69 protein-coding genes and 1 CRISPR repeat array are annotated in these 88464 nt (G+C 34.8%); of the genes, 19 read left to right on the top strand and 50 right to left on the bottom strand.

Annotated features, from left to right (window positions below; genetic code table 11):
- Positions 1–198 precede the first annotated feature (198 nt).
- The 4 genes from IC221_RS18465 to IC221_RS18480 all read right to left on the bottom strand — a co-directional run bounded on the left by IC221_RS18465 (position 199) and on the right by IC221_RS18480 (position 6587).
- On the bottom strand, positions 199–777 hold the full coding sequence (locus tag IC221_RS18465) for a bifunctional precorrin-2 dehydrogenase/sirohydrochlorin ferrochelatase (RefSeq protein WP_188170382.1): 579 nt from the start codon (positions 775–777) through the stop codon (positions 199–201).
- A 281-nt stretch (positions 778–1058) separates the two neighbouring features.
- Positions 1059–1823: a uroporphyrinogen-III C-methyltransferase gene (gene cobA / locus IC221_RS18470; RefSeq protein ID WP_188170383.1), complete on the bottom strand. Its 765-nt coding sequence runs from the start codon at positions 1821–1823 to the stop codon at positions 1059–1061.
- 81 nt (positions 1824–1904) lie between these two features.
- On the bottom strand, positions 1905–4022 hold the full coding sequence (locus IC221_RS18475) for a HEPN domain-containing protein (RefSeq protein WP_188170384.1): 2118 nt from the start codon (positions 4020–4022) through the stop codon (positions 1905–1907).
- Between the two features lie 276 nt (positions 4023–4298).
- Entirely contained in the window at positions 4299–6587 is a 2289-nt protein-coding gene (locus IC221_RS18480; RefSeq protein WP_188170385.1) for an NADP-dependent malic enzyme, read from the bottom strand.
- A gap of 339 nt (positions 6588–6926) precedes the next feature.
- Between IC221_RS18480 and IC221_RS18485 the strand changes: the two genes are divergently transcribed.
- Positions 6927–7460 (top strand): NUDIX hydrolase, encoded by a 534-nt coding sequence (locus tag IC221_RS18485; RefSeq protein ID WP_188170386.1) that lies wholly within the window; start codon positions 6927–6929, stop codon positions 7458–7460.
- 7 nt (positions 7461–7467) lie between these two features.
- On the opposite strand, the gene IC221_RS18490 is transcribed toward IC221_RS18485, so the two are convergent.
- On the bottom strand, positions 7468–8325 hold the full coding sequence (locus IC221_RS18490) for a histidinol-phosphatase (protein ID WP_188170387.1): 858 nt from the start codon (positions 8323–8325) through the stop codon (positions 7468–7470).
- A 183-nt stretch (positions 8326–8508) separates the two neighbouring features.
- Here IC221_RS18490 and IC221_RS18495 point away from each other — a divergent pair, with 183 nt between their 5' ends.
- A complete protein-coding gene (locus tag IC221_RS18495; protein WP_188170388.1) occupies positions 8509–9075 on the top strand; it encodes an NAD(P)H-dependent oxidoreductase in 567 nt (188 codons plus the stop codon).
- A gap of 1 nt (position 9076) precedes the next feature.
- Here the strand turns inward: IC221_RS18495 and IC221_RS18500 are convergent, their stop codons facing one another.
- Positions 9077–9985 carry a lysylphosphatidylglycerol synthase domain-containing protein gene (locus IC221_RS18500; protein WP_188170389.1) on the bottom strand — a complete coding sequence of 303 codons (909 nt, stop codon included), beginning with the start codon at positions 9983–9985 and terminating at the stop codon, positions 9077–9079.
- On the bottom strand, positions 9979–11355 hold the full coding sequence (locus IC221_RS18505) for a YfcC family protein (protein ID WP_188170390.1): 1377 nt from the start codon (positions 11353–11355) through the stop codon (positions 9979–9981). Before IC221_RS18505 ends, IC221_RS18500 begins: the two co-directional genes overlap by 7 nt.
- Positions 11356–11492: 137 nt before the next feature.
- Here IC221_RS18505 and IC221_RS18510 point away from each other — a divergent pair, with 137 nt between their 5' ends.
- Positions 11493–14063: a hypothetical protein gene (locus IC221_RS18510; RefSeq protein WP_188170391.1), complete on the top strand. Its 2571-nt coding sequence runs from the start codon at positions 11493–11495 to the stop codon at positions 14061–14063.
- Positions 14064–14065: 2 nt separating this feature from the next.
- The gene (locus tag IC221_RS18515) at positions 14066–15766 is read left to right on the top strand and encodes a hypothetical protein (RefSeq protein WP_188170392.1); all 1701 of its coding nucleotides are present in this window, start codon (positions 14066–14068) and stop codon (positions 15764–15766) included.
- Positions 15767–16213: 447 nt separating this feature from the next.
- On the opposite strand, the gene IC221_RS18520 is transcribed toward IC221_RS18515, so the two are convergent.
- The 4 genes from IC221_RS18520 to IC221_RS18535 form a co-directional block, all read right to left on the bottom strand.
- Positions 16214–16402 carry a glycoside hydrolase family 97 N-terminal domain-containing protein gene (locus IC221_RS18520; protein ID WP_188170393.1) on the bottom strand — a complete coding sequence of 63 codons (189 nt, stop codon included), beginning with the start codon at positions 16400–16402 and terminating at the stop codon, positions 16214–16216.
- A 440-nt stretch (positions 16403–16842) separates the two neighbouring features.
- A complete protein-coding gene (locus tag IC221_RS18525) occupies positions 16843–17334 on the bottom strand; it encodes an Lrp/AsnC ligand binding domain-containing protein (RefSeq protein ID WP_062615428.1) in 492 nt (163 codons plus the stop codon).
- Between the two features lie 358 nt (positions 17335–17692).
- Complete coding sequence (locus IC221_RS18530) at positions 17693–18541, bottom strand: hypothetical protein (protein WP_188170394.1); 849 nt, start codon at positions 18539–18541, stop codon at positions 17693–17695.
- 189 nt (positions 18542–18730) lie between these two features.
- Complete coding sequence (locus tag IC221_RS18535; protein ID WP_188170395.1) at positions 18731–19222, bottom strand: GNAT family N-acetyltransferase; 492 nt, start codon at positions 19220–19222, stop codon at positions 18731–18733.
- A 142-nt stretch (positions 19223–19364) separates the two neighbouring features.
- Here IC221_RS18535 and IC221_RS18540 point away from each other — a divergent pair, with 142 nt between their 5' ends.
- Positions 19365–23273, top strand: a complete 3909-nt coding sequence (locus tag IC221_RS18540) for a chemotaxis protein CheB (RefSeq protein WP_188170396.1) — start codon at positions 19365–19367, stop codon at positions 23271–23273.
- Complete coding sequence (locus tag IC221_RS18545) at positions 23273–23710, top strand: BLUF domain-containing protein (RefSeq protein ID WP_188170397.1); 438 nt, start codon at positions 23273–23275, stop codon at positions 23708–23710. Before IC221_RS18540 ends, IC221_RS18545 begins: the two co-directional genes overlap by 1 nt.
- 44 nt (positions 23711–23754) lie before the next feature.
- On the opposite strand, the gene IC221_RS18550 is transcribed toward IC221_RS18545, so the two are convergent.
- The 10 genes from IC221_RS18550 to IC221_RS18595 form a co-directional block, all read right to left on the bottom strand.
- Positions 23755–24144, bottom strand: a complete 390-nt coding sequence (locus IC221_RS18550; RefSeq protein ID WP_188170398.1) for a response regulator — start codon at positions 24142–24144, stop codon at positions 23755–23757.
- Positions 24145–24404: 260 nt separating this feature from the next.
- Positions 24405–26819 carry a SusF/SusE family outer membrane protein gene (locus tag IC221_RS18555; protein WP_188170399.1) on the bottom strand — a complete coding sequence of 805 codons (2415 nt, stop codon included), beginning with the start codon at positions 26817–26819 and terminating at the stop codon, positions 24405–24407.
- Between the two features lie 27 nt (positions 26820–26846).
- A complete protein-coding gene (locus IC221_RS18560; RefSeq protein WP_188170400.1) occupies positions 26847–28550 on the bottom strand; it encodes a RagB/SusD family nutrient uptake outer membrane protein in 1704 nt (567 codons plus the stop codon).
- 17 nt (positions 28551–28567) lie between these two features.
- Complete coding sequence (locus IC221_RS18565) at positions 28568–31594, bottom strand: TonB-dependent receptor (RefSeq protein WP_188170401.1); 3027 nt, start codon at positions 31592–31594, stop codon at positions 28568–28570.
- 803 nt (positions 31595–32397) lie between these two features.
- The gene (locus tag IC221_RS18570; RefSeq protein WP_052444290.1) at positions 32398–33477 is read right to left on the bottom strand and encodes a SusE domain-containing protein; all 1080 of its coding nucleotides are present in this window, start codon (positions 33475–33477) and stop codon (positions 32398–32400) included.
- A gap of 45 nt (positions 33478–33522) precedes the next feature.
- Complete coding sequence (locus IC221_RS18575) at positions 33523–35136, bottom strand: RagB/SusD family nutrient uptake outer membrane protein (RefSeq protein ID WP_188170402.1); 1614 nt, start codon at positions 35134–35136, stop codon at positions 33523–33525.
- 23 nt (positions 35137–35159) lie between these two features.
- The gene (locus IC221_RS18580; protein WP_223241427.1) at positions 35160–38123 is read right to left on the bottom strand and encodes a TonB-dependent receptor; all 2964 of its coding nucleotides are present in this window, start codon (positions 38121–38123) and stop codon (positions 35160–35162) included.
- 1273 nt (positions 38124–39396) lie between these two features.
- The gene (locus tag IC221_RS18585) at positions 39397–40020 is read right to left on the bottom strand and encodes a DsbA family protein (RefSeq protein WP_188170404.1); all 624 of its coding nucleotides are present in this window, start codon (positions 40018–40020) and stop codon (positions 39397–39399) included.
- Positions 40021–40253: 233 nt separating this feature from the next.
- The gene (locus IC221_RS18590) at positions 40254–41162 is read right to left on the bottom strand and encodes an LD-carboxypeptidase (protein WP_188170405.1); all 909 of its coding nucleotides are present in this window, start codon (positions 41160–41162) and stop codon (positions 40254–40256) included.
- Between the two features lie 209 nt (positions 41163–41371).
- Positions 41372–41986 carry a DUF3244 domain-containing protein gene (locus tag IC221_RS18595; RefSeq protein WP_188170406.1) on the bottom strand — a complete coding sequence of 205 codons (615 nt, stop codon included), beginning with the start codon at positions 41984–41986 and terminating at the stop codon, positions 41372–41374.
- Between the two features lie 380 nt (positions 41987–42366).
- Between IC221_RS18595 and IC221_RS18600 the strand changes: the two genes are divergently transcribed.
- Positions 42367–43386: a hypothetical protein gene (locus IC221_RS18600; RefSeq protein WP_188170407.1), complete on the top strand. Its 1020-nt coding sequence runs from the start codon at positions 42367–42369 to the stop codon at positions 43384–43386.
- A gap of 47 nt (positions 43387–43433) precedes the next feature.
- On the opposite strand, the gene argH is transcribed toward IC221_RS18600, so the two are convergent.
- The 11 genes from argH to IC221_RS18655 form a co-directional block, all read right to left on the bottom strand.
- Positions 43434–44720, bottom strand: coding sequence for an argininosuccinate lyase (gene argH / locus IC221_RS18605; RefSeq protein ID WP_188170408.1), 1287 nt, complete (start codon positions 44718–44720; stop codon positions 43434–43436).
- 92 nt (positions 44721–44812) lie between these two features.
- Entirely contained in the window at positions 44813–45895 is a 1083-nt protein-coding gene (locus IC221_RS18610) for a M20 family metallo-hydrolase (RefSeq protein ID WP_188170409.1), read from the bottom strand.
- Between the two features lie 285 nt (positions 45896–46180).
- Entirely contained in the window at positions 46181–46960 is a 780-nt protein-coding gene (gene argB / locus IC221_RS18615; protein ID WP_188170410.1) for an acetylglutamate kinase, read from the bottom strand.
- A 102-nt stretch (positions 46961–47062) separates the two neighbouring features.
- Positions 47063–48013 (bottom strand): N-acetylornithine carbamoyltransferase, encoded by a 951-nt coding sequence (locus IC221_RS18620; protein WP_188170411.1) that lies wholly within the window; start codon positions 48011–48013, stop codon positions 47063–47065.
- A gap of 220 nt (positions 48014–48233) precedes the next feature.
- Positions 48234–49373 (bottom strand): aspartate aminotransferase family protein, encoded by a 1140-nt coding sequence (locus IC221_RS18625; protein WP_188170412.1) that lies wholly within the window; start codon positions 49371–49373, stop codon positions 48234–48236.
- A gap of 30 nt (positions 49374–49403) precedes the next feature.
- The gene (gene argC / locus IC221_RS18630) at positions 49404–50393 is read right to left on the bottom strand and encodes an N-acetyl-gamma-glutamyl-phosphate reductase (protein WP_062615290.1); all 990 of its coding nucleotides are present in this window, start codon (positions 50391–50393) and stop codon (positions 49404–49406) included.
- Positions 50394–50545: 152 nt separating this feature from the next.
- A complete protein-coding gene (locus tag IC221_RS18635) occupies positions 50546–51757 on the bottom strand; it encodes an argininosuccinate synthase (RefSeq protein WP_188170413.1) in 1212 nt (403 codons plus the stop codon).
- Between the two features lie 42 nt (positions 51758–51799).
- Complete coding sequence (locus IC221_RS18640; RefSeq protein WP_044204328.1) at positions 51800–52399, bottom strand: GNAT family N-acetyltransferase; 600 nt, start codon at positions 52397–52399, stop codon at positions 51800–51802.
- Positions 52400–52853: 454 nt separating this feature from the next.
- Positions 52854–54584 (bottom strand): hypothetical protein, encoded by a 1731-nt coding sequence (locus tag IC221_RS18645; protein WP_188170414.1) that lies wholly within the window; start codon positions 54582–54584, stop codon positions 52854–52856.
- A gap of 14 nt (positions 54585–54598) precedes the next feature.
- Positions 54599–55282: a hypothetical protein gene (locus tag IC221_RS18650; RefSeq protein ID WP_188170415.1), complete on the bottom strand. Its 684-nt coding sequence runs from the start codon at positions 55280–55282 to the stop codon at positions 54599–54601.
- Positions 55283–55318: 36 nt separating this feature from the next.
- On the bottom strand, positions 55319–58249 hold the full coding sequence (locus IC221_RS18655; protein WP_188170416.1) for an SBBP repeat-containing protein: 2931 nt from the start codon (positions 58247–58249) through the stop codon (positions 55319–55321).
- 502 nt (positions 58250–58751) lie between these two features.
- Here IC221_RS18655 and pulA point away from each other — a divergent pair.
- Complete coding sequence (gene pulA / locus IC221_RS18660) at positions 58752–60731, top strand: type I pullulanase (RefSeq protein ID WP_188170417.1); 1980 nt, start codon at positions 58752–58754, stop codon at positions 60729–60731.
- A 68-nt stretch (positions 60732–60799) separates the two neighbouring features.
- Here the strand turns inward: pulA and IC221_RS18665 are convergent, their stop codons facing one another.
- From IC221_RS18665 to IC221_RS18695, 7 genes are all read right to left on the bottom strand, one after another.
- Entirely contained in the window at positions 60800–61261 is a 462-nt protein-coding gene (locus IC221_RS18665; RefSeq protein ID WP_188170418.1) for a hypothetical protein, read from the bottom strand.
- Between the two features lie 164 nt (positions 61262–61425).
- On the bottom strand, positions 61426–61887 hold the full coding sequence (locus IC221_RS18670; RefSeq protein ID WP_044204341.1) for a biopolymer transporter ExbD: 462 nt from the start codon (positions 61885–61887) through the stop codon (positions 61426–61428).
- Between the two features lie 55 nt (positions 61888–61942).
- Positions 61943–62491 carry a biopolymer transporter ExbD gene (locus IC221_RS18675; protein ID WP_188170419.1) on the bottom strand — a complete coding sequence of 183 codons (549 nt, stop codon included), beginning with the start codon at positions 62489–62491 and terminating at the stop codon, positions 61943–61945.
- 2 nt (positions 62492–62493) lie between these two features.
- Positions 62494–62841 carry a hypothetical protein gene (locus IC221_RS18680; protein WP_044204346.1) on the bottom strand — a complete coding sequence of 116 codons (348 nt, stop codon included), beginning with the start codon at positions 62839–62841 and terminating at the stop codon, positions 62494–62496.
- A gap of 59 nt (positions 62842–62900) precedes the next feature.
- Complete coding sequence (locus IC221_RS18685; RefSeq protein WP_044204349.1) at positions 62901–63734, bottom strand: MotA/TolQ/ExbB proton channel family protein; 834 nt, start codon at positions 63732–63734, stop codon at positions 62901–62903.
- A 257-nt stretch (positions 63735–63991) separates the two neighbouring features.
- A complete protein-coding gene (locus tag IC221_RS18690) occupies positions 63992–65071 on the bottom strand; it encodes an asparaginase (RefSeq protein ID WP_188170420.1) in 1080 nt (359 codons plus the stop codon).
- A gap of 4 nt (positions 65072–65075) precedes the next feature.
- A complete protein-coding gene (locus tag IC221_RS18695; RefSeq protein ID WP_188170421.1) occupies positions 65076–65855 on the bottom strand; it encodes a TatD family hydrolase in 780 nt (259 codons plus the stop codon).
- A gap of 148 nt (positions 65856–66003) precedes the next feature.
- On the opposite strand from IC221_RS18695, the gene IC221_RS18700 reads away from it, so the two are divergent.
- On the top strand, positions 66004–66834 hold the full coding sequence (locus IC221_RS18700) for a DUF3108 domain-containing protein (RefSeq protein WP_188170422.1): 831 nt from the start codon (positions 66004–66006) through the stop codon (positions 66832–66834).
- A 55-nt stretch (positions 66835–66889) separates the two neighbouring features.
- On the opposite strand, the gene IC221_RS18705 is transcribed toward IC221_RS18700, so the two are convergent.
- The 4 genes from IC221_RS18705 to IC221_RS18720 are packed head-to-tail and all read right to left on the bottom strand — an operon-like array spanning position 66890 to position 70229.
- Positions 66890–67399, bottom strand: coding sequence for a shikimate kinase (locus tag IC221_RS18705; protein WP_188170423.1), 510 nt, complete (start codon positions 67397–67399; stop codon positions 66890–66892).
- Positions 67400–67405: 6 nt separating this feature from the next.
- Positions 67406–68461, bottom strand: a complete 1056-nt coding sequence (locus tag IC221_RS18710; protein ID WP_188170424.1) for an ABC transporter permease — start codon at positions 68459–68461, stop codon at positions 67406–67408.
- Between the two features lie 9 nt (positions 68462–68470).
- A complete protein-coding gene (locus tag IC221_RS18715) occupies positions 68471–69625 on the bottom strand; it encodes a BT_3928 family protein (RefSeq protein WP_188170425.1) in 1155 nt (384 codons plus the stop codon).
- A 49-nt stretch (positions 69626–69674) separates the two neighbouring features.
- Positions 69675–70229 (bottom strand): DUF1599 domain-containing protein, encoded by a 555-nt coding sequence (locus IC221_RS18720; RefSeq protein ID WP_044204362.1) that lies wholly within the window; start codon positions 70227–70229, stop codon positions 69675–69677.
- A 79-nt stretch (positions 70230–70308) separates the two neighbouring features.
- Here IC221_RS18720 and folP point away from each other — a divergent pair, with 79 nt between their 5' ends.
- The 3 genes from folP to IC221_RS18735 all read left to right on the top strand — a co-directional run bounded on the left by folP (position 70309) and on the right by IC221_RS18735 (position 73480).
- A complete protein-coding gene (gene folP / locus IC221_RS18725) occupies positions 70309–71157 on the top strand; it encodes a dihydropteroate synthase (protein WP_188170426.1) in 849 nt (282 codons plus the stop codon).
- Positions 71158–71364: 207 nt separating this feature from the next.
- Positions 71365–72186: a diadenylate cyclase CdaA gene (cdaA, locus tag IC221_RS18730; protein ID WP_044204367.1), complete on the top strand. Its 822-nt coding sequence runs from the start codon at positions 71365–71367 to the stop codon at positions 72184–72186.
- Positions 72187–72598: 412 nt separating this feature from the next.
- Positions 72599–73480, top strand: a complete 882-nt coding sequence (locus IC221_RS18735; protein ID WP_188170427.1) for a leucine-rich repeat domain-containing protein — start codon at positions 72599–72601, stop codon at positions 73478–73480.
- A gap of 57 nt (positions 73481–73537) precedes the next feature.
- Here IC221_RS18735 and rodA read toward each other — a convergent pair whose 3' ends face one another.
- Together rodA and accD are read right to left on the bottom strand one after the other, a co-directional pair.
- A complete protein-coding gene (gene rodA / locus IC221_RS18740; RefSeq protein ID WP_188170428.1) occupies positions 73538–74818 on the bottom strand; it encodes a rod shape-determining protein RodA in 1281 nt (426 codons plus the stop codon).
- 136 nt (positions 74819–74954) lie between these two features.
- On the bottom strand, positions 74955–75797 hold the full coding sequence (gene accD, locus IC221_RS18745; protein WP_188170429.1) for an acetyl-CoA carboxylase, carboxyltransferase subunit beta: 843 nt from the start codon (positions 75795–75797) through the stop codon (positions 74955–74957).
- A 386-nt stretch (positions 75798–76183) separates the two neighbouring features.
- Here accD and fbaA point away from each other — a divergent pair, with 386 nt between their 5' ends.
- Positions 76184–77269: a class II fructose-bisphosphate aldolase gene (fbaA, locus tag IC221_RS18750; RefSeq protein ID WP_188170430.1), complete on the top strand. Its 1086-nt coding sequence runs from the start codon at positions 76184–76186 to the stop codon at positions 77267–77269.
- A 54-nt stretch (positions 77270–77323) separates the two neighbouring features.
- Here the strand turns inward: fbaA and IC221_RS18755 are convergent, their stop codons facing one another.
- On the bottom strand, positions 77324–78211 hold the full coding sequence (locus IC221_RS18755) for a hypothetical protein (RefSeq protein ID WP_188170431.1): 888 nt from the start codon (positions 78209–78211) through the stop codon (positions 77324–77326).
- Positions 78212–78222: 11 nt separating this feature from the next.
- Positions 78223–79311, bottom strand: a complete 1089-nt coding sequence (gene aroC / locus IC221_RS18760; protein WP_044213184.1) for a chorismate synthase — start codon at positions 79309–79311, stop codon at positions 78223–78225.
- Between the two features lie 167 nt (positions 79312–79478).
- Here aroC and IC221_RS18765 point away from each other — a divergent pair, with 167 nt between their 5' ends.
- The 3 genes from IC221_RS18765 to IC221_RS18775 all read left to right on the top strand — a co-directional run bounded on the left by IC221_RS18765 (position 79479) and on the right by IC221_RS18775 (position 81759).
- Positions 79479–79829, top strand: coding sequence for an STAS domain-containing protein (locus IC221_RS18765; RefSeq protein ID WP_188170432.1), 351 nt, complete (start codon positions 79479–79481; stop codon positions 79827–79829).
- Between the two features lie 48 nt (positions 79830–79877).
- Complete coding sequence (locus IC221_RS18770) at positions 79878–81146, top strand: adenylosuccinate synthase (protein ID WP_188170433.1); 1269 nt, start codon at positions 79878–79880, stop codon at positions 81144–81146.
- 403 nt (positions 81147–81549) lie between these two features.
- On the top strand, positions 81550–81759 hold the full coding sequence (locus IC221_RS18775) for a hypothetical protein (protein ID WP_188170434.1): 210 nt from the start codon (positions 81550–81552) through the stop codon (positions 81757–81759).
- 39 nt (positions 81760–81798) lie between these two features.
- On the opposite strand, the gene IC221_RS18780 is transcribed toward IC221_RS18775, so the two are convergent.
- Positions 81799–83244 (bottom strand): PP2C family protein-serine/threonine phosphatase, encoded by a 1446-nt coding sequence (locus tag IC221_RS18780; RefSeq protein WP_188170435.1) that lies wholly within the window; start codon positions 83242–83244, stop codon positions 81799–81801.
- Between the two features lie 292 nt (positions 83245–83536).
- On the opposite strand from IC221_RS18780, the gene IC221_RS18785 reads away from it, so the two are divergent.
- Genes IC221_RS18785 through IC221_RS18795 form a run of 3 tightly spaced genes read left to right on the top strand, consistent with a single transcriptional unit; the run spans position 83537 to position 85458 of the window.
- Positions 83537–84025 carry a hypothetical protein gene (locus IC221_RS18785; RefSeq protein WP_188170436.1) on the top strand — a complete coding sequence of 163 codons (489 nt, stop codon included), beginning with the start codon at positions 83537–83539 and terminating at the stop codon, positions 84023–84025.
- A gap of 3 nt (positions 84026–84028) precedes the next feature.
- On the top strand, positions 84029–84577 hold the full coding sequence (locus tag IC221_RS18790) for a YceI family protein (protein WP_188170437.1): 549 nt from the start codon (positions 84029–84031) through the stop codon (positions 84575–84577).
- The gene (locus IC221_RS18795) at positions 84574–85458 is read left to right on the top strand and encodes a DUF5777 family beta-barrel protein (RefSeq protein WP_188170438.1); all 885 of its coding nucleotides are present in this window, start codon (positions 84574–84576) and stop codon (positions 85456–85458) included. Before IC221_RS18790 ends, IC221_RS18795 begins: the two co-directional genes overlap by 4 nt.
- A 67-nt stretch (positions 85459–85525) precedes the next feature.
- Here the strand turns inward: IC221_RS18795 and xerD are convergent, their stop codons facing one another.
- Positions 85526–86434 carry a site-specific tyrosine recombinase XerD gene (xerD, locus tag IC221_RS18800; protein ID WP_188170439.1) on the bottom strand — a complete coding sequence of 303 codons (909 nt, stop codon included), beginning with the start codon at positions 86432–86434 and terminating at the stop codon, positions 85526–85528.
- Positions 86435–86439: 5 nt separating this feature from the next.
- Positions 86440–86733: a hypothetical protein gene (locus IC221_RS18805; protein ID WP_188170440.1), complete on the bottom strand. Its 294-nt coding sequence runs from the start codon at positions 86731–86733 to the stop codon at positions 86440–86442.
- A gap of 81 nt (positions 86734–86814) precedes the next feature.
- A CRISPR array of direct repeats spans positions 86815–88417; the repeat unit is 30 nt; unit sequence ATTTCAATACCTCATAGGTTGCTGTTGAAT.
- Positions 88418–88464 lie beyond the last annotated feature (47 nt).

Genomic DNA, 88464 nt, shown 5'->3' on the forward strand with positions numbered 1-88464 from the left:
TAAAAACAGCTTAATTTAGCATCCTTATATTTATACTTTTACCATTCGCAAATTTTTGGTGAGCGAAAGGTCAGTAATTAATATGATTGTCAGTAGTATTCATTGGTTATTATATAGTTTGCTTATCAAATATGAATCGTCAATTATAAAAAAAAGACACAACAACTTAAAATTTTAAATCATTGTGTCATCAGTGTTTTATTCTTTCTTATCAAATACCTGCTGAGTGATATCGTTAAGTTTTTTTACTTTAAAAGCAAAATCACCTTTCAGCTTATCTCTGATTGTTCTCAGGTTATCTAATAATTCTTGTGTCTCATTTGGAAGAGCATCTTCTAAAAACTCTCTCATTCTTTTTGCCAATGTTGGCGATTTTCCATTAGTAGAAATACCAATTTTCAAATCACCTCTTGTTACTACAGATCCTAAATAAAAGTCACATAAGTCTGGAGTATCGGCTACATTGACCAACATTTTTCGCTTATTAGCTTCTTTTTGAATTTCCACATGAAGACCGTAATCATCTGTTGCTAATAGTGCTATATGATGTGGGTCTAAATCTGAGAATTCAAATCCTTTTTTATGTAATGTTACATTTGGGAAGTCCTTTGCTAAATCTAACAACGCTTCACCAAAATCGATAGATACTACTGTAACCACTGCATTAGGGCTATTTTTTAAGATAGCTTCTAATTTTTCATGCCCTACATTTCCACCTCCTACTATTAGTGTAGAAATATCTGCCATTTTTATAAATATGGGGAACATATGATTCATAATAGGAAGTCTTTTTAGTGTTAAAAATCTTTTTGTGTATACAACAAATATTGAGCTACTAGTGTTTAGTTCATCGTAAGGTTTTCTTTTAATGGGCTAAAAAACTCAATATTTCAAAAATAAAAAGAAATAAAAAAAGCAGGAAACTATATCCTGCTCTCTTCAAAAATAAAATGAGTCAAAACAATCAGTGGTACGCAACGACACTGTTGAACCACTAACCGATGTATGCCTCTAATTGATAATTAAAACACACAACGCCACGTACACACTGATCATTTCTATGCATTGACCACTACATCTGAAAGTCTATTTGGATATTTAGCGTGATGTCTTACCACATCACCAACTACGATTACCGCAGGAGAACCTAAATTGTCTCTTCTCATTATATCAGCGATATCATGAACATGACCTATACCTATTCTCTCTTGTGGAGTTGAAGCATTTTGGATAATGGCTACAGGCGTATTTTCTTTTCCTGCCGCTTTAAAACTATCCATGATCTGATCGATCTTTTTAGTACCCATCAAAATGATTACTGTTGCTGAAGACTGAGCGGCTAACGCAATATCTTTAGATACATCACCTTCTTTTGTTGTTCCAGTGATGACCCAAAAACTTTGGCTATCTCCTCTTCTCGTTACAGGAATTCCTTGTAATGCTGGTGCAGCAACAGAACTGCTGATACCCGGCACTAAATTTACTCTGATACCATGTTTTTGTGCATAAAGCATCTCTTCGTGCCCTCTACCAAAAACATAAGGATCACCTCCTTTCAAACGAACTACGTGACCTCCACCGATAGCATGAGAAACAATCAGGCGATTGATTTCTTCTTGCTTGAAAGAATGTTGATCAACTCTTTTACCAACATATACTTTTTTGGCTTGGGGTGCATATTCCAAGAGTTCTTCTGAGACCAAAGCATCATACAAAACCACATCAGCTCTTCTTAGTGCTTTCATCCCTTTTACCGTAATCAAATCCGGATCTCCAATCCCTGCCCCAACAAGGGTTAATTCTGGTTGTATAGTCTTTGTCATAGTGATTCGCTTGGTGTTCGTTTGTTAATCGAATAAATGTCCCCTGACTGACTTTTACATCAATCAGGGGTATAGTAGTATCTAGGCGTCTTCAGTCGCTAAATCCTCTTTTCTTAAGTTTGAAACATCATTTAAGAATACTTTCGCTTCTTCAATGTATTGTTTGGCAAACTCTTCTGAAGGTTCGTTTTTGTTGATTCTTAATACATGATCAACAAAAGACCCTTCAGCAAAATTGAACTGAGCATCATAGTGTTCTGCAAAACGGTTAATCACCGTCATGTGGCTGTTTAATTTTACCTTTTTATCTAAAAGCAACGCTTTGGCTGCGTTTACATAGCTACTGTAAGCATGGTAGATCGCATCAGCAAATAAACCTTTTTTGAAGGCCTCTTCTGCCCAACCTGCTTTCTCCTCTGCTTCGAAGATCAATGTTTGTACAAGGTCAATGATTACACCTGCACACTCACCTACTGCTTTATGCAATTGGAATTTATCTTCTTCAGTGTACCAATCCAAGTAATCTTCTGGTGTAAGATCATCCAATACTGCCAATGGTTTTAAGATTTCATAGAAGTAATCTTTACCTTGACGCTTGTAATAATCTACGAAGTACTCTCCCTCTGTTGCGTTTGCATCGTAGTCATCCACTACCGTTCTAAAAGCGTCTTCGATTCTCTTACTAGGAATCTTGATCACTTTATCAGCAATATGAGGTGTATTAGTACTGTCAAAACCACCACCCAATAAGATTTGAGCTGCTGGCAATAACATTTTGTTCGCCTTATTTCTTAACGAACTACCGTGAATACCAAATTGTGCGATCGTGTGTTGACCACATGCGTTTGGACATCCACTAATTTTTATTTTGAAAGTATCATCCGTCACTAAATCAGGATATTCTACTTTTACTAAATCTTCTAAAACTCTTGCAATACCAGTACTTGATGAGATACCCAATACACAAGTATCAGTACCAGGACAAGCTGTGATATCTGCTGTTGTATCATAACCGATTTCCGCAAATCCGATTTTATCCAACTCATTGTAGATGGCTTTTAAATCTTGCTCACGAACATACTTTAATAAGATACCTTGGCGGATTGTTAATCTGAAATCGTCAGCAGTATACTTCTCAACGATTTTAATTAATTCTCTTGCCGTTGCTGTATCGAAGTTACCTAAAGTCAAACGTACTAAGATACCGTAGAAACCTTCTTGCTTTTGAGCAAAAACGTTAGCTTCTTTCCACTTTTGGTATTTCGCTTCATCCGTAACTTCTACTTCAACAGCAGCGTGTTCTTGAGGAAGAACCACTGAATCTACTTTAGATCTGTCTACCCAAATCTCTTGATTCTTTAATGATTTTCTTTCCTCTTCCGCTAAACGTAATAATTCTTCTTTACCGATATCCTGTAACAAGAACTTCATTCTTGCTTTCATTCTACGGTTACGCTCACCATAACGGTCAAATACTCTTACTAATGACTCAATGAAAGGGATTAACTTTTCCTCTTCCATAAACTCAGCAGCAGTTTCAGCAATGTAAGGCTGTGCACCTAAACCACCACCGATTAATACTTTAAAACCTCTTCTTTCTTCACCATCAATTGTTTTTACAATTGGAATAGCTCCAACATCATGAATGAAAGCAAAAGCTGTATCCGCTTCAGATGAAGAGAACGCAATCTTAAACTTACGTCCCATCTCTTGACAGATAGGGTTTCTTAAGAAATACTCAAAAGTAGCGTGAGCATATGGAGTTACATCAAATGCCTCTTCTGCATCAATACCTGCTTTTTCTGAAGCAGTGATGTTTCTTACTGTGTTACCACAAGCCTCTCTTAATGTAACTTCGTCTTTCTCTAACTCAGCCCATAATTGTGGAGCATCATCTAAAGAAACGTAGTGAATTTGAATATCCTGACGAGTAGTAATGTGTAATTTACCATTAGAATACGTATCAGAAACTTCACAAATACGGTTCAATTGTCTCATCGTCAATTTACCGTAAGGAATCTTAATACGAATCATCTGAACGCCAGGCTGACGTTGACCATAAACACCTCTCGCTAAACGAAGGCTACGAAATTTTTCATCGTCAATATTTCCCTCATGAAACAGTCTAATTTTCTTTTCTAAATCCAAAATATCCTGTTCGACTATTGGGTTTTCAAGTTCGGTTCTAAAGCTTCTCATGATGAGTATATTACTAGTTTTATATCTTATTCCCTATCGATTTACTATACTATTAGTAAAAATGAAAAGACCATTTTGCCTATGGTCTCATGCAATTTTAAGCAGTAAAATAAATATTTCAAAAGAAAAAGGGATATTTCTTATAAATATCCCTTTCAAAGTATGTTTTTATTACAAAATAAGTAGAATTAGTGTAAAAAATACGGTGACTTTCATTACCATTTTGAAAATTTGGCCGCCCCTATTTTTCGTTCTTTCTTCTAAATATTCAGTGACTTATTCATTTTCATCTTGCGTTTGAGCATCAAGATTTGCGATTGTGATCATATCCAAAATCTGCTGTACATTGGCTCCCATCTCCAATACGTGAGCAGGCTTCTTCATCCCCATTACAATTGGACCAACAACCGTTGAATCAGAAACCTCTTCTAACATTTTCAATGCAATGTTTGCTGAAGAAAGGTTCGGGAAGATCAATACATTTGCAGCTTTCTCTGCTAACTCCGAGAATGGGAAATTTGTTTTCGTTTTCTCAGGATTTAATGCAAAATCGGCTTGAATATCACCATCCACTACCAAGTTAGGATTTCTCTCTTTCAAGATTTCTCTTGCTTGTCTCATCTTAGAAGCATCATCACCTTTCTTCGATGCTCCAAAATTAGAGTAACTTAGCAATGCAACTCTTGGTTCTAACTTAAAGAATTCTTTTACTCTTTTCGTTACCGCCTCCGTAATCTCTACAATTTCCTGTTTTGTAGGGTTCTCAATCATGGTAGTATCCGCAAAGAATAATGGTCCTTTGTTCGTTAATACCATATACATTGTGGCTACAGGCTTATCATCTACAGTACCTATTACACGAAGCGAAGGTGCTAATGATGAAATATAATTACGGTGAATACCTGCAATCATTGCGTCAGCGTCTCCCTGCTCAACCATCATAGAAGCAAAGTAACTACGCTTACTCATCAAGTCATGAGATTCATACAAGGTAGTACCCATTCTTTGACGTTTCGCATAGAATTTCTGACCGTATTCTTCACGCTTTTCTTTACTGTCATCAGATCTTGGATTCAGAATTTCTGCATTCATCAATTCATCCAATTCCAATGCCTCAATCATGGCTTTGATTCTTGAACGGCGACCTAATAAGATTGGCTCAATGATACCTTCGTCCATGGCAATACGTGCAGCTCTTAATACGTGCGGGTTATCTGCTTCTGCAAATACAACACGCTTACAAGCATTTTTGGCTTTCACACCCAAACGACGCATAATGTCATTTCCAGTACCCATTCTCTGGATCAACTCCTCTTTGTAAGCTTCCATGTCATCGATCGTCGCCTGAGCTACACCGCTGTCCATAGCGGCTTGAGCCACTGCAGGTGCTACGGTTGTCAACAAACGAGTATCAAGAGGTTTTGGAATAAAGTAGTCTCTTCCAAAAATCAAACGATCTACATTATACGCTTGAGTTACTGCTTCTGGAACAGGCTCTTTGGCCAATGCTGCAATGGCTCTTACACAAGCCAACTTCATTTCCTCATTGATCTCAGTAGCTCTTACATCCAAAGCTCCTCTGAAAATATAAGGGAAACCTAATACGTTGTTCACTTGGTTAGGATGATCCGAACGGCCTGTAGCCATCATTACATCGTCCCTAGTGCTCATTGCTAAATCATAGTCGATCTCTGGAGTAGGGTTAGCCAAAGCAAAAACAATAGGATTTTCAGCCATAGAATTCAACATCTCCGCTGTCATTACATTTCCTTTCGATAAACCAAGGAATACGTCCGCTCCTACCAATGCTTCTTCTAAATTATGAACATCAACATCAGTTGCTAAATCCAATTTGTTACCCGTTAAACCTTCTCTATCTTTACGGATTACGCCTCTACTGTCACAAACAATTGCGTTCTTTCTTTGAACTCCTAATTCAAAGAAAATATTAATACATGATACCGCCGATGCACCAGCACCTGACACTACCACTTTCAAATCTTTTAAATCTTTACCAATAATCTCAGCAGCATTCAATAAAGCAGCTCCTGAAATAATGGCTGTACCGTGTTGATCGTCGTGCATGACAGGAATATTCATTTCCTTTTTTAATGTCTGCTCAATTTCAAAACAGTCTGGTGCTTTTATATCTTCAAGGTTGATTCCACCAAAAGTTGGTTCTAGTGTCTTACAAGCCTCTATAAATTTCTTTGGATCTTTGGCATCTAATTCAATATCAAAAACGTCAATTCCTGCAAAGATTTTGAATAATACACCTTTACCCTCCATAACGGGTTTTGATGCTTCAGGTCCGATATCTCCTAAACCTAAAACGGCAGTACCATTGGAAACTACCCCTACCAAGTTACCCTTAGCAGTATATTTATAAACATCTTCTTTTCTTTCTGCAATCTCTAAACAAGGATCTGCAACACCTGGAGAATAGGCTAAAGAAAGGTCACGTTGTGTCTTGGTTTTTTTAGTAGGTATTACCTCAATTTTACCTGGATTAGGGTACTCGTGATACTCTAATGAGTCCTTTTTACGTATTACGTTTTTAGACATACCTGATTACTTTATGTTTTGTGTGTGCAAGTACCTGTTATAAAAAACGGTGATTTGATAAAAACCGAAAACTTATAGTAAAGTACTTTGTTTAATATAAATGAGTGTTTATAATCGAGATCAAAAGTAGTTACTTTCGTTTGGATTAAAAATTAGTTTTCTTTATTCTGTAAAGTTTTTTATAATTTGAAGAGGTTTGAAACCTCGTTTTGCATAAATTTTGGTTTCAAGACTATTCATATGAAGTATATAGGATTAAAAAAGTAAGTGAAAAACAACCTCATCTTTATCTTAGTACTTAGGTAATCAGACAGAAATAACTTAATCATAAAACAAAGCATGAATTTTTGTAGCAATTGCGGTAATGGGCAACTAGAGTATATTATTCCAGAAGGAGATCATAAACATCGTTATTACTGTCCGAATTGTGATACCATACATTATCAAAACCCTAGAATTATTGCCGGATGTGTTCCGATTTATGAGGGAAAAGTCTTGTTGGCGAAAAGAGCCATTGAGCCAAGATATGGTTTTTGGAACCTTCCAGCCGGATTTTTAGAAAATGGTGAAAGCCCAGAAGACGGTGCTTTGAGAGAATTATATGAAGAAACAGGTGCGAAAGGTGAAGTTAATCGCTTACATACCGTATTCTCATTACCCAATTTCAACCAAGTATACCTACTATTTTTAGTGGATTTAACTTCTGAAGAATATGAAAAAACAACTTCTGAAAGCTTAGAAGTACGTTTTTTTGAGTTGGATGAAATTCCATGGAAAGAGATTGCTTTTGAATCTTCTACATTTGCTTTAGAAAATTACATTGCTACCCCTTCCAAGGAAAAAGTGAACTTGGGACAGTATGTGAAATATTAAAATACAGTTAAGGTAGGTAAACACCCTTTTCATCAAAAGAGAAAGGTTGCCATTGCCCATCCCAAAGTACATGCATCGTTTTGAATCCTATTTCTTTGAGTTGTAACGCTGTTTCTGCAAAACCTTTTGTTATTTCTGCAGTAGTATGAGCGTCAGAACTTAAAGTAATAGGAATATTTTTTTCTAAAATTTTCTCTAAAATCCAAGGACTGGGGTAAAGCTGAGAATACCCTTTGTAGAACCCTCTTGTATTGACTTCTACGATAATGTTGTTTTCCTTGATTACCTCCAAGTATCTTTCAATCAACTCTTGATACCATTCTTCCTCCTCCTCAAACCACTTCCCTGTTGAATTGTGCATTTTCATTTTGTCCAAATGCCCCAATACCGTAGGTGTATCTTCTTCAATCATCTTAATATTCAGGTCTACATATCTTTGAAATGCTCTTTGAATACTTCCTCCAAAAATTTCCTGCAGCCCTTTATCGTAATGTTTTTTAGTGTAATCTATTTCCCAATAATTACCGTCTTCAAACTGATTGACATAATGTACCGAACCTACTGAGTAATCTAATTCTCGAAAATTATGGACACCACATCTTCCTTCAATATAATCAACTTCTAACCCTGCGTAAATCTGTATTTGGTCTTTATATTTTTCTTTAAGACGCTCAATTTCCGCTAGGTATTCCCTGTAATTTTCCATTTTCATATTCCAAGTGGAAGGAAAAGGGACAGGTGAATGCGTTGAAAATCCATACGATCTCACATTTTGTTCGATGGCCGCTACTATATAATCTTCTAAAGGGGATTTTCCATCATCATAAAAAGTATGACTGTGAAAATTAGTCCATGAAGGCTTCATAATCAATGGTTTATAAAATTCATCAATAGTTTCACTATAATATAATTTCCATTTAGCAATATGCCATAGTAATATCTTATTTTTTTATAGACTTGAATAAAGATTTATTGTTAAGTTTTTTGCTTCGACCAACCATTTTTAATACAATGAGTTAAACCTAATTACTAAAAGTTACCCAATACCATGAACATCTTAGTTGTATTTGCACACCCTAATTACAACCAATCCGTAATTAACCGGAGATTTGTTGAGGAAATCAAAAAGATTTGTGTTATTGATTTCCACCCGTTGAACGAAATGTACCCTGACGGAAGAATTGATATTCATTTCGAAAAAAATGCACTTTTAAGGGCAGATAGAGTTGTGTTTCAATTTCCTTTGCATTGGTATAATGTCTCTCCCATTTTAAAAAACTACATGGAAAATGTATTAAACCATGGATTTGCTTTTGGAATGAATGGAGACAAATTAAAAGGAAAAGAGTTTTTAACAGCCATCACTGTTGGAGGACCCAAAGAAGCGTATCAAAAGTCAGATGCTAATAGTTTTACAATGGAAGATTTTATCAGACCTTTTGAACAAACAGCAACGCTCACGGGAATGAATTTTAGAAAAACCTATGCTGTTTATAATGCATTGACCTTAGGACGAGAGAATAATTCATCTAAGTTAACGCAAATTGCAAAAGAGTTTATCAACCATATTACTGATCCTTATTTAGATCCAAGTATGAGAAGAAATGTATCTTAAATTATAATTTCCATCGTATTCCTAAGCCTAACAAAGAAGGAATCAAAATATTGATACACCAAATCATTAATGCAGAAACTAATGCGGTATTAGGGTCCAATCCTAAGTATTCAAAAATATATAAAGTGGATAATTCTCTAATTCCTAAATCTAAAAAGCCACCTAAATTTGGAGATACTGTCTTAATCAAAAAGATCACTGGAACTATGATCAACAGAACTTGAAGAGAGATTATGGTGTCAATAGAATGTATGATGAAAATAAACTGTAAAGTAAAAACACAATAACGTACGAAACCTAAAACCGTTGTCGTAATCAACAACTTCAAGGTATATGCTTTGAGTATTAAAAAATAGCGTTCAAAAAAACGAATCACTTTTTCATTTTGAAGGGCTTGTCTCCCAATTACAATTAGAAATGGAAGAAAAAAGACAATTATCCCTAATAGCCAATACTCATGCTGAATTTTAATGATGTGATTTCTTAAGAACCAAAGTAAACAAGGAATACCAATCCAAAATGTATGGATACCTTGAGTCAATTGACTAATAAAAAGTGCTCCTATAGATTGGTTTCTATCCACTGATTTGGGAATTGCCCAATATCTTCCTAAAGCATTCCCTAAGGTTTTTCCTGCTAAAAAAGACGCTCCTAAACCTGATAAGACACCTAACAAAGCATGAATAAAAGAGACTTCAAATAGTGGTTTTAATAATATCTGCCACCTTTTAGACTCTAACATCCAATTTAAAGGCATCAGTATAAATGCTAAAGCTAAAAATACGGGAGATTTTATACTCACCTTTTCCCAAGGAGCATAAACTAAAAACTGATAAAGGGCATAAATAGCAAAAAGTACTGCAACGCCTTTAAGGCTATAACTTAATACTTTCTGATATTTTGCTACCATATTCCTAAATACATTGGTCCTAATAATAAAATACCTGCGACTACCATGAGTATTACTAGAAGAGGCCCCATCCATTTCACCCAAACGTCGTAAGGTATTTTTGCAATGGATAAAACGCCCATTGTCACACCGCTTGTTGGGATTATCAAATTTGTTAAACCATCACCAAATTGGAATGCTAATACGGCTATCTGACGCGAAATACCCAATAAATCACTCAATGGAGCCATAATAGGCATGGTCAAAGCTGCTTGTCCACTTCCGGATGGCAAAAAGGTATTTAAGAAACTCTGAAACAAGAACATTGCTTCAATTGAAGCCACTTTAGGCAATCCATTTACAGCTGTAGCAATACTATTTAAAACTGTATCTATAATCTTTCCGTCTGAAGCGATAATTAAAATCCCTTTACAAAAAGCGACCACTAATGCAGCTGTCATCATTTCTTTGGCCCCTTTTACAAAACTGCCGTTCATCTTCTCCAAATTCACCCCACAGACCAAACAAGATACGACACCGATAGCAAAAAATAGTCCTCCGATTTCAATCATATACCATTCATACTTCGCAACGCCAATAACTAAAAGTACTATACCAAGGGAAAAAAGTAGAAGAACGAGTATTCTTTGCCATGTCAAATTTACTTTTTCAGCGCTTTGTAAAGTTTGATCAGATCCTACACTCCCAGGTATCAAACTCTTTGATGGATCTGCGGAAATCATCAACACATAACGCATAATGTAAGCCACTCCAATTGTGGTAAATACTCCCCAAACAAAAATTCGGTATTGCCAACCACTAAACAACGGTACTTCTGCAATTGCTTGAGCGATACCAATAGTAAAAGGATTACTCACCGCACCTGCAAAACCTACTCCTGCTCCCACAAAGGGTATGGCTACTCCAACAATCGGATCTAATTTCATGGCCTTAGCCATCGGAATCGTCACCAGAATAAAAACCAAAACTTCTTCTGACATACCAAAAGTTGCCCCTGCAATAGAGAATATTACGGTTATAAAAGGGATTACAATCTTTTTATAGAGCGTATGTTTGTTACTCCAATTGACCAAACCTTGTAAACCTGCCTCAATCGCTCCAGTACTGTTCATCATTCCAAAAGCACCTCCTACTACAAAAATAAAGGCAATGATTTCTGAAGCAGAAATAAAACCTTTCAAAGGAGCAGTAAAAAAAGAAGTAATACCTTGCGGAGAAGCCTCCACTTCTTGGTAAGAACCGGGTACTAGAATATTTCTACCATTGAGTAGCTCTCTGCTGTATTCTCCTGCCGGAATAAGCCAAGTTAGACCAATAAAAACTAATAGAATAACGGAGGCGATGACTAAAGTATCTGGAAGTTTTTTCATTAAGAATAGGTTTCAAGTCAAATAGAACACAAACTTATCGAACACAGAGTAAACAAACTAAAAAAAATCACTTTTATTAATGCGTAACATTGACTATTTTTCAAGAATAAATAAATATTACAATTACACATTTTAAAATGAAAATTAAAGAATTAGATGAAATTTTTGACGATTATGAAAGTTATAAAGCATTAGGAGAAGATAGTTATATAATTGGTGCTCAGCACCCTCAGAATTTTAAGCAGCATAAAAAATTTATTATTCCTTTATTTTATTTCGATGGTGAAGATTGGTTTAAGTTAGATATTAACAAATTAGGTGAATCCATATTTTTGGCGAGTGCGCCTTATACATTAACAACGGATTTTAAGTTAGAGGAATTAATAAAAGTTAAAGGTGTTAGACCCAATAAACAGCTCACAGATGATGATGAGCATAATAAGGAACATTCTTTAACGAAACATATAACACACGCTGATCGCTTAAGTGCACTTTCAGAAGATCAATTATTAGAAATTTTCCCTGGTGAAATAGACTTTGAATTACACCTGTTTCATCCAGATAAACATTATTATGACATCATCAACGAGGTGTATGTCGCTCAAGAACGTAAGTTTTTCGTAGAATCTAAAGATGGATTAATTTACGGTCCTTTTGTAGGTGTTAAAACGAGTACTGAAGCCAAAGCAATCCGCTTATCAGCTACAGGTGTTCGTAAAAGTGTAGAAGCTTACAACCTACCATCAGAAGCTTTTCTGGAATTCAATATGCCGGAAGAAGGGCTAAAACGTAAGTTAGTCCGAAGCACGCATGATATTGAATACTATATTGAAGATACCGTTGACTTTATCAGCCGACAAGATTTATTCAAATGGGCTGAAGAGCAATTGAATAAAAAGCAATCGTTAGAAGTAGCCGATAAAGTTTGGAAGGCAATCTCAAAAGATAATGCCATTCACTCTTTTCAGGAGCGTTATCAACGTTTGGAGAAGCTTTTCCAAAAACCGCAGGAGAACCTGCAGTATCTTCAGCAATTCGTTACTTCTTTAGCTGAGAATGACTTTTTCAAAGCTAGTCTTGACTCACTTCAAAATGAGAAGCTGGAATTAGACAATTCCGTTGCTCAGCAGAAAAGAGAACGTGACCTTGTCAGAAAAGAGACAGGACGTTTGCAGGAAGAAATGCAAGATCTTGAAGAAGGCATTAATAATTTGAAAGCCAATGAGCAGAAAATTAGAGAGAGTCTTCAGAAGGAAAGAGAGTTTGCCATCAACAAAGAAATTGAAGAAGGCTTATCCAAATTGGAAAAAGTACGCGAAGAACTTTCCGATCGTGCTGAAGCGATTGAATTGGCCCACAATTTCGACAACCTTGCTCGTATCAATGAAGAAATTGATAATGCCAAGGAGATCAAACATAATTTAGAAATCTCAATTTCAGCCTTAAAAGAAGAGTTTGTAAAAGCTCAAGAAGATGCCGATACAGCGCTGAAGAATTTATTGAAAACCAAAATGCAATTGGACGTTTTCAGTAATGGTTCTGCCAATTCAAAGAAGAACACTCCAGCGATTGAAGTATTGGACATCAAGGACTATAGAATTGAGAAACCAACTGCGATTACGACACTAAAGGAGTTATCGCAAAAGCTTCATAAGCGATTGGGACGTTTGGGGAGAAGTTATCCGGATCACTTCATTGCTAACTTACTGATCTCCATGCATCAAAACTCTTTAACGTTGCTTTGGGGCCCTCCAGGTTCTGGTAAAACGTCATTGGGTCGATACATGATCCAATCACTTACAAAAGCAGATCGTTACTCAGAGATTTCTGTCGCTAGAGGTTGGTCTTCACAAAAAGATATCATTGGTTTTGCTAATCCACTTTCAAAACGTTTTCAGAGAGCAAATACCGATTTGTATGACCTCTTAAAGCAATTGGACGGTGAATTCAATAATTCTACTTACTTACAATCTCCAATGTCTTATTGTCTATTGGATGAAGCGAATCTTAGCCCTATTGAACATTATTGGGCTTCATTCTATTCGCTTACGGATTCTAAAGCACAATTAGACAAGGGATTAAAGATTTCATTAGGTAATAATGAATCGATTGAGTACGCCAACAATTTACGTTTCTTAGGCACACTTAACCTAGATTCTACAACGGAGCAAATCTCTCCACGATTATTGGACCGTTGTCATATCATTAGATTGGATCTTCCAAGAAGTAATATGCCTTTGATCGGGTCTGAAATTATAATGCCTGAACCTTTTGAAATTCCATTTGACAACATTCGTTCATTGTTTGAGTTAAAAGATTTCAAACAAGAATTAGCTCCTGATCAATTAGAATTTATTGATACAGAACTTGAAGAACGTTTCGAGCAAATTGCTTCAGAATTAAGAAATTTAGGTATTCAGATTAGTTTACGTACTCGAAAAGCAGTCATTGAATACTGTAATTTGGCTCACTCTGCTATGAATGAGCAATTCAGGCCATTGGATTATTGCTTAGCTCAAAGAGTATTCACAAGAATTAATCTTCAAGGTGCTGAATCTAGAGAAGGTATTAAAGCTTTATTAGAAATTGTAAAGAGCTTTGCTTTAAAAGATTCACACGCTGAATGGACCTTACAGAAAATGTTGGAAAGAGGCGGTAAAGAAGGCTTCAACCATCACTTCTACAATTATTTCTCAATAGATGGATAAATATGGAGTTCAAAATTTTTCATATTCGAAAAGATAGTGCTCCACCTTACAATACAGAAAGAGAAGAGGTGCTCCCAATCGACGGTTTCCACGTCGTTTTAGAGCATCATTTCTATGAACTAGAATTTCATTATTTTGAACTTCCTGTCAGTACGGATGTTTTTATTGATGAAATTGAGGTCGATAAATCCCTTATTACTCACGACGAGCAAATCGGCATCGTCAAAGTAGGGTTAGGGCAACATTTCTCCAACCAATTAGGACATGCTACAGTAAAGATAGATCAAGATTCTTTTCAAGTTCGAGTAGATGCTTCTAAATTGAGTAGTGAGGATGCAGAAGGCATGATTACTTACCTTTACCGTAAGAATAAATCATTGATCCTCCAACTTTTCACAAAAGAAGAAGTAGGTGGAGAAAAGAACAATTCCACTATTAGTATGACTAGGCTTTCTCCTTTGGAGAAGTTTATCAACGAGATGGAAAACATTCTGCCAGCCTTAGCACATAGCCCAAGATACAGTACTATTCAAGACCGTGAAATCCAAGATTTTGCCACCGCTAATATTGATGAGCAAAGTATTGATTGGCTGTTAGAACATCTTGATGAATTGTATTTTGATGATTCACTAAAAGATCATCCTGACGCCATTGAGATTGATGGGCAATACACTGTTATAGACAGAATTGATGCTCCAGTAATTAAAATGGAGTATGCAACTTATGAAAATGAGTGCATTCTAGGAGGTTTCTATTGGGCGCGAAAACTTGTCGATGACCTTATTAGTCATATTGAAAGAATCAATGGGCAAAAAAGCCTTATTCAGAGTGAGGGAAGCGGATACGCCACTTTTGAATCGGCTCAAGTGATCATTAATGCTCAGGCTATTGAAGACGCACAAGACATTAGAACGAGGTTGTACAGATTGGAAAGGAAATACATGCAACTTTTCCCCAATACGACACCTAATGTTCACCCTCCCCTTTTGACCAAGCGTTTTAGTTCAGTGAATGTCTATTCCAATATCTTCTTGAATTTACTTCAGGTTTACAACCTTAAGTTAGATACTCAAAACGATACGGGAGCCGTTAAAACTTCCTTTCTGGATCAAATTTACGAGTTGTATACTTATTATCAGTTATATGATGCGTTGTTGGAATGCTTCAAGGACTTTAATTATAAATTGGAAATAAGCGACACTGAGGAAGGCGAATTTATCCCTAAGCGTGTTTCCATACAGCCAATTAATGGTAAATGGCAAATGAACCTACTCTATCAACCACAAATTGGTAGAGAACCAGGAGATACACACTTAGTATTGCATGGGAAACCACATCGAGACAGTTTCTACTATACGCCTGACTTTGTATTGGAATACTGCGATCCTCACCTATCATTACGATATGGTATTTTGGATGCCAAATACAAAATGGCTAAAACAGTACTGGAACAAGATCTTAAGGAATCCTCTTTCAAATATTATACTTGCGTAAGGGTAATTGGAGAAAAAAGGGACCATCAGAAACCAGACTTCTTATGGCTAATTTGTCCTAATGCATGCTATGGTCGTCCTGTATGGACCATGAATTATGATGATAATTTCTTACCGATTATCGGTATAGTGATGAATAATGCAGAGAGCAATGATCCAATCAAGCAAAGTATCAAAAAGATGATGCGAGAGTGGAATGTAGGAATTTAATTTCGAAACAATTGTTCTTTAAACATAATTAAGGGTTAGACTACCATTTTAGTCTAACCCTTAATTATTTCATACTTTGTTAAGTAAGTAGTGCTTTTCGTCAATTCTCAATCACTCTTTCTACAAGCATTTACAGGATCTACTTTCAAATTTCCTTCTTCCTCATTTTGTCCTAAAAATCACAAATAGGCGATAGCCTGATTTAGAGTGTAGTGATTTCTATTAGATCGATGAGGTATTCATCAACTGCTTTTCAAAACCTTTTACATCAGGTGGAATTTTTGCTTTGATAAGTGTAAATCTATTTTTTTTAGACCTAGTATATTAGCAACTCTATCAGTCTCTGAACTGACTAAATGTATCAGTTGAGTCCTATCTGTTTCTTTCAATACATTGTGTTCATTCTAGTTTAATACCATTGTGAATTCCAGCAAATATTCAACATTATCACCAACAATAATTGTTCTCCAAAGTGAAATTAAATACCCTGTAACGGAATGATATTCCATCATTAAATAATCTAAACTCTAACACCAACTTATCTTTATTCTTTGTCAGTGCATTCCATTGTGAAGCATAATAGTTATTCACTACTTCTTTTTGGTTTTCCCAAATCATTTCCCATTTCTCATTCATTGAGTGATAGAGACTTGTTTGATTTGCTCAAACTAGCTCAAATCAAATTGCTAAAGTGTTAAACTCTATGAAGGGGATCTCACCGAATGTTTCAACCTCTTTCAAAGACTTTTTATTACGTATCAAAGGTAAGATTGAAGATCATTCAAAAATGATAACCTTTACGTGGTCAGTTTAGTTTGAGTAAACAAGTTCACAGAGATGTCTCTTTAAAGATGGATGTAATACCATAGTTTGATAAAATAAGGAATGCATCAATTGGGTTTTACTTCGTGTTCGGAAAAAAAGGTAAGGCTGATTCGTCTATTTTATGGATGTGTATATACAAAAAGAAAAAAAGGCACAAAAAATAAGAGTTAAAATAAAACACGGTAAATGAATTCCGCCTTTTATTTTAACTCTTTATTTTTTTCCAATTAGGTCTAATTCAAAAAAGATCGTTATACGATTTCTTCAGTCATATCAGACTCATCAAACGCTAATGGTCTGTTGAACTTTTCTTCTAGAGAGATGAAAGTTTCTGTTCTTGTAATCCCGTTGATGCTTTGAATTTTATCATGCAACACCTGACGAAGATGATTTGTATCGCGACAAGCGATTCTAACAAAAATACTCCAATCTCCAGTAGTATAGTGTAAGTTTAAGATTTCTGGAATCTTAGCCAAATCCTCACACACTTGTTCGTATAAACTACTCTTTTCTAAATATATGCCTAGGAAGGACGTGATATCATACCCTAATTTTGAAAAATCAAGGTCCAAAGTTGATCCTTTGACGATACCCATCTTCTCCATTTTTTTCATTCTCACGTGCACCGTACCACCCGAAACGAAGATTCTTTCTGCTATTTCAGTATAAGGAGTCTTCGCATCTTTCAGCAATTCGGACAGAATTTTAATATCCACGTGGTCAATCTCAGGTATTTTTTCCATTAGTTCTGCCATTTTATTAAATCCACTTCATTAATAACCCAAATTTATTACAATTATTGAAAATATGGATTAATAACTTTAAAAAGATTTCAAATTTTTGAAATATACACTAAATTTGTAGTTCAAATACAGAAAAGCTACGTCGAATTAGATGAAAATTCTAATACAGACAGCAGAGGTGTAAATCCTCATAGCTTTAAGCATGTGTTTATTTTATGTGTTGTTTATTGGTTAAGGTTAAAGGTATGTGGATTTTCCGCATACCTTTTTCATTTTAATCCAACAGCACAAAAAAAGTGTACCTCTTTCGAAATACACTTTTCAGGTAAAGTACAAACACCTTACTTTACCTTTCCCTTCATTTCAGATCTACTGTAGCGGGAATGATTTTTCTTTTGATCAACCAACTTTTCAATTCGCCTTCAAAAGGTTCTCCATAAGTACCCTGAACGTACTTATCAACTTCTTCTAAAATAGCATCATCTTTACCTTTGATGTCCAAAACTTTAATTAAAGTCTGAACTTCTCTATAAAGCATTTTCTCATTTAGGAAACATACTTTAAAAGAGGCTATTTTTTCTGACTTCTTTGAAATTACATTAGTAATATAGATTTCAACAGCTGAACCATGTTCAGGAACATCATATTGATCTATTGGATATAAGGCTGCCTTGTTCAATAACAATTCTCCATCATAAATCTTTAAGACTTTATTGATCGCTTGATTGTTGATCTCATAACGATAAATATAAGTCGATCCACCTTTTTTCTTGAAGACTTCCTTATCCAAATGAAGGGTATACTCATCTCCAAAAATTACTCTTTGGTTTTCTCCAAAATAACCGCCTATATCTTTGATATCTTCATTAGGTACTTCTGCTAATCTTCTACTACTCATATTTAAATCAGCAGCAACAGGCATAATCACCTGCGTTAATAAGGCTTCAAATTCACCATGACGGTTATCTTTGGCCTTTGAGCCATCTAAAAGCATTCTCCCCTTTTCCTTACTAATAACAATAGCTTTTGCTGTAGACTCAAAAAAGACAAGTTCTGTATCAGAATGGATCACATCTCCCACCATAAGGTTTCTTTGTGATTTAATATCTTTTATTGTTCCGTTAATATGTAAAACGTAATAATCTTGAGCGAAACTGAGCGAAGTTGAAAGACCAAAACTGATCAGTAATAATAATAAGGTTTTCATAAATTTGTTCATTATCTAAAGCACTTACAAAGATAGAGTTATATCAGAAGGTTTTATTTTACCAACGTGACAAAACATGACAATCTTGCGTTAAAAATGAAAAACATTGTTAATAGACAGATACGGCATTAAACGATAATTGTTCGGTTCTTACCCTTTCAAATTTAAATTTTGTCTAAAAACAGTCATTTACAGGCTTTTCAACAGTATATAATCATCCATTACGTAGCCTTTTCCAATATCAGCAACGACCTCATCTATTTGTACGAAGCCCATTTTCTTATAGGCTTCAATAGAATTCGTATTATACTTATTTACAGTTAAACGTATTCCCTTTTTCTCATTGTTCTTGGCTTCAATCGTAACAAAGTCCAAACCTGCTTTTCCTATTTTATTACCCCTAAACTTTGCGAGTACGTAAATCTTACTCAGAAAAAGGTGTTCCTCTTCAAACTTAAATCCTAAATACCCTGCGGGCTCCTCATTAAAGTAGAATAAATAGTAGTTTAGGCCTTCTTGTATTTGTTGATTCATAGCAGCAACAGATTGGAACTTTTCTAACATATAATCTACTTGTTCTTGTCCAATTATTGCTACATAATGTTCATTCCATATCTCAATTGAAAGTTTTTCAACAATTTCAATACTTTCTGCCGTTTGTACTTTTTTTATGGTCAGCATATTACTTACTTTAATAAAAATTAGATTATTATTTATTTAATATTACAAATTTGGTTTAACGCAACTTAGATTAAACAAATATAAATTAGGATATGCAATCCTACTCAATTAATTTGTAAACGAATAAAAAACCGATAAAAAAATGACTCTTACTGATAAAACAAATTATGTCGTTGGAATTGGCGCTTCAGCAGGAGGACTAGAGGCTATCAAAAGCCTTTTTGAAAACTATCACTCTGATTTAGGAATTGCATTTGTGATTGTACAACATTTGTCTCAATCACATAAAAGTTTAATGCCTGAACTACTGCAAAAAATTACACACTTACCGGTTATTGAAGTAAACTCGACACATTCTATTGAGCCGAATCATATTTACATCATCAATAACCACTCTACCTTAACTATAAAAAAGAAAATGCTTATCAATCAAGAAAGAAATGATAAGCAATTGACTTTCCCTATAAATACATTATTCAGTAGTCTTGCCGAAGAATATAAGAAGAAGGCTGTGGGTGTTATTTTGTCTGGAACAGGTAGCGATGGCACCGAAGGTTTAAAGGCCATAAAAGAGCATGGAGGGATCACTTTTGTACAACACCCCAACTCTGCGAAGTTCAATGGTATGCCTTTCTCTGCGATAAAGTCAGCTAAAATCGACTTTATTATCAGTGCTGAAGAAATTGCTGACTCACTTTCTAACATCATTAATGGGGATGGTGAAATCAACCTTAGCTATTATCATAAAATTGAAAATATTTTAGATTTAATAGGTCAACAAGAGAATATTGATTATTCCGCATATAAGCCACAGACCCTTTATAGAAGAGTCTTAAAAATGATGGAATATCAAAATATTACTTCTATTAATGAATATTACAGCCTTCTTGAAAACTCCCCTTTTGAGTGTAGAAAGCTTGCTCAAAGTTTTTTAATTGGAGTTACAAGTTTCTTTAGAGACGGGGATGAATGGGTTTATCTAGAAAAAAATATTGTCCCAAAAATCATCCAAAAAGATGTCACACGCATATGGTCCATTGGTTGCAGCCTTGGTCATGAAGCGTATTCTATAGCCATGATGGTTTTAGAAAGTGTAAAGGATTCAGACCAACTCAAAGAAATTAAAATATTTGCTACTGATTTGAATGCTCAGTCCATTCAAAAAGCTTCTGAGGGAATATATAATACTGAAGATGTAAAAAGTATCCCTAAACTGTATGTTTCTAAATATTTTGATAAAATAGGCAGTTATTATCACGTAAAGGAATCGTTGAGAAATATCATCACCTTTGTACAGCATGATATTCTTTCTACTCCCCCTTTCCTCAATATCGATTTAGTGATTTGTAGAAACTTATTGATTTATCTTAAACCAAAAGTACAGCAACAAATACTCAATACTATCAAATTCTCACTCAATAAAAATGGTTTTCTATTTTTAGGGCCATCAGAAAAGAATTTTTCCGATAAATATTTAGTAGAAGAAAATGCCAAACATAAATTCTTTAAATTAACTGAGAAATTCAGGGGTTTTGAGATTGACAAATCGAGCAATATTAAAGCAAAAAAAATAAAAGTACCAAAACAAAATAGAGTGCAAGTAGTAAACAAAGATTCTTTTGAATATGAAAATATTGAAAAGCAATTAATTGAATATTATTGTCAGCCTATCATTGTTATTAATGACAAAGAACAATTAGTTTTTTCTTCTGATGAAGTTGGTAAATACCTCAAGTTTCCTAAAAATGAACTTGTTTTAAAGGAAGTTTTTGATTTTGATGTTTACATTGACATTGTTCGAACAATAAATAAGGCTAAGGAGGATGGAAAGAATAGAAAAATTTCCAACCTTAAATTACAGTCTCAAACTAAAATCAGTACCGACATCATCATCAGAAGATTAAAGACTGAAACAAATGATGACTTATTTATACTAGAGTTTTTTGATGGTAAAGAACACGATAACGAAAGTGTTATTGAACAAGATAGTACGATCAAAAACCTTAAGAGTGAAATAAAACACCTCCATCAAGAATTAAAGATTGCCCATAGAAGGATAGAGAGAATCAATGAAGATTATCAAGTCAATAATGAAGAGTTGATGTCTTCTAATGAAGAGCTTCAATCCAGTAATGAGGAATTACAATCTGTCAACGAGGAACTATATACTGTCAATCAAGAATATAAGGACAAACTAGATGAAATTTCAGTACTGAATGATGATTTCATCAACCTTTTCCAATCTGCAGGGATAGCGAGTTTATATCTTGATAAAGATTTTAGTATTAGAAGAATTGCTCCAAATACTTCTGAGTTTTTTGGAATTGAGAAAGAAGATATTGGTCGTAATATCATGCAGTTCAATACTTTCTTCGAAATTGAGGGGGGGCTACTTGCTACGATTGAAAAAGCCGTACTTGAAAATAAGATTCAAGAACACGAGGTCAAAACAAAAGAAGATCGAACTTATTTACTTCGAGTATCTCCTTCTGGTGATAGAAAGAGCAATACTGACGGTATTATCCTTTCATTTATTCCTATCAGTTCACTAAAACCGATTAAATTATTAAAGCACAAAAATCACTTATTAAAAGACCAACTAAACCATTATATTCAATATTTCAAATTGTTGAATATTGAAACTTGGAATTGGGTTGCTGATACAAATACTTTCAATTTTTCAGAAAATATCAAACAACTGTTCAAATTTGATCATTATGACTCTTTCTTATGGAGAAATATTGAATCACAATTACAACCTGAAAATAGCAAGCTGTTTTCTGAAAAAATCAATAAATGTCTGAATAGTGGACACCCTTTTGATATTGTTTTACACATCAATGATAGTTTCTACAACTTCATTTGCCTTGCTGAGAAAAATGCAAATGGAAAAACCGTAGGGATGTACGGAAGCATTGAAAATATCACCAATAAATACAACAGAGAAAAGTCATTAGAAGACATTACCTCTACCTACCAAGGTTTATCTGAACTCAATCAGTTTGGCACTATCAAAGTGATACAAGATGAGCCAAACCATATTAAGGTCAATGATACTTTATTGAATTGGCTCGGGTTAGATTCTCTTAAAAATACGATTAAAATAGAAGATTTCATCTCATTTATTCACCCTGATGATCATACTACTTTTAAAAGTATCTTTGAAAATGTAGAGAAGAAATTTGATATTACTATTAGAGTGGAGAGGAATGATGGTCAGATTATTTATCTTAATGTCACTGGCCTCAACAAAAATGCTAAAAATGGAAATATTAAAGTGCTTGCCATTGTATTTGACAATACTTACAACAAGTCGATAGAATCTCAGTGGGAAGAGACGGTAGAGTTGGCTGAAAAAACAGCACAGACACTTGCTGTTCAAAATGAACAACTTGAGAGTTACACCTACATTGCCTCACACAATATACGATCTCCTTTATCCAATTTATTGGCTCTAATGGAACTCTATCAGAACGAGGAAAAGCAGGAAGCCAAAGAAAACTATCTGACGCTGTTTGAAAAAGCATTGGTACAGTTAGAAAATACGGTCAACAACCTGACTGACGCCATTAAAGTACAACAAAAAACAAAGCTTGAACGTCAGAAAATAGGCGTGAAAGATGAGTTAATGAAAGTATTGGATATTCTATCGGGACAAATCAATAAATATGGTGTTGTGATAAGTCTTGATGTCGAAAAAGATTTGACAATCAATTATCATGAGGAGTATTTGAAAAGTATTTTTCTTAACTTACTAAGTAATTCTATCAAATACCGAGCTCCGAAGAGGTTGCCAAAAATTGAAGTGGAAGCCTATCAAGAGAAAAAATTCATCTACATTAAGATAAAAGATAATGGCAGAGGAATTGATCTTAAAAAGTATGGTCACCGAATTTTTGGAATGAATCAAACCTTTCATCATAATGAAGATGCTAGAGGGTTAGGTCTGTTTTTGACAAAAACGCAGATAGAAGCAACTGGAGGAAATATTCAAGTTTCCTCAGAAGTAAATCAAGGGACCACGTTTTCAATTAACATTCCAAAAGAATAATGATATCATCATACATTTACTCTAGTCAAACCAATGACGAAATAGAAACAGAATCTTTAAGGGATATACAAACTATTGCGAAAAGGGAAAATCTAGCACATAGTATAACGGGGTATCTAACCTATAAGAAAGAAACATTTATACAATATATTGAAGGTCCTGAAAAGGAGATTGAACAGCTAATCAAAAACCTTCACAATGATAAAAGACACACCATATTAAAATCAATACACTTCCCTCCAAAAACGGAAAGAGTGTTTAAGGATTGGAGCATGAGATACATTGAGTATGGTGAACTCATTGAAATTGGATTTCATGAGTTGCTAGAAACGGTTTTCTTCACCGTTGATAATAAGATTTTTGAAGAAGATAGGGTGATTGAAAAACTAAATCAGATGTTAGAAAAGATAGCCACTACTCAAAAAAATATTAAATAAAAAAGAGCGGTAATTAATCATTTTGTATTAATTACCGCTCTTTTTTATACCGAAATATTAATGCCTAAGCATTCTCTCACTTTTGATTTAGAGAGTGGTTTTTCGATATATTTCTGTATGTAAGGATGTTTTTCAGCTCTCTCTTTGTCTTTTGGATGCAGACTTGAGCTTAAAACATAAATTTCAAAATAATCCAAGAGTTTTCTCTCGCTCATTTCATCCACAACTTGCCACCCGTCTAAGCCAGGCATATTCAAGTCTAAAAACATCACATTTTCTTTTGATAGATCAATGGTATCAATGGATTGTAAAAAGGCATCACCGCTCTTGAAATAAAACTTATCGATATTGGCAGTTTCTGGCAAGGAGTCTATTATTATTTTAGAGATGTCAATTACTAACTGATCATCATCTATAAATATAAGCTGCTTCATGTGTAGTAAAAGTATAGAATAGATAAAGTGTAATAGCGTATTAATAATTTAACAGATTTACCATTGATATTCAATAAATTACAATGCTATTAAATACTCTTTATAACATTATGCACTTTAAATGTAAAAAATACTTGAAATAATTAAAAAAAGAGAGAGTATTAAAAAGAACAACAACAACAACTACCTTATAATGTAAAAAGCCACCTCCGAACATTAAATGTCCAGAGGTGGCTTTTAAGTAATTACTTATTTTTCAATTAGAAAACATTTGGTGTAATTGTATATGTGAATTGCTTAGCACTCTCATCGTAAGTCATTACGATAGTGTAGTTACCAGCAGCTACAGAAATATCACTTCCGTTATTTTCAAGAGTACTTCCGTCACTAGAACCCATATTGTAATCCCAGCTACCATTTGCTCTGAATTTGAAAGCACCTTCTGTAAGATCGCCTGACCAAGTCCATGTTTTAGCAGCAGCATCGAAAGTCATTGCTGTTTCACCGTTCCATCCATTAGGAGTAGCACTACCAATAACTCCCCATACTAATGGTGTTAATGAATAAGTAAGTGCCTCAGGGTTAAACTCTACTGCATAATGGTTAGCAGTTACAGGGATATCACCACCTGTTGCAGAAACTTTACCTTCTGACTCAAAACCGTAGTTTGTACCAGTCCAATCATTTTTAGATGAGATTTTGAAAGCTCCATCTGCAAACCAAAGTGTATTTTTATACGTCTTAGTTGCTGCATCTGCTAAGTTCACAACATCATGCTCGTTGTGGCTCCAACCATTCAAGTGTCCAGCTAACCAGTATTTCGCTTGAGCAGCTTCATATGGAGTAACTGTGATGGCAATAGGTGCAGAAACTAAATCTGGCTCATTTGCTCTGTGTGAAATCACTTGAACATCAACACCGTAAGCTACACCAATTTCAGCACCGTCAAGTCCTAAGATTGCACCATTCAAAATGCTTGCTGCAACATCAACAGTCGTTGCTGTTCCAGTAGCTAATACTGCCGTTCCACCAGAAGATTTCACTTGTAAAGTGTAAGAATCTACATCTTCTTTACCATACATAGAAGCAGTCCATGTAAATGTAGTAGCAGCACTTTCATCACTTTCAAGTACGATATCTGTTCTGTTAGCTGGAGCAGTTACTAAAGCTGGAACAAAGTGTTCTAATTCATAAGAACCTGCACCCAAATCTACATGTACTTTATATGTTCCTGAAACAGGAGCTCTGAAAGTATATAAACCGTCTTCTTCTACAAAACCTTCTAAGTAAGGATTGTTAGGGTCTGTTGTTTCTGTTACTTCAGGAGAACCATAAGTATTTGTAGCTACTAATTTGTTTTCAATTGTATCTACAACCGCTTTTTGTAATCTGAATGCATCAGAAATGTTTTGGTAACCAGTGAAAATGTTAGAACCTTCAGCAGTTTCTACTAAATTATCAGAAGGATTTAATCTCCAACCATTGTGGTCACCAACGATGAATAATGCATTTTCTTCTGGAATTTCAATTGGAGGTCCTTGGAATTCAAGAATTTTGAATTTTAATGTATTTACATTCACTTCCAAAGTGTATAAACCAGTTCCATTGTAGTTATCTACGTGGTGGTTACCTGCACCTGGATCAGTATCTAAATCAAAGTTAGCACCGTCAACAGAACCGTAGTTTGTACCATCCCAGTTTGGTTGGTTTGTGAATTTAAACTCAGCTGTTAACCAAATTTTACCAGTGTAAACACCATCATTGTTTTCTGATACAAGATTCACTTTAGTCATTGAAGTTGGATCTTCTGGATCTGCATCTTCAATATCATGTGACCAACCGTTGTGTGAACCTGGAACCCATAAGATAGGTTGCGCTTTAGCGTACTCGAATTTACCGTAATCAGGACCCGCATTTAAGTCTGCTGAAGTACTGTATTTACCTGTTTCAGCAACAGTAAAAGCTACATCACTACCTGCTACTAATTTTGTTGGATCAGTTTCGCTATCTACACCGTAAAGGATTAAGTTTTCTGGCAACTCGTCTTCTTTGTCAGAAGATACAAACTTGTATTCTACACCTGTTTCTAATTCAAAAGTACCAGCATACTTGTGATCAGCATTAGATGAGATCATGTATAAGTTACTGTCTTCTACTTTGAATTCAGGACCTTTTACCAAGAATAATTTTTGGTTAGAAGGATAGGGCTTTACGCTTGTTGTTAAAACATTAGAAATTGTAGTAGCAACAGTACCGCTGTTAGATTGGTTTGCGATTTTTGAAATTACTCTGATTGTAACATCATTGAATGATGCTGTATCAGCATTTAGTTCACCTAAAGCCTTGTTGATTGTTTTAGATAACGTAGTATCTGTCAACACTTTAACATCTGATGTTAAATCAGCAAAGTTATCACCTAATCCAATTTGTAATTGATATACAAGTGAAGCTGAAACACCCATGTTTGCTTCTGTCCAAACAAAAGATGCAAACAATTCTTCATCGTCTTCTTTTTCAGCAGTCTCTTTTGTTAGCGTATACTGATCTTTCAAATCTGTAGATGAAAGAACTGAAGGAGTAGTAGTATTTTTGTCAAATACTACATCCTCTTTCTCTTTACAAGAATTAAACATTACTACTGTAAAGAGAATTAATATATAATTTAAATATCTCATTATTTTCTACTTTTGATAGCCTTCCAATTAGTATAAAGGATTTTGAGTTAAATTAGGGTTTGCACCTAACTCTGCGTTTGGAATTGGGTAGTAACGATATTTCTCTTCGATTACTTCTTTACCATATCCGTCAGTATTCTCATTGTAAGTACCACCTTTCCAAGGCCAGTTTAAACCTTGTGAGTATTTACCAAATCTGATAAGGTCTTGACGTCTATGTCCTTCCCAATATAATTCTCTCGCTCTTTCATCTAATAAGAATCCTTCTGGATCACTTGTAGCTTTTGCTGTATACTCTGCTCTTAAAGCTGAAGATACACCTGCTCTGTCCCAGATTTGCTCGATAAGACTCATATCAATTGAACCTGATTGTCTGTAACCAATTTCCGCTCTCATTAAGATCGCATCTGCATATCTGAAGAATGGGAAGTTAGTATCTACAAACGTTAAGTTTGGATCTTTACCAGGGCTACCAAAACGGTTAATGTTCTTGAATTTCACAACTGCAAAACCATCAGTAAAATCTGATAATTTAGGGTTTGTTTCATCTTTCTTACCGATTACGTTATCGTCCTCATCTTTAAGATTGTGACCACTGAAGAACATATCTGTAGGAACAGCACTACCAGTAGTAGTTGCACCTCTTGGGTCAGCCATTACTCCTGCTGTGTTCTTGAAGTAAGAGATTAAAGAAGAAGTAGATCTGTGTCCACCCCATCCTGAATCAACTCCATATTCAGTTGAAATCATATCACCACCTACGGCACCGTGTACTAAGAAAGTTGTACCACCCCAAGTTTGAGTAGATAAACCGTCAAATGACACTGCAAAGATGATTTCTCTTGATAAGTAGTTATCTGACAAGAAGTTGTTTGCATATGATTGCTCCAATGAATAAATACCATTGATTGCGTCTAATGCTTGATTTGCTTTTGTCAAGTACTCGTCATAACCTGCTTCAGTATTTCTGTAGATCTTAGCGTTGATGTATAACTTCGTCAACATCATGTAAGCAGCACCTTTATCTACTTGGCCAATAAGACCTCTACCAGCATCTTTGAAGATTGCATTGTCAAGTGCTACTAATTCAAGAAGTTCACTCTCAATGTAATCAAAAATTTCAGTTCCTTGGAAACCGCCTTCTGGAGCAGTTGGAGGAGTTGAACCTACTGGGCTATTTTCGTCAATCATTGGAATACCATTTCCGAAGAAATCCAATGCGTGCCAGTAGCTAAGTGCTCTTAGTAAACGAGCCTCTGCAATCATACCCTCTAAATCTGCTTTGTCTTCACCTTCATAAGTTGCTACGTCACGAATGAATTGGTTACAAAGTGCAATTTGATAGAAAACTCTATCGTACATGATTTTTACGATTGGGTTGTCTGCAGTCCAAGTGTTTTGGCTCATTTGAGGCTGACCTGGGTCACCCCATCCATTTAGTGCTTCATCAGTTGGTAACTCTTGAAGTTCCCAGTACTTTCTGATGTATTGTGAAGCACCTTCATCAAGTCCTTGTAAATCGGCATCACCAGATGGACCTCTTTGTCCTGAAAGTGATAAACCTCCATATAATTTAGCTAGACCCAATTGATAATCGCTTACGCTTTGGTAAACTCTATCTCTTGTTGCTGAATCTGGATCTATAGGTACAGTATCTAGGTCATTTACACATGATGATAACATCACTGCCGCAACTAGTACTCCTTTATATAATAAGTTTTTAATTTTCATTGTTTCGAAGGTTTATTTTAGAATCCAAGGTTTACTCCAAGTAAGAAAGTTCTAGGACGAGGATAGATGTTGTTATCAATACCTCCAGAAATTTCTGGATCTAAACCACTGTATTTCGTGATTACAAATGCGTTGTTTACAGTACCGTAAACTCTTGCATTGATTTTACCACCTTTAATGTTGTTAAAGTTGTATCCTACCATGATGTTGTCTAATCTGAAGAATGAAGCATCTTCGATGTAGTAATCAGATTGGAATTGGTAATCTTGGAAGTAAGTGTTAAGGATGTCTGTTGTAAGGTTTCTATTGAAACCAGAAACCGTCATGTTGTTCAAACTTTGGTTTGAGTTGACGTTATTGTAAACTTGGTGTCCACCTGCATAACGACCACTGAAGCTAAAGTCCCAGTTTTTATAAGTGATTCTTGAGTTAATACCGATGTAGTAATCAGGGTTTGGATCACCTGCGATATACTTATCGTTAGCATCGATGTTACCGTCACCATTTCTATCTACATAAGCACCTTCGATTGGTCTTCCAGTCTCATCATAAATTTGTTGGTAAGTATAGAAAGCATTAGGTCTTTCGCCAACTTGGTGAATTTGGATTGTTTGACCAGTACCACCAGTGATATCACCTACATCTACACCTTTGTAGTTTGGATCTTCAACTGCTGTTAACTTCGTAATCTTAGTATCATTAGTAGTGAAGTTGAAACCTAGATCCCAGAAGAAATCACGTTTTTGAATCACTTTGTAGTTTAATGTTAATTCAAGACCTTGGTTCTCTAAGCTACCTACGTTTGTAAGTAATCTGTTTGTTAAGTTAGAACCTGCAGCTACTGGAATTGTGTTTAATAGATCGTTAGTAATTCTCTTATAAACATCAATTGTACCTGTTAAACGATCATCCATGAAACCGAAGTCTACACCAGCATTGTAAGTAGTAGTTTCCTCCCACTTCAAGTTTTGGTCATAACCTTGAGGTCTGATTGTGTAGTAAGAAATCGGGCCAATGTTTGGATCGTAGTATACGTGTTGTGCTTTTTCGTCACCGTAAGTGTATACAGGAAGGTAAGGATAATCTAATGGGTTATCAGATGAACCTAAGTTTTGCTGACCTGTGATACCCCAACCTAAACGAAGTTTTAAGTTAGAAACTTTGCTAGAGTTAGCCATGAAGTTTTCTTTGTTGATTTGCCAAGCTAATGCTGCAGCTGGGAAAAGACCCCATCTTGAATCAGGTGCAAATCTTGAAGTACCGTCATTTCTAACTGTTACAGTTGCAATATATTTGTCTTTGAAAGTATAGTTTAAACGACCAAAGAAAGATACTAAGTAATTTTCAGTTAAAACGTCACTGTAAGTAGCGTTTGGATAAACCTCTGGAGAATCACCTCTTGCGTTAGTTGCCCAATCGTATTTAGCACTCCAGAAATGTTGCCATGAATAACCTGCCATTACATCTAATTTTGAATCGATGCCTGCTAAGTCTTTCACATATTGTAAGTAGAAATCAATTAATTCGTTCTTTTTCTCTTGCTCAAAAGTACTTGATCTACCACCTGCTTCAGGATCATTTACGTTGTATTCCCATGCAGCAGTAGTAGGAACATTTACTCCACCACTCGCTTTAGAGTAATCATAACCAACGTTTAAGTTCGCTTTTAATTCCGGTAAGAAGTGGAATTTGTAATCTAATTGTGCATTACCAATAAAACGGTTAATGTTTGATCTATCATCTTTTTGATCAAGTAATGCAAGCGGGTTACTTGGTGCAATAGAGATTGGGTTACCAGCTCCATCAACCCAAGTGAAATAACCACCAAACTTTTGGTAAGTATCATCATTTGATCTTGTAACTTGAGTAGGGTCCATGCTTAATGAAGAACCAATTGCTCCTACGTCTGCAAAACGGTTTTTAACGTTCATGTATTTTGCAGAAACATTTACTGATAAGTGATCATCGAAGAACTTCGGCGTTAAGTTTAACGCTACAGTAGTTCTTTCCATATTTGATGTCTTTAAGATACCATTTGAGTTATTGTAACCTACTGAAGCTCTGTAAGGAAGAAAATCTGCAACAGCACCAGAAACAGCCATATTGTGCTCCGTAGAAACTGCAGTTCTCATTAACTCATCTTGCCAGTTTGTATTTTGATCACCAGCGATTGATAAACCGTTAGTGTTACCAGTTTCTTGCATTAAGTTTCTAAATTGAGTAGCATCTAAAGCCTCAATTCTTCCTGTTTCAGTACCAAAAGATACATTACCTGAGTAATCAAATTTAACGCCGCCTTGACTACCTTTTTTAGTAGTAATAAGGATTACACCGTTGGATGCTCTTGAACCGTAGATTGCAGTTGCAGATGCATCTTTTAATACTGTAAATGTCTCAATATCATTTGGGTTTACAGTGTTAAGCGGGTTTCTCATACCTGAGATATCGTTGTTATCGATTGGCACACCATCGATTACGATTAGTGGATCATTTGATGCTGAAAGAGATGAACCACCTCTAATTCTAATTGTTGCTTTCGCACCAGGAGCACCACCACCAGCAGTAATGTTTACACCTGCTACTTTACCTGTTAATAGGTCTTGAGGTGAGTTGATTGCACCTTGGTTAAAGTCAGAAGCAGAAATAGCTTGAACTGAACCAGTTGCGTCTTCTTTTTTCACGCTACCGTAACCAATTACCACTACTTCTTCTAATTGTTCTGCATCAACTTCCATTGATACATCAATCACTGCTTGTGCACCAATAACGATATCTTTAGTTAAATAACCGATATAACTAAACGATAGCGTTTCATCAGTTGCAGAAACATTTAGGACATATTGTCCGTCGAAATTAGTTGTTGTTCCTTGGGTAGTACCTTTAATAATAACAGCTACACCAGGCAAAGGAGTTCCATTTTCATCTACTACAGTACCTTTGATAGATTTTTCTTGTGCGTAAGTCAGATTACTCCCTAGAATAAAGAGCATACACAAGAGTGTACAAACAAAATGCTTGCTTGCAAAACGTAATTTTACATTCATAACTAAAAAGTTAAATTAGATTACTTTTTTATCATTAAAAAAAATGCGTATGACGAGCAGGGGTCGAAATTGAAGAATTCAACCGAGCTCAAAAAAATCAGGTCAGACTTGTTATGTTTATAGTAATAAGCTAAACAATTTTCATTTTCATTTTTTCATTTTCATATACTTTTAATTTACAAGTGCAATATAAACACTTTACGTATTAAAGTTTAATTAATTTTTTATAAAAAAAACTTAAAATTTAACACCAAAAAAACCAAAAAAAGACCTAAATATTGATATTTAAAGTAAATTACCTTGTTATTTGTTAAAATATGTGAAGCAAACGGTTTCTGAAATTGTTAAATTTAAGTTAAAATTGATGTTATTTTTTAACATTTAAATAGATTTTATCTAATAAAAACTAATTTTTAACAGTCTTTTTTTAGCTACTAAATCAACATGATTTACCGAAATCGGTTGCTGAAACACTTATTATTAAAAATCATTCGAAGAGTAGCATGAAAAGATGAAGTTGAATGATAAAACCGAATACTGTTCACTCAAAAAGTCTTCTTCGGGTAGTAATCGTAAATAAAAAAAGGGATCAATATGAATATTTCACTTTAATCCCATTTTCATTGAAGAAATGAAAATCTCAAATCAGACAATAGGTAGCAAAACAGATGTACTAACCTATAAATAAGAAAGTTGCGATCTTTAGACTTCGAAAGAGGAGAATAATTTAATAAGGTCATATTTGAAACAAAAAAGCACATACTACTTCTAGTATGTGCTTTTTGGCTGCTGAATACTTCAACTTACTGTTTTTCCATTGTGTAAGTATAAGTTCCTTTTTCAGTGTTCAACAATAAAGTAATTTTATATCTACCTGCTGAAACTGGAATATCTGGAGCGTTGCTGTCTGAAAGTTCACCATCCTTGTCACCTGCACCTAAGTTAATATCCCAAGTGTGGTTTGCTCTAAACTTCATATGACCATCTTTAAGATCTACGATGATTGACCATGATGCTGTCGCTGGATCAAGCGTCATCTTTGTTTCATCATCCCATCCTAAAGGTGTAGCATCACCGATAATACCCCACTCGATTGGAACTAGTTCATAAGTGAGTTCATCAATATTTACTTTCACATCATATAAGTTAGGGTCACCTACAGGAATATCTCCGCCTGTATCTGATAAAGTACCTTCTTCATCACCAAGACCATAGTTAGTGGCACCCCATCCTTTTTCAGTAGAAATCTTAAAGTTACCTCCGATAACTTGTCCTTCTTCTTCAGCTGACATCCATAATCTATTATTATAGTTACCTTGATTTTCTTCATCATGGCTGATTACGTCGGCATCGTTGTGTCCCCATCCATTGAAATTACCCGCTAACCAAAGCGTTGGTTGGTACCCTAAATAAGGAAACAGATCAAAAGAAGTGAAAGATGATGATAATTTAGGACTATCTTCTCCTCCTTCACCAATATAAGATTCAACTCTTAAAGAAACTCTTACTTCCTCTACTTTAGCGGGGTCAGTAACACCCGTAATTAAGTTGATAGTTTTGCTCACTTCTTTTTCTAATAAGGTGCTTGATGTTGAACTAGCTGTCGCAACAGTTAGAATCTCCTCATTTTCAAAACCTTCAACAGAAGCAATCAAGTTGTACTTGTACTCTGTATTTTTACCATAGTCCGCACTCGACCACTCAAGCGTTGTAAATTCTTCATTCTGCGTCTCTGCAGTAAATTCATACAATTTGTCTTCAGGAGCATTTGTGATTTCGGGTCCTACCCAAGTGTCATCTTCTCCAATTTGAGTAAGATCTTTATCATTGTTACAAGAGAACAAACTTGCTGTTAGAACTGCTAATGCTAAAATTCTTTTCATAACTATATATTTTTAAGGAACATTATTTTTTATAATGTATACCTATTAATAACCAGGGTTTTGATTCAGATTAGGGTTGGCACCTGTTTCCGATGATGGAATAGGATACAATTCATATTTAACATCAACATTATTGATACCGTTTGGCGTTGAAGTGTTTGTTCCTTTATAAGGCCAAGCAGTAACATGTTCACTACTTGTAAATGAATTGAATCTTCTTAGGTCCTGACGTCTGTGGCCTTCCCAGTATAACTCTCTTGCTCTTTCTGCAAGAATATTTGTTAAGTTCATTGCTGGAATTTGTCCTTGACGGTTAGCTCTAGCCCAAAGTCTTGTAAATACTCCTTGATCATGAGTACCATACTTTCTTACTTTAATCTCTGCTTGCATCAACATTGCATCTGCTACTCTAAAAACAGGGTAGTTTACTTCGGCAAAAGATGCATCCCCTTTATTTTCATTTGAATCAACATTTCTGAACTTCATTACTGGAACACCTTCACTGAATTCATAGAAGTTTGAAATTTCAGGAGTATGGCTGTTATCATAGAAAAGTAAGTTTCTATCATCTGAAACATTCTCAAAATATTTACCTAATGAAGTCATCGAGCGGTTACCTCCCCATCCTGGAAGTCCCATGTGATCTCTGTCCATTCCTCCACCTGTAGCTGCATTGATAAGGTAGGTCATACCACCCCAAGTACGTGTTTGGTTACCAAAATAGTTGATAGAGAAAATCACTTCATTACCTTCCTCATAGTTATCCATTAAGAACAACGATTGGTATGCACTTACTTTGTTTTTAGAGTCCAAAGACAAAGCATATCTATTTAACACTTGCTCAACATACGTTTCAGCTTTATCTAAATAGTCACTTGGTAAGACACTAGCATTTAAATAAACAGGAGCGTTTAAGTACAATTTTGTCAGTACCATGTAGGCTACACCGATGTTCGCTTGACCAAACAAACTTTCATTTGTTTCCACAAGGTGTTGCTCATTGTCAGTATCAATAATAGCTTCTAATTCAGAACTAATATAATTGAATAGCTCATCTCCATCATGGCGTTGTCCCCATGGCATTGGTAATTCAGCACCTACAGCATTCTCTTCAGTAACCATTGGTACACCATTACCATATAAATCAAGTGCATGCCAGTAAGAATACGCTCTTAAGAAACGTGCCTCTGCAATTTGGCTTGATAAATCAAAGTCTGATGCATTACAATCTCTGATAAATTGGTTAGCTAGTGAAATTTGATAAATCACTCTGTAGTAAAGTGCTTCATTCAAAGTATTTGTAGGAGACCAAGTCATTGTAGACATATCTGGCTGACCTGGGTCACCCCAACAGTTGATCGCTTCATCTGTTGGCAACTCTTGAGCTTCCCAATATCTACGTAGATATTGAGAGGCTCCTTCGTCTATACCACCAAGATCACCGTTGCCATCAGGACCTTGCTGACCTGTAACAGCATAACCTGCGTATAACTTAGCAAGACCTTGGTTATAATCTTCAATAGTTTGATACACCTTATCTTTAGTATCCACATTTGGATCTACAGGCACTGTATCTAATTGGTGCAAGCATGATGTAAAAGCAGTTGTTGCTACAATCAATGCTGGTGCAATATATTTTTTTAATGAATTTAAGTTCATCTTAGTATCTAATTAATTGGTTATTAAAAGTTCACGTTGAAACCGACCATATATGTAGTTGGTCTAGGATACATATTGTTATCAATACCTCCTTGGATTTCTGGATCAACACCTTTATAACTAGAGAATACAAATGGGTTATTCACTGTACCAAATACTCTCACACTTGAGTTACTACCCCATAAGTTATTGAAGTTATAACCGACCATGATATTGTCAATTCTTAAGAAGTTCGCATCTTGGATGTAGTAATCCGAGTGCAACTGTCTTGTTTGGAACCCAGTGTTGTAAATATCAGTAGTTACGTTGTTTGTATTGCTGTTGGCTGATACATATAATTGATCATAAGCAGAGTTATTAGAGTCAACATTGTTGTATACTTGTGCTCCAAATTGAGCACGACCTGCCATACTGAACTCCCAGTTTTTATACATTAAACGAGTTGTGAAACCGAAGTATAAATTAGCCATAGGATCACCAGCGATATACTTGTCTTTTTCATCGATAACACCATCTCCGTTTCTATCTACATAAGCTCCTTCAATTGGCTTTCCATTTGCATCATAAATTTGCTCATAAACTAAGAATGAATATGGAGTATGACCTACCCTATGAATTTGTATCGTTTCACCAGTACCACCAGAAATACCACCTACTTTCACACCTTCATAATTAGGATCATCTACAGTCGTTAATTTCGTGATCTTAGAATCGTTCCAAGTCATGTTCACACCAAAATCCCAGTGAAAATCTTGCTTTTGGATCACCTTGTAATTTAATGACACTTCAAAACCAGTGTTCTCCATTGAACCTACGTTTGTCAACAACATGTTTGTTAAGTTCGAACCACCCGGTACAGGAATCATGTTGATTAGATCGTTTGTGATTCTGTGATAAGCTTCAGCAGAACCTGTTAATCTGTCATTGAAGAAACCGAAGTCTAAACCAATATTGTAAGTAGTTGTTTCTTCCCACTTGATATTTTCATCATAACCTTCTGGACGAACAGTATTGATGTACTCCCATCTTCCTGTATAAGGATTGTAGAAACCATACATAGAGTTGTTGTCACCTACAGTATAAGTAGGCATATAAGGGTAGTTATCATCAGTAATGTTTTGTTGACCTGTAACACCTACACCCGTTCTTAATTTCAAACTAGAAACAAAGTCTACAGATTGCATCCAAGGCTCTTCCTTGATCTTCCAAGCTAATGCTAATGAAGGGAAAGTACCCCATCTATTATTAGGAGAGAAACGAGATGTACCATCTTGACGAACCGTAACTGTAGCCATATACTTGTTATTAAAAGTATAGTTTGCTCTACCAAAGAACGATACTAAGTAATATTCAGTAGCATATAATCTTTCTGGGTTGTCAACGTTACCATAAACGTTATTTTCATAGTTACTACCTTCCTCGTAGAAGTGTTGCCATGAATAACCACCCATTACATCGAATCTATGTTTACCTAATTCTTTGTTGTACTGTGCATAAACATCTAATAACTCATTTCTTTTTACTTGAGAGAAGTTCGAAACAAAACCACCAATATCATCAGTACCTGATGGACCATTATTTTCGTTCCATGATGTTTCTATGCCTTCATATACACCACCTTTAGAGCTAGAGTAATCATAACCTGCATTTACTTTTAAAGTAAGGTCCTCAAAACCATGAATTTTGTAATCAATTTGAGCATTACCAATACTTCTATTTACAGTTGAAGTATTTGAATTTTGATTGATCATTGCCATTGGGTTAGAAGGAGCATTCACTGATCTTCCAGATAAAGGATCATTAGGATCAGTTACCCATGTATGGTATCCGCCATATTGAGGGTATCTATCATCATAAACCGGCTGTGTAGGATCATAAGCCACTGCACTACCAATAGCACCAGTATTACCAAAATTGTTATTGACAAACATACCTTTCACTGATGCATTTACCTTTAAGTGATCATCCAAAAATGTTGGAGACAAGTTTAAGTTTAGCGTGGTACGATCCATCGAAGATCCTTCTAAAGTACCATTATCTAATGTATAACCTACTGAGGCACGGTAAGGTAAAAATCCTTTTACATTACCAGAAACACCTACGTTATGGTCAGTAGAAACTGATGTTTTAAATACTTCATCTTGCCAATCTGTGTTTGCATCTCCTAGTAAGTGTTCCCCTGGTCTACCTGACATAATATTTCTGTATTGATCAGCAGATAAAACATCTACTTGATTGTTTAGCGTGTTGACAGAAACTGAACCATTATAGTTCACATTGATAGAAGAATCATTAGAAGAACCTTTTTTGGTTGTAATGATAATTACACCGTTTGATGCTCTTGAACCGTAAATTGCCGTCGCTGATGCATCCTTTAATACCGTCATTGACTCAATATCAGCAGGGTTGATGGCGTTTAATGGGTTTCTCATACCAGAAATACCCTTAGAATCAACAGGTACACCATCGATCACAATCAATGGATCATTTGATGCAGAAAGCGATGATCCTCCACGAATACGGATTGTTGATCCAGAACCAGGAGCACCGCCACCAGTAGTAATCTGAACACCAGCAACTTTACCTTGTAATAAACCTTGAGGTGAATTAATTGCACCTTTGTTGAATCCGTCAGCATTAATAGCCTCTACTGAACCTGTAGCATCTTTCTTAGTAGTACTACCATAACCGATAACTACTACTTCTTCTAATTGTTCAGCATCTACTTCCATAGGGACATCAATTACAAACTCAGAACCCAATGAAATATCTTTTGTTAAGTATCCGATATAACTAAAAGATAAAACCTTATCCGCCGCCCCTACACTCAATGTGTATTGACCATCGAAATTTGTTGTTGTTCCTAGTGTTGTCCCTTTTATTACAACAGCAACACCTGGAAGTGGTGCACCGTTTTCATCTACAACAGTACCTTTGATTGATTTTTCTTGTGCAAATACTAAGCTACTTCCTAGAGTAAAGAGCATACACAAGAGGGTACAAACAAAACTTTTGCTTGTAATACGTAATTTTACATTCATAACTTTGTAGTTAAAATTGACTGGTTTTTAACACTCTGCAAAAACAACTTTCCACTACTTCTTTTAATGTATTATGAATAAGACCTATAAAGACGTTAAATAGGCTATAGTACATACTTTTTCAGCATATTACTCACAATTAATCATCAAGAATTAATGCAAAACTATTTTTGACTTAGTGCTTAATTATTTAAACATAAAGTGTAAGGTAAGCCGTACAGAAATATCACTTTTCTGACAAGCTCCAAAATAAATTAGGTTTGATTTTTATTGTTTATTTAATAATAAGTTTAACAGACTTCTTTTTATTTCATTTTCAATTTAGTGCTTCAAAAAATACAAGTGCAAGATAAACACTTTTAGTATGACAATATGATTAATTTATTATAAATGTACGTGTTAAATTTAACCTCATAACATTATATACATGGTAATAATATTTGATATTATTTAAATTAACGTATCATTGATTTAAAATTTAATAAACAAACGGTTTCTATTCGAGTTAATTTTAACGAAAATGAAACCTTATTTTTTAACGTTTAGATTATAAAATTTAGATATAAATGAAAAAAATAATCAAGTTTTTGAAATTGAAATATCTTGAAATTCTCCTAAACCGGTTGCTATAAAAACGAGCTATTTTTTACTGTTTAATGAAAATAAAAAAGCCTTTAACAAAAGATCTATTATGTAATCTTTTATTAAAGGCTTTAAATTAAAATATAACTTTTCTAAGCAGCTACACCATCTAATTATTAAATATAATGGTAGAGCACTTAGCACACCGTAAACTGAGTTTTCGTTAATTAAAGCAATTCCTTTTATGAAGGATAAAGGGTAGTGTATTGTGATTCGCGAGGACGTTGCAATGCAACGTCCCTACAGAACTGCATTTTAGAAGGTTATTACAAAACCTTTGTATTTTGACATGTAATCAAACAATCATTTAGTAGTATCTTCCTCGGCCTTGAAGGGAAAAGCGTTAAGAATTCCATGTATTGAGCCGTTAAAAATGATTTTGCTGTTTGAGCAAAGCGAGTTTAAAATCATTTAGGCGAGAGAAATGGAATTTAGCTTTTGAATTCAAAGCCTTGACTTTTTTGCTTCGTTTTTGTGTTAAGACAAAAATGAAGAAGAAGGAGGTTTGAAAGTAGATACTATAAATGCTTGTATAAAGGCCGATTGTAAGTTGACGATAATTTAGTTTACAGAATATTTAAAGGGTATAACCATAGATTTTGTCTACCATCTCATCACCATCAAAATACCCTGCTGCTAATTCAGTCATTTCTCCATCTCCTTTATCAAATAATAATGATGGGAAGCCATTGGCCAACTGTCTTGCTCTATTGATTTCACCGATCGTGGCTTTTTGATCTTCTTCACTACCCCATGAATCCATGAATAATTTCACATCCAATTCCAGTTTTTGAAGAATAGACAAATAGGTTTTGAAATCATCAAAGCGCTGACCAAAATAAAATTGAGCCTTTTGAAGCTCCGAAATAAAAGCAAGCATTTTGGAAGGTGCATTCTTTTTTACCCAAGTCATAGCCAAAGCAGGCTCAAAACTCGAAAAAGTATACGTCTCATCTTGTGCTAATTCATAAAATTCTGTACTTACTAATGCTCCCGTTCTCTCTTCCATCACTGGTGAATGCTGTTTCATGAACTGATACGTTTGTGCACCGCCTTTAGGTGCTTGTTCTCCAATCCACATTCCTCCAACTAAAAATTCAAACTGAATTTCATCTTTATAAGCTTCATATACTTTTTGTATACTTTCGCTATTACCATAGCACCACCCACATTGAGGGTCCATTATATATATTAGTTTCATTTTATTTATTGTTTGAACAAATATTCATCATTTTATCAGGATAAAAAAATAGTTCACCTTATACTAAAGTGAACTATGAAAAAATATGGGTCAATTACCTTTATTTTTTGAATTTATATTTTGCTAGTGCTCAGTAATGTAAATCAATAATTTATTACAATATAGTGGTATTCAACCCTATAATAAAATTTAAACTCATTATGTTTTTTTCACTTCTGAAAATTAAAATACTGCTATCTATTAAAATTGACAGAAGTGGTCACTTCAATCAGCGCTTTATCCCCAATACATTTAATCTGATATTTTCCCCCTAGCTTTATGGGGGTATTTGGATAATCATGTCCTGCTGTAACATCCGTAATCACTGGAACATTGACTTTTTCCTTTACCATTCTATTAATACTCAGTGGGAAAAAGGGTTCTTCTTCGTCTGGTATACCTGAAAATTGTCCTAGAATAATTGCTTTCACATTTTTGAATGCACCACTACGCTTTAAATGTGTCAAATAGCGATCTATCTGATAAGGTTTTTCTCCAACTTCTTCTATGAACAATATCTTATTTTCAGTATTCAACTCTGAATAAGTAGCTATTTGATCCGCTAAGAGACATAAATTACCCCCAACTATTTCACCTTCTATCACTTGATCACTAAACTTTTCATTTACTTCTCCTTTAATACTCGGATATTCATCATAGAAGAGAATTCCTTTCAATTGACTAAGACTTACTTCTAATTCCTTTTTTGAAAACTGCCCGACCATTGGAGCATGGATCGAGGGAAAACCAAGGTTATTGACACAAATATGTAATGCTGTCACATCAGAGAATCCGATGATGTATTTTGGGTGATCTATAAATTTTGACCAATCGATTCTATCAATAATTCTTGTAAGACCGTATCCACCTCTTGCCATAAAAATGGCTTTAATGTCAGGATCATCTAAGGCCATTTGTAATTTTCCTATTCTTCTGCTATCTGCCCCTGCAAGGCTTCCCCATTCTGCTGCCCATTCTTGATCATTGGGCACAATCAGACCCCACTCTCTCAATACCTCAATTCCTTGTAATGTTGCTTCTACATCTACTTTACCTGAACTAGCCACAACGGCAACTTTATCTCCTCTCTTTAAAGTATTCATATATTTTGTCCCTTCGTTGATTCAATTAAAAATAATCAATACGGTTTATATTCAATCAGATTCTACCTCAAACTTTACTTTAAGTATCATATTATCTTCTAAAAGCAAAAAAGGCTGACTCAAAAAACGAGTCAGCCCTAAAATAATAAGTTTGAGCAATGGAGCGTTAAGCAAAAAAATCTATAGCAAACAAACAGTTACCTTATATATTAAAACATTGTAATTCGATCAGAGTAGATTACATCATTCTCAACTACATTCAAGATGAATTGAGTAACGCCTAAAGATCTTAAATCTATACTTGTGATTGCATTTTCACCTGGTAGAAATGATGTTTCGTACAATAATTCATCATCACCACTTGGAGACTTAAATACAAGATTTACATTTTCTGTTAAAACAGAAGTTGTTTCTACTTTCATTACCGTTCCCTGCATTTTCACAACAAAACCTCTGTTTTTCGTATGCATTGTGTAGTCTCTCATTGAGACTCTTTTAGACTTTGACAACTTAAATTCCCTTGTTACAACTTTGTCTTCAAAAGTCATTTTAAAAACATAAGTTCCTTTTTCTAAAGATGACATGTCAATCTCTTCAAGAGTGCTTGCATTCACCTTTAAATTTTCTTCTAAAAATTGATGTCCTTCATCGTCTAAGACTTTAATTTTTACATCTTTATTATCATTAATAAGAGAGGAGAAGGAGAAGTTAATAGCTACAACTGATTTTTTAACAGAGATTGCATAAGAGATGTCATTCGCAAACGATGCAAATGATAGAACATTTAATAGTAATGTGACGATTAGTATTGTTAATTTCTTCATATTTAGTAAAAAGTTTAAATATTGTTTCAGTTCTAAAGTTCTTAAGGCTAATTTAAAGGAGAGTTTTAAGCAATTTCCTGTCAAATTACAGTTTTCGTAAAAAAACAGTACTTTTATTACATTAATTGTAAAATAGACTATTATTAAATTGTATTATACAAATAAATTAAGTGACTATTCCTAGATAAAGAGCTTCAAATAGTAAAGATTCTATCATTACTAAAGTATTCAAATTCAATTTTTTAAGAGATAAGAATATAAAGAGTAAAAGTCATAGGTTTTTAGAAAACATATTTTAAATTATATAGCAACTCGTTCATAAATAATTATAGCTCCAACTTTCCTAGCTAATGAAATGTATAAGCTTAATCTTCCTTATAATGATGATTTCATTATCAGTGACAGCCCAAAAAAAAGTCTATTTTGATGAAGATTTAAATGAAGTGCCTACTACGTCAAGTGAAAAAAGATATTACAGTGAATATGATTTCTTGGAAGTAAATCAAGACGGTTTTTATCAGCATAACCTCTATGATCTTAAAGGAAACTTATTACAACGTTTTCTAACTGAAGGCTCCTCCATACGAAGTAAAAAGTTTGGTGACTTTACCTCTTATTTTCCTAATGGTCAAATCAAAATGGAAGGTCAATTTTCAACAGGTGAAAAAACAGGACTATGGAAATTGTTTTACGAAAGTGGGAAAATCAAAGAAGAAGGTGAGTTTGAAAATAACCTTAAGATTGGAGTATGGAAAAGGTATTATGAAAATGGACAATTAGAATATACTTTCATTGAGCTTTACAGTATGGAAGGGCAATATATTGAAAGAATTTTTGAAAATGCCTGGGATAAAACAGGAAAACAAACACTTACTGATCAGACAGGGTGGGTTAAGTTCTTTAATGAAGAAGAAAAATACTCTGAAGAAGGAAAACTCAAAATTGGGCAAAAGGAAGGTACTTGGATTGGTACTTATGAAAATGGTCAGAAATTCTACGAGGAAGAATATGAGGCTGATTCTTTAATAAGAGGGGTAAGCTGGGACAAAGACAATAAAAGCTATAAATACACAGATTTGAAAATAGAAGCCTACCCAGAAATGGGATACAAGAAATTTTACAAAAAGTTTTATAACCGTTTCCAATCTAAATATCTTACGAAAAACATATTCAATAACAGTTACACGTATGCAGAAACCCTGTACGTGGCTTTTGATATTGGTTTGGATGGTACGATCAGTAATATTACAGTTTTGAATCCTCAACTTCCAAGTATCAATAATGCTGCTGTAAATACATTACAAGAACTAGAAAATTGGGTTCCTCCTATCATAAGAGGACAAACAGTTGCTTCTACTCACATATTTCCTGTTGAACTTTACTCAAGCGATGAGTATTAAAAAAAACCAACTCTTATAATTAAAAGTTGGCTTTTTTAGGAATTGAACTAGAAGTAAGTAGCTTCCATTCTTTTCTTGATAATATCGTTACCCAAGTTACCAATACTACCTTCATGACTGTGGTTAACTGTTCTCTCAGGATTATACTCTCCTTTTTCGATTCCTTCACCTACAATCACATAAGCCTCTCTGAATGGAATGCCTTGAAGAACAAGTTTGTTTACTTCCTCTACAGAGAACAGGTAACCATAAATTGGAGCTTCTAACAAGCCTTTCGTTGGTTCCATTTTCTCAAACATCAACTTCGTCATTTCCAGGCAGTCATTCAACATCTCAATAGCTGGAAGTAAGATTTCCTTGATCTGCTGTAAATCTCTATGGTAACCAACAGGAAGGTTGCTTAAAATAGACATGATTTGTGTAGGCAATGATGTAATTTGATTACACTTCGCTCTTGTCAATTCTAATACATCTGGATTTTTCTTATGAGGCATGATGCTTGACCCTGTTGTAAATTCATTCGGGAATTTGATAAAACCAAAGTTACCACCTGCATACATACAGCCGTCCATTGACAATTTAGCCACCGTAGCCGCAACAGATGCCATTGCATTAGCAACATGGTACTCTGTCTTACCTCTGCCCATTTGAGCATAAACTACATTAACAGCCATAGACTGAAACTCCATCAGCTCTGTAGTTCTAGTTCTGTTAAGTGGGAAAGATGAACCATACCCTGCCGCTGAACCTAGTGGATTTCTATCCGTAATATCGAAAGCCGCTTTCAGCATCACCATATCATCTACTAATGATTCAGCATAAGCACCTAACCAAAGACCAAAAGAAGAAGGCATCGCTACTTGCATATGCGTATAACCTGGCATTAAGTAATCCTTAAACTCTTCTGACTTTTCAATTAATGTATCAAATAGTGCTTTTGTATTTTTAGATACCTCTTTTAAAGCATCTCTTAAGTACAATTTAAGATCTAATAAAACTTGGTCATTTCTTGATCTACCCGAATGAAGTCTCTTACCTACATCTCCGTAACGTTGTGTCAACAACATTTCTACTTGAGAGTGAACATCTTCAACACCATCTTCAATTACAAAGTCACCTTTTTCAATCTCTTCATAGATTTCTTGAAGACCTTTCAATAAAATATCTCTATCTTCTTCAGTCAACAAACCAACTTCTGCCAACATTGTAGCATGAGCCATTGATCCTTTAACGTCATAGGGCGCCAATAAAATATCTAATTCTCTATCTTTTCCTACCGTAAATTTGTCTACTTTCTCATTTACAGTATATGTAGATTTTTGCCAAAGTTTCATTTTTTCTTTTTTTATTTTAATCAGGTAAACACATCGATTTACCCTACAAATATTCTTTTTAAAATCGCTGAAGCAATAGTAAAAGTTTGACCTTATGCCTCTTGCCCCATTATTATAAATGCACCTTCTAAAATGCGAATATAATCATTAATTCCGTCTGCTATTTCATCCAATAAAATATACTCATTGGCGGTATGTGATCTCGCTGAATCTCCTGGTCCTAATTTCAAACTTGGAATTGGCATCAAGGCTTGATCAGACAATGTTGGGGAACCATACGTCTCTTTTTGATACTGTAAGCCTGCTTTTACTACAGGATGATTTAATGGTGCACCTGAAGGATTTAATCTCGTAGAACGAGGTGTCACTTTACAGCTCACATGCTCTCGAATATGCTCCAGTGTTTCTACATTAGAATAAGCATCTGTAGTCCTCACATCTACCACAAATTTACACTCTGATGGTACCACATTATGTTGTGTCCCTGCCTCAATGCAAGTCACTGACATTTTGATGGGGCCTAACGTTTTCGATTCTTTAGGAAAGTGATAATTTCTAAACCAATCAATATCTTTGATGGCCTTATAAATCGCATTCACTCCTTCATCCCTTGCGGCATGACCCGACTCTCCTTCTGCTACACAATCCAATACCATCAATCCTTTTTCTGCTACTGCTAATTGCATTTGAGTAGGTTCTCCAACGATCGCAAAATCAATCTTTGGCAATTGATCCCATACATCTGCAATTCCTTCTCTCCCTGAAATTTCCTCTTCTGCAGAAGCACACATTACAAGGTTATAAGGCATATTCTCCTTTTCATAGAAATAAAGAAATGTAGCAATTAAACTCACTAATGGTCCACCAGCGTCATTACTTCCTAATCCATATAATACCCCATCCTCAACTGTAGGTTTGAATGGATCACGAGTCCAGTCTTTGTTCGGTTTTACAGTATCTATATGTGAATTTAAAAGGATTGTTTCCTTAGATGGATCGAAGTGAACATTTTTAGCCCAAAGGTTATTTTTATATTGATGAATCTCAATGTTGTTTTCAATAAAAAAACGAGCTACGACTTCTGCTACATCATCCTCTTCTCTGCTCAAAGACTCCGTTGCTATCATTTGTTTTAGTAGCTCAATGGCTTTCTCTACTAATTCTTGATGTTTCATCTTTATTTATTTTTCAGCTAAAAACGTAAATATGGAATTCAGATTTCTTTCTTGTTTTATACAAAATCTGATTGCTTGTAATGTAAATTATGAAAACATCTTCACATATAAGCAGTTATACAATCAAAATCGGAAGTTTTAGTTCTTCTTTTTTTGACTACTCGCCGTTAGAATTTCATCACGTAGCTAAGCACCTTGACTAGTCAAAAAAATAATAATCTAACTTTTCCCAATTTTAAATATTTAACTGCTTAAACAATCAGATTAAAAGTAATCTACATTAAATTATTCTCCAATAATCTTAGTCCCTTTTGGAGTATTGGCTAGTAAACCTTCAACTTTCCCTAGCCATACTTCTTTTACAGAAGCTTCAATTGCATCAAAAGCATTTTTCAATTTAGGCAACATTCCATCAGCTACTACTCCTTCCGCTTTGAACTGCTCAAATTTCTGAGGATCTAATTCTTCTACTAAAGAATTGTCATCATTGATGTCCAATAATACACCCGCTTTTTCAAAACAATATCTTAAAGAAACTTCATGCCCTGCCTGACCTAACGCTACAGCGACTGCTTGTGCCATTGTATCTGCATTGGTATTCAATAATTGACCTTTTTTGTCGTGAGTTAAAGGTGCAATCACAGGTGTAATTCCTTCTTTTGCTAAATTGGCAATTGGACCGGCATTGGCTTTTCGAACATCACCCACAAAACCAAAGTCAATTTCCCATCCTGTTCTTTTATCCGCTTCAATGATATTCGCATCAGCACCTGTCAATCCAATAGCATTCGTACCTTTTGCTTGAAGTTGAGCCACAATCCTCTTGTTGACTAAACCTCCATAAACCATCGTTACCACTTCCAATGTATCAGCGTCTGTAATACGTCTTCCATCCACCATTTTAGGTTCAATGCCTAAACGTTGTGCCATAGCTGTCGCTAATTTACCACCACCATGCACTAATACTTTTGCACCTTCTAACTGAGAAAATTGTTCTAAAAAAGAGGATAATGCAGTCTCGTCATTGATTACATTTCCTCCTACTTTGATTACTGATATTTTCATTTTTGTATTTTCAAAACAGGGACATAGCATTGCTACGTCCCTTGTTATTATATATGTGGGATGTGAGACATTTATTATACTTTGTCTCAAAAGTAATATTGTTTATTCTGTTTCTAGTATAGCTTTTAAAACTGCTGCTGCTGCAAAAGTTCTGTTATTCGCTTCTTCAATGATCAGAGAGTTATCACTATCCAACACACCATCTGAAGCAACAACGTTTCTTCTTATTGGAAGACAGTGCATAAACTTACCATTCTTGGTCAAAGCCATTTTCTCTTCCGTCACTTGCCAAGAATTGTCTTTACAAACTACCTTACCGTATTCTGTAGTTGAAGACCAGTTTTTAGCATAAACAAAATCAGCATCTTTTAATGCTTCATCTTGATCCGTTGTAAAGGTAGCATCACCTACAAATTCAGGATCTAATTCATATCCTTCAGGAGCAGTGATAACTAATTCAACATCATCAGCAGCATTCATCCACTCTGCAAAAGAGTTTGGAACTGCTTGAGGTAATGCTCTTGGGTGAGGAGCCCAAGTCAATACCACTTTTTTCTTTGGTTTATCTGAATTCTCACGAATTGTTACTAAATCAGCTAAAGATTGAAGTGGGTGTCTTGTTGCAGATTCTAAACTTACGATCGGCACATGAGCGTACTTCACAAAGTCTTTCATGATACTGTCTGCATAATCCTCTTCTTTATCTTGAAGGTTTGGAAACGAACGAACTCCAATAATATCACAATACTGACTGATAACAGCTGCTGCATCTTTTAAATGCTCTGCCTTATCACTATCCATTACAACACCATCTTCCGTTTCGATTTTCCAACCGTCTTTATCTATATTCATTACCATCACGTCCATTCCTAAGTGACGTGCGGCACGTTGAGTACTAAGTCTTGTTCTTAAACTAGGATTGAAAAAAAGTAATCCTAGCATTTTATTTTTTCCTACATCACCATAAGCTTCAGGATTGGCTTTAATTGACAATGCACTTTTTACGATTTCATTTAAGTCCTGAACATCGTTTACTGATAAAAACTTTTCCATTTCTAATTCTATGTCTTTGATTGTTTATGTACTAAGCCCAAAATAGATATTGACTAATAATTATTTTTTGTGAGTACGACGCTGAAAAACGTATCAATAGTGATTCTATTTAAAGTTTTTTAAAGGAAGTAATCGCAAAACAATAAACAGAATTAGTATTATATAATTTTGTCTTAGTACTTAAGTAAGGACATTGTAATACAACATCCTTACACATTATTTATGCTATTTCTTTTGTTACATCATTAAAGGCATCTACAAATAATTGTGCTTGCTCTTTTGTCAATGTCAATGGAGGTAACAATCTGATTGTATTTTTATTCGATGATGCACCGGTGAAAATCTTATGCTTCATCAAAATTTCTTTTCTCAAAGGAGCTACAGCTTCATTCAGTTCAATACCCAACATCAGACCTTTTCCTCTGATTTCTTTAATGGCTGGGTTCTGCTTCAATTGCTCCACGATCCACTCTCCTACTTCAACTGATTTTTCAATCAAGTTCTCTCCTTCCAACACATCTAATACTGCAATACCTGCCGCACAAGCTAAGTGGTTTCCTCCGAAAGTTGTCCCCAACATTCCGAATGAAGCTTCAAATTTTGGAGCGATGAAAACACCACCGATTGGGAAACCATTACCCATACCTTTGGCCATTGTCACAACATCAGGAGTAACATTGTACCATTGGTGAGCAAAGAAACGACCGCTTCTACCATAACCCGACTGAATTTCATCTGCGATAAATACTGCATCCTGATCATCACATAATGTTCTAATCGCTTGCATAAATTCTTCAGTTGGCTCATAGATACCGCCAATTCCTTGGATACCTTCTACGATTACCGCACAGATTTCATTTTCCGCAAATGCTTGTTTCAAAGCATCCACATCATTGAAAGGTAAAATCAAAGTATCGTGCACTGCATTCACAGGAGCAACAATATTTTTATTATCCGTTGTTGCTACCGACAATGAAGTTCTACCGTGAAAACCTTTTGTGAATGAAATAATTTTTGTCTTTTTATTATAGAAAGACGCCAATTTGAATGCATTTTCATTCGCCTCAGCTCCAGAGTTACATAAGAAAAGGTTCCAATCGTGATAACATGAAGCTTCACCTAGCTTAGACGCCAATTCTTTCTGTAGTGGGTTCTGAATACTGTTCGAGTAAAAAACTAAGTTTTCTAATTGAGTACTTAGTTTTTCTTTATAATAAGGATGGGTATGACCAATAGAAATTACCGCATGACCACCGTATAAATCTAAATATTTTTGTCCCTCTTTATCATAGATCCAAACATCTTCACCTTTAACAGGCTCAATGTCAAAAAGAGGATATACATCAAATAAATTTGCCATTTTTCGAAACGTTGAATGTGAAAAGTGAGATTAAAATGCCATCGGCTTAAGGTTCAAACCAAGCTTCTCGTCTAACCCGAAGATTAAGTTCATGTTTTGAACAGCTTGTCCTACTGCACCTTTTAATAAGTTATCAATTGCTGAAGTGACTAATAATGTATCGTCATGCTTCTCGACACTGATAAATCCACGGTTAGTATTGACTACTTGCTTCAAATCCAATGGACCATCAATGACATGAGTAAATGCCGCATCTGCATAGTAATCTTTGAATAACTTCACCGCCTCTTCTTGAGAAAGATCCGATTTCAAATAGCATGAAGCTAAAATTCCTCTTGTAAAGTTACCTCTATAAGGGATGAAATTGATTTTGTGATTAAATCCATCTTGTAATTGATTTAATGACTGACCAATTTCTAATAAGTGTTGATGATTAAATGCTTTGTAATGCGAAATATTACTTGTTCTCCAAGTAAAAGCAGTACTTGCCATTAATTTCACACCTGCACCCGTAGAACCCGTAATAGCACTGATATGTACCTCATCATTCAGTTTTTGAGCTGAAGCCAATGGTAATAATGCTATTTGAATAGCAGTCGCAAAACAACCTGGGTTTGCAATATTCTTTGCAGATTGGATCGCTTCTTTATTTAATTCAGGTAAACCATAGATAAACTCACGGTCACCTAATTGCATTGATCTATTTTCAACGATTCCTTCTCCTAATCTAAAATCTTGACTTAAGTCGATGATAATAGTTTCAGGAGCAAATGTATTTTCTTCTAAAAACTTAACAGACTCACCGTGCCCTAAACATAAGAAAATCACTTCCGAATCTTTTACCTCACCAGTAAACTCTAATTCTGTTTCACCAAATAAATCTTTGTGTTGAGCATACAAAGGTTTTCCTACTTGACTACGGCTATGTACATAATCAATTTCTACTTCAGGATGATTAATTAATACTCTTAGTAATTCGCCGCCAGTCATTCCAGCTCCACCTATAATTCCAACTTTCATCTTCTTATGTTTTTAATATTTGTGAGTTTGTATTGTTTGTTTAATCTCTTTTCTTTGGTCCTATCAAACTAAATTGATTTAAAAAAGGATGCAGAATTATTTCCGCACCCTTAGTTTTCTTTACCAATTCAAGTTATCAGGTTTAAAAAACTTTATTCAGAAATACTTTCTTCAGCAGCTTCTTTTACTTTACCGAAGATCATATTTTGATTTGCTAAAATAGTCGCAAAACCACGAGCGTCTTCACCTGTCCATGCATTGTTCATTTCACCGTAAGCTCCGAATGTACTGTTCATCAAGTCATATTTTGACTCAATGCCTTCTAATTCGAATCTGTAAGGGTACAATGTCACGAATACCTCACCTGATACGTGATCTTGTGTATCTTGAAGGAACTTCTCGATGTTACGCATTACTGGATCGATCCATTGTCCTTCGTGCGTCAACATACCATAGTAGTTACCTAATTGTTCTTTCCAATATAATTGCCACTTTGTAAGCGTGTGCTTCTCTAATAAGTGGTGCGCTTTAATAGTGACCACTGGAGCAGCCGCCTCAAAACCAACACGTCCTTTAATACCGATGATTGTATCACCTACGTGAATATCTCTACCGATACCAAATGGAGAAGCGATTTTATTTAATTCTTGAATAGCTTGTACCGGCTTGTCAAAAATATGACCGTCAATACCTACTAATTCACCTTTCTCAAAAGTCAACGCTACTTTCTTAGGAATAGTTTCCGTCACTTGCGTAGGGAAAGCCTCTTCAGGTAAAGTATTTCTTGAACCTAAAGTCTCTTTACCACCTACTGAAGTACCCCATAAACCTTGGTTGATAGAGTAAAGTGATTTTTCCCAATTTCCTTCTACACCTTTAGCAATCAAGTAATCGATTTCGTCTTGTCTTGACAATTGATTATCTCTGATTGGTGTAATGATTTCAGCTCCTGGGCAGATAATTTTGAAAGCCATATCGAAACGGATTTGGTCGTTACCAGCACCAGTAGATCCATGAGCAATACTATCTGCACCAATTTTCTTAGCATATTCAGCAATTGCTAACGCTTGGAATACACGCTCTGCACTTACTGATAATGGATAAGTATTATATCTTAAAGCATTACCAAATACTAAGTACTTTACACATTGATCGTAAAACGTTTCCGTTTGATCTAAAGTAATGTGAGACTTAACACCTAAAGTATATGCTTTCTCTTCAATTTCTTTTAACTCCTCGTCCGAGAAACCTCCCGTCTGAACGATAGCGGTATGCACTTCTAACCCTCTTTCTTCTGAAAGATACTTTACACAGTATGTTGTATCTAATCCACCACTAAAGGCTAAAACCACTTTCTTACTCATTGTCTCTATTTCTTTTTTTGTTTGTTAAATCTTTTTCGGTCTCTACTCTACAGTAGATTTGTATCTAGGATCATTCGGATCGAAGATCATTCCAGTACATAAACAGTGTTTTCTTTCTGTTCTTTGTAAAATGTCATAGTTCACACAACTTTGACATCCTTTCCAGAATTGCTCATCATCTGTTAATTCAGAAAATGTAACAGGACGATAACCCAACTCGCTGTTGATTCTCATGACAGGTAAACTTGTCGTCAAACCAAACAACTTTGCATCAGGGTATTTCTTTCTTGACAATTGGAAAGCTTTTTTCTTAATCGCTTTTGCCAAGCCAGTTCCTCTAAATTTAGGGTTTACAATTAATCCTGAGTTTGCAACATACTTGTTATGTCCCCAAGATTCAATATAGCAAAAACCTGCAAAGGTTCCGTCATCGGCAATTGCAATAACACCTTTCCCTTCCTCGAATTTCTTTTCGATATAATCCACGCTTCTCTTAGCAATACCAGTTCCTCTAGCTTTTGCTGATTCTTCAATTTGATGACAGATATCTTTTGCATACTCTTTATGCTCACTGATACTGGCTTCAATAATTGAAAAACTTGATATATGTTGCATCTCTTGAATTAGATTCTTAACTGTCATTTCCTTAAAAACTTTATAGAGCAAGCTGTTAGTTAGTTTTTATACTTCCTCTCGTAAAACTTTGTTTGAAACACTATAATCGCGAGCCGACCAACACAAGTAATCACATTGTATTTTATAGTCGACATAAAATAGAACTAACGTCGAAAAAAACATCCTTCAACGGACGGCTTTACCGAATTTTTTAAACCTGTTATATGTCCTATTTTCTTTGTCATTTTTCCTTATTTGATAATCAAAATTAGGAAATTAAATACGATATATTCAAGTAAACCAGTGAATTATTAATACTTTTTTAAAATATAATTTTTATAGATGAAATATTTTCAAGACACCGTGTTAAATTTTGAACATAGTGATTTAGGGTGTTAAATTTTGAACAAAATAAAAAAAGTTCAACAAATGATATTTCATCAAATGCTGAACTTTTAATGGTTAAATTGTTACTAAAAAACTACAGATTTTCCAGTATCTTATCACAAAATTCATCAAGATTTAAATTTGTATTGACCATTCTTTCTGAATCAATATGTAATGAATCTTCATAGAAAGTGTCTCCCCAATAGAATCCAAATAGATATGTTGAATCTAATTTAGGGACAGACATTGTGATTATTCCTTTATCAACATACCCCACAAAACCAAATTCACCATCCGCTTTCTTTCTATATAGGTTTACAGAAGGAGCAATCTTTTTATTATCACAATATCCTGCATATTCAACATATACCTCAACACTTGCATCTAACTTAGAAAGGTGATCATATAATGAAATAGAAATATTATTGTCACAACCATTGAACACCTCCGATCTATAAATATGCTCTGTCCATTTATAGGTATGTGACCAATGATTAATATATTCATAAAAAACTACCGAATCTGCATCTGGTAAAGCAGGCGAATGCCAATCATCTCTTCCTGAATAAGTCACTACTCTATCTCGAACAATCAATAGCTGCATATCCATATCAATAGAATTATTCAATGTAATCTCCTTTGTGTCTTTGGTAATATTGATGATTGCTCTGCCATTCCCCAAAGGTTGACTAGAATTAGGTGATACCAAATAAGCTTTTAATTCATAACTATTACCACTAGGTAATCGATGTGAATCTTCTATCTCAACAACCACACTTCCTGAAGAACATCTCCTATTATTTGTGAAAAAGTCTAGATTGTAAGAAGAAAGGTGAGTAGTTGTATACTTCACTTCTAAGCTTCCATCAACAGCAGGTGTGACCACTCCATCTCCATGAAATACCCATTGTCCATCATCATTACTGTAAGACCAAATTGGTACTATATCTCCAACTTTTATAGGTTCATTTGTTTCGGGATTATAAGTGTCATCATTTATTTTCATGACAACCTCGATAGGTTCAGAAAATTCCGTTACCTCTTCACCATCAACAAACATATCAATTGAAGCGAAACCTGCAGTAACAAAATTACCTGTTGTTACTTCTTCACCACTTTGGTCGATCACTGAATTAGGAGAAAAACCACCTGGAAAAGATTCTAAACTCGACGGTTCATTACTATCAAAATTTATGACTTGAACTTCTAATTCGTTTCCATGTAAAACTTCGCCCTCAGCATTTTTAAAAACAGTACCAGTATGAATACTAATTTCTGTTGAGGGACCTTCAACGTCTTCTGCATTTTCATCTGACGATGTTGAAACCACAATTTCTTCCGTAACTGACCCGTCACCCACAATTGTTGCTACTTCCTTTTCGACCTTTACTCCTACTGGAGGTGTTTCAATATTCACAACATTTGCATATAGCTGCATCAATTCGCTGGTTCCATCAATGACAACTGGAATAGTAGTCGTTAAATAGTTTTCTCCTGATACTTTTACTGTAAATCTCAATGGATCTACTATATCAGAATACTTTTTATTCACGGCTAAATTGATAATTCCATTTTTTGCAGAAAATGTCGATTCACCTGCATTATTCAAGATTTTATCAGCATCAGGTCCTAGTAATTCTACTTCCAAAGCACCCTCTTCTGATAAACTAGCAGGATTAGATACATCACTTACTTTTATGGCTACTTCATAGGTAGAAAGCTTTGGAGATACAGGAATTATAATATTTTCAAGAGGATTTTGACATGCATATACTATAAGTAAAGTTATAGATAAGGTCAATATAGAATAATATATCTTTTTCATATTTGTTTACTTGTTTAATTAATTCTGTAAGAGAGTCTGAGTTTCATAATCGGTAGCCAAGAATATCCTTCAAGGTTTTTTCTTAGCTGTTCCTGCTGTGATTCAAGTTGAGAAAACATCTCTGTACCTGAGAATGTCACATCAGGGCTACCCATGTAATAAGCTCCCAAATCAAAACCAAATCCTATTTTCCTCTTCGGCACCGCACGTCCAAAGCCTAAGCCAAAATAAGGAGCAAATTTTGCCCATTGACCATTAAAATAGATTTCTCCAATATCATCTGTTGTGAATTCAATCTCTCCAATTGTAATTGGTTTCGCATATTTACCTTTCACCTCTATTTGGTTCTCTGGAATATAAGCTACACCTGCAAAAAGTTTAAAACTACTTTTATTAAATGGGAGATACTCTGCACGTAAATCAAGACTAATCGAAGCCATTGATAGTTTTGTATCCATCAACTCGCCTTGTACTGTCACGCGTTGTTCCAAGTCCGATACTTTTAAGTAATTAAAACCTAAGGCGAAGTTGAATTTTGAATAATTTCTAGCGATATCAATACCTGCTCCGGTAGTTCCTCCGTAAATTCCAATTGCCATTTTTCCTTCATAAGCAGGAGAAGCAGGAGTCTCATCTTGAGCAACGGTAAGCAATGAAATACCTATTGTGAAATAGGTTATTAATAGTAATACTTTCATGTTAGTTCTTCTTCTGAATTTAAATTTGAATAGCAATTATCTTATCACCTTTTTTGTAAAAGATGCTTTATCTGTATTGAACTGAAATAATAATATTTCACCCTTTTTGGTAGGGATGAACAGTTCTCCTTGAGGAACCTCTAATACATCGATAACCTGACCAGAAGTATTGAAGATCGTTAAGTTAGCAGTAATAGCACTTATTACATTTACCCCATTATCTGTAGATCCAATGGCTATTTCATCTTCAAGAGTATTTTTAAGGCTTAATACTTCGCTGTTTTTAGGTTCAATACTCAGTGAGAAACGCTCTTCTTCTCCTTCTTCAGCTTCAAACTTATACCCATTTTGAGATAATATCCACGTAGTCCCTTTTTTATGATCAAGTAACTTTACCTCGTAATCATCAAACCCTTCGATATCGGAAATATTAATTTCACCTTCTCCAACATAATTTCTTAGGTAAAGAGGTATTAAATATTCTTCTTGAGTTGGAAGAGCTTGTATTGATAGAGGTTGATGTTCTTTATCAAGAGTTGCAAATAAGAAGTTATTTGACTTCGAGCTAAAATCCAATGCATCCCAACCTTGATCAAAACCTTCAGTAGCCCAATCCATTGATGCTATCAAAATCTCTCGTTGTTTCTGTTCTCCTTCAAACTTCAGCCAAAGTCTACCATTTAAGCTTCTCTTTCTCAATAAAGACTCTGTTATTGATTGACGTTGACTATTTAAAAAAGTAATCTCTTGATCTATTGTATCTACCTGTACAAAAAATCCTTGTCCTACAGATATATTCCTTAAACTAGATGAAAGATCATGACCACGTATATTTACTCCTGACAAATTCCAAGTCACATAATCATTACTACTGTAATCCTCACCCTCTGAATAGTCATCTAACCAAAAGTAAAGTGCTGATATTTTTGGATTATCTAATAAAAGCTGTTCACCACTGATTGGAGATGGATATGGATTACCTATTAAATTATTACCATCTTCATTCACATATTCTAATGGTACTACTATCTCCCCGCTATTAGGTTTACCTCTAAAAGATATATAACCTCCTTTCCAAATTGCAAAGCCTTGCCCTTGTTGCATGGTTAAAGTAGAATCTGTAACATGTTTCCAGTTATCAGCTTTTACTTCCAAAGAACTTCCGACATCATAAAAAAGGCTTCTAGAACTTGATGATAAACTAGGAAGTAATACATGGTTTTGAACTGGAGATGAAATAAATTTATAACCTGCCCCCCAGCCAGGATATACAAATTGATAAAAGGAGCCATTCCCTTCATAAGAATCATGTAGTAGAACAGAATTAATTCCTACTTGTATAACCCCATGATTCTTAATTTCACCATCAACCTCCACAAGGCTACGGTTTCTGTAAGAATAATAATAACCAACATCTAATTGAGCTTTTGATGTAACTACAAGACTTGAAGCTATTAAATTACCATTTATACTTGTACGATAAATTCCATCAATAATTGCAGGTTTATCAATAGTTGGCTTTCCATTTGACCATGCATCTCCATTCCAAATAGTAGTATCTGATGAATAATTAAACTGAAAACTACTGATATAACTTGTACCTTCCGTCCCATCCAATCCTAAAATAGAAGAAGATGTATTTAAAAGTCCTGTCAAATAATACCCATTATCAAGTTTCCTCTCATTTGCATAGTCAATACTAATCACATCAAGTTGTTCCTTTTTTAATATTGTACCTCTTCTAGTTGACACCTCTATCACAAAAGCACCAGGTTCCAGATTTACATCATCAATGGATACACTTCCATGAATTTCACCAAAAACATAAAGGTTACCATTTTGATTAACAGAGATTGAGTTAGCATAATTATCACCACTCGCTTCTATTCTTTTAAACCACGCCTGTCCACCATTAGAACCTTGAAATTTTGATACAAATATTTCCTTTGACGCATTATCATAAAATTGATCTACATTTATGGTATCTGCACCCAAGGATATATAAATTGTGTCAAGTTCATAATAACCTGAAAGGTAAACATCTCCTGTTTTGCTCACATCAATGGACTGTATACTTTCAGTATAATAATTAATGGCACCTGTCTTTGGTGAATGATAAAAGAAGGGTCTTTTCTTCCATTTTGATACACCTTGATCACTTAACTTCATTACATAACCAACAGTATCAGAATCTACAAAGGCAGTTCTAAACCATTCGTCTGTATCTCCACAAACAAAAACATCCCCTAGATTATCAGTGGCAATATCATTGACCGAAAACATCCCCCCATTTCCCGTATTAAATTGGTAAACCCAATCATAAGTCAAATCATTATTCAATCGCAAAATAAAATGATCACTTCCATCACCAAGTGGGTTCGTAGATTGAAGAGAATCAACTTCAGATTCATCAGGATTAAAGTCTAATCCACTCTGAAGATAGCCATCAAAGCTACCCGTAAGTACCACTTTTCCAGAAATATTCACAAATAATTTTTCACCCTTCTCAGCTCCTTTACCTCCAAAAGTAACTTGTGAAAGAAGTGTACCGGTACCATCTAATTTGACTAAGGCAATATCTCTATAATCGCCGTCGGCAGTTACTTCTATCGTTCCTGAATTTGGATCTAAATCAACGGTATTTTTGTAATCTCCTAGCAAATAAATGTTACCTGATGTATCAGCAGCTATATCTGAAACAAATAATGAAGTGGTACTGTCCCCGTAAAATTTAGACCAAAGAAAGTTTCCTTCTTTATCGTATTTCACTATTCCAGTTCCCTCTCCACTTGCTGTATTATTAGCATTAAAACTAATACCATCGTTAAAGTGTGTGAGTAAGATCAAATTATCATCGTGATCTATTGTCTGAGCAACTATACTTGCTTCTGAAGGGAGCAACTTTGCCCACTTCTTAGTTAAGTCTTGTGCCTTGCCTACCAGAGATAAAGAATATAGGTATAGCAATAGTAGTGTAGTTTTTTTTAGCATATAAATTTTGAACATTAAGTTTAAAAAGAAAGCAATGAGATCATATCCATCAAAAGTATAGCATGCTTTGGGTTTAGTCTTCTTGAGGAATGATCTAAGAAAATAATGACACCGAAAGGTACCACTGTTTTTTTTCAAAAAGTATACCCAAAATGGGGTATTTTTAAATTATTTCTCATTCATCAACAACTTACGATAGAAGAGCATTAGAAAAATTATTCAAAAATATTTCTATCCCGAAACCGGTAACAGCTATGTAGTTTGATTTTACTTATTGTTTATTACATAAAACCTAGACATTTTGAAGATAGGTTCTTATTGAAAGCAGTTTATAAGTTGATATTAGTTAACTTATATATACAGACAGAGAGGTATTTCTTTAATATAGAACCATTGTCAATTCAATTTTATAATACAAGAAAATTCATTTTAAATGAAAGGGTTATTCATACTATTTTCGACCATAATTCTATCAAGTATGCTATTTTCATCGTGTTCTTCCACTTCACCAGAAGGCCATAATGATTTTGATGTTTCCAACTTTGAAGCCTACCCTTACTATGAAGGAGATTTAGGTGTAAAATATTCAAAAAGTGCTACCACCTTCAAGCTTTGGTCACCAACAGCTAGTAAAGTCACTGTCCAACTTTATGAAAGCGGTTTAGGAGGAAGCCCTATTGAAAGTGTTCCGATGACGGCAACAGAAAAAGGAACTTGGACACTTAAAATTGATAAAGATTTATACGGTCAGTATTATACTTATCAAGTCCAAGTAGGAGAAAAAACACTAGCAGAAACACCGGGTATTTATGCAACAGCTGTAGGTGTTAATGGTAAAAGAGGTCAAATTATAGATTTAGCGAATACTAATCCTATCAATTGGGAAAATGACAAACGTCCTGAACTTAAAGAATTAACAGATGCCATTCTATATGAAATTCATGTAAGAGACATTACAATTGCTGAAAATTCAGGAGCCAAGAACAAAGGAAAATTTTTAGGTTTAACAGAGACAGGTACTGTAAGTGATAAAGGTTTAAAAACAGGTCTAGATCATATTGAAGAACTTGGTGTAACTCATGTACATTTACTTCCGTCCTTTGATTATCACAGCGTAGATGAAACAAAATTAGAAGAAGGTCAATATAATTGGGGGTACGATCCTGAGAATTATAATGTTCCAGAGGGATCTTATTCAACAGATCCTTATGATGCTACTGTAAGAATTAAGGAATTCAAGCAAATGGTACAAGCTCTTCATAAAAAAGGGATTCGAGTTGTATTAGATGTTGTATATAATCACACATTTTCTGGAGACGATTCTAATTTTTCATTGGAAGTACCTCAATACTATTATAGACAAAATGAAAAGGGTGGTTACTCTGATGCCTCAGCTTGTGGTAATGAAACTGCCTCGGAAAGAGCCATGGCTCGTAAATATATTGTCGAATCTGTTTTGTATTGGGCCAAAGAATATCACCTAGATGGATTTCGTTTTGACCTTATGGGAATTCATGACATTGAGACTATGAATATATTAGCCAAAAGGTTAAAGACTGAAGTAGATCCTAGTATCTTAATTTATGGTGAAGGTTGGAATGCTGCGGCTTCTCCACTTCCTGTCGAAGATCAAGCTATTAAAGCTAATACTCCAAAAATGCAGGGAGTTGCAGCCTTCTCTGATGATATTCGTGATGGTTTAAAAGGAAGTGTTTTCTATGATGATGAAATTGGTTTTATTCAAGGCAATAAAGAACTACACGAAACTATCAAGTTTGGTATTGTAGCTTCGACAAAACACCCTCAAATTGATTATAGCAAAATCAATTATTCAAAAGCACCTTGGGCTCCAACACCATCACAAACTGTAACTTATGTTTCTTGCCATGACAATCATACTTTGTTCGATAAATTGAGTATTTCTCAACCCAATGCAACTCCAGAAGAAATCAAGAAAATGCATAAGCTTACTAGTGCTGTCGTTCTTACTTCCCAAGGGATTCCTTTTATCCACTCCGGTGTTGAAATGTTAAGAACCAAAGGTGGAGAACATAATTCTTATAATAAGCCTGATGCAATCAATAAAATCGATTGGGATTGGAAATTCGAAAACAAAGAAATTTTTGAGTATTATCAAGGACTTATTGAGGTTAGAAAAGCACACCCTGCATTTAGAATGACGTCTACAGAGATGATTGCCAAAAACCTACAATTCATTGATTTCAATGACCCACTAATTGTTGGGTATACCATTTCAAATAATGCTAATGATGATAGTGCAAAAACAATAGCTGTCATTTTTAACGCCAATAAATCAGCAAAGAATATCAGTAAGTTTTTACCAAATGGTCAGTGGAAAGTACTAGTTGATGGCAATAAAGCATCAGCAAATGGTATAAAGACATTGAGTTCTGTAAAAATTGACGGTATCTCCGCATTAGTTTTAATTCAAGAGTAATAGAACTTGAACTCTACTTTGAGCATAAAAAAATACCTGCAGTGTCAAAATAAACATTGCAGGTATTTTTATTTCACCCTATTCTTCTCTTCTTTAACAATTGGACTTGAATTGAATATTAGATGATTTGTATGTACAGAATAAATAATTTCTCCACTCAGATCAAAGAACTGAAGTGTACATTCAAATTGCTGTTCATCCACGGCCTTATATTCAATTTGTAACCATCTAAATGGCCCCCTCAAAAAATTAAATCTCATTCTGTTACAATTACCTTTGATTGATTGAGATTGTAATTTCAAATCATAACCTTCTTTGTATTTCTCATCCTTTGACATGAATAGGATATAATCATTTTCTACTTCAATAGAATGAGCATATCTCAAAGCCATCAAATCAAGGTTTGGATCAAAATTCAATGTAGGATTTTTAATCACAAAATGAGGAAAGGCTAGAAGCTTACCTTGAGCATAAGAAGTAGTATTAAAGCTGACTAATAGAGTGATAATGAAGTAAAGAATATATTTCATAATGGATTAATCAGTTTATCATAAAAACGGGTAAAAAACTCTTATTGTTTTATTAAAAACGCATTATAAAGAATGGTTAACTACTTAAAACTTGAAGAGTATAAAAACAAAAAGGTCAAGCCTTTATAAGACTTGACCTCTTTAACATTGATAGCTATGTGATCTTAGAAATTACGTAATTTCTTGTTAGCAGCATAGTTCACTTTCAATGCGTTAGCCTCTCTTAGTTTCTGACGAACGTCAGAGATGATACCCATTTTAGCTTCTCTATCAATTTTAAGTGACATAGTGATTTTATCACCATCCTCACCTAATTTGTCTTTTTCCTGAATCACGTGCTGAACAATTTGTTCTGGATCGATCAATACATCGTTCACTTGAATACGTGCTTCTGTGCCAAATTTTCTTGTATCACTTGGTTCCCCAATATAGATATAAGAAACTAATGATTTCTTTTCAAGCTTTGTTAACTCAGATGCTTGAGGCAATGAGTTCTTCACTAATAACTCTGACTCACGGAAAGTCGTAGCAATCATGAAGAAGAACAAAAGCATGAAAATAATATCTGGCAAGGCTGAAGTAGGAATATCCTGCTTCGTTTTTGTTTTCTTCTTAAACGTTGCCATAAGGTCAATGTATTTAAATAAACGCCACCACGAATGATGGCGTTTGTTAGACCAATTATTTTATCTCAGAAGGTTCAGCATCCGATACTTTGTAAGGGATTGCTTTTCTTGCTCTATCAAGCTTTTCCTTCTGATCTGGATTTTCCTTATCCAAATTTTGATAATCTTCTAAAGGCATTTTCAAGAACATGGCACGCATTTCAGCATAAGCAAGTTTTAACTCGTCAATTACGCCAATGTACATTTCGTAAGATGTACCACGGTCTGTTTTCAATGAAATAATTGCCTTAGCTGCAGACTCTGATTGGTTAGGGTCCTTACCGTTGTTAAGAACAAACTCTTTAACCATCGTACGAAGTTTTGGTAAGTCTACCATCTCTTCTTGTGCTAACATGTCATCGTTTGAGTTAACAAGAATGTTAAACACGTTACGAGTTTTCACCTTAACATCTACGTCTTCAGCTTTTGGAGGTAACATTACTGTTACACCTTTATCAGATGCAATTGTTGTTGCCACCAAGAAGAAGATTAGCAATAGGAAGGCGATATCCGCCATTGCTCCACCATTAATTTCTGGTGCGTCTTTTTTCTTCTTCTTTAACATAACTATCCAATAGATTTAACTACTCTTTGAACAACATCTAATACTACCGCAACACCTGCGATAATGAATAAGTAATAAGTCATGTTTAGGATACCACCGATCTTTTGTGATAATGGCTCATCCACACCGAACTCATTTAACTCTCTTGCTGTCACAGAGCTATCTGCTACCGAATAACCGATAAAGAATAATACTACCAAGCCTACGATTGTAATCAATACTGTGATCGCTGATTTAGGATCTGTAATGATTGACATCAAGAAGCCGATTACTGTAGCTACTAATGCAATAATGATTAATAGTCCAGTGAAAGGTAGCAAGTATTCTGTAAATATAGCTTCACCGTTCATAACTATGTGTAATTTCTTAAATTCTACAATTACTATTTACAATTTGTAAATAGGTACTACTACTTAGCAGTCAATTCGTTCTTAACCAAGATATCGATTAAAGATACAGAAGCTTCTTCCATTTCTAATACGATACCGTCGATTGTAGAAACACAATAGTTGTAGAATACTTGAAGGATTACACCAACGATAAGACCTGCTACTGTAGTAAGAAGGGCTACTTTAATACCACCTGCTACTAGTGAAGGAGAGATATCACCTGCTGCCTCGATCGCATCGAAGGCACCGATCATACCAATTACCGTACCCATGAAACCTAACATTGGTGCCATAGCGATAAATAATGAGATCCATGGTAAACCTTTTTCTAATTTACCCATTTCTACTGAACCGTAAGAAACAACTGATTTTTCAACCATGTCAATACCTTCAGAAGCTCTCATTAAACCTTGTGTAAAGATAGAAGCAACTGGACCTCTTGTAGCTTTAGCTACTTCTAATGCTGCATCAGCACCACCTGACTGTAAAGCTTCGTCGATTTTCGTTAAAAGCTTTTTAGTGTTTGTAGTTGAAAGTGATAACGTGATAACACGCTCGATAGCGATTGCTAAACCAAGGATTAATGTAAGCAATACAGCTCCCATAAATTCCCAACCACCTTCGATGAATTTTTGCTTCACTGCTTGAGTGAAAGATAATTCTTCTACTTGTGCCAATTCATCAGAAGATACTTCTTGAACTGTAACTTCTTCTTCGACTGCCGCAGATGTCTCTTCAACTGCTGCTACTTCTTCAGTAGCAACTTCTTCTGTTGTTTCATCTTGCGCATACGACTGTGCGATACCTAAAGTAAGTGCACAGAAAAACATCAATAACGCGAATACTTTTTTCATAACTCTCTAACGTTCAGATTGCGATTAAAAAACTAAAATCACAGAACTGATACTGTAATAATAAATTTGTTTTGACTATCATCCGTAATCGTCGAGCAATTTAGTACTAATCTTTCGAATTAGTACTTTTTTTGATAGTTTTTAACGACTACTGACTCGCAAAGAAATATATAATTATAATTATAAACAAATTGATTATTCATTTATAAATGGCAAAATCACACTAATTAGCCTAATAAATGTTACATTTCGTTAATTTACTGAGTCAATTCCCCCTTTAACGGTATGCCTACAAGCTCTTTGACCCTGTTCACGTCTTTATACTTTGTTAACAAACACATTAGTTTAGTAACACTTGCTTCTGTGGTCATATCCTTCCCTGAAAGAACTCCTACCTCATTGAGTTTAGTGCTCGTAGCATAGTGCCCTTGCATTACCATACCTCCTGTACATTGAGAAATGTTGACTACAACTACCCCTCTTTTGATCGTTTCTTGAAGCAGCTCAATGAACCAATCGGATGTAGGTACATTACCTGATCCATAGGTTTCTAGCACCACCCCCTGTAATTTTCGATTTTTTAGCATTTGTATTATGAAATCTTTAGGCATTCCTGGGAAGATTTTTAACACAATCACATTAGCATCGATCTTCTTCATAGAGCGTACAGGGTCTGTTATTGGATCTTTCCAAAACATTTCTTTTTTATATTCTATAAAAATTCCTGCCTCGGCTAAAGAAGGGTAATTATAAGATCTGAAGGCTGTAAAATTAAAGTTCTGTGATTTTTTAGCTCTGTTACCTCTCAAAAGTTTGCTATTAAAACAGATACAAACTTCTTGTATCAACATTTCACCATTAGCATCACGAGCAGAACACATTTCTAATGCTGACATCAGGTTTTCACGAGCATCTGTCCTCTTTTCTCCTATTGGTAATTGTGAACCCGTGAGAATAATTGGCTTATGTACTCCATCCAACATGAAACTCAATGCGGAGGCGGTATAGGCCATTGTATCGGTACCATGCAAAATCACAAAACCATCAAAATCTTCATAGAAATACTCCATTAGATTCCCTAATTGAATCCAATGGTCTGGTGTTATATCCGATGAATCAATTAATGGATCCAAGGAAATTACCGTTAATTCAAAGTCGAACCCTTTTAATTCAGGTACCGCGTCAATTATTTTCTCAAAGTCAAATGGCGTCAGACTCCCATTTACGGGGTGTCTGTCCATTCCAATTGTTCCTCCTGTATATAATATAAGTATGGATGTATCTGAAGTTTTTGGGCCTGTGGAATTAATGTTTACAGTTTTATAGTATTCTCTCATCTTTTCATTTCTTTAGATATTCATCTATTTTAAATAGATCATATGCATTCTTATCTGTTATTTCTTCTATTTCTTGACCGCTTTTTCCTGTCAAATCAGCTACTCTATCACAAACATAAGTAGTGTATAAAGGTTGGTTTCGTTTTCCTCTAAAAGGCTTCGGTGCTAAATAAGGACTATCTGTTTCTAATACTATTTGAGATAAATCTATGTGTGGAATAACTTTATCTAACCCTCCGTTTTTAAAAGTCACTACACCGCCGATTCCAATTTTAAAGTTGACAGCTTCAAGTCTTTTTACATCTTCTACAGTTCCCGTGAAGCAATGAAGAACACCAAACAATTCATCTGAAGCAATTTCCTCTAAAACATTCAATGTTTCTGCCATAGCATCTCTTGCATGAATCACTAATGGCAATTGATATTTCTTTGCTAATTCTGCTTGAATTTTGAATGCTTCAATTTGTTGTTCTTTGTAAGTTTTGTCCCAATATAAGTCCAATCCCATTTCGCCTACTGCCACAAACTTTCTTTTAGAAAGCCAATCTTCTACAATGTAAAGTTCTTTCTCAAAGTTTTGGTCTACATGACAAGGGTGTAGCCCCATCATTGAAAGGCATTTGCCTGGGTATTTCTCTTCTAGTTCCAACATGCCCTCTATTGAAGTATGATCAATATTAGGCATTAAAATGTGTTTGAGTCCTGCGTTGAAAGCGTCACCTAAAATTTTGTCAATATCTGCACTAAATTTGTCTGAGTATATATGTGCGTGAGTATCTATCATAATTTTAATTATTTGGTATTTCGCACAAACATAACAGCTTAGGTTTAAATCTATAAAAAATACAAATCGAATTTTTTTAATAGGTTGACCTTATTTCCATAATTATGACTAATATTGAAATTAATTATTAAGTAATTCATATAATTCTATGAGACTGAATAAAAAAAACATAATAATAACTTGCTCTTGTATATTTTTTGGAATAGCCGCTTTTGGCTTTAAAACACAACAAGATCTTCCTAAAGACACATCTATTACTTTCGAACAAGGTGAAACACTAACGTATATCGCAGGCTATTCAGTCTTTGAAGCAGGCCAAGCTGTTGTTCATTTAGATAAAAAATTTCACGAAGTAAATGGTAAAAATTGTTATAAAGTAGATGTTCATGGAAAAAGTATAGGCATGTTTGGAATGGGTATGAAGATCCGTGACCTATGGCAAAGTTACTTTGATCCTGAAACTATATTACCTGTTCAATTCAATCGTGATATTCTTGAGGGTGGCTATACTTTAGAAGAAAAAATAGACTTTGACCAAGTAAATGGAAAAGCGAAGGTCAAGTGGAAAAAGAAAGACAAACCTGAAATTCATAATGAAGAACATGAAATGTCTCCAGGTTCCTTTGATGTCATTTCTGGATATTACTTGCTAAGAACTCTGGATTATGAACAATACGCAAAGGGTGATACTATTAATATGAATACCTTTTGGGAAAACAAAGGATATGACTTTGATATTGTCTATTTAGGTGTTGAGAAATGCCACACTAAATTTGGTAGAATAGAATCGCATGTTTTATCACCAATAATGCCAGAAAATCAGCTTTTCTCTGGTACTCATCCCATTAAGTTTTGGGTATCGAAAGACGTCAATAGAATCCCATTAAAAATTCAGGCAGAACTGATTGTTGGAGCTGTCAATGTTGACCTTGTAAGATATAAAGGGCTAAAACAGAAATTGAAAAAAGCTAAATCTTAAACACGGTTAGCTTATCATAAAAAGAGCATGTTTGGTTCACAAACATGCTCTTTTTTTATTTCTTCAAGACATTCTTAATTTCCAAAGCTAACTCGGCAGGTGTTTTAGTTCCCGCTTCAATTACAAATTCGGCTTTAGAATAAAAAGGCAATCGATTTTCTCTTTTTTCTTTTATAGCATTATAAACTGCTTCTTTTTCATTTTGAGCTAATAAGGGGCGGGTTCCTTGTTGCTGCCATACTCTTTCAACTAATTCATCTTCGTGAACATCTACAAATACGGTGACTCCATTTTTCAACATCACTTCCATATTATCATAAAAACATGGAGCTCCTCCACCTGTTGCTAAAATTGCATTATCGGGAACAAATGTATTCACCACTTCTTTTTCTACCGCTCTAAAGTAATCCTCTCCCTTTTCAGTAAAAATCTCAGGAATAGATTTCTTCTCTCTTTCTTCTATCTCTGTATCCATATCAAAATAAGGCAGTGATAGCAAAGATGATAATTCTTTGGCCAATGTAGATTTTCCACTACCTGGCATTCCAATTAAATAAATTCGCATTGTTTGTTAGTGTAATCTTACTTTTGGATCAACGACAGCATAAAGAATATCCACAAAAATATTCACCACCACAAAACCAAAAGCTATCAATATAGTTGACCCCATTACGACGGGTAGATCTAGATATTCTACGGCTTGAATTGTTTTAAAACCAAGTCCCTTCCATTTAAAAATATATTCAATAAAGAAGGCTCCTGCCATCATTGTAGCCAACCATCCAGAAACCGCTGTAATTACAGGGTTCAATGCATTCCTTAGTGTATGCATAAAAATAACCCTTAGAAAACCTGCTCCTTTTGCTTTTGCCGTTCTGATATAATCTTGTGACATAATGTCCAGCATTGAACTTCTTGTCAGCTGAATAATAATGGCCAAGGGGCGAGTCGCTAAAGTGAACGCCGGTAAGATTAAGTTTTCTAAATGTAGAACTCGTCCTCTTAATGGATCATTCATCCACAATGAACCTGTCATATTGAGATGGGTAAAATCAGCCAGATAATAACCAAACGTAATAGCCATTACAATCGCTAAAACAAATGAAGGCATTGAAATAAATACCACTGATCCACCTACAATAAAGTGATCTATTTTTGAACCAAAATTCACCGCCGCAGTAACTCCTAATAGGATCCCAAATGTTGTGGCAATAATAATTGCTGCAAGTGATAACCAAAAAGTCCCCGGTATACTTTCTATTAAAATTTCATCCACTCTTTTATTGGTCTGAAATGACTTCCGTAAATAGGGATACTTTAATACCAAAGCACTTCCCCCTAGAGGAATCAACTTCAGATAATCATATTTTTTTTGCGCTTCAGGTGTATTCTTTTCTATAGAAATAGGAAGTAAATCCCCAATATACCTACCATACTGCACTATTAAAGGATCATCCAAACCTAATTCATGACGAATCAATTCCCTTGTCTCTAAATCAGCGTGCTGTCCAGACATTAAATCGACAGGATCTCCGGGCAATGCATGAAAAAGCATAAACACAACGGTGATCACTCCCCATATTACTAAGAGGCCATATAAAAATCGATTAATAATAAACTGTAGCACTTCGTATAATTAATTTAAGAGTTGAGAAATTTCGTCATCAGTGGGAATATCGTTGTGGTGCCATTTACCTAGTATTGTTCCATTGTCAATAAGCAAGATACCTGGGTTTGCTCTCACCATTGCCAATAAAACGGTTGCATCTGCATAATAAAAAGGAACATTCCATTTTGAATCATGCATAAACTGCTCAAAGTTATTGGCATCACTAGTAATTACCATTGTTTCAATAGTTCCTTCCATTGATCTAAGCATCTGTCTCACTGACTCTACTTCTTCTTTTTCAATTTCAGAAACATTTTGAACAATCACTAACAAACGTTTTGCATTTGTAGTTAAAGCGGTAAAATCTTCCCCTTCTGCATTCGAAATATAATAATCAGGAATTAAAGATTTACACTCTTCCTCATTTGTTATTTCCATTCTTACAAATTTCCATGATGGATCTGTAGGATAATTGGTAAACATCTTCTCTTCTCCATCCTTTTCCATATAGTATACACTTTCACATGGAACTTCAGGTGACATCATTTTCTGAATATTAGCACCTATTTTATAAGGACGAAAGTCAACTGGAGGTAAATGATTTAACGCATAATAACATGTTCCTAATGCAAAGGCAGAAGCGATAATCATGATCATCGACTTCCAAGCAGGAGCTGCTTTCTTTACAGTGTAAGAGCCACCATACATTCCATATTGAGTGATTGTCTTTTTAGGCTTGAAAGCCATTGCTCCTAGAAGTAAAACTAAAAGAACAAGATCTTTTGTGAAACTTCCCCATGGTGTAAACTTGATGGCATCTCCAAAACAGCCACAATCTGTCACTTTATTGAACCACGCTGAATAAAACGTTAATAAACCAAAGAATAACAATAAAGCTAAAGTCGCTCTCAAAGAAAACTTTTCTTTGAATCCAATGACTAAAGCAACACCCAATACCAATTCGAAAGAGGAGAATAATATAGACATTGGCATGGACCAATCAGCAAGGAATAAGAAAAACGATTCAAGAAAACCTATGGTACCTGAAACATCATCTGCAAAAACATGAAAATACTCTTCAAACTTAATTGCTGTTCCGGTGGGGTCATCTACTTTTACTAATCCCGAAGCAATAAATACCAGCCCTACGATTATTGCTAAAAATCTATATAAATTCTTCATAGAATTATTTGTGTATTGTTATGTTGTTAGTTACTCTTTGTTCAAAAAATTATTTATTTACAAAATCGGATAATATTAAAGCGAAAATTGAATAATTAATCATATCCTGATAGTTTGCGTCTACCCCTTCAGACACTAATGTTTGTCCATCATTACCCTCGATCTGTTTCACTCTCAATAATTTCATAAGGATGATATCTGTAATGCTTGAGACTCTCATCATTCTCCAAGCTTCACCATAATCGTGGTTTTTATCAAACATTAAATGCATTGTATTAGTTGCGTGTTTATCATAATGTGACATTACTTCCTCTGGAGACAATTCCATTCGGTCATCATTATGTAAATCTATTTGTGTTAAGGCCATTAGACAGTAATTTATAATAGCAATAAACTCGCCTAAAATGTCCTCATCAATTTTTTGCTCTCCTTTTTCTTGAATTGAGCGAATTCTCATCGCCTTTATATATATCTGATCTGTAATAGAAGGTAATCTCAAAATCCTCCAAGCAGTACCATAATCTACTGTTTTCTTCTCAAATAAAGTTCTACACTTTTCAATTACCGCCTTGAATTCCTGTTCTGTTTTTTCCGCTTGTGTCATATTCATCTATCTTTCTTAACTGACTTTTTTCAGCTAACTTTGCACAAAGTTAGAGTAAACCTATACAACCTCAAACTAAATGATAAAATCACAGCATCTTTCCATCAAAATTAGGCAAAAAATCTTAGCGTTTGATACTCCCAAAGTAATGGGGATCATTAATGCCACTCCTGATTCATTTTATAATAACAGCAGAAAAATATATGTAGATGATGCACTCATTCAGGTGGATCAAATGCTTGCTGATGGTGCCAACATTTTAGATATAGGAGGTTATTCTTCTAGACCTGGAGCAGAGCACATTAAGGTACAGGAAGAGCTTAATAGGGTTTTGCCAATTATAGAAAATATCAAAGAAAAATATCCCGACACCATCATTTCCATTGATACCTTTAGAAGTGAGGTGGCGAGAGAGGCCGTATTAAAAGGAGCAGACATTATTAACGATATCTCAGGAGGAAGCTTGGATGATAAAATGTATGACATCGTCAACCAATTAGGTGTTCCTTATATCATGATGCACATGAGAGGAAATCCTCAAACAATGAGTGATTTAACGGACTACCCTAATGGGGTGACACACGAGGTAATCAAATATTTTTCAGAAAAGAAAGCTGAATTTATTAGTAGTGGAGATAATGACTTAATTATTGACCCAGGTTTTGGTTTTGCCAAGACGTTGGAACAGAATTATGAATTATTAAACAACTTGGAATTATTGCAATCATTGCAGCTTCCTATTCTTGTAGGAGTTTCACGAAAATCAATGATTAACAAGGTATTAAACATCACTCCTCAGGAAGCACTAAATGGTACTACTGTTATAAATACAATTGCTTTAAGTAAGAAAGCAAATATTTTGAGAGTACACGATGTAAAACCTGCTGTAGAATGTGTAAAACTTATGCAGCAAACCGTTTCATTTTAAAAGAAAGACTCTATTTTTGTATTGAGAAGTAGGAATTACTTCTTAATACAAATTTTTCTTCTTATTATAGAAGAGGGTAATATAGAAATTTGGAATTCGACTTACTTTTGGAACTACTTTACTTCACTAAATTTTTATTTTCAGTTCCTGAAGTAACACTTAAATCTATAAATGCTCAAAGCAATTCACATCTCGAATAATAGTTAAATGTTTTTATTTACCGTAGGTTTTTTAGATATTAATTTTGTTGATGTACTCGATATTCTTTTAGTATCGGTATTGCTTTTTCATTTATACAAACTCATCAAAGGGAGTGTTGCTTTAAAAATCTTTGTTGGAGGGTTATCTATTTATCTCACTTACTTGGTTGTGAAAGCCACTGACATGGAGTTGCTTTCGGAGATTCTAAGTCAGTTTATAGATGTAGGGGTAATTGCCGCTATTATACTTTTTCAACAAGAAATTCGTAAATTCCTTTTAATCATTGGTAAATCTACTGATTTCAAAAATTTCCCCCTTTTCCAATTGTTTAGAGGAAAAGGAAAACAAGAAGAAATCAACCTCGACATTCTAGCGATTATTGATGCTATGAAAGACATGTCAGGGACAAATACGGGGGCTCTAATTGTTATTTCAAAAGATAGTGATTTACAATTTTACGCCGATACAGGAGATTATGTAGATGCAAAAATCTCCAAAAGGCTTATACTCTCTATTTTTTTTAAGAACTCCCCTATGCATGACGGTGCTTGCCTGATTTATAATAATAGGATTCAAGCAGCAAGATGTATTTTACCTGTTTCCGAAAATCCCAACATACCAGCTACAATGGGATTAAGACACAGAGCAGGAATAGGCATGACAGAAGACACAAATGCAATTGTATTGATTGTATCTGAGGAAACCGGACAAATGTCATTTATTAAGAGTGGTAAAATTGACCACAACTTATCCGCAATGGAATTGAGAACCAAAATTCGTACATATATGAATGATGGTCAAGAAGAGCAAGCTCAGAAAACAGCTTAGCTCTATACAAACAAGTTAGTATTAAGACGAAATGAATTGAAGTACTTAATCGAAACTATTTACATTACTTATCGTCATTATTTTTGATTTTTGCCATTTTTAAACATTTAACCAGAACAACCTTAAAGGCATTTTTCATTGTACAATTCATGTAATAAATAGGATTTTCGAAACAGTATTTCCACTGTAATTAACTTCTTCAATCTTAAGATTACGACCTCAAAAAAATGTAAATAGTCGTACTATTCCTACATCAAATTGGTTTTGTGATCAAAAAAGTAAAAAGAGAACTCATTGTTTACTACCTTTATCTTGATACATAACAAACACATAATCAATTTTTTAATAAATCAAACTTTCTTTTTCATTTTGACGTTAAGAAAGTGTAAACCTATTTTACTTTTTATTTAATATGAATACATCAAAGAAAATATTGCTCACTTTTGCTTTACTAGGACTCTTCTCTTTCACCTTCAACAACGACCCTAACACATTCCTAAACAAAGGTCTGAATAGTATAGCAAAAGAAGACTACTTACAAGCCATTAGTAACTTTACAATGGCCATTAGCATTCAAAATGATTTAGCAGAAGCTTATTACCATAGAGCCGTCAGTAAAAACTTATTTGGAGTCAAAGAAGGCTTCCACAATTCAGATTTCTGTCTCGACTTTATTGACGCTATGAAATACGGATATACACCAGCCGTTGAAAAGCTTTACGAACTAGGAAGGTCAGAATGCTTTCTATTAAAATCAGCCTCTTTAATGCCGGAAAAAGCTTTTTGTATAGATATCTCCTCACAGAACATTGATCTCATTTCGAATCAGTTTAGTGAGTTCAGCAATTTGGTGTCACTTAATGCCTCCAATAATAATATACAAGACCTTGGTACTCTTTATAATTCATGCCCTTACATCATCGCTTTAGATTTGGGAGACAATAATATTTCTTATATGTCTTCTGATTTATCGAAATTGAAGTATCTGTATGAATTAAACCTTAGTAATAATGAAATCAAGAATATGCCTAATGAAATTACAGAATTGGAAGCCATGGCATTTTTAAACCTACGAGGTAATCAATTAACCGCTTTACCTAAAGGTTTGGGTGCAATGAAGTCTTTAAAGCTTTTAGATCTTTCATTGAATAAAATTGAGAAGCTTCCAAAAAGTATTTCTGAATTAGAAAACTTGGAAACTCTAGTACTTTCTGGGAATCCAATTGCTAAGTCAGAAATCAAAAGGTTACATACTGAATTACCGAATACAGAAATTATTTTTGATGTGCAATAAACTGTACAAGCTTATCATTAAAAAAGGATCACGCTAACGAATAACGTGATCCTTTTTTTATGCTCTACTCAACATTTGAGATCGATGACTATCTAATTTTATAAAGGTAAACAACAGCAATGTAAAGGCCCATAAGGAGGATCCTCCGTAACTGAAAAACGGCAGTGGAATACCAATTACAGGAAAAATCCCGATGGTCATTCCCATATTAATCATAAAGTGAATGAAAAATATACTTGCCGCACTATATCCATATACTCTTGCAAAACGTGATTTCTGCCGTTCTGCTAAAATAATTAATCGAATAATTAGTGCTGTAAATAAACCTATGGTAACCATACTTCCTATCCAACCATGCTCTTCACCAATAGTACAGAAAATAAAGTCAGTACTTTGCTCTGGCACGAAGTTGAATTTTGTTTGTGTACCTTCTAAGAAACCCTTTCCTACCAATCCACCTGAACCAATTGCAATTTTTGATTGCGTTACTTGATATCCTACGCCCAATGGATCAATATTAGGATTGACTAAAACTTCAATTCTTTTTCTCTGGTGAGGTCTCATAATATCGTATAAGATATAATCAATACCTTCCGTAAATAAGAATGAAATTCCACCGAAAACACAAATCATAAAGATGAGAGACTTATTTTTCTTAGTGTAAATCACAAAAATAATAGCCAATATACCTAGCGTAAGAAGAAAGAGACCTGCCACTAATGAATCTGTCACTAATGCAGTCACAAATAAAAACACAAACCAAAGCCCGATTAACATGATATATTGTGGCATTCCTTCTCTGTAAAGCATTAAGAAAAATGCACTAAATACCATTGCTGAACCTGTATCTTTCTGCAAAAGGACTAAAACAGTCGGCATTCCTATAATAGCAAATGCTTGCAATAAGCCACCGGTCCACTTATCAATCCTGACGGTTGGGTTATCGATATATTTAGCTAAAGCCAAGGCTAAAGCGTACTTAGCAAATTCTGAGGGTTGTATTCGGATAAAACCTAACTTAAACCAAGAAGTATTACCACCTGCTGAGTGACCAATAACTAATACACCTATCAGTGCAATCAACGTCACCCCAAAAATTGGATATGCGAACGTACTGAAAAATTTAAAATCAATCAGCATAATAGAAAAAGCGATGATGAGTGCTCCGCCTATCCACATTAATTGTTTCCCAGAATTGAGACTTAAAGAAAATATACTTGTCGGTGCATCGGGTTGATAAACGGCTGCATAAATATTAAGCCATCCCACTAACACCATTATTATGTATAAAAATATGGTTAACCAATCTATATTCCGTTTGCCGGTACTTTCTCGCATAGGTTGTAATTCAAAATGGTTAAGTCTTTAACCTTGTAAAAAATATTGGTAACTAGACCCGCTCTATTTTACAAAAAAAAGTCCTCAGAATTTAGAAAACAATTCTGAGGACTTGAATATTTCATTTATTGACAAATTAGTTCTGAATCATCTTCAAGAACGTTGTCAATTTTCTTTTCAGTTCTCTTCTGTTCACGATCATATCCACAAAACCATGCTCCTGTAAGAACTCAGCACTTTGGAAACCTTTAGGTAAATCTTTACCGATGGTCTCACGGATAACACGAGGTCCAGCGAAACCAATCAAAGCTCCTGGCTCAGCGATATTGATATCACCCAACATAGCATATGATGCCGTAACACCACCAGTAGTTGGATCAGTCAATAAACTGATATAAGGTAAACCTGCTTCGTCTAACAATGCTAGTTTAGCAGAAGTTTTAGCCATTTGCATTAATGAGAAACCAGCCTCCATCATACGAGCACCTCCAGATTTAGAGATCATCATAAAAGGAATTTTGTTTTCCAATGCATGGTCAATACCTCTTGCAATTTTTTCACCAACTACAGAACCCATTGAACCACCAATAAAGCTAAAGTCCATACAACTTACTACTAAGTCAAGACCATTTACTTTACCAACTACCGTTCTACAAGCGTCTTTCAGCTCTGTTTTCTTTTGGCTTGCGGCAATTCTATCTTCATAAGTTTTGCTATCCTTGAAAGATAAAGGATTGCCAGAAACCATGTTTTCATCTAGTTCAGTGAATGTATTGTCATCAAAAATGATTTCAAAATATTCTTTAGAACCAATTCTAACATGAAATTCATCATCAGGACAAACGTAAGCATTTTCACGTAGTTCCTGCATATGTATAATTTTTCCTTGGTTTGTTTTATACCAAAGACCATCAGGTGAATCTTTCTTTTCACTAGTAGGAGTTTGAATCCCCTGTTCTTTTCTTTTGAACCAAGCCATAAGAAACTATATATTCTGTATAGAGATAATATTCTTTTATACTAAGTGTATAAGAGTTGTAAAGATATTCATAAAGAACACAATGCAAAAACTTAAATGTATGTTCATCTACTTTTTTTAGTTTTTTTTTCTAAAAAGGAGATTCAAATCACCGAAACACCCCGTTTTACAACCCTTCAGTGGATATGTAAATATTTATAAATTTTCCATTTATGTGTCAATTTTACACACTGGAAATCAGACAAAATTGACCGAAATACTTCAATTAAGCATACTAAAATCACCAAAATCATTCTATAAAAAACGATTTTACCTTTGTATCTTTGTGAGGCAAATTTGCATAAAGTGTTTTATGCATAGTATCACAAATTATTCAAAATAATATTATGTCTTTTAATATCAACGACATCAAACCAGGTGTAATCACTGGTGAGGACGTAGAAAAAGTATATCAGTACGCGCTAGAAAAAGGTTTTGCTCTTCCAGCTGTTAACTGTGTAGGTACTAACTCAGTGAACGCGGTAATGGAAACTGCAGCTAAATTAAAAGCTCCAGTAATTATTCAATTCTCAAATGGTGGTGCTTCTTTCTACGCTGGTAAAGGCATTAAAGGTGAAGGTCAAGCTGCTGCTATCGCTGGTGCAATCGCTGGTGCAAAGCACGTTCATGAATTAGCTGCAAAATATGGTGCTCGTGTTATCTTGAATACTGACCACTGTGCGAAAAAATTATTACCTTGGATCGACGGTTTATTAGACGCTTCTGAAAAATTCATGGCAGAAACTGGTAAGCCTTTATTCTCATCTCACATGATTGACCTTTCTGAAGAGTCTATCGAGGAGAACATGGAAATCTCAGGTAAGTACTTCGAGCGTATGGCTAAAATGGGTCAAACTCTTGAAATCGAATTAGGTATCACAGGTGGTGAAGAAGATGGTGTTGACAACTCTGATGTTGATCCTTCACGTCTTTACACTCAACCTTCAGAAGTTGATTACGCTTACGAAAAATTAGGTGCTATCGACCATAAATTCTTAGTTGCTGCATCTTTCGGTAACGTTCACGGTGTATATAAGCCAGGTAACGTGAAGTTGACTCCAACTATCCTTGATGACTCACAAAAATTCATCGTTGAGAAGCACGGAACTGACACTAAAAAGCCAGTTAAATTCGTATTCCACGGTGGTTCAGGATCATCATTAGAAGAAATTCGTGAAGGTATCTCTTACGGTGTAATCAAAATGAACATCGATACAGATACTCAGTGGGCAACTTGGGACGGTATCCGTGGTTACGATGCTAAATACCATGACTACTTACAAGGTCAAATCGGTAACCCAGAAGGTGCTGATGAGCCAAACAAAAAATACTACGATCCTCGTAAATGGTTACGTGTATCTGAAGAGTCTATGATCACTCGTTTAGAAAAAACGTTTGAAGACTTGAATGACGTAAACATCTTCGAAGACTAAGAATAATTAGTTATTCATAAAAAATCCCCTTTTCTTACGAGAAGGGGATTTTTTTTATATTTCGTATTCTGGCATTTTCCACTTTCCAAACAACTTTCTGAAGTTCTTTGGGAAAAAGCTCAACTGCATGTATTCCGCTTTTGGTCGATGTAAAACTGTTGGATCAATCCTATCGATATTCGGTAAAATGAGAGCATGAGAAGAGTATTTTTCAAAAAACTCCTTCATTACTCCTCTGAACTCCTTAAAATTCCAATAATGGAAAATTTCCGGCTTTACAATCTCAAGGTGCCTTTCTCCTTGATGAGAGAAGATTACTGAAAAAGAAAGTTGTTCAGAAATATGTTGTGGATACTCATCGTAAATCTCATCTGTAAGCTGCAAGACCTGATCTAACAGTGGAAGGTCGGTATTTTTAAAACCTAAAACGCCAGCATTATACATCACTTGACTAGGTTTTACTTCCACCCTGGCTCCTTTTCTTTTTCTTAAGAATTTAGCCAGGCGCTTAAAGATCAAATTACCTTTTACTTTATCAATCACACCTTCATTGTCATGCATCAATAGAATGTTATTCTCTATTTTTTGAAATAAAGTATTTGGTGATTGTATAAAAGTAGTATCAGTATCTAAATATAAAAGATTTACTGTAGAGGATTCGTTAGATAATCCATTAATAATATAATCCTGAAGTAATTTGATTTTTACTCTGTGTACAAATGAATGTTTGCCTTTCCATTCTTTAATCAATGAATCATTAAGTTCTTTGAATTGATACTGGAATTGAGGAGGAAGTTTTTCTTTTAAATAAGAAACATTGTCAGTATAGATGACAATGCATTCAATCTCAACATCAAACTTTGTCAATGTTGAGATTGAATAAATACATTCATTTAATATATCTTCTATTCCGTAAGCCTGATATATTAAAATATTTTTCATAAATAATAGGTTTATTTAAGTTGATCCAATCTATTTGAATTCGCTCGGATCATCATGTCCGCAATCACTAAAGCTGACATTGCTTCAACGATAGGCACTGCTCTTGGAACAACACACGGATCGTGACGACCTTTGCCCGATACAGTAGCCTCATTACCTTCTTTATCAATCGAATCCTGATCTACCATAATCGTAGCGACAGGTTTGAAGGCTGTTTTAAAATAAATATCTTCCCCGTTAGAAATACCCCCTTGGATACCTCCTGAAAGGTTTGTTTTTGTTCTTACCTTACCGTCTTCTTCTGTATAAAAAGCATCATTGTGTTGAGAGCCTCTTAACTTAGTACCAGCAAAACCGCTTCCGTATTCAAAACCTTTACAAGCATTAATACTCAGCATTGCTTTCCCTAATTCTGCATTTAGACGATCAAAAACGGGCTCGCCCAATCCTGCAGGAACTCCGCTGATCACACAAGAAACAATACCTCCAATGGTGTCTCTATCCTTTCTCACCTGATCAATCAACTCGATCATTTGCGCTGCTTTTTCAGCATCAGGACATCTAACAATATTTTTTTCGATCTCTGAAAAATCTAAAGTAGAATAGTCTTCACTTACCTTGATATCACCCACTTCAGAAACGTAAGCATGGAAAGAAACGCCCATTGCTTCTAAAAACTGCTTCGCTACAGCTCCTGCTGCTACTCTTGCTGCCGTCTCTCTTGCAGAACTTCTACCTCCTCCTCTATAATCACGCACACCATATTTAGCATGGTAAGTATAATCTGCATGTGATGGTCTGAAGACATCTTTAATATGAGAATAATCTTTACTTCTTTGATCTTGATTCCAAATCAATAAAGCTATAGGTGTTCCTGTTGTTACATCTTCGAAAACACCTGATAAAACTTCTACAGAATCTGCTTCTTTTCTTTGAGTTGTAATTTTAGATTGTCCCGGCTTTCTTCTATCCAATTCTTCTTGAATTTTTTCCAAGCTAAATGGAACGCCTGCTGGACATCCGTCTATTGTAACTCCAATCGCTCTACCATGAGATTCACCGAAAGTGGTAATCCTAAATTGTTTTCCAAATGTATTCATTACCTTTTTTGTTAGTTATAAGCTGCAAATATCTATTTTTTTTCTTATTAATTTTAAAGAATTGCACTTAAATGCGATAAGTTAGAATAAAATTATAATTAGTTACAGTTTCCTAACTATCTACAAGTTATATTTGTGAGGTTTTTCACGAAAATCAAAAAAGACACATGGAATACAGCTTCTTTATTTACGACGGAATCATTTGTATAAAGCTAAAAGGTGATTTTTTAGGTTTGCCAAAAGAAAAGATTTTGATCAGAGATGCAAAGGCTTTTACTAAATCAGGAAATACTGATTTTGTAATTGACGCCAGAGAAGTAAACCATATGAATAGTGGAGGACTTAGTATGTTGGTACGTTTATATACTGACATTTCTACTCATAATGGAAGGATGTTATTGATCTCTCCACCCGAACAATTGGCAAAATTACTTCGCATCACAAAACTTGATAAGGTATTTCAAACGAGTGAAAGACGAGGTGAAGCAATGCAAAAATTACGACTGAGTAGAGCGTAATACTACTTTTTGAAAATTAATACAGATCTATAATAAATTCTATTAAGAATGGATATTCTTTTAGGTATGCAATGGGGAGATGAAGGAAAAGGCAAAGTTGTCGACGTCCTTGCTCCAAAATATGATGTGGTTGCTCGTTTCCAAGGCGGACCTAACGCTGGGCACACACTAGAGTTTGATGGTAAAAAATTCGTACTACACCAAATCCCTTCAGGTGTTTTCCAAGAGGGCACTTCTAATATTATTGGCAACGGTGTTGTTCTTGATATTCGTATTTTCCGTGAAGAGATTGAAAAGTTAGAAGCTGCTGGTTTCTCTGACATCAAAAGTAAAATCCTTCTTTCTAAGAAAACGCACCTGATTATCCCTACGCATAGATTGCTTGACGCAGCTTATGAGAAAAGTAAAGGTGATCAAAAAATTGGATCTACATTAAAAGGTATCGGCCCTACTTACCAAGACAAGTCTGCTCGTGTTGGTTTAAGAACAGGTGATTTATTTGCTGAAGATTTCTCTGCAAAATATGATGCATTGAAAGCAAAGCATATCGAAATCTTGAAATTCTATGATTTCGATTACACTGAGCAACTTCCTGATATGGAAAAAGAATTCTTCTCTGCAGTTGATTTCTTAAAAACAATGTCATTTGTCAATAGCGAATACTTTGTAAATGATGCTCTAAAAGCGGGTAAAAAAGTTTTAGCAGAAGGTGCTCAAGGTACGTTATTGGATGTTGACTTCGGTTCTTATCCTTTCGTAACTTCTTCAAATACTTTTGCAGCTGGTGCTTCAACTGGTTTGGGTGTTGCTCCAAACTCTCAAAAGAACATTTACGGTATTTTCAAAGCTTACTGTACGCGTGTGGGTTCTGGTCCATTCCCTACAGAATTATTTGATAAAACTGGTGAAGAGTTACAAAACTTAGGTCACGAGTTTGGTGCAACTACAGGTCGTAGACGTAGATGTGGATGGTTAGACCTTCCTATCTTGAAGTACGCTGTTATGATCAACGGTGCTACAGAATTATTTATGATGAAAGCTGACGTAATGAACACGTTTGAAGAAATCAAAATCTGTACAGAGTACTTGTTGAAAGACGGAACGAAGACAAAAGAAGTTCCTTACGATTTAGAAGACATCAAAGAACCTATTTATACTACATTAAAAGGATGGAATCAAGAAGTTGATCCTAAGCTTTCTTTCGAGGAACTTCCTCAAGAATTAATGGAGTACATTAAGTTCATTGAAGATTACATTGAAGTACCTATTACTATGGTTTCTCTTGGTCCTGACCGTGAGGAAACGATTATGAAATAGTATTTCAAGGTAACGATATATTAATGGCCAATATTTACTATAAATATTGGCCATTTTTTTATTTCATCTCATTCTTTTCCATTGATAAAAAATCTAAAACATATTGATTAAACTTCTCATGATCATCACTTGGAGCATAATTAGTTTGCATTTGAGTTTATGTCGAAATTTATGTATCGAATATACCATTAATAAGTAATTTCTCATACGAAATAGTTCTCATTACGTTCACTTATTAACTTCTTCTATAATTATAGGTTAAGCATAAGTGAAATTTGATTCTGATAATGATGATAGTAATCGTTTTGGCTGAATACTTGTTACTATTAAAAGGAACAAAATAGCGTTTTACAACGTTATATACATTACCCTAATTTATTTTTTCACTTAAAACACTAAAATCATGGAGTTTGAAAAAATAAAGGAACAAGCCATTGAGTGTTTCAAGACGTTCAAGGATTCTAAAGTAATTTTCTCATCTCAAGATGGAAAATTGATTGTTCCTCAAACTGAACAAGAGGCAATTTCCCTAAATGAACAAGGTTACATTGCTATTTTCAAAGAAGACCTAAAAAAAGACCTTGGAACGGATGGTCTAGGCCTTTTCTACTAATGTTGAACGTGCCCTACACGAAAGTATAGGGCTTTATTTTTACAATTTTATTCCTACTACTAATACATCATCGGTTTGCTTCCCTTCACCTTTCCATAAATGAAAAGCTTTATCCAATTCTTCCTTTTGATTTCGCAACGCTAAATGACTTTGATTTATTAAACTACTCTTATATCGTTTACGTAAGTATTTTTTATCTTTCTTCCCTCCAAATTGATCTTGAAATCCATCGGACTGAAGGTAGAGTAGATCTCCTTTTTGATACTCAAAGGATTGCTTTATAAAACGTTTATTTTGTATTGCATGTCCACCAACGCTGAACTTATCACCTTTGTACTCTAGAAGTTCACCTTCCGAAATTCTGTAAAGTATTTGTTTAGCCCCTGCAAACTCTACTTCCTTTTCCTGCTCATTGACTCTTATAATCGAAATATCCATACCATCTTCCACATAACCTTTTTCCCTTTTACTGGTCAGGCGTTGGATATTTTGATCCAAGAAAATAATCAGGTGTCTTGGGTCTGACATTTTGAGATAATGAGCTGCTTCATTTAAAATATCATTGGCCATAATCGTTAAGAACGATCCAGGTACTCCATGTCCCGTACAATCGATGCAAGCTAAAACTTTTACTCCATTCCCATAATTACACATCCAATAAAAATCTCCACCTACAACATCTTTCGGTTTCCAATAGACAAAAGCATCAGAAAAATATTTCTTCAGTTCCTCCTCCTTAGACATTATACTCTCTTGAATCCTGCTTGCATATTGAATACTGCCACTCAGTTTACTATTTACCTCTTCTAAACTTTGAGACCTTTCATCCAACAACTCTCTTTGGGCTACAATTTCTTCTGTTTGCTGATATAATTCCTCATGATTAGAGAGTAGTTCTTGATGTTGTACATTCATTTTAATCAGTGCTCTACGCTTCCAGTTTTCGTAAGTAATAATCACTACAAAATAATACACCATAATCCCCATCACCATCACTCCTGCATAAAAGGAATACGCTTCTTCTGGCATTTGGTTTTCGGGTAAAATATCTAATGCGTCTGTGATAAAAATAAAGAGGACTACTAATGCCGTGATCACAAACCATATAATACCTGACAGTCGATTGGCATACCAAAAAGCACTTACTATAACGCATAAAAACCAAGTAATCACTGGTGCTTCTACCCCTCCCGAATAGATGGCGATCACACTCAGACCCGATAGGATTAAAAACGAAAAAGCATTACCGATAATATAAAATTGAACTCTTATTTTTAATAAAATGAAAAGAACAAAATGCACTGCAATAAAGTAAAGGCACACCAATTCGCCTACCCGAAAAAGCATCACATATTTTGATAAGAAGTAATAAACTACACTGATAAATAATGTGGTAATTAAAGATACTTTTAGAAACCTAATTTTATCCTGAGCACTTTCTTGCAAAGACGAAAAAGCAGTAGGTTGAAGTACGTTTTCATTCATATTTAGTACACTAACTGGAAGGGTTTTTATTAGCTTTGATTGTTCCGAGGGCCTAAATTAGAAAAATTAATTTACATCCTTATCATAAAAAAATAGAAGAGGAAATGTAACAATTCACACATTTACACATTAATTTTTTAAGGATTTACAATTGAACACGACTAACTATTACCTATTTGATGTATAATCAGCTTAATTCAATAAGTGTAAAACAAAGTCTACCCTTTTAGGGTTATTAGTACCGATTATTATTCAAATAAATATCATTGCAAAAAATTTCAATTTCTAAATTATGAAAACCCTTTTACCAGTATTACTCTTAATGTCAATTGTTTTTTTCACGTCTTGCGAAAGCGATAGTGTAGACCCTAATACGACCACACCTCCTACAACATTACCCTCTGCGGGAACCGATGAAGTCTCTTTTACAAAAGCAGCCAATGCTGATCCAAATGATGAAGCAAATCAAGACCGAATTACGGATAACGTTTGGATTACTAGAGGAAATGATGGTGGTCAGATTTTTAATATTAAGTCTAATTCTGATGCCAGTAAAAGTAGCAGTCCTGTAGGAACAGAATGGGCACTTGGTACTGTAGCCAATAAAGACAACCTTACTTTTGCACCGTTTAGAACTACCATCAAACCAAAGGATGTAGTCGGTGAAAGCCTTGTGGTCCATTTAATTGATGATGATATTTACTTGAATGTGAGATTCACTTCTTGGTCTACCAATAAAGGTGGTGGTTTTGCTTATATCAGAGATGCAGTTCCTGAATAAATCATGAAAACTGTAATTAAAATAGTAGCATTACTACTTTTTCTCTCTGGAACTTCTGTTGCTGTAGCACAATCTTATTTGATCGATAAAAAAGGAACAACCACGTTTTTTTCTGATGCATTAATCGAAGATATTACAGCGACAAGCAATGCCTCTATGGGAATTATTGATACTGCCACACACAAAGTGGCCGTATCAATTCTTATGACTTCTTTTGAGTTTAAGCTTTCTCTGATGGAAGAACATTTTAATGAAAATTATGTAGAATCAGAGAAATACCCTAAAGCTACTTTTTCCGGGAAGTTAACCTCTCCACCTGATTTGACTCAGAACGGACAACAGGAGTTAATCGTGAAAGGCAAACTCAGCATTCATGGTAAAACAAAGCCGCTTGAAGCCAAAATACTATTTAATATTTCTGACCATCAAATAGAAGCCAAAACGACTTTTGATGTAGCATTAGAGGATTTTGATATTGAAATCCCTCAAATTATGTTCAATAAAATTGCTGAAGTAGTCAAAGTCACTTCTACTTTTTCTTTTAAAAAATGAAAGCACTCTATCTATTCTCTATTTTTTTATGGATTTCTTCTATCACATTTGCTCAAGATGACCTCTTGGATGTATTAGAGCAAGAAACGGAAGATGAACCTGCATTTGTTTATGCCACTTTCAAAGGTTCAAGACTTATCAATGGGCATACTATTGAAACAAGAGGTACAAATGAACTTGAATTTTTAATTTCCCATCGCTTTGGTCCTGTAAGTGGTGGTGGTTATGAACTTTTTGGATTGGACCAAGCCAATATCCGCTTAGGATTGAGCTACGGTATTAATGATCGATTAACGGTAGGGTTAGGTAGAAGTTCTTTTGAAAAAACTTACGATGGTTACTTAAAATACAGACTTCTTCGTCAATCAAGTAGCGGTAAAAATACGCCACTGTCTATCACACTTTTTGGTTCCGCCACCTATATTACATTAAGAGATCAGATTTATGAAACGGCATCCAACCGCATGACTTATACTACACAAGCTTTAATAGCTCGAAAGTTCAGTCCTGCATTTTCACTTCAATTGATGCCTACCTATATTCACTTTAACCTTACTACTACCACTCAATTGGACCAAGACCTCTTTGCTTTGGGAATTGGGGGCCGTTTAAAACTAACGAGACGAGTTTCCATCAATGCTGAATATTACCCTCGACTCAATGCAACAAGCACACTTTATTACGATGCATTTGCTGTAGGTTTTGATATAGAAACAGGGGGGCACGTCTTCCAATTTCATTTAACGAACAGTAGGCCAATGATTGAAAAAGGATTTATTGCTGAGACTACAGAAGACTTCTTTGCTGGTGATATGCGACTTGGATTTAATATTTCAAGAAGTTTCAATTTAGGAAAGAAGAAGAAAAAGCAATGGGATTAATTTGAGGGAAGAGGTGTGAATATTCACCTCTTAATCAGTAATTTACAAAAAAAACACTCTTTCTCATTCAGGCATTCGCTCTTGGATGAAACTCTGTAATGACCTGTTGTAGATATTCCTTATTTAAATGGGTGTAGATTTCAGTGGTCGTAATAGACTCATGTCCTAACATCTCTTGAACTGCTCTTAGATCTGCCCCGCCTTCAACCATATGTGAAGCAAAAGAGTGTCTAAATGTATGTGGGCTGATATTTTTCCCCAACTGAATTGCTTCCGCTAGTCGCTTGATAATTGTAAAAATCATCACTCTTGTGAGTTTTGCCCCTCTCCTATTTAAGAAAATAATATTCTCAGATCCTTTTTTAGGTGTTTTCATACAGCGGTCATTTTCAATATAAAGTGTCATTTGAGCGGCTGCTTCCTCACCAATTGGCACAAAACGTTCTTTATCTCCTTTTCCTACTACCTTTATAAAACCTTCTGCCAAAAAGAGATCTTCTAAACTCAGATTGATCAATTCCGAAACCCTCAAACCACACCCATATAAAACCTCCAAAATAGCATGGTTTCTTCGTCCCTCGTAAGTCGTATGATCAATGGCGTCAATCAATAAATCAATCTCTTCAACTTCTAAAGTGTCCGGTAACTTCTGTGTCAGTCGTGGTGTCTCAATCAGTTCAACAGGGTTATTTTCTGTCTGATCTGATTCATTGAGATAGGTATAAAACGATTTTAAACCGGAAAGAATCCTTGCCTGACTTCGAGTAGAAAGGTGCATCTCTTGCTCCAAATACATCAAAAAAGCTACTATATTTTCTCTTTTCACGATTTGAGGTTTGAGACTGTTATCCATCAATTCTACATAATCCACAAATTTGGAGACATCTCTCAAGTAAGCTTCAATTGTATTTTTGGACATGCCTCTTTCCAATCGCAAATAAAGAGCATAATCCTTTACTGTTACTTTCCAGTTCATTCTACTTATAAATTAGACCATTTTTCACGCATCTTATACTTTTCCCACTCCCTTCTCAAGGCCAATCTTGCTAAAGCATCCGCAATATCTTCAATACTCCCCAAAGCAAAAGCTTCCTTGACCAACTCTTCCTTCACATCAATTCGATATAATCCGTTCATCAACTTACTAGAATCATTGCGTAACAAATGCTCAAAATATTGAGACAACTTATCTGCTGCATCTCCAAAAGTAGGCGGATTGTACTCCTCTTCTATCTCAAAACGGTCTCTTAATTTATTCCATGTTTCTAAATACATAGCGAAAGATAATTATAAGTAAAGGATTATTGAAATTTGATGTAATTGAATTGTGAATACTTTTGAATTTTAAACCTATACATTTCAATACCTCACAGGTTGCTGTTGAATGAAGTAATACGGTATTGGGAATGGTATAAAAATGATGTTTCAATACCTCATAGGTTGCTGTTGAATACAGCTCAAACTTTACGATCATATTTAATTGCACAATTTCAATACCTCATAAGTTGCTGTTGAATCAAGATTATCATAGGCGTTTGCCTCTAAGTATAAGGATTTCAATACCTCATAGGTTGCTGTTGAATGTTTTTGATATGGAACTAGCAGGACTAGGTAACATATTTCAATACCTCATAGGTTGCTGTTGAATTTTTATAATTTAAATGCAAGACAATCATGTGATTTGATTTCAATACCTCATAGGTTGCTGTTGAATTCATCAATGGGGTCTGAAGGATTATTACTGAATAAATTTCAATACCTCATAGGTTGCTGTTGAATATGAGTTTCCTTAAAGCTTTTTTTTGTATTTCCCTATTTCAATACCTCATAGGTTGCTGTTGAATCAGTATCAAAGAACACAACGCATTATTTGCGTATCAAATTTCAATACCTCATAGGTTGCTGTTGAATAAATTAAAGATAAACGGCTAAAACTCCCCTGCTTAGATTTCAATACCTCATAGGTTGCTGTTGAATAATGATCAATTATAATCTCTTAAAAAAACTATAAATTTCAATACCTCATAGGTTGCTGTTGAATTTTAGAAAGGTCATAGTGTTATTAGAAACCTCACTAATTTCAATACCTCATAGGTTGCTGTTGAATTGACTTTTGAAGATGACTGTCAATTGATTTATCATTATTTCAATACCTCATAGGTTGCTGTTGAATAAGTTTCTTCTCCTCTAAATACTCACGCAGAGAGAAATTTCAATACCTCATAGGTTGCTGTTGAATTGTAGTGTCCTCGATCTCCATAATACTGTGTGTGAGATTTCAATACCTCATAGGTTGCTGTTGAATGCTCCAATGGATTCTCCTGTTCTTCCTTCTCTCCAATTTCAATACCTCATAGGTTGCTGTTGAATACGTTAATCTATGAGTCCATAAGATGTTACCGGTATTATTTCAATACCTCATAGGTTGCTGTTGAATCTAGGATCATAAGCTAAAGAATCATCTTTATCAATATTTCAATACCTCATAGGTTGCTGTTGAATATACGCAACCTTTCGGATTATGGAAAGATAAACCAAATTTCAATACCTCATAGGTTGCTGTTGAATGATGTTACGAACTCATTTTTTACCGGTACTCAATTATTTCAATACCTCATAGGTTGCTGTTGAATTTTAATTGTTAACTCTCCCATTTTGCCGGAAGGAAATTTCAATACCTCATAGGTTGCTGTTGAATATATCCATCCATCACTGTAACATCAATTGAGCAATTATTTCAATACCTCATAGGTTGCTGTTGAATAAGTGTTCTAAAATGAAAATAAAGTATTATGCCGAATTTCAATACCTCATAGGTTGCTGTTGAATTTGTAAAAGAAGCTCTACTCCTTAACTTGTCTGTATTTCAATACCTCATAGGTTGCTGTTGAATCTTGCAGAGAGCAGAGGGCACGATCCCCAATCGCTCATTTCAATACCTCATAGGTTGCTGTTGAATTTGTAAAAGAAGCTCTACTCCTTAACTTGTCTGTATTTCAATACCTC

Source organism: Flammeovirga sp. EKP202, from assembly GCF_014534745.1.
GTDB lineage: Bacteria > Bacteroidota > Bacteroidia > Cytophagales > Flammeovirgaceae > Flammeovirga.

Coding starts and splice junctions, on each gene's coding strand:
- IC221_RS18465 (WP_188170382.1), bottom strand. CDS start 777: ATGAATCATATGTTCCCCATATTTATAAAAATGGCAGATATTTCTACA.
- cobA (WP_188170383.1), bottom strand. CDS start 1,823: ATGACAAAGACTATACAACCAGAATTAACCCTTGTTGGGGCAGGGATT.
- IC221_RS18475 (WP_188170384.1), bottom strand. CDS start 4,022: ATGAGAAGCTTTAGAACCGAACTTGAAAACCCAATAGTCGAACAGGAT.
- IC221_RS18480 (WP_188170385.1), bottom strand. CDS start 6,587: ATGTCTAAAAACGTAATACGTAAAAAGGACTCATTAGAGTATCACGAG.
- IC221_RS18485 (WP_188170386.1), top strand. CDS start 6,927: ATGAATTTTTGTAGCAATTGCGGTAATGGGCAACTAGAGTATATTATT.
- IC221_RS18490 (WP_188170387.1), bottom strand. CDS start 8,325: ATGAAGCCTTCATGGACTAATTTTCACAGTCATACTTTTTATGATGAT.
- IC221_RS18495 (WP_188170388.1), top strand. CDS start 8,509: ATGAACATCTTAGTTGTATTTGCACACCCTAATTACAACCAATCCGTA.
- IC221_RS18500 (WP_188170389.1), bottom strand. CDS start 9,985: ATGGTAGCAAAATATCAGAAAGTATTAAGTTATAGCCTTAAAGGCGTT.
- IC221_RS18505 (WP_188170390.1), bottom strand. CDS start 11,355: ATGAAAAAACTTCCAGATACTTTAGTCATCGCCTCCGTTATTCTATTA.
- IC221_RS18510 (WP_188170391.1), top strand. CDS start 11,493: ATGAAAATTAAAGAATTAGATGAAATTTTTGACGATTATGAAAGTTAT.
- IC221_RS18515 (WP_188170392.1), top strand. CDS start 14,066: ATGGAGTTCAAAATTTTTCATATTCGAAAAGATAGTGCTCCACCTTAC.
- IC221_RS18520 (WP_188170393.1), bottom strand. CDS start 16,402: ATGAATGAGAAATGGGAAATGATTTGGGAAAACCAAAAAGAAGTAGTG.
- IC221_RS18525 (WP_062615428.1), bottom strand. CDS start 17,334: ATGGAAAAAATACCTGAGATTGACCACGTGGATATTAAAATTCTGTCC.
- IC221_RS18530 (WP_188170394.1), bottom strand. CDS start 18,541: ATGAAAACCTTATTATTATTACTGATCAGTTTTGGTCTTTCAACTTCG.
- IC221_RS18535 (WP_188170395.1), bottom strand. CDS start 19,222: ATGCTGACCATAAAAAAAGTACAAACGGCAGAAAGTATTGAAATTGTT.
- IC221_RS18540 (WP_188170396.1), top strand. CDS start 19,365: ATGACTCTTACTGATAAAACAAATTATGTCGTTGGAATTGGCGCTTCA.
- IC221_RS18545 (WP_188170397.1), top strand. CDS start 23,273: ATGATATCATCATACATTTACTCTAGTCAAACCAATGACGAAATAGAA.
- IC221_RS18550 (WP_188170398.1), bottom strand. CDS start 24,144: ATGAAGCAGCTTATATTTATAGATGATGATCAGTTAGTAATTGACATC.
- IC221_RS18555 (WP_188170399.1), bottom strand. CDS start 26,819: ATGAGATATTTAAATTATATATTAATTCTCTTTACAGTAGTAATGTTT.
- IC221_RS18560 (WP_188170400.1), bottom strand. CDS start 28,550: ATGAAAATTAAAAACTTATTATATAAAGGAGTACTAGTTGCGGCAGTG.
- IC221_RS18565 (WP_188170401.1), bottom strand. CDS start 31,594: ATGAATGTAAAATTACGTTTTGCAAGCAAGCATTTTGTTTGTACACTC.
- IC221_RS18570 (WP_052444290.1), bottom strand. CDS start 33,477: ATGAAAAGAATTTTAGCATTAGCAGTTCTAACAGCAAGTTTGTTCTCT.
- IC221_RS18575 (WP_188170402.1), bottom strand. CDS start 35,136: ATGAACTTAAATTCATTAAAAAAATATATTGCACCAGCATTGATTGTA.
- IC221_RS18580 (WP_223241427.1), bottom strand. CDS start 38,123: ATGCTCTTTACTCTAGGAAGTAGCTTAGTATTTGCACAAGAAAAATCA.
- IC221_RS18585 (WP_188170404.1), bottom strand. CDS start 40,020: ATGAAACTAATATATATAATGGACCCTCAATGTGGGTGGTGCTATGGT.
- IC221_RS18590 (WP_188170405.1), bottom strand. CDS start 41,162: ATGAATACTTTAAAGAGAGGAGATAAAGTTGCCGTTGTGGCTAGTTCA.
- IC221_RS18595 (WP_188170406.1), bottom strand. CDS start 41,986: ATGAAGAAATTAACAATACTAATCGTCACATTACTATTAAATGTTCTA.
- IC221_RS18600 (WP_188170407.1), top strand. CDS start 42,367: ATGATGATTTCATTATCAGTGACAGCCCAAAAAAAAGTCTATTTTGAT.
- argH (WP_188170408.1), bottom strand. CDS start 44,720: ATGAAACTTTGGCAAAAATCTACATATACTGTAAATGAGAAAGTAGAC.
- IC221_RS18610 (WP_188170409.1), bottom strand. CDS start 45,895: ATGAAACATCAAGAATTAGTAGAGAAAGCCATTGAGCTACTAAAACAA.
- argB (WP_188170410.1), bottom strand. CDS start 46,960: ATGAAAATATCAGTAATCAAAGTAGGAGGAAATGTAATCAATGACGAG.
- IC221_RS18620 (WP_188170411.1), bottom strand. CDS start 48,013: ATGGAAAAGTTTTTATCAGTAAACGATGTTCAGGACTTAAATGAAATC.
- IC221_RS18625 (WP_188170412.1), bottom strand. CDS start 49,373: ATGGCAAATTTATTTGATGTATATCCTCTTTTTGACATTGAGCCTGTT.
- argC (WP_062615290.1), bottom strand. CDS start 50,393: ATGAAAGTTGGAATTATAGGTGGAGCTGGAATGACTGGCGGCGAATTA.
- IC221_RS18635 (WP_188170413.1), bottom strand. CDS start 51,757: ATGAGTAAGAAAGTGGTTTTAGCCTTTAGTGGTGGATTAGATACAACA.
- IC221_RS18640 (WP_044204328.1), bottom strand. CDS start 52,399: ATGACAGTTAAGAATCTAATTCAAGAGATGCAACATATATCAAGTTTT.
- IC221_RS18645 (WP_188170414.1), bottom strand. CDS start 54,584: ATGAAAAAGATATATTATTCTATATTGACCTTATCTATAACTTTACTT.
- IC221_RS18650 (WP_188170415.1), bottom strand. CDS start 55,282: ATGAAAGTATTACTATTAATAACCTATTTCACAATAGGTATTTCATTG.
- pulA (WP_188170417.1), top strand. CDS start 58,752: ATGCTATTTTCATCGTGTTCTTCCACTTCACCAGAAGGCCATAATGAT.
- IC221_RS18665 (WP_188170418.1), bottom strand. CDS start 61,261: ATGAAATATATTCTTTACTTCATTATCACTCTATTAGTCAGCTTTAAT.
- IC221_RS18670 (WP_044204341.1), bottom strand. CDS start 61,887: ATGGCAACGTTTAAGAAGAAAACAAAAACGAAGCAGGATATTCCTACT.
- IC221_RS18675 (WP_188170419.1), bottom strand. CDS start 62,491: ATGTTAAAGAAGAAGAAAAAAGACGCACCAGAAATTAATGGTGGAGCA.
- IC221_RS18680 (WP_044204346.1), bottom strand. CDS start 62,841: ATGAACGGTGAAGCTATATTTACAGAATACTTGCTACCTTTCACTGGA.
- IC221_RS18685 (WP_044204349.1), bottom strand. CDS start 63,734: ATGAAAAAAGTATTCGCGTTATTGATGTTTTTCTGTGCACTTACTTTA.
- IC221_RS18690 (WP_188170420.1), bottom strand. CDS start 65,071: ATGAGAGAATACTATAAAACTGTAAACATTAATTCCACAGGCCCAAAA.
- IC221_RS18695 (WP_188170421.1), bottom strand. CDS start 65,855: ATGATAGATACTCACGCACATATATACTCAGACAAATTTAGTGCAGAT.
- IC221_RS18700 (WP_188170422.1), top strand. CDS start 66,004: ATGAGACTGAATAAAAAAAACATAATAATAACTTGCTCTTGTATATTT.
- IC221_RS18705 (WP_188170423.1), bottom strand. CDS start 67,399: ATGCGAATTTATTTAATTGGAATGCCAGGTAGTGGAAAATCTACATTG.
- IC221_RS18715 (WP_188170425.1), bottom strand. CDS start 69,625: ATGAAGAATTTATATAGATTTTTAGCAATAATCGTAGGGCTGGTATTT.
- IC221_RS18720 (WP_044204362.1), bottom strand. CDS start 70,229: ATGACACAAGCGGAAAAAACAGAACAGGAATTCAAGGCGGTAATTGAA.
- folP (WP_188170426.1), top strand. CDS start 70,309: ATGATAAAATCACAGCATCTTTCCATCAAAATTAGGCAAAAAATCTTA.
- cdaA (WP_044204367.1), top strand. CDS start 71,365: ATGTTTTTATTTACCGTAGGTTTTTTAGATATTAATTTTGTTGATGTA.
- IC221_RS18735 (WP_188170427.1), top strand. CDS start 72,599: ATGAATACATCAAAGAAAATATTGCTCACTTTTGCTTTACTAGGACTC.
- rodA (WP_188170428.1), bottom strand. CDS start 74,818: ATGCGAGAAAGTACCGGCAAACGGAATATAGATTGGTTAACCATATTT.
- accD (WP_188170429.1), bottom strand. CDS start 75,797: ATGGCTTGGTTCAAAAGAAAAGAACAGGGGATTCAAACTCCTACTAGT.
- fbaA (WP_188170430.1), top strand. CDS start 76,184: ATGTCTTTTAATATCAACGACATCAAACCAGGTGTAATCACTGGTGAG.
- IC221_RS18755 (WP_188170431.1), bottom strand. CDS start 78,211: ATGAAAAATATTTTAATATATCAGGCTTACGGAATAGAAGATATATTA.
- aroC (WP_044213184.1), bottom strand. CDS start 79,311: ATGAATACATTTGGAAAACAATTTAGGATTACCACTTTCGGTGAATCT.
- IC221_RS18765 (WP_188170432.1), top strand. CDS start 79,479: ATGGAATACAGCTTCTTTATTTACGACGGAATCATTTGTATAAAGCTA.
- IC221_RS18770 (WP_188170433.1), top strand. CDS start 79,878: ATGGATATTCTTTTAGGTATGCAATGGGGAGATGAAGGAAAAGGCAAA.
- IC221_RS18775 (WP_188170434.1), top strand. CDS start 81,550: ATGGAGTTTGAAAAAATAAAGGAACAAGCCATTGAGTGTTTCAAGACG.
- IC221_RS18780 (WP_188170435.1), bottom strand. CDS start 83,244: ATGAATGAAAACGTACTTCAACCTACTGCTTTTTCGTCTTTGCAAGAA.
- IC221_RS18785 (WP_188170436.1), top strand. CDS start 83,537: ATGAAAACCCTTTTACCAGTATTACTCTTAATGTCAATTGTTTTTTTC.
- IC221_RS18790 (WP_188170437.1), top strand. CDS start 84,029: ATGAAAACTGTAATTAAAATAGTAGCATTACTACTTTTTCTCTCTGGA.
- IC221_RS18795 (WP_188170438.1), top strand. CDS start 84,574: ATGAAAGCACTCTATCTATTCTCTATTTTTTTATGGATTTCTTCTATC.
- xerD (WP_188170439.1), bottom strand. CDS start 86,434: ATGAACTGGAAAGTAACAGTAAAGGATTATGCTCTTTATTTGCGATTG.
- IC221_RS18805 (WP_188170440.1), bottom strand. CDS start 86,733: ATGTATTTAGAAACATGGAATAAATTAAGAGACCGTTTTGAGATAGAA.